General features: G+C 33.6%; 91 protein-coding genes, 1 tRNA gene and 1 pseudogene (1 of these 93 running past the window's edge). 35 read left to right on the top strand and 58 right to left on the bottom strand.

Annotation, left to right across the window (positions count from 1 at the left end):
* On the top strand, positions 1-557 hold a 557-nt coding region (locus tag KO515_RS00015; protein ID WP_215934330.1), incomplete at its 5' end, for an OmpA family protein.
* Between the two features lie 56 nt (positions 558-613).
* On the opposite strand, the gene KO515_RS00020 is transcribed toward KO515_RS00015, so the two are convergent.
* On the bottom strand, positions 614-1,081 hold the full coding sequence (locus tag KO515_RS00020; RefSeq protein WP_215934331.1) for a CYTH domain-containing protein: 468 nt from the start codon (positions 1,079-1,081) through the stop codon (positions 614-616).
* Positions 1,082-1,171: 90 nt separating this feature from the next.
* Here KO515_RS00020 and dinB point away from each other — a divergent pair, with 90 nt between their 5' ends.
* Positions 1,172-2,284 carry a DNA polymerase IV gene (gene dinB, locus KO515_RS00025; protein ID WP_215934332.1) on the top strand — a complete coding sequence of 371 codons (1,113 nt, stop codon included), beginning with the start codon at positions 1,172-1,174 and terminating at the stop codon, positions 2,282-2,284.
* Between the two features lie 124 nt (positions 2,285-2,408).
* Here dinB and pyk read toward each other — a convergent pair whose 3' ends face one another.
* The 5 genes from pyk to KO515_RS00050 all read right to left on the bottom strand — a co-directional run bounded on the left by pyk (position 2,409) and on the right by KO515_RS00050 (position 6,711).
* On the bottom strand, positions 2,409-3,851 hold the full coding sequence (pyk, locus tag KO515_RS00030; protein WP_215934333.1) for a pyruvate kinase: 1,443 nt from the start codon (positions 3,849-3,851) through the stop codon (positions 2,409-2,411).
* A gap of 4 nt (positions 3,852-3,855) precedes the next feature.
* Positions 3,856-4,335, bottom strand: coding sequence for an IPExxxVDY family protein (locus KO515_RS00035; RefSeq protein WP_215934334.1), 480 nt, complete (start codon positions 4,333-4,335; stop codon positions 3,856-3,858).
* 130 nt (positions 4,336-4,465) lie between these two features.
* Positions 4,466-5,206, bottom strand: coding sequence for a ribonuclease III (gene rnc, locus KO515_RS00040; protein ID WP_215934335.1), 741 nt, complete (start codon positions 5,204-5,206; stop codon positions 4,466-4,468).
* Between the two features lie 7 nt (positions 5,207-5,213).
* On the bottom strand, positions 5,214-6,464 hold the full coding sequence (gene fabF, locus KO515_RS00045; RefSeq protein WP_215934336.1) for a beta-ketoacyl-ACP synthase II: 1,251 nt from the start codon (positions 6,462-6,464) through the stop codon (positions 5,214-5,216).
* Positions 6,465-6,477: 13 nt separating this feature from the next.
* Positions 6,478-6,711 carry an acyl carrier protein gene (locus KO515_RS00050; protein WP_013869581.1) on the bottom strand — a complete coding sequence of 78 codons (234 nt, stop codon included), beginning with the start codon at positions 6,709-6,711 and terminating at the stop codon, positions 6,478-6,480.
* A 274-nt stretch (positions 6,712-6,985) separates the two neighbouring features.
* Between KO515_RS00050 and KO515_RS00055 the strand changes: the two genes are divergently transcribed.
* Both KO515_RS00055 and KO515_RS00060 read left to right on the top strand, forming a co-directional pair.
* A complete protein-coding gene (locus KO515_RS00055; protein ID WP_215934337.1) occupies positions 6,986-7,549 on the top strand; it encodes a phosphoribosylglycinamide formyltransferase in 564 nt (187 codons plus the stop codon).
* Positions 7,550-7,575: 26 nt separating this feature from the next.
* Positions 7,576-8,217, top strand: a complete 642-nt coding sequence (locus KO515_RS00060; protein ID WP_215934338.1) for a ribonuclease H1 domain-containing protein — start codon at positions 7,576-7,578, stop codon at positions 8,215-8,217.
* A 157-nt stretch (positions 8,218-8,374) separates the two neighbouring features.
* Here KO515_RS00060 and KO515_RS00065 read toward each other — a convergent pair whose 3' ends face one another.
* Positions 8,375-9,940, bottom strand: a complete 1,566-nt coding sequence (locus KO515_RS00065) for a T9SS type A sorting domain-containing protein (RefSeq protein ID WP_215934339.1) — start codon at positions 9,938-9,940, stop codon at positions 8,375-8,377.
* 345 nt (positions 9,941-10,285) lie between these two features.
* Here KO515_RS00065 and KO515_RS00070 point away from each other — a divergent pair, with 345 nt between their 5' ends.
* The 3 genes from KO515_RS00070 (at position 10,286) to KO515_RS00080 (ending at position 14,119) form a co-directional block, all read left to right on the top strand.
* Positions 10,286-10,993 (top strand): hypothetical protein, encoded by a 708-nt coding sequence (locus tag KO515_RS00070; RefSeq protein WP_215934340.1) that lies wholly within the window; start codon positions 10,286-10,288, stop codon positions 10,991-10,993.
* A gap of 232 nt (positions 10,994-11,225) precedes the next feature.
* The gene (locus KO515_RS00075; protein ID WP_215934341.1) at positions 11,226-12,152 is read left to right on the top strand and encodes a PfkB family carbohydrate kinase; all 927 of its coding nucleotides are present in this window, start codon (positions 11,226-11,228) and stop codon (positions 12,150-12,152) included.
* A 68-nt stretch (positions 12,153-12,220) separates the two neighbouring features.
* Entirely contained in the window at positions 12,221-14,119 is a 1,899-nt protein-coding gene (locus KO515_RS00080; protein WP_215934342.1) for an amidophosphoribosyltransferase, read from the top strand.
* Positions 14,120-14,637: 518 nt separating this feature from the next.
* Here the strand turns inward: KO515_RS00080 and KO515_RS00085 are convergent.
* From KO515_RS00085 to KO515_RS00110, 6 genes are all read right to left on the bottom strand, one after another.
* Entirely contained in the window at positions 14,638-16,032 is a 1,395-nt protein-coding gene (locus KO515_RS00085) for an RtcB family protein (RefSeq protein ID WP_215934343.1), read from the bottom strand.
* Between the two features lie 168 nt (positions 16,033-16,200).
* Complete coding sequence (locus tag KO515_RS00090) at positions 16,201-17,301, bottom strand: slipin family protein (RefSeq protein ID WP_215934344.1); 1,101 nt, start codon at positions 17,299-17,301, stop codon at positions 16,201-16,203.
* A 1,378-nt stretch (positions 17,302-18,679) separates the two neighbouring features.
* Positions 18,680-19,213 carry a tetratricopeptide repeat protein gene (locus KO515_RS00095; protein ID WP_215934345.1) on the bottom strand — a complete coding sequence of 178 codons (534 nt, stop codon included), beginning with the start codon at positions 19,211-19,213 and terminating at the stop codon, positions 18,680-18,682.
* 3 nt (positions 19,214-19,216) lie between these two features.
* The gene (prfH, locus tag KO515_RS00100) at positions 19,217-19,927 is read right to left on the bottom strand and encodes a peptide chain release factor H (protein WP_215934346.1); all 711 of its coding nucleotides are present in this window, start codon (positions 19,925-19,927) and stop codon (positions 19,217-19,219) included.
* The gene (locus KO515_RS00105) at positions 19,912-20,601 is read right to left on the bottom strand and encodes a hypothetical protein (RefSeq protein WP_215934347.1); all 690 of its coding nucleotides are present in this window, start codon (positions 20,599-20,601) and stop codon (positions 19,912-19,914) included. The genes prfH and KO515_RS00105 overlap by 16 nt, the downstream gene beginning before the upstream one ends.
* A gap of 784 nt (positions 20,602-21,385) precedes the next feature.
* The gene (locus KO515_RS00110) at positions 21,386-21,991 is read right to left on the bottom strand and encodes a hypothetical protein (RefSeq protein ID WP_215934348.1); all 606 of its coding nucleotides are present in this window, start codon (positions 21,989-21,991) and stop codon (positions 21,386-21,388) included.
* A 118-nt stretch (positions 21,992-22,109) separates the two neighbouring features.
* On the opposite strand from KO515_RS00110, the gene KO515_RS00115 reads away from it, so the two are divergent.
* Positions 22,110-23,120 (top strand): helix-turn-helix transcriptional regulator, encoded by a 1,011-nt coding sequence (locus KO515_RS00115; RefSeq protein WP_215934349.1) that lies wholly within the window; start codon positions 22,110-22,112, stop codon positions 23,118-23,120.
* On the opposite strand, the gene KO515_RS00120 is transcribed toward KO515_RS00115, so the two are convergent.
* The 8 genes from KO515_RS00120 to KO515_RS00155 form a co-directional block, all read right to left on the bottom strand.
* Positions 23,099-24,013 carry an ABC transporter ATP-binding protein gene (locus tag KO515_RS00120; protein ID WP_215934350.1) on the bottom strand — a complete coding sequence of 305 codons (915 nt, stop codon included), beginning with the start codon at positions 24,011-24,013 and terminating at the stop codon, positions 23,099-23,101. The genes KO515_RS00115 and KO515_RS00120 overlap by 22 nt on opposite strands.
* A 91-nt stretch (positions 24,014-24,104) precedes the next feature.
* Positions 24,105-26,594, bottom strand: coding sequence for an FG-GAP-like repeat-containing protein (locus KO515_RS00125; protein ID WP_215934351.1), 2,490 nt, complete (start codon positions 26,592-26,594; stop codon positions 24,105-24,107).
* Positions 26,595-26,605: 11 nt separating this feature from the next.
* Positions 26,606-27,967, bottom strand: a complete 1,362-nt coding sequence (locus tag KO515_RS00130; protein ID WP_252723737.1) for an Ig-like domain-containing protein — start codon at positions 27,965-27,967, stop codon at positions 26,606-26,608.
* 173 nt (positions 27,968-28,140) lie between these two features.
* Positions 28,141-30,270: a prolyl oligopeptidase family serine peptidase gene (locus KO515_RS00135; RefSeq protein ID WP_436800004.1), complete on the bottom strand. Its 2,130-nt coding sequence runs from the start codon at positions 30,268-30,270 to the stop codon at positions 28,141-28,143.
* 230 nt (positions 30,271-30,500) lie between these two features.
* A complete protein-coding gene (locus KO515_RS00140; protein WP_215934353.1) occupies positions 30,501-31,490 on the bottom strand; it encodes an aspartate-semialdehyde dehydrogenase in 990 nt (329 codons plus the stop codon).
* A gap of 184 nt (positions 31,491-31,674) precedes the next feature.
* Entirely contained in the window at positions 31,675-32,076 is a 402-nt protein-coding gene (mscL, locus tag KO515_RS00145; RefSeq protein ID WP_215934354.1) for a large conductance mechanosensitive channel protein MscL, read from the bottom strand.
* Between the two features lie 78 nt (positions 32,077-32,154).
* Entirely contained in the window at positions 32,155-33,261 is a 1,107-nt protein-coding gene (gene alr / locus KO515_RS00150) for an alanine racemase (RefSeq protein WP_215934355.1), read from the bottom strand.
* Positions 33,254-33,901 carry a thymidine kinase gene (locus tag KO515_RS00155; RefSeq protein ID WP_215934356.1) on the bottom strand — a complete coding sequence of 216 codons (648 nt, stop codon included), beginning with the start codon at positions 33,899-33,901 and terminating at the stop codon, positions 33,254-33,256. Before KO515_RS00155 ends, alr begins: the two co-directional genes overlap by 8 nt.
* Before the next feature lie 188 nt (positions 33,902-34,089).
* On the opposite strand from KO515_RS00155, the gene KO515_RS00160 reads away from it, so the two are divergent.
* Entirely contained in the window at positions 34,090-34,842 is a 753-nt protein-coding gene (locus tag KO515_RS00160; RefSeq protein WP_215934357.1) for a hypothetical protein, read from the top strand.
* Here KO515_RS00160 and KO515_RS18900 read toward each other — a convergent pair.
* The gene (locus KO515_RS18900; RefSeq protein WP_215934358.1) at positions 34,839-38,237 is read right to left on the bottom strand and encodes a gliding motility-associated C-terminal domain-containing protein; all 3,399 of its coding nucleotides are present in this window, start codon (positions 38,235-38,237) and stop codon (positions 34,839-34,841) included. The genes KO515_RS00160 and KO515_RS18900 overlap by 4 nt on opposite strands.
* 91 nt (positions 38,238-38,328) lie before the next feature.
* Here KO515_RS18900 and rsmI point away from each other — a divergent pair, with 91 nt between their 5' ends.
* The 4 genes from rsmI to KO515_RS00185 all read left to right on the top strand — a co-directional run bounded on the left by rsmI (position 38,329) and on the right by KO515_RS00185 (position 41,377).
* Positions 38,329-39,000: a 16S rRNA (cytidine(1402)-2'-O)-methyltransferase gene (rsmI, locus tag KO515_RS00170; RefSeq protein WP_215934359.1), complete on the top strand. Its 672-nt coding sequence runs from the start codon at positions 38,329-38,331 to the stop codon at positions 38,998-39,000.
* 4 nt (positions 39,001-39,004) lie between these two features.
* Positions 39,005-39,349 carry a HopJ type III effector protein gene (locus KO515_RS00175; RefSeq protein WP_215934360.1) on the top strand — a complete coding sequence of 115 codons (345 nt, stop codon included), beginning with the start codon at positions 39,005-39,007 and terminating at the stop codon, positions 39,347-39,349.
* A gap of 90 nt (positions 39,350-39,439) precedes the next feature.
* Positions 39,440-40,801 (top strand): dihydrolipoyl dehydrogenase family protein, encoded by a 1,362-nt coding sequence (locus KO515_RS00180; RefSeq protein ID WP_215934361.1) that lies wholly within the window; start codon positions 39,440-39,442, stop codon positions 40,799-40,801.
* 3 nt (positions 40,802-40,804) lie between these two features.
* Entirely contained in the window at positions 40,805-41,377 is a 573-nt protein-coding gene (locus KO515_RS00185; RefSeq protein ID WP_215934362.1) for a uracil-DNA glycosylase family protein, read from the top strand.
* A gap of 31 nt (positions 41,378-41,408) precedes the next feature.
* Here KO515_RS00185 and KO515_RS00190 read toward each other — a convergent pair whose 3' ends face one another.
* Both KO515_RS00190 and KO515_RS00195 read right to left on the bottom strand, forming a co-directional pair.
* Positions 41,409-42,182 carry a toxin-antitoxin system YwqK family antitoxin gene (locus KO515_RS00190; RefSeq protein WP_215934363.1) on the bottom strand — a complete coding sequence of 258 codons (774 nt, stop codon included), beginning with the start codon at positions 42,180-42,182 and terminating at the stop codon, positions 41,409-41,411.
* Positions 42,183-42,199: 17 nt separating this feature from the next.
* The gene (locus tag KO515_RS00195) at positions 42,200-42,802 is read right to left on the bottom strand and encodes a carboxymuconolactone decarboxylase family protein (protein ID WP_215934364.1); all 603 of its coding nucleotides are present in this window, start codon (positions 42,800-42,802) and stop codon (positions 42,200-42,202) included.
* Positions 42,803-42,866: 64 nt separating this feature from the next.
* On the opposite strand from KO515_RS00195, the gene KO515_RS00200 reads away from it, so the two are divergent.
* The 4 genes from KO515_RS00200 (at position 42,867) to KO515_RS00215 (ending at position 47,590) form a co-directional block, all read left to right on the top strand.
* Positions 42,867-43,289 (top strand): OsmC family protein, encoded by a 423-nt coding sequence (locus tag KO515_RS00200; RefSeq protein WP_215934365.1) that lies wholly within the window; start codon positions 42,867-42,869, stop codon positions 43,287-43,289.
* A gap of 87 nt (positions 43,290-43,376) precedes the next feature.
* Positions 43,377-45,068, top strand: coding sequence for a single-stranded-DNA-specific exonuclease RecJ (gene recJ, locus KO515_RS00205; RefSeq protein ID WP_215934366.1), 1,692 nt, complete (start codon positions 43,377-43,379; stop codon positions 45,066-45,068).
* Positions 45,069-45,137: 69 nt separating this feature from the next.
* A complete protein-coding gene (locus KO515_RS00210) occupies positions 45,138-46,250 on the top strand; it encodes an OmpA family protein (protein WP_215934367.1) in 1,113 nt (370 codons plus the stop codon).
* 74 nt (positions 46,251-46,324) lie between these two features.
* Complete coding sequence (locus KO515_RS00215; RefSeq protein WP_215934368.1) at positions 46,325-47,590, top strand: MFS transporter; 1,266 nt, start codon at positions 46,325-46,327, stop codon at positions 47,588-47,590.
* 10 nt (positions 47,591-47,600) lie between these two features.
* Here KO515_RS00215 and KO515_RS00220 read toward each other — a convergent pair whose 3' ends face one another.
* Both KO515_RS00220 and KO515_RS00225 read right to left on the bottom strand, forming a co-directional pair.
* On the bottom strand, positions 47,601-48,353 hold the full coding sequence (locus KO515_RS00220) for a UDP-2,3-diacylglucosamine diphosphatase (RefSeq protein ID WP_215934671.1): 753 nt from the start codon (positions 48,351-48,353) through the stop codon (positions 47,601-47,603).
* A gap of 10 nt (positions 48,354-48,363) precedes the next feature.
* A complete protein-coding gene (locus tag KO515_RS00225) occupies positions 48,364-48,816 on the bottom strand; it encodes a 6-pyruvoyl trahydropterin synthase family protein (protein ID WP_215934369.1) in 453 nt (150 codons plus the stop codon).
* A gap of 283 nt (positions 48,817-49,099) precedes the next feature.
* Here KO515_RS00225 and KO515_RS00230 point away from each other — a divergent pair, with 283 nt between their 5' ends.
* Positions 49,100-49,729, top strand: coding sequence for a 2OG-Fe(II) oxygenase (locus tag KO515_RS00230; protein WP_215934370.1), 630 nt, complete (start codon positions 49,100-49,102; stop codon positions 49,727-49,729).
* A gap of 110 nt (positions 49,730-49,839) precedes the next feature.
* Here the strand turns inward: KO515_RS00230 and KO515_RS00235 are convergent, their stop codons facing one another.
* From KO515_RS00235 to KO515_RS00245, 3 genes are read right to left on the bottom strand one after another with little or no spacing between them, the layout of a single operon-like run.
* Complete coding sequence (locus KO515_RS00235; RefSeq protein WP_215934371.1) at positions 49,840-50,016, bottom strand: hypothetical protein; 177 nt, start codon at positions 50,014-50,016, stop codon at positions 49,840-49,842.
* Between the two features lie 26 nt (positions 50,017-50,042).
* Positions 50,043-51,377 (bottom strand): MATE family efflux transporter, encoded by a 1,335-nt coding sequence (locus KO515_RS00240; protein ID WP_215934372.1) that lies wholly within the window; start codon positions 51,375-51,377, stop codon positions 50,043-50,045.
* Entirely contained in the window at positions 51,374-51,874 is a 501-nt protein-coding gene (locus KO515_RS00245; protein ID WP_215934373.1) for a GNAT family N-acetyltransferase, read from the bottom strand. Before KO515_RS00245 ends, KO515_RS00240 begins: the two co-directional genes overlap by 4 nt.
* Positions 51,875-51,913: 39 nt before the next feature.
* Between KO515_RS00245 and KO515_RS00250 the strand changes: the two genes are divergently transcribed.
* Both KO515_RS00250 and KO515_RS00255 read left to right on the top strand, forming a co-directional pair.
* A tRNA-Ala gene (locus KO515_RS00250) sits at positions 51,914-51,990 on the top strand.
* Between the two features lie 310 nt (positions 51,991-52,300).
* Entirely contained in the window at positions 52,301-54,664 is a 2,364-nt protein-coding gene (locus KO515_RS00255; RefSeq protein WP_215934374.1) for a hybrid sensor histidine kinase/response regulator, read from the top strand.
* Between the two features lie 6 nt (positions 54,665-54,670).
* Here the strand turns inward: KO515_RS00255 and KO515_RS00260 are convergent, their stop codons facing one another.
* From KO515_RS00260 to KO515_RS00280, 5 genes are all read right to left on the bottom strand, one after another.
* Positions 54,671-55,510: an alpha/beta hydrolase family protein gene (locus tag KO515_RS00260; RefSeq protein WP_215934375.1), complete on the bottom strand. Its 840-nt coding sequence runs from the start codon at positions 55,508-55,510 to the stop codon at positions 54,671-54,673.
* A complete protein-coding gene (locus KO515_RS00265) occupies positions 55,510-58,272 on the bottom strand; it encodes a PD-(D/E)XK nuclease family protein (RefSeq protein WP_215934376.1) in 2,763 nt (920 codons plus the stop codon). Before KO515_RS00265 ends, KO515_RS00260 begins: the two co-directional genes overlap by 1 nt.
* A 61-nt stretch (positions 58,273-58,333) precedes the next feature.
* Complete coding sequence (locus tag KO515_RS00270) at positions 58,334-59,731, bottom strand: OmpA family protein (protein WP_215934377.1); 1,398 nt, start codon at positions 59,729-59,731, stop codon at positions 58,334-58,336.
* A 134-nt stretch (positions 59,732-59,865) separates the two neighbouring features.
* Positions 59,866-61,059, bottom strand: coding sequence for a glycine C-acetyltransferase (gene kbl / locus KO515_RS00275; RefSeq protein ID WP_215934378.1), 1,194 nt, complete (start codon positions 61,057-61,059; stop codon positions 59,866-59,868).
* A 41-nt stretch (positions 61,060-61,100) separates the two neighbouring features.
* The gene (locus KO515_RS00280) at positions 61,101-64,232 is read right to left on the bottom strand and encodes a UvrD-helicase domain-containing protein (protein ID WP_215934379.1); all 3,132 of its coding nucleotides are present in this window, start codon (positions 64,230-64,232) and stop codon (positions 61,101-61,103) included.
* Positions 64,233-64,347: 115 nt separating this feature from the next.
* On the opposite strand from KO515_RS00280, the gene KO515_RS00285 reads away from it, so the two are divergent.
* Positions 64,348-64,956, top strand: a complete 609-nt coding sequence (locus tag KO515_RS00285) for a superoxide dismutase (RefSeq protein WP_215934380.1) — start codon at positions 64,348-64,350, stop codon at positions 64,954-64,956.
* Positions 64,957-65,048: 92 nt separating this feature from the next.
* Here KO515_RS00285 and KO515_RS00290 read toward each other — a convergent pair whose 3' ends face one another.
* The 10 genes from KO515_RS00290 to pdxA all read right to left on the bottom strand — a co-directional run bounded on the left by KO515_RS00290 (position 65,049) and on the right by pdxA (position 75,175).
* The gene (locus KO515_RS00290; protein WP_215934381.1) at positions 65,049-65,498 is read right to left on the bottom strand and encodes a GreA/GreB family elongation factor; all 450 of its coding nucleotides are present in this window, start codon (positions 65,496-65,498) and stop codon (positions 65,049-65,051) included.
* Entirely contained in the window at positions 65,495-66,178 is a 684-nt protein-coding gene (gene mtgA / locus KO515_RS00295; protein ID WP_215934382.1) for a monofunctional biosynthetic peptidoglycan transglycosylase, read from the bottom strand. The genes KO515_RS00290 and mtgA overlap by 4 nt, the downstream gene beginning before the upstream one ends.
* Before the next feature lie 3 nt (positions 66,179-66,181).
* The gene (locus KO515_RS00300) at positions 66,182-67,297 is read right to left on the bottom strand and encodes an NAD(P)/FAD-dependent oxidoreductase (RefSeq protein WP_215934383.1); all 1,116 of its coding nucleotides are present in this window, start codon (positions 67,295-67,297) and stop codon (positions 66,182-66,184) included.
* Positions 67,298-67,349: 52 nt separating this feature from the next.
* Entirely contained in the window at positions 67,350-70,055 is a 2,706-nt protein-coding gene (locus KO515_RS00305) for a zinc-dependent metalloprotease (RefSeq protein WP_215934384.1), read from the bottom strand.
* Between the two features lie 131 nt (positions 70,056-70,186).
* The gene (gene accC / locus KO515_RS00310) at positions 70,187-71,539 is read right to left on the bottom strand and encodes an acetyl-CoA carboxylase biotin carboxylase subunit (RefSeq protein ID WP_215934385.1); all 1,353 of its coding nucleotides are present in this window, start codon (positions 71,537-71,539) and stop codon (positions 70,187-70,189) included.
* A gap of 75 nt (positions 71,540-71,614) precedes the next feature.
* Positions 71,615-72,097, bottom strand: a complete 483-nt coding sequence (gene accB, locus KO515_RS00315) for an acetyl-CoA carboxylase biotin carboxyl carrier protein (protein ID WP_215934386.1) — start codon at positions 72,095-72,097, stop codon at positions 71,615-71,617.
* Positions 72,098-72,129: 32 nt separating this feature from the next.
* Positions 72,130-73,125, bottom strand: coding sequence for a beta-ketoacyl-ACP synthase III (locus KO515_RS00320; RefSeq protein WP_215934387.1), 996 nt, complete (start codon positions 73,123-73,125; stop codon positions 72,130-72,132).
* Between the two features lie 178 nt (positions 73,126-73,303).
* On the bottom strand, positions 73,304-73,507 hold the full coding sequence (gene rpmF / locus KO515_RS00325) for a 50S ribosomal protein L32 (protein ID WP_215934388.1): 204 nt from the start codon (positions 73,505-73,507) through the stop codon (positions 73,304-73,306).
* 8 nt (positions 73,508-73,515) lie between these two features.
* Entirely contained in the window at positions 73,516-74,055 is a 540-nt protein-coding gene (locus KO515_RS00330) for a YceD family protein (protein ID WP_215934389.1), read from the bottom strand.
* Between the two features lie 79 nt (positions 74,056-74,134).
* Complete coding sequence (pdxA, locus tag KO515_RS00335; RefSeq protein WP_215934390.1) at positions 74,135-75,175, bottom strand: 4-hydroxythreonine-4-phosphate dehydrogenase PdxA; 1,041 nt, start codon at positions 75,173-75,175, stop codon at positions 74,135-74,137.
* A 51-nt stretch (positions 75,176-75,226) separates the two neighbouring features.
* Between pdxA and KO515_RS00340 the strand changes: the two genes are divergently transcribed.
* Entirely contained in the window at positions 75,227-75,817 is a 591-nt protein-coding gene (locus KO515_RS00340) for a riboflavin synthase (RefSeq protein ID WP_215934391.1), read from the top strand.
* Here KO515_RS00340 and KO515_RS00345 read toward each other — a convergent pair.
* The 4 genes from KO515_RS00345 to KO515_RS00360 all read right to left on the bottom strand — a co-directional run bounded on the left by KO515_RS00345 (position 75,814) and on the right by KO515_RS00360 (position 80,219).
* Positions 75,814-76,008: a hypothetical protein gene (locus KO515_RS00345; RefSeq protein ID WP_215934392.1), complete on the bottom strand. Its 195-nt coding sequence runs from the start codon at positions 76,006-76,008 to the stop codon at positions 75,814-75,816. The genes KO515_RS00340 and KO515_RS00345 overlap by 4 nt on opposite strands.
* Positions 76,009-76,254: 246 nt before the next feature.
* A complete protein-coding gene (locus KO515_RS00350) occupies positions 76,255-78,753 on the bottom strand; it encodes a TonB-dependent receptor (protein WP_215934393.1) in 2,499 nt (832 codons plus the stop codon).
* Complete coding sequence (locus KO515_RS00355) at positions 78,740-79,645, bottom strand: FecR family protein (protein WP_215934394.1); 906 nt, start codon at positions 79,643-79,645, stop codon at positions 78,740-78,742. The genes KO515_RS00350 and KO515_RS00355 overlap by 14 nt, the downstream gene beginning before the upstream one ends.
* A gap of 55 nt (positions 79,646-79,700) precedes the next feature.
* Positions 79,701-80,219: an RNA polymerase sigma factor gene (locus tag KO515_RS00360; RefSeq protein ID WP_215934395.1), complete on the bottom strand. Its 519-nt coding sequence runs from the start codon at positions 80,217-80,219 to the stop codon at positions 79,701-79,703.
* Positions 80,220-80,581: 362 nt separating this feature from the next.
* Here KO515_RS00360 and KO515_RS00365 point away from each other — a divergent pair, with 362 nt between their 5' ends.
* A complete protein-coding gene (locus KO515_RS00365) occupies positions 80,582-81,664 on the top strand; it encodes a hypothetical protein (protein WP_215934396.1) in 1,083 nt (360 codons plus the stop codon).
* Between the two features lie 42 nt (positions 81,665-81,706).
* Positions 81,707-82,171, top strand: a complete 465-nt coding sequence (locus KO515_RS00370; protein WP_215934397.1) for a hypothetical protein — start codon at positions 81,707-81,709, stop codon at positions 82,169-82,171.
* A gap of 103 nt (positions 82,172-82,274) precedes the next feature.
* Here KO515_RS00370 and KO515_RS00375 read toward each other — a convergent pair whose 3' ends face one another.
* Positions 82,275-83,132 (bottom strand): EcsC family protein, encoded by an 858-nt coding sequence (locus KO515_RS00375; RefSeq protein ID WP_215934398.1) that lies wholly within the window; start codon positions 83,130-83,132, stop codon positions 82,275-82,277.
* 72 nt (positions 83,133-83,204) lie between these two features.
* On the bottom strand, positions 83,205-84,293 hold the full coding sequence (locus KO515_RS00380) for a LacI family DNA-binding transcriptional regulator (RefSeq protein ID WP_215934399.1): 1,089 nt from the start codon (positions 84,291-84,293) through the stop codon (positions 83,205-83,207).
* 176 nt (positions 84,294-84,469) lie between these two features.
* On the opposite strand from KO515_RS00380, the gene KO515_RS00385 reads away from it, so the two are divergent.
* The 6 genes from KO515_RS00385 to KO515_RS00410 are packed head-to-tail and all read left to right on the top strand — an operon-like array spanning position 84,470 to position 90,704.
* Positions 84,470-85,297, top strand: a complete 828-nt coding sequence (locus KO515_RS00385) for an SDR family oxidoreductase (RefSeq protein WP_215934400.1) — start codon at positions 84,470-84,472, stop codon at positions 85,295-85,297.
* Positions 85,298-85,308: 11 nt separating this feature from the next.
* Positions 85,309-86,496 (top strand): mannonate dehydratase, encoded by a 1,188-nt coding sequence (gene uxuA, locus KO515_RS00390; RefSeq protein WP_215934401.1) that lies wholly within the window; start codon positions 85,309-85,311, stop codon positions 86,494-86,496.
* A gap of 18 nt (positions 86,497-86,514) precedes the next feature.
* Positions 86,515-87,924, top strand: coding sequence for a glucuronate isomerase (gene uxaC / locus KO515_RS00395; protein WP_215934402.1), 1,410 nt, complete (start codon positions 86,515-86,517; stop codon positions 87,922-87,924).
* A 4-nt stretch (positions 87,925-87,928) separates the two neighbouring features.
* Positions 87,929-88,903, top strand: a complete 975-nt coding sequence (locus KO515_RS00400; RefSeq protein ID WP_215934403.1) for a TRAP transporter substrate-binding protein — start codon at positions 87,929-87,931, stop codon at positions 88,901-88,903.
* A 2-nt stretch (positions 88,904-88,905) separates the two neighbouring features.
* Entirely contained in the window at positions 88,906-89,397 is a 492-nt protein-coding gene (locus tag KO515_RS00405) for a TRAP transporter small permease (RefSeq protein WP_215934404.1), read from the top strand.
* Positions 89,398-89,399: 2 nt separating this feature from the next.
* Positions 89,400-90,704 carry a TRAP transporter large permease gene (locus tag KO515_RS00410; RefSeq protein WP_215934405.1) on the top strand — a complete coding sequence of 435 codons (1,305 nt, stop codon included), beginning with the start codon at positions 89,400-89,402 and terminating at the stop codon, positions 90,702-90,704.
* Between the two features lie 15 nt (positions 90,705-90,719).
* Here the strand turns inward: KO515_RS00410 and KO515_RS00415 are convergent, their stop codons facing one another.
* The 7 genes from KO515_RS00415 to KO515_RS00445 form a co-directional block, all read right to left on the bottom strand.
* Positions 90,720-91,628 carry a leucine-rich repeat domain-containing protein gene (locus KO515_RS00415; protein ID WP_215934406.1) on the bottom strand — a complete coding sequence of 303 codons (909 nt, stop codon included), beginning with the start codon at positions 91,626-91,628 and terminating at the stop codon, positions 90,720-90,722.
* Positions 91,629-91,699: 71 nt separating this feature from the next.
* Positions 91,700-99,607 (bottom strand): LamG-like jellyroll fold domain-containing protein, encoded by a 7,908-nt coding sequence (locus KO515_RS00420; protein WP_215934407.1) that lies wholly within the window; start codon positions 99,605-99,607, stop codon positions 91,700-91,702.
* A gap of 303 nt (positions 99,608-99,910) precedes the next feature.
* The gene (locus KO515_RS00425) at positions 99,911-101,911 is read right to left on the bottom strand and encodes a cytochrome-c peroxidase (RefSeq protein WP_215934408.1); all 2,001 of its coding nucleotides are present in this window, start codon (positions 101,909-101,911) and stop codon (positions 99,911-99,913) included.
* Between the two features lies 1 nt (position 101,912).
* Entirely contained in the window at positions 101,913-103,769 is a 1,857-nt protein-coding gene (locus KO515_RS00430; RefSeq protein ID WP_215934409.1) for a cytochrome-c peroxidase, read from the bottom strand.
* Positions 103,770-103,910: 141 nt separating this feature from the next.
* On the bottom strand, positions 103,911-105,302 hold the full coding sequence (locus KO515_RS00435; protein WP_215934410.1) for a T9SS type A sorting domain-containing protein: 1,392 nt from the start codon (positions 105,300-105,302) through the stop codon (positions 103,911-103,913).
* 134 nt (positions 105,303-105,436) lie between these two features.
* Positions 105,437-106,933, bottom strand: coding sequence for a helix-turn-helix domain-containing protein (locus KO515_RS00440; protein ID WP_215934411.1), 1,497 nt, complete (start codon positions 106,931-106,933; stop codon positions 105,437-105,439).
* Positions 106,934-107,054: 121 nt separating this feature from the next.
* The gene (locus tag KO515_RS00445; protein ID WP_215934412.1) at positions 107,055-107,333 is read right to left on the bottom strand and encodes a hypothetical protein; all 279 of its coding nucleotides are present in this window, start codon (positions 107,331-107,333) and stop codon (positions 107,055-107,057) included.
* A gap of 311 nt (positions 107,334-107,644) precedes the next feature.
* Here KO515_RS00445 and KO515_RS18755 point away from each other — a divergent pair, with 311 nt between their 5' ends.
* The 3 genes and pseudogenes from KO515_RS18755 to KO515_RS00460 all read left to right on the top strand — a co-directional run.
* Positions 107,645-107,794: a TRAP transporter large permease subunit gene (locus tag KO515_RS18755; RefSeq protein ID WP_252723740.1), complete on the top strand. Its 150-nt coding sequence runs from the start codon at positions 107,645-107,647 to the stop codon at positions 107,792-107,794.
* A 162-nt stretch (positions 107,795-107,956) separates the two neighbouring features.
* Positions 107,957-108,736: a patatin-like phospholipase family protein gene (locus KO515_RS00455; protein WP_215934413.1), complete on the top strand. Its 780-nt coding sequence runs from the start codon at positions 107,957-107,959 to the stop codon at positions 108,734-108,736.
* A 377-nt stretch (positions 108,737-109,113) separates the two neighbouring features.
* A pseudogene (locus tag KO515_RS00460) lies at positions 109,114-109,869 on the top strand (TRAP transporter large permease); the annotation flags it as partial.
* A gap of 27 nt (positions 109,870-109,896) precedes the next feature.
* On the opposite strand, the gene KO515_RS00465 reads toward KO515_RS00460, so the two are convergent.
* Entirely contained in the window at positions 109,897-111,168 is a 1,272-nt protein-coding gene (locus KO515_RS00465; RefSeq protein ID WP_215934415.1) for a DUF2130 domain-containing protein, read from the bottom strand.
* Positions 111,169-111,627: 459 nt separating this feature from the next.
* Between KO515_RS00465 and KO515_RS00470 the strand changes: the two genes are divergently transcribed.
* Both KO515_RS00470 and KO515_RS00475 read left to right on the top strand, forming a co-directional pair.
* Entirely contained in the window at positions 111,628-112,092 is a 465-nt protein-coding gene (locus KO515_RS00470; RefSeq protein ID WP_215934416.1) for a T9SS type A sorting domain-containing protein, read from the top strand.
* Between the two features lie 121 nt (positions 112,093-112,213).
* Positions 112,214-115,343, top strand: the 5' portion of a protein-coding gene (locus tag KO515_RS00475) for a hybrid sensor histidine kinase/response regulator transcription factor (protein WP_215934417.1). 716 nt of this gene lie beyond the right edge of the window; only the first 3,130 of its 3,846 coding nucleotides appear in the window; the start codon lies at positions 112,214-112,216; the stop codon falls past the right edge of the window.

Genomic DNA, 115,343 nt, shown 5'->3' on the forward strand with positions numbered 1-115,343 from the left:
CTGAAGGTAATAAGCTAGTATCAAAAACAACTAATGAAGAGGGTGTTGCTGAATTCATTGTAGAATGTGAAGAAGATTCAGAACTTGAAGTTGTAATGGATGGTTTTGACAGTAAAAAAGTAGAAGTAAAAGGTTCTAACGACGAAGAAAACAATGTTCAGATTTCATTAGATCCTATTGAGAAGTTAATTGTAGATGAAGCGATTAATTTAGAACCAATTTTCTTCGAATTTGATGAGTCAAACATTACAGCACAAGCGGCGTTTGAATTAGATAAATTAGTTCAGATAATGAACAAATATCCTGAAATGGTTATTAAAGCAACCTCACATACAGATAATAGAGGAACCGATACTTATAACAACGCACTTTCTGATCGTAGAGCTAAAACGACCGTTCAGTATGTCATTTCTAAAGGTATTGATGAAGCTCGTATTACTGGAGAAGGTAAAGGTGAAACGGAACCTAAAGTAGATTGTTCAGGCGGTTGTACTAAAGCACAACATGCAGAAAATAGACGCTCAGAGTTTATTATTGTTAGCCCAACAGCTGAATAACTTCTAAAACATAATATTTTGTAAAGCCTATTCTTTAAAACGAATAGGCTTTTCTTTTACCATGTTTTAAATGGCACTTTACTTAATTGCGAATTATAATATCTAACATCACCTGTCACCTCTTTGCCCAGCCAATGTGGTTTTTCAAAATTTTCAGATTCCGAGTTTAGCTCAATCTCAGCAATAATCAAACCTTCATTATCACCATAAAATTCATCTATTTCAAACGTGTGAATTCCAGATTTAACCTCATAGCGCATCTTATCAATAAACCCATTCTCGCATAAATTTAAAAGAGATTCTGCTTCGGCTACTGTAATTGCCTTTTCCCATTCAAAACGCGATAACCCATTTGCTGAAGATTTACCTTTAACTGTTATATAACCCGTTTCTTTTTTTAAGCGTACACGAACAGTTCGTTCTTTGTCACTATTTAAAAAGCCTTGTTTTATACTGTATTTGTTAAAGGCTTCTATTTTAAAAGCATCAGAATTCACTAAAAATTTTCGTTCTATTTCTACCATAATTGAATCCTGCGTATACACATCAATTTTATTTGTTATTATTCTTTAATTAGAGATAACTGACGTCGTAGGAATTCATAAATTTACAGTATGCCTAACGATTTTCCAATAAGAAAGATAATTCATGTAGATATGGATGCATTTTATGCCTCTGTAGCACAGATGGATTATCCAGAACTTAAAGGCAAACCTATTGCTGTTGGTGGTGGAGGAACACGAGGTGTTGTCAGTGCTGCAAGTTATGAAGCTCGTAAATTTGGAGTCAAAAGTGCCATGTCTGGACGATTAGCTATAAAATTATGTCCTGAGCTTATTTTTGTAAAAACCGATTTTGAACGTTATACTGAAATTTCTAAACGCATCCGAAAGATCTTTCTTGAATATACCGATTTAGTAGAACCATTATCCCTAGATGAAGCCTATTTAGACGTCACAGAAAACAAAATAGGATTTCCTAGTGCATCTTTAATCGCAGAAGCGATAAGACAACGTATTTTTAACGAAGTTGGCTTAACGGCTTCCGCAGGCATCTCAATTAATAAGTTCATCGCCAAAGTAGCAAGCGATTATAATAAACCAAACGGACAAAAAACTGTAAATCCTGAAGATGTCCTTCAATTTTTAGAAGATTTAGATATTCGAAAGTTTTATGGTGTAGGAAAAGTCACTACTGAAAAAATGTACCAAAAAGGTATTTTTACGGGCAAGGATTTAAAACTGAAATCACAACAGTATTTAACCGAACACTTCGGGAAATCTGGTCGCTATTATTACGACGTCGTAAGAGGCATACATACAAGCGAAGTCAAACCTAATCGTATTAGAAAGTCTTTAGCAGCAGAACGTACTTTTAATGAAAACCTTTCCTCTGAAATTTTTATGTTGGAAAAATTAGAGCATATAGCGGCAGAAGTCTCTAAACGACTATCTAAAAGTAAAGTCGCCGGAAAAACCATCACTTTAAAAATAAAATATAGCGATTTTACCTTACAGACACGCAGTAAAACCTTACCCTATTTTGTCAGAGAAAAAACCGTAATTTTAGAAATTGCAAAGGATTTACTTTATCAAAACTCTATGAAAAATTCTGTTCGGCTTTTGGGTATTTCTATGTCTAATTTAAATACGGAATCTTCTAAAACAACCCAGCCGACAAATCTGGAAAAGAAATCCGTAAGTATTCAGTTAAAATTTGGCTTTTAATCTTCTGATAATCTGCGAATTATCTTTAAAATCCATAGACTTCAGATTAAACCTTTACAAACTAAAAAATGCACTATCATTTAAAACAATACTGCATTTACTTTATCTTTATTATAGCTATTGTTTAGAAACTACAGCTTTCAATTTCAGATACTCTTAAGGTATTCACCATACCTTTATCTTGAATTGGCATTGCGGCTAAACTAATTAGCATATCTCCTACTTCTAAATACCCTTTTTTACAAGCCATGGCATTTACATCTTCAATCGTTTCGTCTGTACTTACAAACTTGTCATAATAAAATGCTGTAACTCCCCAAAGAAGGCTCAATTGTGTTAATATACGTTTGTTTGACGTAAAGACTAAAATATGAGCTGATGGTCTCCATGCCGAAATCTGAAATGCTGTATAACCACTATTGGTTAAAGTTGAAATCGCTCTTGCATTAATCTCGTTCGCCATATTAGCTGCGTGATAACAAATAGCCTTTGTAATATATCGCTTAGTGCGAATATGAGGTGGTGATTGCGGCACTTCTATAAGTGGCGAATCTTCTACACTACGAATAATATTAGACATTTGACGAATAACCTGTACAGGATATTGACCAACAGAAGTTTCACCAGATAACATTACTGCATCGGCACCATCCATAACGGAATTCGCTACATCGTTCACCTCCGCACGTGTTGGAGTTAAACTTGTAATCATAGTCTCCATCATTTGGGTAGCAATAATTACAGGAATTCTAGCGCGTTTAGCTCTAAGTACTAATTGCTTTTGAATTAATGGTACTTCTTCTGCAGGAATTTCTACGCCTAAATCACCACGAGCCACCATTAAACCATCACAATAGGCTACGATTTTATCGATATTCTCAACTGCTTCTGGCTTTTCAATTTTAGCTATAATTGGAATTTTATGCTCACTATGCTCACTGATTAAACGCTCTAATTGCATTAAATCTTCTGCATGACGCACAAATGATAATGCTATCCAATCTACCTTTTGCCCAACTGCGAAAATAGCATCTTCAATATCCTTTTCGGTTAAAGCAGGTTGTGAGATGTTCGTATTTGGAAGGTTAACTCCTTTTTTAGATTTTAAAGGACCTCCTTGTATAACCCGGGCTTTTACTTCAGAAACTTTATCTGTTGATACGACTTCAAAAATTAATTTTCCATCATCTAACAATATGCGTTCACCAGGTTGTGCATCTTGTGGAAACTTCTCATAGGTCATATACACCCTTTCTTTAGTTCCTTCGAAACGTTCACCAGTTGCAAATATAATTTCATCACCTGGATTTACAAACACTTCACCTTGCATGGTTCCGACACGTAATTTAGGACCTTGCAGATCCCCCAAAATTGAAGCGTTATAACCAAACTCTTCATTCAGCTCTCTAATCATTTTAATACGTTCTTCAACGTCTGTATAATCAGCATGAGAAAAATTAATTCTAAATACGTTACAGCCTTCATCTAGCATCGCTTTTAATACTTCTTTTGTACTAGTTGCTGGGCCTAAAGTTGCTACTATTTTTGTTTTTTTGTTTATTGACATCAATTTAAAATATTAAATGGTCTTTCGACTTTATTTTTAACGGATCTACCGTATAACTTGTTATAACTTTGGGAATAGCTTGTATCTTATTTAAGATCAGCTTTTCATCTACATTCTGTATTTCGTCTGAAATTTTAATGAAATAATCTACTTTTTTATATTCGGAAATTAAGTGGAATGTTTTAAGCACTTTTTCAGAATCACTAAATAATGTTCCTGTACTACTTAAACTTTCCTCTTCTTTTTGACACACGTTAGAAATTAAATTCCATAACACATATTCCGTTTCATTGTCCCATTCATAAATACTGTATGAGGATTCTAAATATTTAAAGTCTATATCTTTCTGCTTACGTTCTAACTTAAGCTCTAAATGCTTGTTGAGCAAATAGGCCAATCGATAATCTTCTAACCTACAATGAATCGCTATTAGTTTATAGGAATCATCGTAGAAATCATCTACTTGAAGTTTATGTAAAGCCATACAATTATAACTTTGAGCGGTAAATATAGTATATTAATCGCTTAAGTTTATTAAGAATATGCTAAGATTAGATTTTTAAATCTACGAAAACGTTATAGTTAAATTGATTTAATTTTGTTAAGAATTAATTTTACTGAACCTTAGTAATTTGATTTTGTAAAGCAAAAAAGGCACGTTTAGACGCTTTCTCTTCCGCTTTTTTCTTTGATGTTGCTCTAGCTTTAGAAACCACCTTGTTATTAATAGTAAGTTTTACAGAAAAGTGCTTTAACTCATCTTTACCTGTGTCTTCGTATACTTCGTAATCAAAAGTATTCTTTTCTTTTTGGCACCACTCTATCAATAAACTTTTATAACTAATAACTTTACCTTCTAAAGATTCAATATCTACATGTGGATTTATAACGCGCTTGTAAATGAATTTCTCACAATAACTATAACCCTTATCTAAATAAATAGCACCAACCAAGGCTTCAAAAAGATTACCGTGAATATTATTTCCAAAATTAGAGGTCGGAATTCTACTTTCAACAAAATCTATAAGCCTTAATTCTTCACCTAATTTATTAAGATGTTCTCTACTGACTACTTTAGATCGCATCTTGGTAAGATAGCCTTCATCTCCATGCGGTACTTTTTCATATAAATAACCTGCAATAACGGAACCAAGGATGGCATCGCCAACAAATTCTAAGCGTTCGTAATTTATAGCATTGCCTTTATCGTCCTTTAAATTCATAGAACGATGAGTAAACGCCGTGATATAGAGTGAATTAGACTTGGGTTTAAACCCAATAATCTCTTTAATTTTTAAAAAAAAATTCCCGTCTTGTTGAGAACGGGAATTTAATATGTTACGAATGAAGCTCATTCGGGATTTAATCTATTTTTTTAAATAATACACAAGCGTTGTGTCCGCCAAATCCAAATGTATTACTCATTGCGACTTTAATATCTCGTTTCTGAGCTTTATTGAGCGTTAAATTTAACTCTGGGTCTATGTTTTCGTCAACCGTTTCATGGTTGATTGTTGGCGGTACAATACCATTCTCCATTGCTAAAATAGAAGCAATAGCTTCAATAGCTCCGGCAGCACCCAACAAGTGTCCTGTCATAGATTTTGTAGAATTAATATTTATGTTTTTAGCGTGGCTGCCAAATACTTCTGATATAGCTTTTAACTCGGCAACATCACCCAATGGTGTTGATGTTCCATGTGTATTAATATGATCTACATCTTCAGGATTTAAACCAGCATTTTCTAAACAATTTTTCATTACCGCAACAACACCAATACCATCAGGATGTGGCGCTGTCATATGATAAGCATCTGAAGACAAACCTCCACCTAATACTTCTGCGTAGATTTTAGCTCCCCTTGCTTTCGCATGTTCGTATTCTTCTAAAACAATCGCTCCTGCTCCTTCACCTAATACAAAACCGTCTCGGTTAGCATCAAATGGTCTAGAAGCTGTCTGAGGATCATCGTTACGAGTACTCATAGCATGCATAGCATTAAATCCTCCCATACCAGCTATAGTAACTGCAGCCTCACTACCTCCTGTAATAATCACGTCACAAGTCCCTAAACGAATCGTGTTTAGAGCATCGATCATTGAATTTGCAGAAGACGCACAAGCAGATACCGTGGTATAATTAGGACCCATAAAACCATATTTTATAGATATGTTTCCCGGGGCTATATCAGCAATCATTTTTGGAATAAAGAAGGGGTTAAATCGAGGTGTTCCATCACCAGCAGCAAAGTTTAACACTTCATCTTGAAATGTCTCTAAACCACCAATACCGGCACCCCAAATGACTCCTACTCTCAATTTGTTTACAGCGTCTAAATCTAGTTTTGAGTCTACAATTGCTTCATCTGAAGCGACCATTGCATACTGCGAAAACTTATCCATTCGCTTTGCTAATTTCCTATCAATAAAGTCAGTAACTTCAAAGTTTTTTATTTCACAAGCGAACTTGGTCTTGAACTTTTCAGGATCAAAATGTGTTACTGGAGCGGCACCACTTTTACCACTAATAAGAGCTTCCCAATATTCATCTTTGGTATTTCCTATTGGTGTAATTGCACCTAAACCTGTTACTACGACTCGCTTTAATTCCATAAAAATTGAGTTATTATTTTGCTGCTTCTATATAAGAAACTGCTTGACCAACTGTTGCTATGTTCTCAGCTTGATCGTCTGGTATTTGAATATCGAATTCCTTTTCGAATTCCATGATTAATTCTACAGTATCTAATGAATCCGCTCCTAAATCGTTTGTGAAGCTTGCTTCAGTTACAACTTCGTTTTCATCAACACCTAATTTATCTACGATAATCGCTTTTACTCGTGATGCAATGTCTGACATAATTTTTTAATTTTAAGTTTTAATTAGATGGCAAAAATAAAAAACTTTATTTGAATAATCATCTTTACCGTTAAAATGTGTTTGTAATTTTAGTAAAAATAAAGATAAAGTATTTTGAAATTGCTCTAATTGTTAATTATTATTCTTTTTTTTGTTCGAATAATTGAAGACCTATATCTGTAAATGAAATGAGCTTAAACAAAGGTTGCAGTGCATTCTGTGATTTTAAATTAGTGCATTCCATCAAACAACAATTTAAAATATAAACGAATTGATGAAACGAATTGTAATTTTTGCGTCCGGAAGTGGCTCTAATGCTGAAAATTTAATCAAGTTTTTTCACAACAGCGATAAGGCGTCTGTTATTCAAGTACTCACTAACAATCCTCATGCCAAAGTTTTAGATCGCTGTAAAAAACTAAATGTCAGCGCCTTATCATTCAACCGAGTTGCATTCTCAAAAGCAGATGATGTCTTAAACATCTTAAAAGCATCGCAACCAGACCTTATTATATTAGCAGGTTTTCTTTGGAAATTTCCTGAATTCATATTAAAATCGTTTAATAATAAAGTCATTAATATTCATCCTGCACTGTTACCAAAGTATGGAGGAAAAGGAATGTACGGCATGAATGTGCACCAAGCTGTAGTTGAAAATAAAGAAACTGAAACTGGTATTACCATTCATTATGTCAATGAAAATTATGACGAAGGAGCCATCATTTTTCAGGCAAAGTGCTCCGTTTTATCTACGGATTCTGCCGAAGATGTTGCTAAAAAGATTCATTTGTTAGAGATGCAGCATTTTCCAGAGGTCGTTAACGAGTTATTAAAATAAGATTCCCGTATTCACAGGAACTAAACATGAGTAAAAAGAAAAAGAAATATTACACCGTTTGGAAAGGCCATAAGAAAGGCGTTTACAACACTTGGAATGCCTGTAAAGCTCAAATAAAAGATTTCCAAGGCGCACAATACAAATCATTTCCCACACGTGACGAAGCCGAAAAAGCTTTAAAAGGGAATTACTTTGACTACATTGGAAAAAACAAATCGTTTTCAAGCGGACTTTCCGATGCAGAACTCAAAAAAATTGGGCAACCCAATTATAATTCCATTGCGGTCGATGCCGCTTCAAGTGGAAACCCAGGTATCATGGAATACAGAGGTGTGGATACCAAAACAAAAAAACAACTTTTTCATCAAGGCCCTTTTGAACAAGGCACTAATAATATTGGTGAATTTTTAGCTTTAGTACATGGTTTAGCGTTTCTAAAACAACATAAGAGTAATCGCATTATGTACACCGATTCTAGAACAGCCATGAGTTGGGTCCGTAAAAAGACATGCAATTCAAAATTGGAACGGAATGCCAAAAACAAACCTGTTTATGATTTGGTTGATCGCGCTGTTGAATGGCTAAAGACCAATGACTATTCTACCACTATAGTAAAATGGGAGACTAAGGCTTGGGGAGAAATTCCAGCTGATTTTGGGCGAAAATAACGACGCACCATATATCCCATGAAACGTACTAAAACCCCTCTCATTACGATAGGGAGGTTATAGGATTACAATTTAAAATAAACACAAAGAGAAAATGGGCTAAGTATTAAATACAGATTTAATACTTAGCCCATTAAAATTTAAACGTTTCTTACTATTACTTAAGAATTACTTTTTTAGAAAGCTTTTGTTTTTCATTTGTTAATTTAACAATATAAATACCTGCACTTAATTGTGTTGCGTCAATTTCATTTGTTGTAGAACCTGTTTCTAAACGAGACCCCATAACCAAACGTCCTAAAGTATCATAAACATCAACCTGTGTTGTTTCCAATAACTGGCCTTCTACAAAAATCCTCTGATTAGCAGTATATAAATTTAGGCTATTAAGTTCATTATCAATTTGAGACAAGGTTGTATTACCAAATCTTAAATAAAATCGTCCGGTTCCAGATAACTCTGTATTTGCAACAAAGGTATAATTACTTTCATTTAATAAGGTAAATGTATTTACAAGATTATCTTCAAGATACACTTCAACATCATTTGATAGGGAAGTATCCTCTATACTAAAGGTTACCTGCTGTCCTTGTGATGCCTTAAGACCTAAAGGAATAACCACATCATTGACATCTATAGTTCCTAAACTTTGAATCGCCATGCTTGTTCCAACATTATCTTCAACCAAATGCGAATACAATGAAAAATTAAGATAAGCCTCTCCGTAAAGTTTGGCATCATAACCAGAATCTAAACCTTGAGTAGAATTTCCATTAAAGTATATCTCTGTAGCAAAGTTTCCATTAGCGTGTTCCGCTTTTAACCTTAACATCTGATTTGTATTTTCGTCTCTTCCTGGTATAAAATCATCTGAACCACTAAACACACGCATCGCCGTTGTAAAGCTAATCTCATTATCAGTAGCTCCAGAATCTGCAACTAAAAACCCTTGACCTGGTGCTATTTTCTTTGTCGTATTGACAAGATTATTTATGATTGTAAAGTTTCCAATAACTCCTTCACCAGATTCCAATCCATTATTATAAGCGTAAATTGCAGTAGCAGAAGGATCTAAATTAGCTCCGTTCTCTGTTAAAAACACTTGTGAGTCTAAATAAGTAGGATATGGGTTACCGACAGAGTTCCATTTGTTTCCTCCAGCTGTTGTAATACTAACCGTTTCTGTACTCTGAGAAATTGTACCTGTGAATCTTAAAGTTCCCCCTAAGTTAGTGGCAGCTCTATAACCAACAGCACGCTCTAACACATCTCCATTACCTGAAGTAGCTGAAGCATAGTTAGTATAAGATTGATTGACATTATTATAAGGACCAAACGCATACAAAGTGCCATTCGTTGGAATTGACTGTGAATTAGTAGTTACATTATAATCCGCACTGTAGTTTAAAAAGTCTCCGAAAGTAGCAACTGCAGTTTTAACTGGTAATGCTATTAAATCATTTCCGGTGTTAGAACCATCACTAACAATATTAACATACCTATCATAATTAACAACAGTTGCTGAAGAAATACCTCCAGTTTCATCCAAAACGGTCGCAAAGCGATCTGAAGTCGATTTAAGATTAAATTCACCAGCATCTAATGAGGTGCCAGATTTTATTATCATAGCAGTCCCAGCAGTTACAGTCATAGTATTAGATAGGTCCTGAGCATCAATATTTAAACAAATAATTAATAGTAAAACAAGAAAACGATATTTCATTTTTATCAGTATTTAATAAGGTAACACGCAATAAACACTAATAATTTTTAATTTTCAAGAAAATAAACATAAAATTCATAAACTAATCGGAATCAGATTAATTTATAGTTATGTTATAAGACTCAGTAAAGTTATTATTAAAAAATTAACAAATTAAATACACTCCAACAATAAAACATAAGCCACAAGACCCAAATACCTCACAATAAATGCATTATCGTATATTATAGATAACGTATTCTCTTAAAGCATTATCTAAAATTGCCTATTCAGAATATTTAAATTAGATATTTAATAAATTTTAATGTTAATTTGTCTTTATATTAAAGTTAATTAAAATAAACTATGAAGTCCATTTTAAATTTATTAGGTGTATTATTAATATGCACCACTGCAAGTTTTGCCCAAGTAGGTATAGGAACAGAAAACCCAGATTCATCTAGTATTTTAGATCTAGAAAGCACAGACAAAGGCTTATTATTACCTAGACTTACAACTGGAGAACGTGATCTTATATCATCCCCAGCAGATGGTCTTACTATTTACAATACCACTACAGAGAGTTTAGAAGTTTATACAGGCAGCATTTGGAAACGCTTAACTGCTGAAGAAGAAACAGCACCTTCTTTAACTATGTACACGGGTTCAGCCGGAACTATGAGTTCAACTAACGGAAATTTTTATAATTTACCAGTAGGATCTGCAGAAATCCAAGCAAATAATACAGACTATTTTAACGTAGTTGGTGATGGTGAAATAGAAATTCTTAAAGCAGGAAGCTACTTGATCAATGCAAGCTGGTCTACCTCTAATTTGAGATCGGGAAGCACAAAATATATTCTTGCTGTATTTGTAGATAATGTGCGTGTTGCCTATCTGTCTAGAGGTGTTGCTGCGCTTAATAGCAGCGATCATTTTGGTGTTACTGGTACATTTCAATATCTTTTCAACGCTGGTGATAATGTTGAAATTAAATATTATGTAAACAATGTAGATAATGGCTCATCTTCTTTAACTGGTACCCAATGTCATATTGGTATGGTTAAATTATAAAGAACCGCATTAAGCCATAATAAATAGCCTCTATTTTTGCTATTAAAATATAAAGAAGCCACAATTATTAAATTGTGGCTTCTTTATATCAAATACTTAACTTTATAATACCAATATTACACTTAATCCACTTACCTCAACAAGAATTAACGACCTAATTAGTATTGTAAAATTTCATGTTTCACAAGGAATATATTTTACGTAAATTTGCACCTTAATTCAAACTACTTTTATGAGTAAATTAGTAATTGTTGGCACTGTAGCCTTTGACGCTATTGAAACACCTTTTGGTAAAACCGATAAAATTCTTGGTGGAGCAGCAACATATATAGGTTTATCAGCCTCAAATTTTAATGTGGATTCAGCAGCTGTTTCTGTTGTTGGTGGAGATTTTCCGCAAGAATATTTAGAGCTTCTAAAAAATAGAAATGTAGATATTGAAGGGGTTGAAATCGTAAAAGATGGTAAAACGTTCTTTTGGAGTGGAAAATATCATAACGATATGAACTCTCGTGATACGTTAGTAACTGAGCTAAATGTATTAGAACATTTTAATCCAATTGTACCAGAAAACTATAAAGATGCAGATGTTGTTATGTTAGGGAACTTACACCCAGCAGTACAACAAGGTGTATTAAACCAAATGACTAAAAAACCAAAGTTAGCCATTTTAGACACCATGAATTTTTGGATGGACATTGCCTTAGACGATTTACTTTCTGTAATTAAAAACGTAGATGTTATTACTATTAACGACGAAGAAGCCAGACAATTATCTGGTGAATACTCTTTGGTGGTTGCCGCAAGAAAGATTCACGAAATGGGTCCAAAATATGTAGTCATTAAAAAGGGTGAACACGGAGCGTTATTGTTTCACAATGGAAATGTGTTCTATGCTCCTGCGCTTCCATTAGAAGAAGTATTTGATCCAACTGGTGCAGGTGACACCTTTGCTGGTGGATTTGCTGGGTATTTGGCAAAAACAGGCGACTTTTCTTTTGAAAACATGAAAACAGCCGTTATCTACGGCTCAACATTAGCCTCGTTTTGTGTGGAGAAATTTGGAACAGAGCGCATGCAAAACCTAACAGATAAAGAAATTTACAAACGCTTAGACCAATTTAAGAGTCTAACCCAATTTGATATCGAATTAACATAAACTAACGCGCTCAAAATTGAGCGCGTTTTTTATTTCATCATTATAAAATAAAAAGGGAAAAATTAATCATGAGTGATGCTTTAAAACACGAGTGTGGAATTGCACTTATTAGACTTTTAAAACCATTAGAATACTATAAAGAAAAGTACGGTAGTGCTTTTTACGGTGTTAACAAAATGTATCTAATGATGGAAAAACAGCACAACCGTGGACAAGACGGAGCTGGTTTTGCAAGTATTAAATTAGACGTTAAACCAGGAGAACGGTATATAAGTCGTGTGCGATCTATAGCACAACAACCGATACAAGATATTTTTGCTCAAATTAATGAACGCATTAATGATGAGCTCACCAGAAATCCTGAGTATCAAAACAATGTAGAGTTACAAAAAAGTAAAATCCCATACATTGGCGAAGTCTTATTAGGCCATGTTCGTTATGGTACTTACGGAAAAAATAGTGTAGAAAGTGTTCATCCGTTTTTAAGACAAAACAATTGGATGCACCGTAACCTTATTGTTGCTGGTAACTTTAACATGACAAATGTTAACGAACTTTTTGACAATCTTATTGAAATTGGTCAGCATCCAAAAGAAAAAGCCGACACCATTACTGTAATGGAAAAAATAGGCCATTTCTTAGATGATGCCGTTTCTAAAATTTATAAAGATTTAAAGAAAGAAGGTTACAATAAAAATGAATGTTCTCCATTGATTGCAGAACGTTTAAAAGTGAGTAAAATATTAAAGCGTGCCGCTAAAAATTGGGATGGTGGTTATGCTATGGCTGGCTTATTAGGACACGGAGATTCTTTTGTATTAAGAGACCCTTCAGGTATACGACCAACTTACTATTATAAGGATGATGAAATTGTTGTAGTAGCATCTGAGCGCCCAGTAATTCAAACCGTTTTTAATGTCCCTTTTGAAGACGTAAAAGAGCTAGAACCCGGACATGCTATTATCACCAAAAAATCTGGTGAAACTAAAATTAAAAAAATATTAGAACCCTTAGAACGAAAAGCATGTTCTTTCGAGCGCGTCTATTTCTCACGTGGAAGTGATGCCGAAATTTACCAAGAGCGCAAAATGCTAGGCCGTTTATTAATGCCTAAAGTTTTAGAAGCCATTAACAATGACACTAAAAATAGTGTGTTTTCTTATATTCCAAATACAGCAGAAACGTCGTTTTACGGCATGATTGAAACCGTAGAGGATCATCTTAACGAAAAGAAAACGGAATCTATTTTAAATGGCGGAGGAAAACTATCTGCAGAAACGGTAACGGAAATTTTATCGGAGCGTCCAAGAATAGAAAAAATAGCCATTAAGGATGTAAAATTAAGAACGTTTATTACTGAAGACAGCAGTAGAGATGATTTAGTAGCTCACGTTTACGATGTGACTTATGGCGTTATAAAACCAACAGACAACTTAGTTATCATTGATGATAGTATTGTAAGAGGTACAACGCTTAAAAAGAGTATTATTAAAATGATGGATAGATTAAACCCCAAGAAAATTATTGTGGTTTCTTCTGCCCCTCAAATACGCTATATCGATTGCTATGGTATAGATATGGCAAATCTTGAAACTTTAATTGCGTTTAAAGCTGCTTTAGCATTATTAAAAGATAATAATCAATATCATATTGTTGAAGAGGTATATCATAAATGTATTAAGCAAGTTAATATTAAGGATAAAAATGTGGTCAATTATGTAAAGGAAATCTATGCTAATTTCACAGATGAACAAATTTCCGATAAAATTTCAGAATTATTAGGAGGTGAAGATATCAAAGCTGAAGTTAAAATTATTTTTCAACCTGTTGAAAACCTGCACAAAGCCTGTCCTAAAAACTTAGGAGATTGGTATTTTACAGGAGATTACCCTACACCTGGAGGAAATAGAGTTGTAAATAGAGCTTTTATTAATTTTTATGAAGGCAACAATAGACGTGCGTATTAAAACAGCCGTTTAAAGTTCTTTTAATCCGATTAAATAAGTATTTTGTCGGATTAATATGTATTTCGTCCGATTATTAATTGGTTTTAACAAATTAAATATACATTGGTCTCACCATAACATAAGTAGGTTAAGTTCATGGTAGATTTGGGGCAAAAAAAGGTGAACTTCGTTCACCTTTTTTTATGCATTATTGTTAAAGTATTACTTTAAGTCTTGTTATTTAACTTAAAACTCATTTTTTTACTCCTACAACCACATAAGCATTACAGTTTCCACGCTTAGACTAATATATAGGTCGTTTATCCAAAAAATGCATTACTTACAATATTGTCCTCTTATATTTGACTCACCATAACATAAGTAGGTTAAGTTTATGGTAGATTTGGGGCAAAAAGGATGAACGACTGTTCATCCTTTTTCATTTTCCGTTATTAAGTAATTAGCTTCTTTTCTATTACACTTTATAAAAACAAAAAAAACAGACTAACCGAAGTTAGCCTGCTTTTCTTTTCTAAAAGTTATTTTCTATTTCGTTTTTTCTTCTCTCTTCGAACCTTCCAAGGTGCATTTTTCTGCCAATCTCCAGCCATAATACAACCATAAGGCATTACTTCGTCTATGACTATTCCTAAACCAAATTCATCCATTTGCTGCCTTACAGCTTTGGCGTCTTTATAAGCCGATGGCAACTCAGTAATATCAATTTCCTTTGAAAAAAACCGAATATCTAAACCACGTGTTTCTTCTTTAAAGATTTGCATCGTAGAACCTGTTTTGCTTTTTCTATGTTGGGTTCTACTTATGTTTCTACCTGCGCCATGTGGTGCAAACCCTAAATTGGTGTTTGTGGTATTCCCATCAACAATCAAAACAGGTTCGGACATATTTAACGGAATCAATCTTGGTCCTGTAATGTCTGGCATAAACTTAGCATCTAATGGTGTTGCACCTTTAGCGTGGTAAAATAAATCACCATCCTTAAATACAAAGTTATGCTCGTTCCAGTAACGGTTTTCAATCACTATTTCTAAAGCTTCAGCTACTGAATTATGCAATACTTCATGATTGGTTTTTGTCCAATCTCTTATAATCTGCAAAGCATTCCAGTACGCTTGTCCTTCTTCGGTTTTAAACGGAATCCATGCATTTTGTTTCTTGGTATCTGGCGATAATTCTTGTCTAAAACGTTCAGCGATTTTCATACCTTTAGTATATAAACGTGCTCCAGGACCTCTAGATCCGTGATGTGTGACCAACATGGTGTTTCCTGTTTTTTTAGATTTACCAACAAACAAGAAATGGTTACCATCACCTTGTGTTCCTAAATGTGACCTTGCAATTGAAATCATGTTACCATCATTCAAAAAATAGTTTGACTCAAAAGCGTCCAATAATTTCTTCGGAAATCTGAATTGCGAATCTCTATCACGTCCACCAGGACCAAAATGGGTATTGGCATGAGCCACATCTAAGATGTCTTTAGGGTCTGCTTTACCAAAATCAGTTAACATCACCGAACAACAAATATCTGCACTATGCATGCCAGGATGGATGGCGTTTTTTGCAACCGCAACACCTCCAACTGGGATTGTTCCATCTGGACCAGCAGGACATGCGTCTGGCATAATGGCTCCATCAACTAACGTTGGTGTTTTCATTAAGGTTTGCATTGAGTTAATCACCTTATCTACATTGTCTTTTTCTTCTTCGTTTTCTGCTTTAATATTGATAGAAAAGTCAATTGGTGTGTTGTGTAACGCTATTGGATCTGGTGATTTAAATTGCGCTAAGTACGTGTTTAAGGCTTCGTCTTTTAATTCATTCTTGTTGATATGAGTTAAGGCGTCTTTCATCCATTTGCCTTGTCTAAAACCTAAGGCTTTTAAATCGTGACCTGTTACTTTTGTTTTCATGTTTTCTAATTTCTTAATTACATTACAAATATTATAGTGTATTGCGTAATGTTTTTGCGTAGTGAATTTTATTTATCCTGCAAGGTCTTTTTTTTGACCTTGTAGGTATGATTTTTCACCTCTTATTAATACCTACAAGGTTTTTGAAACCTTGTAGGATTAAATAATTTACTTATTCACAGAGAAAATATCCTTTAATTGTTCAATAACGTTTCCGTTTCCAGCAACTGTGATTTCTCCAATTTTATCGGCAATTTTCTCAACATATTCCATCTCTTTTAATTTAAACAACATATTGTTGTCTTCCATTAATTTCGCGGTATTTAACAAGCTTCTAGTAGAAGCTGTTTCTTCTCGTCTTGTGACCACATTGGCTTGCGCTTTTTTGTGAGCTATTAAAACTTGGTTCATAATCTCTTTCATATCGCCTGGTAAAATAACATCTCGCATACCTGCATGCAATACGTTTACACCTAATTTCTCAGCTTGTGTTTTTACATCATGTAAAACTGCTGTGGCAATCGTTTCCTTTTGCTCTAACAATTCGTCTAAAGTGTAAGCACCAACAAAGGCTCGTAATGCTAATTGCAACGTGATGTACAATTGCTTTTCGTAATCTTTGCTATGCATTAACGCCGTTTCTACATTAGTCACTTTGTATTGTGCATAGAAATTAATACGAACAGTCGCTTTGTCTTTAGTCAATAATTCTTGTCCAGCAACTTCTAATTGCAACTGACGCATATCTGCTTTTAAAATTTTAATGCTTTGTTCGTTTTTCCAGAAATAGTAAGTACCATGTTCTAGGATTTTAACAAACACGTCATCTACAATCATAATTGCTTTTTCGAATGCCGCTACCTCAAACGTTCTAATGTATTGACGTAATTGCATATTGCTAAACAAAGCTTTGCTGACGTCTTCTGTGATATCAATTTTACTTAAATCTACAGTGACGAATTTGTAATCTATTAAACCGTTCCAAAAAGTGTAACGACCCGCTTTTAATACGCATTTAAAGTTGTTGTTTTCGTAAAGCAAAACGATTTCATTATCCTTTACATCTACAACGTGTAACATCTTTGCTAACACCTCATCTTTAAGCAAGATTTCTAATGCTTTTGGTGCACTGAAAGCTTGAGATAAATCGTATTTTACGAAATTTTCTCTAAAATTCAACCAATGTTTTCCTTCTGTAATAACGCGAGCGTAATTACCGTTTTTAAACACTAAACCTACTGTACCTGCATGAATTCTTACTCTATACATGATTTCTAATTTTTTTGTTCTGAAGTTTCTAATTTTTAATTCAGAACGATTAAACATTTATAATAGAATTCTCTTTTTTGAGAATGACTATTCAAAAAGATCCCGCTTTTCAGCGGGATTAGTTTAACTGCCATATTTGAATGCGTCATTAAGACTTTTCAAAAATGCGTTTCACTAACAGAGCGAAAGAAAACCATATTTCTTACTACGGAAATACAATTGATTTAAAGCGTTTCTAAGCTTTGTTCTTTAGATGATTTATCAATTTTGAAACAAGCGTTTTGTTGCTTCATTAATTGAAAAATGAATCTTTAAAAGAAAACCTAAAGCATCTTTTAATGCATCAGTATTTCAAGGTGTTTTCTAGACTGCATAAACAATAAATTGCTTTTGCGAGTTTTAGTTCACTTTGTTTTTGCCATTTAAAGTGTGACGCACTTGGTGGTTAGTTTTGTGAGTTAACCATCTCTGAGATATGGATTTAAAGTCCATTTCAAAACTGTAACCGAAATACAGCGCGTCTACCAGTTTCGCCACAAACCGAATATCGGTTTGGTAGGATTCGAACCTACACATTGAATCTATTGCTTAACCGAACTTAGCTACTTCCCGCTAGAGAAGACAGGATTCGAACCTGTGTACATAGATGTGGTGGTTATTTTTTACCAAATAACCCGTTGGTATCAAGTCAAGTTGCATATAAAAACCTCATACCAATTGGTAAGGATTTATACAATAGTGCTATACCGAAACACGTAACAAGACTTGCTTGATATTATTTCCTGCGAAAGCAGGAATCTAAGTCTGAGAAGCAGGATTACTCATGCTTTTAAATTTTTATGATTTGGTATTCGTGAATGCAATACATTTCGAACCTGCATCCTCTCGCACTCAAAGCGAGTAAACAGCCAATCGTTATCTTCCCAGTTTTTATGTTAAAGAACTTTTATTAAGCTCTGCTAGATTCCTTTTTCTAGCAGAGCGCTACTTCAAAAAGTCTGATTCCAAATAGACTTCTTATTAATTACACTGCAAATATTTGATGCTATTGCGCAATGTTTTTGCGTAGATAAATTATTATTAAAAAATTTCTTCACGTTCATTTTGTCTTGATACAAACTGCGAAGCACATCACGAGTTCCATAAAAATGAAAATCTACGAGTAAACGAACCAAAAAATCACAATCAAAATATAGGAAATTGCTAAAGCACCTTTCGCTTTCGAGATTTCGTGCTTGATGCTGAGCATCGCACCTTCATCTCTTCGCTCATTATTTCTGAATTTTGATGTTCAATTCAGTGAATTGACTTAGGACTTGAAATTTTATTCTCTCATGCCTTAAATCATCGGCCTTTCAATTTCTATAATTGGCCGTTTTTATTTTCTCTTCTTTTTTTTCTTTTGGCTCTTGGTTTTTTTAGTCTTTTCTGGTTTCATTTTGTTTTTGATCCTTTTAATTTCAGAATCGATGAAACTGATAAAACTGTTATTGTAAACGTGCTTTTTTGCGAGCTTTAAAGTCTTTAATGCCTTCTTGTATTTTTGAAGAATTTCAAAAAGTTGCCCTTGAAACAAGTAAACTTCCCCTTTGTTTAACCCTTTAACGGTTAGAGAAAAATCAATAAGTTTTTGAGCTTCTTCGTAGTCTTCATTCCACATTAAAACCAGAATGTATTTTGAATACACTTTGTGAAAATCTAGTTTGTTAGCCAAAGCCTCTGCATAATAGTGTTTGGCTTTTTCATAATCGCCAAACTGTTCAGCATGTAAGCGTCCCATTAAATACAACGCATAAGCGTTGTCTGCTTCGTAGGATAAGGCGTAGTTTAGATTTTCTACAGTTTCTTCTAGTTCGTATGGATAAGCATCTATGGCTTTAAGCACGTAGTTGTTTAGCAAATTCGTATCCATTGTTTAATTATTTAATTGATTACGCAATTCATTTTTTAGTGCGTATCGTTGTTTTTTAAAGTTTTTTACAATTGTATTTTTCTTAAAATCGGTGCCTTTAAAAACTTTTATAGGATTACCCCTTTCTAATGTTAAGTGGTTTTTACATTGGTTTTTTATACCTGATTGTAAGGCCTCTAATTGTACTTCGGCTACTTTTTCTTGTAAGCGTACTTTTGCTATTTTTCTGTTTTGATGTTGCGAGCGACTATCCATTACCAATACTTGTGTTTTTGTAGGTAAATGCGTTGCTCTTATAGCAGAACTCACTTTGTTAACATGTTGTCCGCCTGGTCCAGAACTTTTAGTGGCTTGATAGGTAATATCTTTTTCGAGAATTTCAAATTGTTCACTTTTCCGTATTTCATACAAACCAACAAACCAATTTTTACGTTTGTGCTGTGGTCTAAATGTTGAAGTGCCAATCCACTGAATTGTGCCTGTCCATTGACTCAAAAACCGACTTAAATTAGTTCCTTTGAGTTGAACAGTCACAGACTGTAACGTCAGGTTTTCAATTCCTGTTTCGCGTTGTAATATTTTGTAATCAATACCATTGACTTTTACAGCTTCTAAAAATTGTTTTAGAATTTGAGCCACAATCCAACAGCATTCTGCTGGTCCTCTACCAGAGGTTATTTGTATTATTTTAGTATTTATTAATGGTTTTCCCATGATATGTTTTCTTTAATAACATCCTTAAGCGCATATTTTTTTAATGCTTTTAGATGTCGTTTTGTTTTTAATTTGTCTTGTTTGTAAGTGGTTAAATTCCAATCGTCTTTCCAAGGATCCATGCCTTCATAAATATTGTGATATCCTTTTTTAATAAATTGAGACCTAATCAAATCCTCCTCACTAATTAACGCTGGGTCAATACGCTTTCTATGCGTTATATAAGCTCTAGAATTTTTAATTCGATACGCTCCTTTTGGAATGCGGATATAAAATCTAACTTTAAGTTTTTTGCTTTCGTTTCTAAACTGAAATGCTGTACACATGCATTGTGCATTAAAACTTAGTTTATTAAATTGCTTTTTGCTTATAGTTGGAAGCCCTTTATATATCAGATATTTTGAGGTTTGATTCACCCATTTGTTTTCAGCCTCCTCTTTTGTTCTTCCCCAATAATACCTTTCGATTTTATTATAAAGTTCTAGAATCGCAGTCTTATTTTTAAAGCGTTCAATTCTATGCGTTATAACAATTTCTTTATACCAACCATGACGTATAGGCTTTTCAATTTCTATATCACCTAACTCACGTTGAAGCTTCCAAATTTCCCTTTGTCTTTTTTGTAAACGACGGATTTCTTTTAACCGTTGTTCTTTTATATGTTTTGGTTTCATTAGACATGTTTTCAATTGTTTTGTCTGTTTTAATGATTCCAATTAATTACTCCCAATTAGGAATCCGTGTCTATGTAAATTGCGTGTGTTTCATTTAAAATTTGTTTTAATGTGCGACTTCTCGATTGCTCTCGAAGTGACAGAATAATAATTTTGTAATAACTGTTTATGGAAATGTGTTTAGCAGGCTTGCTAAGAATGGAAAACAAAAAATCCGAAACAGTGTTTAACTGGCTTCGGATTTCTCATTTATAGTTTTGAAAGGTTTATCTAACGATAATCACGAAGCATCACAAAAGGCAGTATTCCTTTTGGATCGTTTTGATATGTTATAAATAAACTCATAGTTTCTAATTATTGATTCAACGTTTGTTTTGGTTGAAATGCGATGCAAATATAAAGGGTAATAATTTGAACTTCCAAATTAAATTTGAGGTTAATCTATTAATAATTAGTTATTTACGGTTGATTTGAGAGTGTAGAATGCCTGTCCGCAAATGGCAGATTAATTAACAAACTGAAGTGCAGTTATTTGCGCTTTAGGCATACATGAGTATCAACTTTAAAAAAATTAATAAAAAAAGCATCCTTTTTTATGAGGATGCTTTTTTAACTTGAATATTTCTAGTTTTACCTATTTCTCTACACTGCAGAAATAGCTTTTCAGCATCCGATTTTGTAAATAATGTATTGTCATAGGTTACTTTTTTCTGTATTTATTGGTGCAAATATGCAAGAATTAATAGATAAGTTGCAAACTTGGGATAACATTTATTCACTAAACTCATTTTCTAAAAAAAGAAAACAGTCTGTTTTTCAAGGATATATTTTTAGTTTTAGCGACAATAGGACTACTATAATATATGACTTTTTCAGAGTCTATTTTCATTATTCGAACTTGTTTCTTTTCTTCAATATTTTTACACTTATTTAAAATATTTAGCACACTTTTTGCATATTCTATTGTTTTAGTATTTAACTTATCTATTGAACCTTTTGAGTAATTCATATAGTCATATCCATCTAAGGAGTAATGTAAATTATAAAATTCCCAGTATACATTAGACTCAGAATCAAAATTGTAATCTTGAACAATGTTAAGGACATATTTCTCTATACTTTTCGGGTCATCAGTATTTACTATCTTTTTACAATTTTCTTCAATTTTCATGACTAGAAAATCGTCTTCATCAAAAATGTTGTAAGCAATGTTTTTTAACATTTTCATTGAATTATCTAGTCTATAATTAATATTAACGATTTCAAATATTAAAGAATCCTCTTTTAATTTTTCTTCTAATAATTTTGAATTATATAACCAATTTTCAAATTCTTCTATTGTAATATTGTTAACCAATACATCAAATATTTTTAGTTTTAAAACTTCCATTTTTTATTATTTGAAGCAAATTTCAGATAGAATTACGCAATCTTTTTGCGTAGTGATTATTTTCTTTTAAATTTAATGTTTTAGACCTGCTAGGTCTTATTCCCACAAAAGAAGTCTTATGGCCGTAAACAAAAACGCATTAATTAGATATAAAACCATTGACAAATGTCTTCAAAATCAGTTTAGACAATGGACACTTAACGATTTAATTGAAGCGGTTTCAGATGCACTTTACGACTATGAAGGCAAAGATGTTGACGTCAGTAAGCGTACTGTTCAATTAGATTTACAGATGATGCGAAGCGATAAATTGGGTTACAATGCGCCTATTGTGGTTTATGATCGTAAGTATTATAAATATGAGGATGCCAACTATAGCATAGTTAATATACCTGTGACTGACAAGGATGTTAAGGTGATGAATGAGGCGATTCAGCTACTTAGACAGTTTAAAGATTTTTCGCTATTTAAAGAAATGGATGGAGTCTTACAACGTTTAGAAGATTCTGTAAATTCATCACAGAAAGATAAACGTGCTATAATCCATTTAGACAAAAATGAACAGTTGAAAGGTCTAGAATTTATTGATGTTTTATATGCTGCCATTCAGGCAAAAAAGGTGATTGAAGTGACTTACCAATCTTTTAAAGCTCGAAAAGCAAGTGTAATGATAGTAAACCCACAATTACTTAAAGAATTTAATAATCGATGGTTTTTATTGGCAAGTCAGAATGAAAAATTTATCACTTTGGCATTAGACAGAATGACAGAAATTGTAACGCTTGAAAGTGAAAATTATGAAGATTTTAAAATTAATGGAGACGAATATTACAAAGACGTTATCGGTGTTACAGTTTCAAATTCTAGAGCAGAACGCATTCAGTTTAGAATAGATAAAAAAAACGCTCCTTATGTCATTACAAAGCCCTTTCACCCATCGCAACGTATCATTGAAGAAGCAGAGGACGGTGTGATTTTCAATATTTTTGTACAGATTAATTTTGAATTGGAACGTCTTATTTTAGGGTTTGGAGATACTATTGAAGTTTTGAAGCCTCTAAAATTACGGAACAGAATGCTTAAAAAGTTAAAAACTTCAGTGAGAAACTATGAGGAAATTGAAAATTGAATTTCCGCGTCTTTTTTTAATTCAAAATCATGGTCAATAAATATTGATTTAGATTTATAATCTGCTTCAATCAACCAAGAATTACCATTAAAATAAGACGTTATTACCGTCGCTTTTAAATCCGATTTTTCTACAATTTGAATCTGATTAGCATATACAATCCCATAAGGTTCAATGACATTAAATTCACCAAAAAACGAGGCTATTAATGGACGTCTAGGATTTTTATATAAGTTTTGAGGAGTGTCTTTAGCTATGATTTCTGCTTCATTAAGCACAATCATTTGGTCTGCAAAGCCAAGCACATCATTTCTGTCGTGAGTAGCAACGATACAAGCTATATTTTTTGATTTTAAGTAATTAAAAACATTACGTCGCAAACCTTGTTTTTGGAAATTATCAATATGGCTAAAGGGTTCGTCCAACAATAAGATTTCAGGCTCTTTTGCTAATGCTCTTGCGATCGCTACCCTTTGCTTTTGGCCACCACTTAAAAATTTAACTTTGGTTTTCGCAAAGGCTTCCAATTCTACAACCTTAATGAGTTCGTCTGTTCGCCTTTGCTTTTCTTCAGGATAAAAACGCGATAAGTGCTTCCCTATATTTTCTTCCACTGAAGTTACGGGCATTAAATCAAATTCTTGGGTCACGTATTTCATAAAATCATAACCCACAACCAAATTGTATTTTGGGCCAAGAATTTCTTCATCCTTCCAAAAAATGTGACCTTCCTTTAAATCGTATTCGCCATAAATAAGTTTGAGAAGTGTACTTTTTCCCGAACCACTTTCTCCTATAATAGCAAGATGCTCTCCGGCTTTAACTTTAAAGTCAATCGCTTTTAAAACCTTAGTTTTAGAATACCCAAAAGTGACATGTTTTACTTGAAGCATGTTGCAAAAATACTACATCGTTAAAGAACTGTCATAAAAAAACCGTCCCGATTAATATCAGGACGGTTTTGAACTATTTACAGTCTATAAATTATTTCTTTATAAACTTTCGCTTTATAATTTTTCCTTCGGATTCTAATCTTAAAAAGTAAACTCCACTTGCTAAACTTGAAACATCAATAGTGCTCGATGTAAGTTTTTGGTTAAGCATACGTTTTCCATTCACATCAAAAACCGTTGCTATTTTATTAATAATGTCTGCAGACGTTTTTATGGTAAGTTCTGCTTCAACTGGGTTGGGATAAATCGTTACATCTACTAACGTTTCATCTATGATACTCAATGTTGAACCTTCAAAAATTGTATGCGATGTATTTATTTCAGGATTTTCAATAAAATCTACGGTACCAGATGGCCAATAAATAGTGATGCTGTTTATACTTGTTAAAGTACCAATACCAAAATGCGTATTTAATGTACTCATAAACTCAAAACCTTCTCCACTTCTAACATCTCTTATTTGGATACCATTATCTGTTTGTATTTCTACTCTAGCACCAATACCATTTATATTACTAGTTGTACCTACCGTATTAATTTTAATCCAATTATTACTATTTGTATTATTTAGATAAATATTACCATTACTGAAAACATCTAAGAAACCATCATTATTAGTATCCCCAATAGCACCACTAGACGGAATATAATCATCACCAGGATTGTCATCAGAAAAATTAGTAAATGTAAAATCCCCATTATTGAATAAAATATCACCATTAGTTAAAATATCTACATAACCATCATTATCAAAATCTGCAGGAGCATTTTCTCGTCCTAATTGCGCATCTAAAACTCCAGAACCCGCTGTGACATCAGTAAAAGTGCCATCTCCATTATTACGCATCAATTTAGAATCTCCGTCAACAGTACTACTAGCACCAACATAAACATCCATATCTCCATCGTTATCAAAATCTGCCCAAGCAGAAGACCAAGTTTGCACTAAATCACCCAAATTTGAAGAATTATTATGACCTACACCTGGATAATTGGTATTGTGCCAACCATTACTATCTGCAATATTAACAAAGACACCATTACCATCGTTTCTCCATAACTCATTAATACTAATTGAAGAACCACCTCTACATTTCGCTATAAATAAATCCATGTCTCTATCATTATCAAAATCTATCCAGACAGTTCCATAATTACCACCACCAGGTACCAAACCAAGACCATTTGGTAATGCTGTACTTTGACCTTGATAAAAGGTTAAATCATTACTACCATCATTAATATAATACACATTTGCTTGTACATCATGACAAACAAAAGCATCTAAGTGACCATCATTATTTATATCTACAAAATTAGACCGTTGAGAGAACACATATTCTGAGCCAGATATTTCCGTATAATCCGTACCTGTACCGTTGGCTTTCATAAATGTAACGCCACCATAACCTCCGTAAACAAGGTCGTTATAGCCATTGCGATCAAAATCTCCTGCAGCCAAACTCCAATCTGGAGTATTCTCTACATCTGGCGTTGCTATATTAACCATATTAAAACCACCTGATACCAATTGATAATGCACATTTAGATTATCACCACTAACAGAAACAACATCATCTAAAAAATCACCATTTAAATCTACAAGAGCAATGTCATAAGAACCTGTTGTAGTTATCGGATTTGCAGTAAATGCTGCTGGATAACTAGAGGTATCAATTCCCGTTGTAAAACTTTCACTTATCCAATTGCTATACCCACCAGTATTACAAATTGCTCTTATATACACCATATAATTGGTTAATGGAGAAAGACTATCAAAGCTATAGCTATTTGTTCCTGTCGTATTCCCAGAAGCTGGAATACCTTCAGAAGCTAACATTATAGCAACTTCCCAAGACGTTTCTGACCCACCTGCTACCCAATTAACGATAGCACCTGAGGCATTGATACTACTTACTGTTACCGATGACACATTGGGACACTCTGGCGGAATAGAAGAGCTAATTAAAGGAGAATTGATACAAAAACCCCAACCATAAGAATTGTGATCATTAAAGAATATACGATATTTAAATCCTGTTAATTGCGATGTCGTAAATGATGCGATATTTAAGCTTTCACTTGTAAAGTTTGTAGGAGTTCCATCACAAAAATTAACAGTAACTAAAGAATTATCTTCTAGTTCACTTCCCCAATTTACCCATTCACTAGTGCTTGCATCCCAATATTGAAGGTATAAAGATTGATCATTTTGCCATATATTAAAAATATAGGGAAATACCACCGTTACTTCCGTTTCTCCAACATTATAAGCCGGACTCAAATCAATAATTGGAGACTCTACTGCAATAGTATTATCGGAAGATCCACCAGCAAGATTATCATCAAACGAAAATGAAGCGCTTGTCACTGTTGGGTCTTCAAATAAATAGGCAGCATCATAGCTTCCTGAAAGCGACCATTGGCTATTTGGCCAATTGGCTCCTTGATTTAACTGTTGCGCACTGCTATAAGCAGAAAACAAAATTAAAAGTAATGTAAAGCGTAATAGTTTTTTCATATCATTTTTTTTTAATTACAATTTATAGTTAATGAGTTTATCCATTCTTCAATAAGTTGAACTCCCTCGGCATGTACAATTGTACGTGCTAATAAAGGCATCCGTGTAGAAGGTTCTATAGAACTTATTCTAAAATGCATTACAGAATTTCTTGCGTCACCTGGCGCTACAATATGGTCTAGCCCAAAGCCAACATTAGTATCTGCCTCAACACAAACACCTATGTTAGTGATATCTTCGGTAGACAAAAAGTCTAATCGCATGGGTCTATATGAACAATGTGTATTTTCTGAGTGGCAATGCGCACAATTAATCTCTAAGTAGGCTCTTACTCTTAAATCTAAAGAAGTACTGCTGTCACTATAATCTGGAAGTGTTGAAATTGTGGCCGGTAGCGTGTTTTCTAAATACCCAAAACTTACTAACTTCTCTAATTGATTAGCTGTTCCATCGTTATAATCATAACTTAAATTTAAGTTTCGAGGTTTAGGACCAATTGGATTGGCTATTTCGGACACTTTATGACAGGTGTGGCATTCAGCTTCTGATGGAATTCTATATTCTACAGATTTAGTCTCTCCATCTTGTTGCCATTGTATATCCACATAACTCCCATTCATATCCAATAAAGCTTCTGATTGTTCGCTATTCCAGGCATAATTTGCAAAAACCCAACCGTCCTGCTTTCTAATTATTAATCGTGTTTCTAAGATTTGTGTTACATTATCCGGAAGGACATTATCGTAGTAAAAGTTCTTTATTAAAATGGTTCCCACAGGAAAATCTAAAAGTTCATTTTCATTTATAAATGTTGCTTTACTATTGTTGGGCATCCAGATGAAACGTTTCTTCTTAGCATAATCGCTAAATAAAGTGGAATTTAAATCATATGGAATTACACCATTAGTAGGCTCTAAGTTTTGTAATTCCCCTTCAAAAAATTGATAGTCTGACAATGATGAAAATGGCATATTCTCTAAGTCGTAAAGCACACTAGAGCTTGAGGTGATAGTCACAGAAATTTGTTCTGTTTTACAATCTCCCGAAGTGCTGCAGATAGTATATTCAAAATTATCTGCGCCAACTTCATTTGGATTAGCCGTATATTTTATATGGTCGTCACTTGGGTTGTTGGGTGTATTATTAGCATCTATTATTATAACACTTCCCTTAACGGGCTGACTCAATGACAATTCTCCGGTTACAGGAATATTAAAATCATTAAGAAATATAAAAATTTCAATTTCTGTATTTTGGACAATAGTCAAATTATCCGGGTTAGTTTCAATGATTAATGGAGATAAGCCATCATCACTGCCGCAAGAACACAGAAACAAAACTGAAATAAAAAATAGAAAGTAATTTTTTTTCATACGCAATAATGATACCCTATCAATAAGACAGTTAAATGATTAAAAGTCCTACAAAAGTTAGCAAAAAAAAATCAGTTGTCGTCTGAAAAAAGAAAATTAATACTTTTTAGTCTATTGTATCTAATGCAGGCTAAGCGAAAAACTAAGAGCAATTCGTTTAAATTACTCCTATATTACTCTTTTACTTTTTCTTTGACTTTTGACGGTAAAACTTTAAACCCCATATTATAAAGTGTAAAACCATAAGTATCTGCATACTGCTCAATAGTTTTACTAACAGGTGTTCCAGCACCATGGCCAGCATCGGTTTCAATTCTAATTAATGTTGGGTTATTACCCGTTTGTTTACTTTGTAATTCGGCAGCAAATTTAAAACTATGGGCAGGCACTACGCGGTCATCATGATCTCCTGTAGTTACCAACGTTGCTGGGTACGCTACACCTTTTTTAACATTGTGCACAGGAGAATAGCCTTTAAGGTACTCAAACATTGCTTTACTATCTTCTGCAGTTCCATAATCGTAAGCCCAACCCGCTCCAGCTGTAAACGTATGGTAACGTAACATATCTAAAACACCAACTCCTGGCAAGGCTACTTTCATTAAGTCTGGGCGTTGCGTCATTGTAGCACCAACTAATAAACCTCCATTAGACCGACCGCTAATGGCTAAGTAATCTGATGATGTATAGTTTTCGGAAATAAGATACTCAGCTGCTGCAATAAAATCGTCAAATACGTTCTGTTTTTTAAGCTGGGTTCCTGCATCGTGCCATGCTTTTCCATATTCACCACCTCCTCTAAGGTTAGGTACAGCATAGACACCTCCTTGTTCTAACCAAACCGTATTTGCAATACTAAAACTTGGTGTTAAGCTGATATTAAATCCCCCATAACCATAAAGAATTGTTGGATTTTTACCGTTCAGTTTTAAACCTTTCTTGTACGTAATAATCATTGGTACTTTTGTACCGTCTTTAGAATTATAAAACACTTGCTTACTTTCGTAATCTTCTGGATTGAAATCGATAGAAGGTTTTCTGTACAAATCTGAAGTTCCACGCTCTATATCGTATTTATAAATACTTCCAGGAGTTACATAGTTTGTATACGAATAATACAATTCTTTTTCATCTTTCTTTGCACCAAAACCTGAAGCCGTACCAATACCTGGTAATTCAACTTCTCGTACTAATTTTCCGTTATAATCGTACTGCAATACTTTTGAAACGGCATTAACCATATAATTGGCGAAAAAATAACCTCCACCAGTTGATGGACTTAGAACATTTTCTGTTTCAGGAATAAAATCTACCCAATGTTCTGGAGTTGGATTTGAAGCATCTACAGTTACAATTTTTTGATTAGGCGCGCCCAAATTCGTCATAATGTAAAGCTTAAACCCAACGTTTTCAATAATGTATGAATCACTATCGGTATGATCTAAAATCGTTATAAGTTTACCATTTGGTTTGGATAAATCTTTAATGAACAACTTATTACCAGACGTTGATACACTTGCTGTTATAATTAAGAAATTATCATCTTCAGTAACTTCGGCTCCAATATATCTGTGTTTTTCTTCTGGTGTACCACCAAAGATTAATTGATCTTCGGATTGTTTTGTGCCTAATTTGTGATAATATACTTTGTGCTGATCTGTTTTTGCAGATAATTCACTTCCTTCTGGCTTATCATAACTTGAGTAATAAAACCCTTCGTTTTTATACCAAGACATACCGCTAAATTTGATATCGACCAATGTATCTTCAACAATTTCATTGGTTTCCACATTCATGACCAAAATTTTTCTCCAGTCGCTTCCTCCTTCAGAAATAGCATAGGCTAAAGTTTTTCCGTTTTTAGAAAAGCTCATACCTCCTAGAGATATCGTACCATCTTCCTTAAATGTATTCGGATTTAAAAATACCTCAGCGATTTTAGGATCTTCACCTGTTTTGTACCTGTAAATTACAGATTGATTTTGTAAACCATCATTTTTAGAGAAATAGGTATAGTCACCTTCTACATATGGAGCACTAATTTTTTCGTAATTCCAAAGTTCAGTCAGGCGTTCTTTTAATTCTTCTCGGTATGGAATTTGGTCTAAATACCCAAATGTAATTTCATTTTGAGCTTTAACCCATGACTCTGTTTCGTCACTTCTATCATCTTCTAACCAACGGTAAGGATCAGCAACAGACTCACCAAAATAAGTGTCTATAGTATCTATTTTATTGGATTCCGGATAATCTATAGTCGTCGTTTTCACAGTTTCAGTTTCGTTTTTACAAGACATCACCATTGAGAGCATCAAGGCTAGAAAGAGTAATTTTTTCATAATTAAGCTTTTGGAATAAAACAATCGTATTCCAAATATAAGGTTTTAGTGATTTGAAAATGTTAAACTACTAAAAACTTACTTTAATTTTGGGTGCAACGTATAGCCAGTATTTCAATCAACTTTTAAATAAATTGATTGAAATACTTAAATATACAGCTATTCTGAAAAAATATAAATATGTGCTTAAAATATTATACTAAAGCATTTTTAATAAGATACTCGGCGATTTGAACCGTATTAGTCGCAGCACCTTTTCTAAGGTTATCACTAACAACCCACATATTCAGGGTATTTGGCTGAGAACCATCACGTCTTAATCTACCCACAAAAACATCATCTTTACCGTGAGCGTACATAGGCATAGGATACATATTCACATCTAAATTGTCTTGTAGCGTAACACCATCTGTTTCACTGAGTAATTGTCTTACTTCACTAAGATCAAAATCATTGTCAAATTCCACATTAATTGCCTCACTGTGGCCACCAGCTGTTGGGATCCTAACAGCAGTTGCTGTAACAGCAATGGTAGCGTCACCTAATATTTTTTGAGTTTCATTAACCAACTTCATTTCTTCTTTGGTATATCCATTATCTTCAAAAACATCGCAATGTGGAATCGCATTTTTATGAATAGGATAAGGATATGCCATGTCTCCTTTAATACCTGCAATCTCATTTTCCATTTGTTCAACGGCTTTCACACCCGTACCAGATACAGATTGATACGTAGACACAACAATACGTTTAATTTTATATTTTTTATGAAGTGGTGCTAATGCCATCACCATTTGAATGGTAGAACAATTTGGATTAGCGATAATTTTGTCTGTATTTTCTAGCTCATTAGCATTGATTTCTGGAACTACTAATTTTTTAGAAAGATCCATTCTCCAAGCCGAAGAATTATCAATAACCGTTGTTCCTACTTCAGCAAATTTTGGTGCCCATTCTAAAGAGGTGTTACCACCTGCAGAAAATAAAGCAATATCCGGACGTTTTTCAATAGCAGAAGGAATACTAATGACCTCTATATTTTCTCCTTTGAATTTTAATTTATTACCTACAGATCGTTCTGAAGCTACTAATAATAATTCGTCCAAAGGAAAATTACGTTCCTCTAATACTTTAAGCATTACGTTACCAACCATGCCTGTTGCACCTACAATTGCTACTTTCATAAATCCTATATTTAGAACTTTCAAAATTATAATATTTCTTTAAGTAAACCGCTCAATTTCATCATAAAAATGTAATAAAAATTACGCGTTTTAATTATTGAATTTGTAATTAAAAAAAGAAACCCAGACTATAATAGCCTGGGTTTAGTTAAAAATAATAGTGTAGCGATGACGCTAAATCTTTTTATTTTTTTAATGAATCTCTGATTTCAATTAATAAATCAACTTCAGATGGTCCTGCAGGCGCAGCTGGTGCAGGCTCTTCTTTCTTTTTCATGTTATTAACTCCTTTTACAACAAGGAACATTACAAATGCTACAATGATAAAGTCAATAACGTTAGTTAAGAATGTACCGTATTCTAAGAAAACTGCTCCTACTGTTTCACCAGCATCATTTAGAGTTCCCTCTTTTAATTGGTATCTCAACGCTTTAAAGTCTGAATCGAAAATCATACCAATTAACGGAGATACAATACCTCCAGTAAATGCAGTCACTACTTCTTTGAAAGCAGCACCCATTACAAAACCAACTGCAATGTCTATAAGGTTACCCTTCATTGCAAATTCTTTGAATTCTTTTAACATAATCTAGTCTCTTTTTAGTTAGGTTATTAATAAGACACTAAGTTACTAAAAAAGTCACAAAATAATTGAAAAACATTGTTATGGCAGAAATACACGCCTAATCCGCTTAGATAATGCGGTTAATATTTCATAAGAAATTGTACCTGCCGATTCCGCAATTTCATTAGCTGTATATATCTTATCAAAGATAACAACCTCATCTCCTTCCTTACAATTAATGTCTGTTACATCTACCATAATCATATCCATACAAACGTTACCAATAATGAAGGCTTTCTCATCATTAATAAAAACAAAACCTTTTTTATTCCCATAAATACGACTTAAACCATCTGCGTGGCCAATAGGTATTGTTGCTACCCTTTCATTACGATTAGAGGTGTAAGCTCTGTTATACCCAACAGATTCCCCGTTTTCAATCTCATGTATTTGAGAAATTACAGATTTTAAACTTGCTATAGGTTTAAAGTTTTTATCTTCTAATTCTGAATTTCCAAACCCATATAGACCAATGCCACTTCGCACCATATTAAAATGCGCTTCAGGATAATTAAGAATTCCAGAAGTATTACATAGATGTAACCATGGCGCTATTCCTGATTTTGTTTTAAACGTTTCAGCTATAGATTTGAAAGTTTCTATTTGTTGTTCAGTAAAATCCTTTTCACTAAGATCTTCACTTGCTGCTAAATGAGAAAAAATAGATTTAACATACACTGCTGATGTTGACTGCAGTCTCTTAACTACAGTATCCACATCACTGTGACTAAAACCTAAGCGGTTTAAGCCTGTATTAAATTTAAGGTGTATGGGATAATTTTTTTGACCTTGCTTTTCTGCGGTAGTAATAAAGTCATTTAATAGTTTAGCACTATAGATATTGGGTTCTAAGCATCGGTCAATTAAAGTTTCTGCATTTATCGCTTGCGGATGTAAAACTAGTATTGGCGTTTTAATACCTGCATCTCTCAACGAAATACCTTCTTGCGTATAGGCTACAGCAAAATAATCAACGCGTAATGTTTCTAGGTGTTTGGCAATTTCAACAGCATCACTACCATAAGCAAAGGCTTTAACCACAGCTAAAAATTTTGTTTGTGGTTGAAGTTTCGACTTTAAATAATTAAGGTTATGTGTGAGCGCTCTTAAATCAATTTCAAGCGTCGTTTCTAACGCTTTAGACATTCCGTTTGGGATCTTTAGATTCAATTTCCTCAGCATCATTCACTTTCATCTGTCTTACTTTATCGCGTTGCATACTTTTATAAAAAGCCGCTCTACTTAAGGGTTCGTATTCGTCAACTTCCCCCAATAAAACTAAATCATCACTCAATGCTTTTCTGTAGCTGTATTGTGCTAAATTTCCGGTTTTTGTGCAAACAGCATGCACTTTAGTTACGTATTCTGCCGTAGCCATAAGATTTGGCATAGGTCCAAAAGGGTTGCCTTTAAAATCCATATCCAATCCGGCGACAATAACACGTATCCCTTTGTTTGCTAAATCGTTACAGATACGTACAATTTCATCATCAAAAAACTGAGCTTCATCAATCCCAACCACATCACAACCATCTGCTAAAATCGGAATATTAGCAGCAGCAGGCACTGGAGTGGAACGAATTTCATTAGCATCATGAGAAACCACCATGTCTTCATCATAACGTACGTCTACAGCAGGCTTAAAAATTTCCACTTTTTGCTTTGCAAATTGAGCACGTTTTAGTCGTCGGATTAATTCTTCGGTCTTACCTGAGAACATAGATCCGCAGATGACTTCAATCCACCCAAATTGTTCTTTCTGATTTACTGTATTTTCGAGAAACATTTTGTAATTTTAGCACTGAATCGGAGTCCAACTCCGTTTTTATAAAGGTCACGCAAATTTATTAAAAATCAAAAGTAAAACTTACGAAAAGCGAATAAAGAAATTATATTCCTTTTTTTATTAGAGTTATGAATTGATTTTCAATACTTGGAGAACTTTAAAATTCTTCAATATAAAATATTAGAACTATGAAAAAGAAATTAGAATCAGAATTAGTTAGCATTGCACATAGGATTCTAAAACTAACGGGTAGAGAGGATGTCAATAAGCTGCACGAAGAAGTTGCCTTACTCTATGAAAAACTGACTGTTTTAAAATTTGCTCAAGATAATTTTGAAGGTCATCTGCCTACTATTGGAAATGACTCTTCATTTTTTGATATGCTAGACACCGCATTTAATAATAAATTTAGCGATACGATTGAGGTTGAAGACAAAACCTATATCAATTTAGATGATACCGAAGAGGATGATATCACCGAGCCTTTAATGGAGAAAATTAAAGATATAGTAGCTCATATGCCCGATGAAACACGTGAGGCTGATACTATACTAGAAAAAGCGTTACCATCAGAACCTGAAAATCCTGCTCCTATTGAGTTTGAAACTATTACTTCTGGTTTTGATGAAATTCCTGAATTTGAACCAATTGAAGACGCCAAAAAACGTGAGGTAGAGCATACCAATAAATCTTTAAACGACAAATTAAAAGGCCAGCGATTAAAGATTGGTCTTAATGATAAATTAGCTTTTATTAAACATTTGTTTGAAGGTAAAAACGAAGATTACGATCGTGTAATATCTCAAATTAACACGACACATTCTTTAGGGGAAGCTCGAAAATTAATTTTAGAATACGTAAAACCAGACTACAACAATTGGGATGGAAAAGAAGAATACGAAGAGCGTTTTATAGAACTTGTTGAAGGTCGGTTTAATTAATAATTCAAATACACATAGCCCACAAAAGGTTTTGCAATACCATTAACTTCCAAGACATAAAAATAAGTACCAACGGGTAACAGGTTTGAGCTTTTTAAAAGTCCCATATTAGCTGTTCCATCCCAAGTGTTGCGATAGTTCTTTGCCTCATAAATTTGTGTGCCATAACGGTTGTATATTTTGAGCGTATTCCCTAAATAATCTTCAATACACGGAATAACAAGTGTATCATTTTTATCATCATTATTAGGTGAAATACCTTCAGGAATAATTAAACAATTTGAAATTTCTACAGTAGCATTATCTTCATTATTAGTCAAATCTCTATCAGGTTCGTTAACGCTATGTAATATGGCTAAATTGGTTAAATCGGTTGAAGAAATGACGCTTGATGTTAATATTAAAGACTCCGAGCTATCTGGATTTAAACTTGAAATGCTCCAAATAAATGTAGTCTCATCAAAAATACCTGAGCTCGTAGTTACTGAAACAAAATCGTAACCTTGTGGTAAGATATCAATCACTTCTATAAGCGTTGCAGTTGTTGTTCCTAAGTTAGTAGCTGTAATCGTAAAATCTACATGCTCACCATAAACCGCTTCCAATGGCTCTACGGTTTTAATAATTTCAATATCTACGTTAGATGTATCCACAATCACATTTAATGTGGCGCTTGTTTGAGAGGTATCTACATTATTATTGTTAGTGAAATTCTGAAAATTATTAAGATAACTTCCCGAAACATCTGCACTAATTCTCACAGAAAACGTACAACTTACAACACCTTCTGGAAACACCAAATTTTCAATTCCAACAAAAGTATCTCCTGCTGCTCCTATAAATGTTGTGGTACTTCCATTAGCTTCAATCCAACTTGGAACACCCGTAAGATAAATGCCATTTGGTAGATTATCTGTAAAGGAAATCTCAGTTTGAGACGGATTTGAAGCGATATTAAAAACGGTAAATATTAATTCGCTTTCACCTCCTTCAAAAATAGTTTCTGGCACAAATGACTTTTGCAAAACAGGAGCTATAACTTGCACGCTATTAATAGAAATGTTAGATTCTGGCGTCAACTCTTGGTTATTTGTAGCATCCGGAAAGGCTTCAGCAATATTATTAAAAGCACCTCCAAAACTTGGAGCAGATACAGGAATACTAATTCTCACTGTGGAACCTGGCTCCATATTTGGAATGAGTCCTGATACAAAATTCCCCGTGATATCAAAATCTGAAATACAGGATGCTGTTCCTGAAACAACACTACAACTAGGAGTGCCAACTATATTAAACGCAGCATTAAGTGTATTTTCAAATAGCACATCTGTAGCATTAGAACTCGTGGCACTATTACTAATATCAATAATCCAATTAAACGCTTGGTTGGTATTTACCTGTGTAAACTCTGGATAAGTTTGCACAATTAAATCTAAACATGGAGCAAAATGAGTGTTTACAGAAGCAGAATTATTTGCAAAATACTCATCGGTTAATTCATTTGCAAAATCTACGCTTACCATATTAGTTCCAATTATTGGATCTTCAGAACAAGTTGGTAACCAATCAATGGATACATTAAAAGTTACAGAACTGTTTGCTGGTAATTCCCAATTTTCCTCAGCCGTAATTTGCCAAAAAACATCAAATCCTCCTTCTTCAGAAATACCGTCTAAAGTGACTCCTATATTTGCATTTTCTATTGCAAAGCAAGATGCCGTTCCTGTTGCTGCGATACATTCTATATTCGTTAGTGTTGCAAATAATGCAGGATCATCATCAGTAAGATTAGGCATATAATCTTGCAGCACAATTATCGCATCTTCATCACTAACATTTGAGACTGTAATATCGTATGTTACTAAACCCCATGCCGCAGTGTTTTGTTGAGAACTTCCAAAAGGCAACTCAGGACTTATTTGTGTTTTTGAAACTTGTAAAAAATCCGTAGGAACCTCTGTGCCACAAGGTTCTACTGAAGGAAAAAACAAAGAGTTAGAGAAATAGTTATCTTCAAAATTAGAATCTACTAATTGGCTATCTAAAATATTAGTAGCGCTTCTTACTTCAGCTAAAATTTCGTTATTACTATTATAACAATCAGGCTCTAGATAACTCAAAACCGTTTCAACCGTTATAGTGGTATTTGGTTGTAAAAAAAAATCATTACTCGACCATAATTGACTGCCGATACTTAATGTAAAATCACTACAATTAACTGGCCCAGTCGTTTCTATACAATTAAACCAACTAATACTCCAGTTTAAAGGAGATAAGTTCTGAAAAAAGAAGCGCATAGGTGTTGCTACTGGCCCACTATTACAAACTGTAGTTAAAAAAGTAATATCTTGCCCGTAATCTAAAGTTTCAGAAACATCTGGATTGATTTGCACTGTTTCAATACATAAGTCAGTTTCTGAGCAAATCTCTGCCAAAAGTAAATCTGTAGTAACGCTGTTTGAATCTACAGAATTATTATCAATATTATTAAACTGAATATTGACATAACTATCAACAGATATAGGCATTGGGTTTGGCGAACATGATAAATTGGTATATCGGTAAACCATTTCAAAAGAAACGCTACCTCCAGCTGTTATTTCCATTGGCTCAGCAAAAGTAAATAATAGACTTTCAGACTGTACGTTACCAGAATTACCTAAAAACCCTGTTAAATCTGGGCATAATGTTCCGTTTGTTGAACCAATACATTCAAGTGAGATTAATTCTGCAAAAGGTTGCCCATTAAGTGGAAGCGAACTGAGACCTAAATAGCCCGTAAATCTTGAAATAGGAAAATTAAAAACACTATTATTACTAATAGTAAATTGGTAGGTTACCGAATCTCCCCAAGCACTAATTGCAGTACCTTCTGCAGGATTAATCTGTACATGAGTAACTGAAAAATCAACATCAATATTCAAAACATCAATAGAAATTATAGATTGATTATTACTCGTATTTGTATCTTCTGTGTTTGTTGGTGGACTTACAGTTCCGTTAGCAGTGATACCTCCTAAATTTGTGGGTGTAGTAACCAACACCAACAATTCCACACTTGAGTTGTTAGGCATCGATGCAATTGAAGCCGTTAGCACATTATCAATTACATTAAAATTAGAAATATCAGAAGCTCCTGCATTATTGTTTTGTGAATTATAAGAAAGGATATTTAGGTTTAAATTAAAATTTATAGAAACAGTTGCATTATCAACTGAGTTTCCCGAATTTAAAACCGTAATCACATATTGAAAATCCTCATAAATATTAACTTGAGAAACAGCAGTGCCACTTAAGTTTTGAGCTTCTATAGCTATAGATAAATCCGTTGTTTGACTATAAGAGAAACAGACATTAAACAATAGAACTACTATAAAATAAAGTGGTTTTAGCACAGGTTGGTTTTTATATAAGATGTAGATTCTTACAAATGGTTGCGTTAAGATATAGAAAAGATTGTAAATTTGATATTAAGTTTATTTTAACATGAAGTTATACCTTGTCCCTACTCCTATTGGAAATTTAAAAGACATCACGTTTAGAGCTATCGACGTTTTAAAAGAAGTGGATTTAATATTGGCTGAAGACACCAGAACTTCAGGAAAACTTTTGAAGCATTTTGAGATCACCACACAAATGCAAAGCCACCATATGCACAACGAGCATAAAACGGTGAATCATTTAATTGAAAAACTAAAAGCAGGAATGACTATCGCTGTCATTAGTGATGCTGGTACTCCAGCCATTTCAGATCCTGGATTTTTATTGGTAAGAGCCTGTGTAGAACATGGGATTGAAGTCGATTGTTTACCAGGAGCCACAGCGTTTGTACCCGCTCTAGTAAATAGTGGCTTACCCAACGACAAGTTTGTATTTGAAGGCTTTCTACCTGTTAAAAAAGGACGACAAACCCGATTATTGCTTTTAGCTGAAGAAACTAGAACCATTATTTTTTACGAAAGTCCACATAAGCTTATAAAAACGCTCGGTCATTTCTGTGAATATTTTGGAGAGGATAGATTGGTCTCTGTTTCTAGAGAAATCACCAAACTCTATGAAGAAACGATTCGAGGCACTGCAAAGGACGTTTTAGAACACTATACTAACAAGCCACCTAAAGGAGAAATTGTCATTGTGGTAGAAGGAAAACATAAATAGAATAATGACTGTAGATAATTTTTTAACCAAGCTAAAATCCAGTCCAAAGCAGATAAATTTTTCTGAAACCATGGCTGTTATAGATAGCAATTATTTATTTAAACCAACCGCATTTACAAATGGAAGCTTAAAAAATGCTGAAGACCAAAACTTAGGCTCTTGTAAGCTGCTCTCCTTTGCTGTGGATCAGAAATTAACAATAGAAGAAACTTTAGCTTGTTTTGGCAGCTATTATTTTGAAGATGTCCTCTTAAATCCAGAAGGAACAGGGCATCAAAACATCCGAAATTTTATAAAAACAGGCTTTGAAGGCCTACGCTTTGAAACCTTTCCTTTAGAAAAAAGCTAAAATTCCGTTTCGTATTTGGGTTAACTTTTACAGTAGCCGGATTAATCATCAGCCTTTAATTTTCATAATTTCATGTTTCAATCTAGAAATATGGAAACTAAACATTATGATGTCTTTGTTATTGGCAGTGGCATTGCAGGTCAAACCGCAGCTAAAGCCTGTATAGAAGCAGGATTAACCGTAGCGATTTCTGATAAACGCGAATATGGAGGCACTTGTGCAACAAGAGGTTGTGATCCCAAGAAAGTACTGATGCAATTTGCAGATGTCATGCAAAACACAACGCAGCTAAAAGGATTAGGAATTAAAAAACGACCTAAAATTAAATGGAAAGCTGTTAAGAAATTTAAAACATCTTTCACCAAACCCGTTCCGACATCTACAGAAAGTGATTTAAAAGAATTGGGTATAGATTTGTATCATCAATCTCCAAAATTCATTAGTAACAATGAAGCTATGGTTGAAGGTAAAACCATTTCTGCAGATAAATTTGTAATTGCTACAGGTCATGTGCCGCGACAATTAGAGTTTGAAGGTTCAGACCTATTGAAAACGAGTGATGATATTCTGAATTTGAAAAAAATCCCCAAATCAGCCATATTTATAGGCTCTGGTTATGTTGGCATGGAATTTTGCTACATGCTTTCTACAATGGGTTGTGACGTGACCATGATTGAGGTAGGAAACAATGCTCTATCTCAATTCGATTCGTTTTTAGTTGAAAAGCTAGTCGAAGTTTTAGAAAAGAATGGAGTGAATTTCATGTTTAATACCAATCCTGTCGAAGTAAAAAAATTGAAGAAAAACTTAAAGTTGACCTATGAAAAAAATGGAAAGACTAAAACCATAAAAGCTAGAAAAATTTTCAATACCGCAGGTCGTGTGCCAGCAATTGAAAAGTTGGATTTAGAACATGCTAATATTAAAGTTGATGAATCAGGTATTTTAGTGAATGATTTTATGCAAAGTACTAGTAATGACAATATTTATGCTTGTGGAGATGTCTCTAGTAAATCGTTACCACTAACACCACTATCTGGTTTGCAAGGTTATATTGCAGGCCATAATATTATAAACGGAAATAAAAAGGAATTCAAAAATCCGCTAGTGCCATCGGTTGTTTTTACGAAGCCACAAATAGCTAGTGTTGGGTATTCTGAAGAAGAAGCCCAAAGTCGTTATAAAAATATTAAAGTTTTTAAAGGTGATGCTTCAGATTGGTATAACGCTAAAAAGGAACATGCAGAAGCCTATGCTTACAAAATATTAGTTAACGAACGTACCAATAAAATTGTTGGAGCGCATTTGTTGAGCTCACAAGCCAATGAAACTATCAATATTTTTGCGATGGCAATAAATGAAGGCTTAACTTTAAACGATTTTAAAAAACAGATATTTACCTATCCATCTTACACTAACGATTTAAAATCTATGCTGAAAGATGAGGACTAATTTATGGAAGACTTACTTCATAACATAAGCCAATGCACCCTCTGCAAAGCACATTTACCATTAGGGCCGAGACCTGTAGCTACAGCTCATTTAAATTCTAAAATCATAATTATTGGGCAAGCACCAGGAACAAAAGTGCATCAATCTGGGGTTTCTTGGGACGACCAAAGTGGAAAACGCTTAAGAGAATGGCTTAATGTCACAACAGAACAATTTTACAATACAGAAAACTTCGCCATTATTCCCATGGGATTTTGTTATCCAGGAAAAGGAAAAACAGGAGATTTACCACCAAGACCAGAATGTGCACCCCAATGGCACAAGCAATTATTAGAAAAGATGCCAAATGTGGAATTGATTATTTTAATAGGAGCTTACGCCCAAAAGTATTATTTAAAAGAAAACGCTAAACGAACGTTGACAGAAACTGTGGGAGACTATAAGTCTTATTTACCAACTTATTTTCCAATTCCGCATCCGTCACCAACAAATCGGTTTTGGAGGAGTAAAAATCCTTGGTTTGAAGAATTAGTAGTACCTGAGTTGCAGAAAAAGGTGAAATCAATACTTTTATAATGTTGAAAAAATAATTTTTGGTTTAATATTCTCAATTAAACAAATTAAAATAAGTCATTGCTTCTTGCGGATTAGCCTTTGCATCAACACGTTTTATTTCTTTTCCATCTTCATTTAATTCAAGTATAAACATGGTGTCATTTTCTTCTATCATTTGCAAGTATAAGTGAATTGTACCATCTTCATTATAAAATTTTGCAGTTTCATAATTGTCGTAATTAGAGGATACCATTTCGGAATAAATTTTGCCTTCAACAATTTTTTGCGTTATTGTTCTACTGTCTTTTATAAATCGCTGAGACACTATATTTCCTAATAAATCAAAATTTTGAGTTTCTATAGATTCACCATCTTCAATTATCGATTCGGACTGCACTTTACCATTTTCAAAATAAGAATATGTACTGCCAACCAAAATATTATTTTGATATGTTTTTTTACTATTTAAAACTCCATCTGGAAAATACATGAGCTCATCTCCATGCTTTTTACCATTTGAATATTGCGTATGCGAAAACATTTCTCCATTAGGATGAAACACAATATAATCTCCATTTAATAAGCCCTCTTTAAACTCAAATTCTTCCCATTTAGACATCTTATCACCAACAACGTAATAGCCATCCATAAATTTTCGAGTTTCATTTAGTTTATAATATTCTAATCCATTATAAACATTAATAGTATAGGCATCTCTTCCAATAAAAGTAAAAGAATCATCATTCTTATCCTTTTCAGAAGATTTACAACTTAATATACAAAAAGCATGTATTAAAAATAGAAAAGTAAGCTTACGTAATTTCATAATTAAATGTATTTAAATTAATACAGCGACCCATCATGCTTTCCAACAGAAAAGCCATGTTTCCCTAAATATTGATTCCCACTTTCAACGGCACCTTCCTCTATATTTGTTCCCATAGAATCATTCCAACGGTTCAAATAACCAAACAACGAAATCACACCTAACATTTCTACAATTTCACCCTCATCCCAGTATTTGTATAATCGTTTTTTGATATCGGCATCAACCGCATTTGGTACTTGCGACGCTGCCAAACTAAAATCTAAAGCAGCACGTTCTGCTTCTGAGAATGCTGAATGCGTTCTATAGTCCCAAATATGATCTAGCTGTTCTTGTTCTGCTCCATAACGTTCGGCTGCTCTAATCGCATGTGCTTGGCAATATCTGCAACCTGTTGCGTTACTACTCACCCAAGCAATCATACGTTTTAAGGCTGAGGTTACTCTGCCTTCATTGGCCATAACGGCTTTGTTTAAATTAATAAAGGCTTTAGATATTGCAGGTCTGCGTTGCATGGTTAGTACTGAGTTTGGACAAAACCCAAGGGTTTCATTAAAAAATTCTGCGAGTTCTTTTGTTTCTAAATCGTGTTCCGCAGACAAAGGAGTTACTAATGCCATAATTATTTTTTTAGTAGTATTTTTGAATGAACAAGATAATAGTTCTAATTATTAAACAGAAAAAATGGCAGATAAAATAACAACACATTGGAGAGGCAACATGACTTTTGAATCTGATAACCCAAGATGGTCATCTATAATGATGGATGCTTCCGAAGAATTTGGAGGTACTGGTTCAGGTATGGCACCTAAAGCCATGATGCTATCCTCTTTAGCAGGTTGCTCAGGTTTAGATGTCATTTTGACTTTAGATAAAATGAAAGTTGAAATCGATGATTTTAAAATTGAAGTTTCAGGTGAATTGACTGAAGAACATCCAAAAATTTATCATACGGTTGTAGTCGATTATCATTTTTATGGTTCAGATTTAAACGAAAAAAAATGTGAACGTGCCGTCAACTTATCGGTTGATAAATACTGTGGAGTGATGGAAATGTTTAGACAATTTGCAACCGTTGAAACTCATATTCATTATCATAATAAATAAGAATTAATTACGTCAGGTCGAGCGCAGTCGAGACCTCAAAATTCAAATTAAAATAACCTCTCGACTGCGCTCGAGAAGACATTAATTATGCGTTGGACACTTAAACCAAAACCCGAAGCCACTCAAGTGGCATTAATGAAAGAAGCACTTCAAGTCGATGATATTGTGGCGACATTATTGTTGCAACGTGGTATTGACACGTTTGATGCTGCTAAAACATTTTTCAGGCCAAGTTTTAGTGAGCTTCACGATCCATTCTTAATGAAGGACATGAATAAAGCTGTTGAACGTATTGAAAAGGCAATCGATGCTGGTGAAAATATAATGGTTTATGGGGATTATGATGTTGATGGTACAACGTCCGTCGCTTTAATGTCTTCCTATTTAAAAACAAGAACAGATACTGTTGCCACTTACATTCCAGATCGATATGACGAAGGTTATGGTGTCTCTTTTAAAGGTATAGACTTTGCAGACGATAATGAGTTTTCACTAATTATAGCGCTCGATTGTGGTGTAAAAGCCATAGATAAAGTCGCTTATGCCAAAGAAAAAGGTATTGATTTTATAATCTGTGATCACCACAGACCTGGAGCTGAAATTCCAGATGCAGTAGCCGTTTTAGATCCTAAACGCGACGATTGTGAGTATCCTTTTAAAGAATTGTGTGGCTGTGGAGTAGGCTTTAAATTGATTACCGCTTTGGCTTCGAGACAAGGGCAAACCGTTGAGGATTTAACGGAATATCTCGATTTAGTAGCGACTGCCATCGGAGCGGATATTGTTCCAATTGTAGATGAAAATAGAGCCTTGGCTTATATGGGTTTACAGGTGATAAATACCAATCCAAGACCTGGAATGAAGGCCATCATTGCTGAAGTAAAAAAAGATATACTTACCATTACGGATGTTGTGTTCATCATTGCTCCACGAATTAATGCCGCAGGCCGTATGAAACACGGTAACCATGCGGTAACGCTTTTAACGGAAACGGATTTTAACCTAGCTGCAAAATATGCCGTAGAAATCGACAATTTTAATACAGACCGTCGTGAAACTGATAAACGTATCACGGAAGAAGCCTTAGTTCAACTTGAAGAGAATAACGAGCAACAGGGATTTACCACAGTTGTTTATGATGAATCATGGCACAAAGGAGTGATTGGTATTGTAGCATCACGTTTAATTGAAACGTACTACAGACCAACATTAGTATTTACTAAAAGTGGAGATAAGCTAGCGGCTTCGGCACGTTCAGTTTCGGGATTTGATGTTTATAATGCATTAGAAGCCTGTAGCGAACACATTGAACAATTTGGGGGTCACAAATATGCAGCTGGATTAACTTTAGATCCAAAAAATTACGAGGCTTTTAAAGCCAAATTTGAAAGTGTCGTTAAAGAAACCATCGATCCAAAATTATTAACTCGCGAACTCAAAATTGATTTGGATATAGAGTTGGGAGAAATCAATGATAAATTAATGCGAATTCTTAAACAATTTGCACCATTTGGCCCAGGCAATATGTCACCTACTTTTATGTCTCAAAACCTTAAAGATACAGGCTGGGGCAAATGCGTCGGTGAAGATGATAAGCATATTAGACTTACGGCAACACAATCTTTTAACGATAAAATTGTTTGTATTGGTTTCGGTTTAGGCGATAAAATTGATATCATAAAAGGTAAAAGACCGTTTAGTGCTGCCTACGCTATTGACGAAAACCATTGGAATGGCAATGTGAGTTTACAGTTAAAGCTGAAGGATATTAAAGCATAATGAATCCTACAAGGTTTCAAAAACCTTGTAGGTATAAAATATAATTGATTATTTCTCCGTTGCGTTTGTATGAAACAACCAATCGTATTGCTCTTACTTTTTTGTGGCTTTATTTCCATAGGTCAAAACTTAGTACTCAACCCCAGTTTTGAGGATCACAGAACAAAACATTGCATTTCAATTTTAGGAGGTTTTAAAATTCATATTACAAATTGGTCTATACCAAATTATGGATCAACAGATTTTTTTGACACCTGCGAAGCGACTATGGGAGGTAGAAACTATAATGGGTTTCAAGAAGCTAAAGCAGGAACAACTTATGCTGGAATGTATTTGTTTACAGACAAAAACTACAGAGAATATGTTCAAGGAGAACTTTCTAAAACATTAATAAAAGGAAAGACATACACAATGACTTTTTATTTGAGTTTAGCAGATAAATCGTCTTATGCTTTAAAGGATATTCAAGTTTTAATTACGGAAGAAAAATTAAAACCTTGTCATCATTCTAATGCTTGTGATAAGGCTATTAAACCATCTAAAGCGACTGAAGGAAAGTTTAAAATGTATTCAAATCCTGATAATATTTATTTGTCTAATAAAGAGTCTTGGATGGCATATACTTTCGAATTTACAGCCGAAGGTTATGAGAATTACTTTTCTATTGGTAATTTTTATAGAAATGCTAAAACAAAAAAAGAAGATGTATTATCTAATAGTCCTTTTTTGTTTTCTTATTACTATATCGATGACATTTCAATTGAACCTTCAGAAAAAGGCGAAGTGAACGTCAAAAAAGATACATTCAAAACGGTTAAAGCACCCATTATTAAAACTAATGAGACGTACACCTTCATAAATGTCTTATTTGACTTTGATAAAGCCCAATTATTAGCTATTTCAAAAGAAGAACTTAATCAACTTTATAAACATCTAGAACTTAACCCTATGTTAAACGTTGAAATTTATGGTCACACAGATAGCATCGGTTTAGAAACTAGAAATCAAGAATTATCAGAACAGCGAGCCAAAGCGGTGGCAGATTATTTAATTGAAAAGGGTTTGGAACTAACTCGAATTACATCCTTTGGCTTTGGAAGTACACAACCGATTTCAACTAATGACACAGAGGAAGGACGACAATTAAATAGACGTGTTGCTTTTAAGTTAATACAAAAGTAAAATAAGATCTTTGCTTATTATACATTTGTATTGAATCAATTGCAGACCTGCTAGTCTCATAATTTTAAATTAAAGTGGCAAAAAACGATCCATACGCAGCATTAAGAATTAAAGAATTCAACATTTTTTTACTAGTTAGATTTGCCTTGGTTTTTGGTTGGTCTATGCAGTTTATTGTTATCGAATGGCAGGTTTATTCGTTAACTAATGATAAATTGAGCCTTGGCATCATTGGGCTGTGTGAATTTTTACCAGCATTTTTATTAGCACCTTTTGCAGGCCATATTGTTGACAAAAAAGAAAAGCGAAACTTGTTTACGCTTTGCATTGCCTTATTCTCATTAATAAGTTTTGGATTGTTTTGGCTCACTTCAGAGGCCATTGAAAACTCTTGGACAGTCAACTATATTCTATATGGCATCTATAGTTTAGTGTTTTTTGGTGGTGTTTTAAGAGCCTTCTTTGGGCCCACTATTTTCTCGCTTATAGCCTTAATTGTACCAAAAAGAATATATCCCAATGCAGCCACTTGGAGTAGTAGTACTTGGAAAGGCGCTAATGTATTTGGAGCACTTTGTGGCGGATTTTTAATCGCATGGATTGGTGTGCATCATACGCTTGGTATTATATTTTCATTAGTGATGCTGTCTTTAATAGTAGTCTTTGGTATAAAAAAGAAACCTGTTCTAAATAAAAAAACAAATGAATCGGTGATAGACAGTCTAAAGGTTGGACTCAATTTTGTGTTTAGTGATAAAGTTGTTTTAGGAGCACTCACCTTAGATATGATTGCTGTTTTATTTGGTGGTGCTGTGGCCATATTTGCTGTATTTGCAAAAGATGTATTAGACGCAGGGCCAAAAGGTTTTGGATATTTAAATGCTGCCCTTTCTTCGGGAAGTATTATTACGATGGTGGCAACAACCTATTTACCAATCACAAGAAACACAGGGAAAAAACTACTGATTTCAGTATTTGGTTTTGGAGTATGTATGATAATTTTTGGGGCTTCTAAAGTGTTATGGTTGAGTCTTGTTGCGCTATTTTTATCTGGAGTTTGCGATGGTGTATCGATGGTGATTCGCCAAACCATTCTTCAACTTAAAACGCCTGATGACATGAGAGGACGTGTCGGAGCTGTTAATTCCATGTTTGTTGGGTCTTCTAATGAGCTTGGTGCGCTTGAAAGTGGAGTCGCCGCGAAACTATTTGGCGCACCATTAGCCGTTATACTCGGAGGTACTGTGACTCTTATTACGGTAGCAACAATGAGTTTTAAAAATGTATCGTTACGAGAATTAGATCTCACTAAAGATATTGAGGAGCATGAAAAAGAATAGTGGAAGTAGCTTAATATGTCTTCAATTCAAAATTTTCACCGTCAAAAACTCCGTAGGTATAATACTGAATCCAATCGCCTAAGTTGATATACTTAGAGGTTTCATTTAGTTGAATTTCTAGAGGTAAGTGTCTATGACCAAACACAAAGAAATCGCTGTGTTTCTCTTTAAGTTTACGTTTACAATACGCCACTAACCATTCATTATCTTCACCTAAGAATTTAGCATCATCATCTCCAGAAATCATTTTGTTTTTTACCGACATGTATTGACCGATTTTAACGCCAATATCGGGATGCATCCATTTAAATAACCACTGAAAGAAAGGATTGGTAAACACTTTTTTCATGCGTTTGTAGCCTTTATCTCCAGGCCCTAAACCATCACCATGACCAATAAAAACTGAGGTCTTATTAAATGTAAATTCTTGTGGTTTATGATACACAGGAATACCTAGTTCTTCTTCAAAATACCCATTCATCCATAAGTCATGGTTACCCACAAAATAATGAATCGGAATTCCAGAATCACTAATTTCAGCGAGTTTCCCTAAAGTTCTTGTAAATCCTTTTGGCACCACCGTTTTATATTCGAACCAAAAATCAAATAAATCTCCCATGAGAAAAATGGCAGCAGCATCATGCTTGATGTCATCTAACCAAGCGACGAATTTTTTTTCTCGAGGTCGAGAGGCTTCATTAGTTGGAGCTCCCAAATGATTATCTGAAGCGAAATAGATTTTTTTTCCTTCTGCGATGTGTATGTCGTTCGATTTAGTCATTATCACTAGCAAACCATTCAGCGAATGAAGACGCTGTTTCAGAAAGCTTTAAAGAATGTAATTTTATGTTATTAGGCAAACGTTGTTTAATTTTTTCAGCAAAATCAATCACCATCATTTCACTTGTTGGCTGATAATCGACTAATAAGACATTATGATCTCTAGCTTGTAACTCTTTTGCCAATTCTACATGAGGTGTATTTTTGTTAAACACCGTCGCATGGTCAAAAACATCAACAATTTCTTCCTTCACAATTTTCTTTAAGTCGCCAAAATCGATAACCATGCCATATTTTACGTTAGAAGCATCTGAAATGGGTGTTCCAATTACAGTGACATGTAAATTATAACTATGGCCATGTACATTTTTACACTTGCCATCATAGCCATAAAGTGCGTGACCTGTTTCAAAAGAAAACTGTTTTGTAATGCGAATTTTACTCATGCGATTTTAAATTATACTGCAAAGATATTATAATTGAACTCATCTTGACTTTTTGTTTTTAACCGAAAAAGAAACTTGTTCAGATGACGCTATTTTTGAAAGACATAGCACCGCTACGTGTAAGAAAATAGATGAAATATGAGCAAATTTAACTCATTTTTTAGGATAAAGAAAAAGTGATGATGAGTTCTTTGTAAAAGGAATAGCTTTTTAGATTACATTTACGCACTTTTTTTAATTTTTTTTAGAAACATGTTGATGTCAAATTTTTCCAGAAGTCAAGGTGAGTAGCCTTTTTGAAGCTATTCCGTTTGTTGAAAATCCGCTCTATGAGCGTATTATTTCAGACATTTCATCTCAAAAATATAGTATTGTTGATGATTTTTTTTCAGAAGATGAGGTCATTGCTTTACGACATTCCTTGCTTTTAAAGTATGAAGAAGATACGTTTAAGAAATCGGCTATTGGTAATAAAACCAATGAGCACGTTAAAAAAACGGTACGTGGTGATATTATTCTTTGGATAGATGAAAACATTATCAATTCTGCTGAACAATTATTCTTCAATAAAATCAATGATTTAAAAGACTATCTCAACCGTACCTGTTTCCTTGGCATTAACTTGAAAGAATTTCATTATGCTATTTATCCTAAGGACACCTTTTACAAACGACATTTAGATACGTTCCAAAATGATGATAGACGTAAATTATCGTTTGTCTGTTATTTAAATAGTGAAGACTGGCAACCTGAAAATGGAGGTGAGTTGGTCCTTTATTTAGACGGTGAAGACAAGGTTATTTATCCATTTCCTGGCAAAGTCGTTATTTTTGAAAGCCAAGAGTTAGAGCATGAAGTGAAGCCCGTAAACACACAAAGACTGAGTATTACAGGTTGGTTGAAAACGAGATAAACCTATAATATTAACGTCTTTTATATTTGTTGTAGAAAAAAATAATTATTAGTACTAATCCTAAAATAAGGAATAAGCCGTTTCCGCCTAAAAAGCCAAGAATATCCATACTATTCGTCTTTATATCTGTTTTTGTTATATCTATAAATTGCAAAAGCGATAAGAACTAGCACCACAAAAGGTAAGAGTGTGCCAATAAAGACTCCGATGCTATAACTGCTGTCAGGAGCATTCTTAATTTTTTCGTCTATATCAACGTTTTGTAATACTGTTATTAATAAGCTCATTATAGAAAATAAATTACGAATCAAATTTAAGCGTTTTGTGCTAGCGAATTAAATGTTTTTCTAAATTTTATAATTAATGGTAAACCACGAGCAATCATCCAAAATGTAAAGGCGATAAAAATACCATATAGCTTATAATCTAAATGGTCTGTCACTATTATGATAGGAATAAAAACGACTAGCGTTGAAAACAATAGTACATTTCTAAGGTATTTCATTTCTCCTAAACCTTTAAAAACACCATCAAAAATAAAAGCTAAGGCACATAAGGGTTGCATCGCTAGAACAATCCAAAATACGTGGTAAAATTCAGATAACACCGCTTGGTCATTGCTAAAAAGGTTTCCAATAGGATAGTAAAAAACAGCACCAATTACTCCAATAAAAAGTCCGACCAAAATGCCATATTTTATCAATTTACGGCTGAGTTCTAAGAGGCTTTTATAATCTTTCGCTCCCAGTAATTTTCCCGATAAAATATTGCCAGCACTAGCATAACCATCAATAAGAAAAGCACCCAAAAACCATAGATTAATCGCAATAGTATACGCAGCAATATAATTTTCACCATATTTTGTAGCAAAACTAGTTCCGAAATACAAGGCGATATTTAAGGCGATGGTTCTTATAAACAAATTAAGAATCATGAGTGTAAAGCGTTTCATTTCTGGATTAAAAGGTAGTTTTACTAGCAACGGAATATCTGTTTTTTTAAGTAGATAATAAGCTGATAGTAACGCCATAATAAGTTGTGCAAAAACACTAGCATAAGCAGCACCTTTAATGTGCATGGCAGGTATAACACTTTCAATACCATAAACAAAAACAAAGTCTAGAACAATATTCGCCAATGCTCCAGAAATAGCAATCAGCATGGGATAGTACGTGTTTTGAAGTCCTCTAAAGGTTCCAAAAACAGCTATAGTAAATAATGTAAACGGAAAGCCAAAAACGCGTATTTGATAATAATCGACACTAAAATTTAAGATAGCATCCGAAGCATTATAAAGTTTAAAAATTTGTGAAGCCAATGGATAAGTTACAGCTATAATCATGAGGCTAAGTGTGGTAATTACAAAAATAGCTTGAGCAGGTAAATTTTTAACGGCTTCCACATTTCCAGCACCTAAGTACTGTGAAATAATAGACGAAATAGCACTTCGGGTTTGACCTAACACCCAAATTAACATCGATAAAAATGTGGTTACAATTCCTACGGCAGCTAAAGACGTTGTAGCGTTCTGTTCCATATTGCCAATGATAGCGGCATCCGTTAAGGATAAAATAGGTTCGGACACTCCCGAAATTAAAGCGGGAATCGCCAATTTATTAATCTGTTTTAATGTTATAGATGCACTCACAATACCAATTCGTAACAATAAAAAGGAAACTCACTTTGCTTTGGAAAGTAAATATCTCCTAATCGTTTATAACCGCGAAGTTCGTAAAACTTTTGGTTTCTTTTGTTCTGTGAAAAGGTATCTAAGCGAATAGAACTATAGTTATTGTCTATAGCATAGCGTTCTGCATAGCTCATGAGTTGCTGCGCATAACCTTTGCCTTGTAATTCTGGGTGAATGGCCAACCGGTGTATATAAAGGTTATTTTCATTTCCTGTAAACCATTTAACCGTTTTATATTCTGAATCCATTAGTGTAGAAATCACAATGCAACCTATAATAACCTTATCTAACGCTAAAACATAAAGCTCGTTACGCTTTATATCATTTTGAAAAGCAGATATATTTGGATAATCGTCGTTCCATTGAAAAACACCATTAGAAATCATAGATTCAGCACAAGCTTTTGTAATTTCTAAAATTATTTTTATATCCTTTTCTTTTGCTAAACGAATCATTATAATGCTTATTTTTGATTATCAAAAATAAGATAATTTGGGGATGTAGCTCAGTTGGCTAGAGTGCTTGACTGGCAGTCAAGAGGTCGTCGGTTCGAGCCCGATCTTCTCCACCATTAAAATGTGAGGTTTCAGAGTTTTTAACTTTGAAACCTTTTTTTATATTCAATATTAGAATTTTCTAAAAATCAGCTATTCCAAAGCAAATCTTAACTTTTTATACGCCTATTGGTCGTAATAGTGTTGAGCAAGAAAATACATATAATGGAGATATTAAATAAACTATATCCTCATGGAAGATGATTAAAAGGCTAATGTTAGTCTTGGTTGAAAACCGGATTAAAATATCGTTTAAAATCGTTTTTTATCGTTAAAATGTAAATGTCTCATTTTTTTTGTATGTTTGCAGAAGTCTAATGCCCCTACATGAAACAAATTCTACTACTGATAACCTACTTATTAGCATGTAACTCGTATGCTCAAAAACCAGCTTTCGACCCTGAAAGTTCAACTGGTCAATTATTTCAATATTCTGAATATGTCGATGTAGATAAAACGATCTACACAATAGAGGATATTTTAGCTAATGATCTATTAACCTATAAAAATTTAGAATCTGCTAACCATGATTTTGGTTTTACTTCAGATAATTATTGGGTTCGATTTGCATTAAAAAACAGTTCGAATACAGATAAAACCTATTATTTTGAAACAGGTAGGCCAGTTACTGATATTATCAATTTGTATGAGATAAATACAAATATAATAAAATATCAAAATGGAGATCAAAACGCGTTTGCTGCGCGTAATGTTGAACATAGACAAATTGTTTTTAAATTAACGCTTCAAGCGCATAGTGAACAATTATATTTTATGGAAATATCTAGTGATGGAGAAGCTATAAACCTCCCACTTACGTTATATAATGAGTCCTCATTTTTTATTTCAAACTACAAGCAGCAATTATTCTTAGGTCTTTTTTATGGTGTTCTGCTTTTAGCAGGTTTTATTTACCTCATTTTTTATAATAGCTTAAAAAACAAAACCTTCTTATACTATGGTATTTATGTGTTTTCTATTGCCTTAATGCAAGCCGCTTTAGACGGTTTTATTTACCAATACGTATTTCCAAATGGTGGATTCTTTAATAGTAGAATGGTACTAATTACAGCAATTTCATCTAATTTCTTTTTACTTAAATATTGCGAACATTTTTTAAAAACAAACTTCAACTTACCACATTATAAAAAAGCATACAATGCTATTTATATCAGTTTAACAGTTTCATTTGTAATGATTTTTATTAGCCCAAAGGCTTTAGAACTCGCTTATCCAATTTGTAACCTAAACGGCTTATTTAGTTTAATACTTATTTTAACTACAGTGTTTACAATGTGGTATAAACGTATTTCTGTAGATATCTATTTCAGTCTAGGGGTAATGTTTTTAGTTGCAGGGTTACTTGGATTTGTAATGAATAATTTAGGCCTTTTACCAAGCAATTTCTATACATTAAATAGTTCTAAGTTTGGTTCAGGAATAGAAGTAGTTCTATTATCATTATCAATGACAAAACTTATAAAAAAATTAAGAAAAGATAATGAAAAAGCGCAAGCATTAGCACTAAAAAAGTCCGAAGAAATTAGTGAGCTTAAAACATATTTTATGTCTAATATTAGTCATGAATTGAGAACTCCTATAAATGCCATTATGGGAATGGCAGAATCTGCACTTTCAGACAATAATAATATTAATGAGAATAAAGATAAATTTCAAATTATTAAAAATGCTTCATTGAGTTTACTGAGTAATGTAAATGATATTTTAGATTTTGAAAGAATAGAGAAAAATCAACTTCACCTAAATAAAGAAGAATTTAATCCAAAGTTAATTTTAAAAGAGATTAGTAATAATTGGAAGTTTGAAGCAAATAAAAAAGAATTAAATTATAGTTTTCAAATGGATTCTGAAATACCAACAAAAGTGAGTGGTGATCCAGAACGTTTTACTCAAATAATAAATAATGTATTAGCGAATGCTGTGAAATTCACAAATGAAGGTTATGTACATTTAAAGTTAAAGTGCTTAACACAGCCTAACGATATTTCACGATTTTATTTTCAAATTTCGGACTCGGGTGTTGGCATGGACCAAGAAAGTAAAGCACATATTTTCGATAGTTTTAATCAAATGCGTTTAAATAACAAACGCCAATTTGGAGGAATCGGTCTTGGTCTTACTATTTCAAAACATTTAATTACTTTATTTAATGGGAAATTACAAGTTGAAAGTATTGCTAATAAAGGTACTGATGTCTTTATTGAAATTCCGCTTAAAAAAGTCGTAAGTGCTTTATCTGACAAGAAATCTAATGTGATTAACACCACAGATTCACCTGTAGAAATCCTTGTAGTTGAAGATAATAAGCTTAATCAATTAGTAATGCAAAAGTTGTTGAGTAACTATCCCAATGCTAGCATTACAATTGCAGAAAATGGAAAACAAGCGATTGTAGCACTTAAAACTAAAGCTTACAACCTTGTGTTAATGGATTTACAAATGCCTATTATGAATGGTTACGAAGCAACTGCGATCATAAGAAGTGGCGACTTAGGCGAGTTAAATAATAACATCCCTATAATTGCCGTTACTGCAGATGCTACAGATGCAACAAAGCAGCGTGTTTTACGATTAGGCATGAACGATTATATGACTAAACCTGTGAAGAAAGAGTTACTTTTTGAAAAAATGAATGCGTGTATTAATACACATAATCTAAACGTCGCTTAAAAAGCTTTATTTTAAAAATGATACTATCAAATCACAAACCTCATACAGTTCATTTGAAAGCTCATTTTTATGCCAAGGATGTTTAGTATTAAAAACATGATCTGCATCGTCAACTATCTTAAATTCACTGTTAGGATTCCATGTATGTAAAGCTTCGGCCTCACTAATCTTCACAGAAGTATCTTTAGAACCATGTATAATTAAATGTGGAATGGTTAACCGTTTTTCTGCCGATGCAATATGAAGCCGATTTTCATTGGCTTTAAAATCTTCGTAAAACTGATAGTAATGTGGCATTTGTTGTTTCGTTCTGCCATTTACAACATACTTAACACCATCTTCTTTCCACTGTTTAATTTCATTTTCTGTACCGAATCGATTTCCAAAATCACTTACACTTGCTAAAGTAATAAGTTTTGTAATCCGTGGGTCTTCAGAAGCTTTAAGAATAGTTATGCCACCACCTCGACTGTGACCAATTAAACATATCTTGTTGCTGTTTATATTTGAATTTGATTCAAAACGATTTTGAGCCCAAGTAATAACGTCTTCTAAATCATCCAATTCTTTGGTATAATTATTATGTCCAAAAGCCTCCAAATCTGGAAAATCAATCGGGTTTTCCATAGTGCCACCGTTATGCGAAAAGTTGAATTTAATGACACAAAATCCAGCTGCTGCAATATGTTCTGCCATTAAGTTCCAAGCACCCCAATCTTTGTAGCCCTTATAGCCATGACAAAATATAACGATGGGCTGATTGGTTTTCAATTCATCATAAAACACATCAATTAAGATGGGCTTTTTACCGTCTCTTTCTAAAATTATGTTTTTATCAATTATCATTAGTCGAGTTCTTTTTCAATAAAATTAAGCTTTGGATTACAGATTTCTGTAATCAATTTTTTGAGTTCTATTTCAAAATTATCTAAAGTTTCATTGGTGATCAATTGATCTTTTGTTCTGGAATGTGATGATGGTTTTTTACCAAATTTTAAAAAGCCTTCATTTAGATTTTTAAATGAAATAATTCCGGCTTCTATCGGCAATTGTATGCGGTTATTTTGTCGCATCATATACGCGTAACATAAAATCTGAAAAGGCTTACTGTACTTAATGTAGTCGGTAGTGATATCTTCCCAATCGACTATTTCAACCTTATTCTGTTCGACTTTGCCAGACTTATAATCTATAACGCGCACCACACCATCAAACATATCAACTCTATCTACTTTACCTTTTAGTTTAATCGGAAAATCTAATCCGTCTATGGCAATATCTATTCTTTCATCTGATTCTATTGATAAAATTTTTATTTCATGACCCTGATTAAGGCTTTCTATTTCTAAATTTAAGAAATTTGAAATATAACGCTGGGCAATTTCAAAAATGATGAGATTTTTTCCACTCGAAAAACCTCCTTTATTATAGAGGTCTTCAAAATGTTTAGTTACCATTGCCTTCGTACGGTTTTTAAAATCTTTAAGATGTTCAACAGTTAAAAAAACACCTTCCAAAGGTTTATAAAAATCCTCTAAGGAATTATGAATAACGGAACCTAAGGTATTGGCTGCAATATTTTCCTCAACCTCTTCAAACGCTTTGATCCCTAATATTTTTTCATAATAAAAATCTATCGGGTTTCTAATGTAATTGGTTAAGGACGATGGCGAATACCCTTTGCCAGACATAACTTTTATTTGTTCAATAACCGAAGGTGTTTTAATTATTTCGGTTAGCTTTTGTTCTATAATTGGAACATTGGGAGATACAACAGTTGTTCTTATATTATGAATACCTTCCACTTCTAATTGCGTTAAAAACCGACTTTTTTCTCCTCCTTTTAAAGCATCTATTTCGGTGTTGTATAAAATGTATACGTTTTTGGCGCGTTGTAAAAGCCTATAAAAGTGATAGGTATAAACCGCATCTTTATCTTTAAACGTCGGGAGATTGTTTTCAATTTTAACATCGAAAGGTATAAAAGAATTGTTCGTCTTTCCTGATGGCAGAATACCTTCATTTACAGAACTAATAATAACGGTTTCAAAATCTAAAACACGTGATTCTAGCATACCCATGATTTGAAGACCTTCTAGTGGTTCACCTTTAAAATCTAAAGTTTCAGAACTCAATAATTCTTTGTAAATGGACTGTAAGGCTACAATGGAGCGAAGGTATTTGTAGGTGCTATTTAATTCTGATAATTGATTAAATAAGGTATTAAAACGAAATAAATATTCTAACTCTAAACTATGCTCTTGTTTGTTGCTATCATAATTCATTTTCATTTTTAAAATCAATTCAGCACAATGTTTCAACGCTACTTCTGTATGATCTTTCCAAGACGCAAACAATAATGCAACAAGCGATTTATGAGAAGGAGCAAGGTCTTGAAGTTCATTTTCAGTGATATAAACTAGATTATGTTTTTGTATGTACGCTACGACATCACTCGAGATATTATTAGTTTCTTCTGTATCAAACAAAGGAAAAACAGAAGGATGAGATAACAGACCAATGACATCTTTATAGTAGAATTTTTCAGGATTATTTTTATGAATATTAAATAGCTGTTCAAAAAACGACGCTAAGGGCACAAACTGTAATGGCAATCCCATAGTGACATTCAGCTTAGTGATATGATTAGGAATTGAATTTAAAACTGGAAGTAATAAATGCTCTTCACCTAAAACAACGGCTATACTAGATAAGTTCGTCTCCTTTTCTGTTAATTCCTCTAAGAGTTGACCAATGTACTTAGCTTGTCCGACTAATTTAGGGATTCCTATAGCCTGAATATTTTTTGGTTCACCGTAATGAGTTGTCACCCAATTAAACGGATGGGTTTGAAAGTAATTCCATTGTTTTCTATGCTGCCTTGTAAACCAGCCAGAATCATGTACATTATCATCAATAAATGCTTTATCAATATCCCAATAGATGTGGGCTAAATTATTTTTTAATAAGCCCTGAATGATTTGGGATTCAGCTGTATTTAAGGCATTAAATCCTAAGAAAATATGCGTCTTACCGTTACAGTTATCTATATAAGACTCTAAGTTATCTACAGCCTCTCTATAAATCAAACCTTGGTAACCTTGCTTAGATTGAATTAAGCGCTCTGTAAACGATGAATAATAATTTTTAAGCTGTTTCCAGAACTTTAAATGATTTTTAATAAGTTCTGTTTGATTGGGATCTAACGACCAATGATGAAGCTCTTTTATGGCACTTAAGTAATCAAATATATGCTCTTGCGGTATGAGATAGCGATCAATCTCATTAAAGTCTTGCAATAAGATTTGAGCCCACTTAGAAAATGATTCAAAGGGTTCCTGTTCGTCTTCATTAGTTAACGCTTTATACGTTTCGTAAAGCCTAAATAATAAATCTGTATTGGGTAAATTTTGAAGGCCTGATAATTCTTCAACAAATTCCTCACTACTGAGTATCTGAGGTGCAAATATAGGTTGGTCTATTAATGTAGAAAGGTGGTGCTTAAGAAAAACACCAGCACGTTTACTTGGGAGAATAAAATGTAAATCTTCTAGTTTTAAGCCTTTGTTTTGAAGATCTACGAGAACCGATTTTATAAAACTTATCATTCTATAAAAATAAAAAACGCCCCGAATATCGGAGCGTTTTTTTAATATATTTTAGATGTGATTAGTTTTTCAACTTCACCTCTACACGTCTGTTTTCTTTTTTACCAGCTCTTGTACTGTTACTAGCGATAGGATTTGACTCACCGAAACCAGCAGCTGTTAATCTGTCTGCACTAATTCCATTAGCGATTAAATAATCTCTAACTGCATTTGCACGTCTTTCAGATAATGCTTGGTTCATTGATTTAGATCCATCAGAATCAGTATGACCTTCTAAAGAGAAGTTAGCCTGTGGGTATTCTTTAAAGATTGACACCATAGATTGTAATACTTGATCAGTTTGTTTCTGGAAAGTTGCCTTACCTGAGTTAAATAAGATTGATCTAGCATATTCGTTTAAAGTTTCCATAACAGGAGCTGTTGGCTTAACTTCAGGACAACCATTGTTTGCCGCAGTACCAACTTCGTTAGGACATTTATCATCTTTGTCTAATATACCATCACCATCAGTATCTGGCCAAGGACATCCACTGTTTGCAGCAGGACCTGCTTCGTTAGGACAGTTATCGCTTGAATCAGCAACACCATCACCATCAGCATCTGGACAACCAGCTAAAGTTTTTAAACCCGCAACATCAGGACAGTTATCATCTTTATCCATTACACCGTCACCATCAGAATCAGGACAACCGTTAAATTCAGCTAAACCAGCCGTATTAGGACAATCATCTTTTGAATCTTGGATACCATCGTTATCAGAATCTGGACAACCATTGAAGATCTCTAAACCAGCTTCTTCAGGACAAGCATCATCTTGATCGTATATACCATCTCCGTCAGTATCAGTACCACCAAACTTGAAAGTAACACCTATTGAATGTTGAAAGTGTGTTGGCAAGTAATCTTCGAAAGAATGCTTATAAGTAGATTGAATATCTAATCCTAACTTTTCAGTGAACCAAACTTTAAAACCTAAAGTTCCGTTTACAGTTCCAGCTCCGATGTCATCAACCCAAGTATAACCACCACCAACACCTAAATAAGGGTCAAATGTTTTAGAGTTAATGATGTCCATAAAGCTATAAGAAACTCTACCATCTAAACCGTAATACGTTAAATCATCAACTTTGTTAGTTGATTCTTCACCTGTCATAGGATCAAAATTAGAACCAAATTTATCTATTCTGTTAAGAGAACCTTTTGCAGTAAATATAAAACCGTCACTAAGGTATCTAGATACAGAAAGTGTTGAAACTGAAGGAAGGATATTCCAATGATCTGATACATTGAAGTATTCGTCAAAATACTCTCCTTGAGGTGTGTCTTCTCCTACTGGGTAAAAGTCAACTGCGTTGGCTCCAAAACCAAGGGCCCATGGATTGTTCTTGTCTTGTGCATTAGATGTGCTAAAACTTGCGATAAGCACTGCGACAAAAAATAATCTGCTAAGATTTTTCATATTCTAATTAATTTTAATTTTAAGTGTTAATTGTGGCAAAAATAAGATGTTAAATTTTATTAACAAAGACAAATATATAAAAATATTGGGAAATTGCCCTAAAATAGAGCGATTGAGTTAAATTTATAACGGTTTCAGATAACATTTAGTTCTTTCCCAACTTTGATAAAGGCAGCTATGGCTTTATCAAGTTGGCTTTGATCGTGAGCAGCAGAGAGTTGCACTCTAATTCGGGCTTTATCTTTAGGCACCACAGGGAAGAAAAATCCTATCACATAAATCCCTTCTTCTAAGAGCTTATTCGCCATGGTTTGAGATAGTTTGGCATCATACAACATCACAGGTACAATAGCAGAGTCGCCATCCACAATATCAAACCCGGCTTCCTTCATACCTTTTTTGAAGTATTTAGTGTTCCAATCTACTTTATCTCTTAAGCTTGTGTCATTTTTGAGCATATCAAACACTTTTATTGAGGCCCCAACGATTGCAGGTGCTAAAGAGTTAGAGAACAAATAAGGTCTGGAACGTTGACGCAACAATTCAACAATCTCTTTTTTAGCCGTAGTGTAACCTCCCATGGCACCACCTAAGGCCTTTCCTAAAGTTCCGGTAATGATATCTATTCTTCCAAGAACACCTTTTTCTTCAAGGGTTCCAATACCTGTTTCCCCTATAAATCCTGTGGCATGACATTCATCAATCATCACCATAGCATCATATTTATCTGCCAAATCACAGATTTCATCTAAAGGGGCAACTAAACCATCCATAGAAAACACACCATCAGTTACTATGATTTTATAACGCGCTCCATTGGCATTGGCTTCAATTAATTGTGTTTCCAAATCTGCCATGTCATTATTTTGGTAACGATATCTTGCCGCTTTACATAGACGTACTCCATCGATTATTGAAGCGTGATTTAGAGAATCTGAAATGATCGCATCTTCTTTGGTTAATAGCGGTTCAAAAACACCTCCATTCGCATCAAAAGCAGCTGCATATAGGATGGTATCTTCCGTTCCGTAGAAATCAGCAATTTTTTGTTCTAGTTCTTTATGAATATCCTGCGTACCGCATATAAAACGGACCGAAGACATCCCAAAACCATGTGTATCCATTGTGTCTTTTGCTGCTTGAATAACATCGGGATGCGAGGATAACCCCAAATAATTATTAGCACAGAAGTTTAAAACTTTCTGACCCGTATTAAGGGTTATTTCTGCCCCTTGAGGTGATGTTATAATGCGTTCTTCTTTAAAAAGTCCAGCGTCTTTTATCGCTTCTATTTCTTGTTGTAAATGATTTTTTATATCTCCGTACATTGTGTTTGGTTTTGAATATGAAACAAAGATACTATGAAAAATTAGACTTCAAGAACTTGAATTATGTCATTTATATAAACTAGTAATTTATGCGTCACGTTTAAATTCATCTGATTTAAAACAGCCTCATAAGCATTAAGTTGATTCGCATGAGATTCTTTAGCTTCACCTGTTTTATAATCAATAATAATCGCTTCGTTTTTTGAATTTATATTCAGCCGGTCTGGTCTTAACAGTTGACCAGAACTTGTGATAATATCACGTTCATTATAAATCTTGAAATCACTAGTATAATACATCTTTAACTTTGGATGATCCAAAACATCTCGAACTAATACTTTGAGAGCATCCTCATTAGCTTTAGTTACCTCTCCTGATATCAACAACTCATTAAACGCAAAATCAAGATCGTCACTCGTTTTAATTTTAGACAACAGCAAATGGACTAAATTTCCGCGTTCAATAGCGGCTTCTTGTTGCGTATCCCACAGCAATCCAGATTTCGTTACTACGTTTAAATTATGAGCTTCTTTGGGGACAGAAATTAATTTTAATGGACGTGTAGTAATTTCCTTTTCTGAACTATTTTCGTTTGGTTTCAAATTTCCAAAACTATAATTAAGTTGGCTGTCTGTCCACTTATTTTGGTGCTGCAAGTACTTTATAAACATACCAGCATAGGTATTCTCATTCACCACACCTTTAGAACTCACATCTTTTTTTGAAATAATATACAACTGCTCAACCGCTCGTGTTAAAACCACATAAAGTAAATTAATATTATCTAATTCTAATTGCGATTGGTGCGTGTTATAAATAAGCGTTCCTGTATCTCCAAAATGCTCAACGTCCTTATTATAATTAAGTAGTAAGGTGTTAAAAGTACTGTGCTTTTCAGCTTCAACAGGAAACCACACTTTTGGTTCTAACTCTCTATAAATATTAAGATCTGCATAAGGAAATATCACCACTGGAAATTCTAAACCTTTCGACTTATGAATGGTCATAATCTGAACAGCATTCATATTTTCTGGCGTCACCACACTTAAATTATCTTCTTTCTTTTCAAAATAATTGACAAACGCGGCAACATCTGCATTTTGCTTTTGCGTGAACTCTAAAACCACATCTAAATAAAACTGAAGGTAAGCATCCGATGATTCATTAAGATTAAAGAGTCGCACTACATGTTCCACCAATTCGTATAGCGGCATTTGAAGACATTGATTCTTACTAATATATATATCCAATTGCTCTAATTCAGAAAACATATCATCAAGATTATTTCTCAGGTAGGTAACAAAAAACTGATGTTTATCTTCAATATGATGTTGTTCTGCCAAATACGAAAGCACCTCAACTTTTAGACTATCATTATTAGGCTGAACAAGCAGTCTTAAAAACGAATTTATAAAATTAACTTTATCAGAATTCTTTAAAAGTAAAGTTTCCGAAGACGTAATTTTAATGCCGTGTTCATTCAAATAATTGGCTATGGCAACACCTTCTTTTCGTTTTCTTACTAAAACACAAATATCATCTAAAGGAAACCCATTCTCTTGACATTCCTGTATCGTTTTTAATACTTGGTTCGCATATAACTCTTGACTATCATCCTCTTTCTGAATATCTAAAAAATTCAGATTTACATAACCCTCAGAACTATTATGCATTTTTTGGGTCGCCTTTTCATAAAGATCCGCATAAGCCGTTTCGCTAAAGGCGGTTTTACTTAGAAACTCAAAAAAGGAATTATTAAATTCAATAACTGCCTTAGAGCTTCGGTAATTGGTATCTAATGCTAACACCTCTGCTTCAAGCTGAAATGGATTTTCAATTTTATTATATAGTTTTATAAATTGTTCTGCTTCACCTCCTCGCCACCTGTAAATGGCTTGTTTAGCATCACCAACCAACATCGCAGAACCGCTAGCTTCAGACACTGCATTTTCTAATAATGGCACCAGATTTTCCCATTGCATTTTTGAGGTATCCTGAAACTCATCAATAAAATAATGTTTAAATTTTTCACCCAACCGTTCGTAAATAAAAGGTGTTGGTTGGTTTTTAATTTCTTTACTTATTATAGTGTTGAACTCTGAAATCAACATTTTATTCTGATCCGCTTTTAAAGCATCTAACTCATTTTTAATGGCGTTTAAAACAGACAATGGAGTGATGTTTCTATAGAATCCCTTTTTAAGTTTTATATCGAAAATAGTCGATTTCGAATCCGTAAAATATGCCGCTAATTGCGGCTGAATACTTTCTATAGTTGAAGCCACAATATCGGTAACACGTTTTGGATATATCGTTCCGTCTTCAATTAAATCGTTTTGCCAAGCCGCATCAAAACCAACGGAAAATTGACCATTACTTAATTTCTCAAAATGTTTAGGTAGCGAACTGCGATTAAAATCATTAAATTCTAAACCAGATTCTTCAATTAATGTTAAAGCTGTCTTTCCAGTCTCTATAATTGTATGTTCAAGCTGAAGGATGTCTTTAGATAGTTGCTGCTTGAGAACCTTAAAATCTTCAAGCGTTTTCTCTTTTAACGATTGAATGGCAAATAGGTCATTCTCATTAACTAATAATTTCGAAATCTTATTAAAATCATAACTGATATCCCAACTTTTATCATCGTCTGCTTTTTCTATCGCAAAATCAACAAGGACTTTGGTTAAGGTTTTATCACTTCCTGCTTTTGCAATTAAACTATCTACCGCTTCATTGAGGAGGCGTTCTTGATCGAGTTCGACTTCAAAATTTATAGGTAATTTTAAATCGTGAGCAAAAGTTCTAATCACACGATGTGTAAACCCATCAATGGTAGAAATATCAAAAGCACCATAATTATGAATAATATGTTTTAAGATGCGTTTTGATTTTGTGTGAAGTACTTCGGGTTCAATTCCTAATTCGTCACATATGGCTACAAACATAGGATGTGGCTCTGTCAAGCTTTTTTCCGAAGAAAAAGATTTAAGCATATCTATAATACGATCCTTCATTTCACCAACGGCTTTATTGGTAAACGTGATGGCCAAAATAGATTTGAATTGATCTAAACTTTTAGACTGAATAAGTATTTTTAAATAGGCTTTGGCTAGGGTAAATGTTTTGCCACTACCTGCAGAAGCATTGTATATTTTGAAAGCTGAATTTTGCAAGAGATAATTTTTATACCAAAATAGGGAATCTTAATAGTTTATTAAGAGAAAATCACAGACAAAATTGTAAATTTGAGTTGAGACAAATTATAAACCAATTAAAAACGAAAATATTATGGCTTTCGAATTACCGAAATTAAAATATGCTTATGATGCTTTAGAACCAAACATTGACGCTCGTACAATGGAAATTCACCACACTAAACATCACCAAGGCTACACAAATAAATTAAATGCAGCTATTGAAGGGTCTGACTTAGAAGGAAAAACGATTGAGAACATTCTTATTAACCTAGACATGGATAATAAAGCGGTAAGAAATAATGGTGGTGGTTTTTACAATCACTCGTTATTTTGGGACGTTATGAATCCTGAAGGAAAAGGGCGTTTATCTGGAGATTTGAAAGATGCTATTGAAGCAGAATTTGGATCTTTTGAAGCGTTTAAAGATGCTTTTTCTAAAGCTGCTGCTACACAATTTGGTTCTGGTTGGGCTTGGTTGTGTGTACATGAAGGAGGAAAAGTTGAAGTGTGTTCTACACCAAACCAAGACAATCCATTAATGCCAGGTGTAACTTGTGAAGGGACTCCAATATTAGGATTAGATGTTTGGGAACACGCCTACTACTTAAACTACCAAAACAGAAGACCAGATTATATTGAGGCATTTTTTAATGTGATTAACTGGAATGAAGTTGAGCGTCGTTATGCTGAAGCGAAATAAGTAAAAGTTTTATTTTTATACATTGAAAAATCTGAGCCTCTCACGAGACTCGGATTTTTTTATTTTGCAATTACTCTAATCTTCCAAGTGCGCTAAAAAACCTCGGTTATCACAAATTTATTTTCCCTAAATACAACCTTATCTCCTATCTTTTTTGACAGTAATAATTGTGCTATTGGTGTGGCTGCAGAAATAGCAAAATACGATGAATTAGCAATTGTATATTCTCCAGCACTTATAGCGATGAAATAATTAGCTTGCGTTGTTATTACAACACTTCCTAAAGCAACTTTACTATGGTTTGACTCCGTATTTACTTTTTGCAAGAGTTGCTTTTGTTTTTCAATTTCAGACAATTGATGTCCTGCTTTTTCCCGTTCTAATTGCAGCATTGCTCGTCCTGTTTCATGCTTATCTCCAGCACTACTTTTAGTTTCTGATTGTAAAGAATTTTGAATGTCTGATATTGTACTTTTAACGGTCAACAAACGGTTATCAATAAACTTTAAACACGCATTATATAGTTCTTCTTTTATCATCATTTTTGAGGATTTAGATCCAATTTCCCGTAGAACCGCATCTGTTTTACAATCCATGCTTTTCGCTTTTGAATATAAGCAGATGCTGGATTAGCACGATACGTTCTTGGATTGGGTAAAATGGCCACAATAGCAGCCGCTTCATATGCTGTTAAATTAGCTCCAGACTTATTAAACCAATGTTGTGATGCTGCTTCAACTCCATAAATACCGTTTCCCATTTCAATACTATTTAAATAGACTTCAAGAATACGTTCTTTACTCCAAATAGCTTCGATTAGAAATGTAAAATACACCTCTAAACTTTTTCGCAACCAACTGCGATCTGGCCATAAAAATACATTTTTAGCCGTTTGTTGGCTTATAGTGCTTCCTCCTCTAATTCGTTTACCTTCTTTATTGTGCTCATAGGCTTTTTCAATAGCTTCAATGTCAAAACCATTGTGCGCCATGAATTTCTGATCCTCACTGCAAATAACCGCTAATTGTATGTTTTTTGAAATTTCTTCAATGGGTACCCAATCGTGTTCCCAAACTTTGGTGTCCTTATCACTATCAACATAACGTAAAATCATTAACGGTGTAAAAGGAACTGGAACATATTTAAACACCACCACCATACCGACCGAAAGCACAATAAACCATAGAAAAAGTTTAACAAAAAGTCTAAAAATGCGTTTCATAAATTAATCTATTAAATCTGCTAATGATTTGCCAATACTACTGCCAATGGCAACTCCCATTCCGCCCAATCGCACTCCACAAAACACGTTATTGGAAACTTGTTTTACGATTGGTTTTTTCTGTTTACCGACTCCCATAATTCCGGACCATCGATGATCGATTTCAAAGGTAGTGTCTGGCAGAATGGTAGTTTTTAAAAGGTCTTCTAGTTTATTTTGAATTAATTCTGTTTCTCCAAATTCGGTAGTTTCCTCAGTTTTAAAATCAAGATTCCGTCCTCCACCCAACAAAATTCTATTATCAATATTTCTAAAATAATAATACCCTTCTTCTAAATGAAACGTGCCTTTAATAGGTAAGTTTTCAATAGGTTTCGTAATTAAAACTTGAGCTCTCGCTGGTTGAACTGTTGCGATATCTAACTGTTTCGCAAATCCGTTTGTAGCTATAAACAGTTTTTTTGTTGTAAATGTAAAGTGATTCGTTTTTAATTTTACTGTATCTACATGTTCTGAAAAGGACTCCACTATACAATGGTTTATTATTTTTATTCCTAACGATTGTACTTTGTTTAATAAGCTGTCCATCATTTTACCGGTATCAATCTGACCTTCAAAGGGGTTAAAACAGTATTTCGATTTTATATTTTTGAAACCAAAGTTATTTTCTTTGAATGCAAACACCTCGGTATTAAATAATGGATATAAAAATTGATTGATATCTTCAAGTTTTTCAACACATGACTTATACAGGGACTCATCCGAATCTAGGAATAACTCATAACCTCCTAAATTTTGATAATCTATAGCGTTATCTCCTAAAGTTTTTCGCAGCAGTTGAAGTCCGTCTATTCGTTTTTTTATTAATTCTAAAACCTCTATTTCAGAGTGGTGTTTTAAATCGTCTATGATTTCGCTTAAACTCCCAAAGCACGCAAAGCCGGCATTTTTAGTGCTAGCCCCTTGTGGGAGTATGCCTTTTTCGAGGATTAAAATCTTAGAATTTGGATAGCGATATTTTAATTGTAAGGCACAATTAAGCCCTACAATACCGCTTCCAACAATTGTGAAATCGATGCTAGTCAACCAACTTTTTATTTCCCAATACGATAAATTCATAGCACAAAAAAAGCTCCCAGTTTAGGAGCTTTTAAAGTAATAAAATATATTCTTATTCTACTATAATTTTCCTAGTCACTTTTTGCGTTCCATCTGTAATCGTTAATAAATAGACACCAGACTGCGCGTTATTAAGTTGTACGGTTTCTTCAAACCTACTCACATTATTATAGTCTTTAGTATAAATAGATCTACCTCTTATATCGTAGACAGCAATAGAAATATCCTCTCCAGATTTTGGATTAAATTGAATATTGAACTCTCCATTATTTGGATTAGGATAAATGCTTAACTGCTCAAATTCATTATCTTGAACCGACAATACAGCTTCAACCGAATTCTCACATACTTCTATGGTCACCGAGTTAATGGCACTAGTCGTATTATTTTCTGTGCTATCAAAAATATAAAATAGCCAATCTCCTTCGGAGTCGGTACCATCTACTGCAGACAAAGCGTCTTCTGGCACAACACTATCACCATTACTTAAGGTTGAACAATTAATTGCACCACCTTCATCGTCAAAAACTAAATTTGGATTGGCACTTCCTGAACACTCTTGAGAAGCTAATCTTATAAGAAATGAGCCCGAATATTCTGGGTGTCTAAATCCATATAATAAATCACCACTATTTGGGTGCGTAATATCTACAGATATATTTGCATCTGTCATAGTTAAGGACACCGGTATATTTAAGCCATAACCTGTGTAACTCCCAGTACTTTCTGGCACTGTAAGACCTCCAAAATCAAAGATGTAGCTTTCACATACATTAACCGTTTCATAAGCATAACTACCAATAGCAAAAAAAGAAGTGTTAAGATTAAAAAAGATATTTCCAGCACCTTCGACCATAATTCTGCATTTTGCTGCACTCACATCAGGCACCACAATGGAGTGAGAACCATCATTTGGTACATTAGAGGCTAAAACAGTATCATAGGTTACGCCTTCATCTGTAGAAAGAAGAATATTAACATTTGTGGCATTCACTCCGTTACCTGTTGTCCCTGCAACATTCCATGTTATAGTTTCTGTTTCACCTGGCGTCCAAACGATTTCACTGCCACTTTGCGATGTCACTGTAAACGGACCTGCTGCTGTAACGTTAGTAATGGTCATTTGGTCTGAATCTGTTTGTCCACCACGAGCATCATTATCTCTTACGGTTAACACGAAATTAATGTCTCTATTAACGCTTGCTAATTTTTCCCAGGTAGTAGATATCCCGCCGTTGTTTAAAACGTCTGAAAGTCTTGGCACATATCTAATTGGGTTTTCAGTGCCTTCAAAAGACCTTACTAAAGGTCCTGAAAAAGCTGTTTCAGTGGGCAAACCTGCTGTTCCTAAATCATATTGTTCCCATGTGTAGGTTAATGTTTCCATTCCATCATCATCGGTAGATCCATTTCCATTTAATTTATATGGTGTACCTTGAGGTATCGTATAATTGGCACCAGCATTTGCAACTGGCTCAGTATTACCTGTAGATGTTCTATTTATTGGACAAGCACCTGTACTTGTGACATGACTCCATATGTTATTAATACTATTCTGATGAAAATAAGCATCACTACCTACCTGTATATTATCAGAACCACAAATACCAGCATACGCCATAATAGTTGTACCACTTCCTGGCTCGTAGGCATTGGAAGCAGATCTATTTCCTCCTGAACAATTACCTACGGTTCCATTAAAAGTATGTGGAGCTCCAAATTGATGCCCCAACTCATGTGCTACATAATCGATATCAAATGCATCACCTACTGGTTGTGTTACACCTGTTACTCCTCTTGCTTTAAAGTTAGTATTACAAGTCACTCCAAGACTAGCTAACCCTCCTGCTCCGGTACTGAAGGTATGACCTATATCATAGTTCGCAGATCCTATTTCAAAATTAATTATACTCTGACTTTGACCAATCAAAATAGACTCATTATCATTAGAAAATGGATCATCGTCTCCATCTGTATATATAATATTCGCATTATCTGCAACTAAGGTTAAAGTAATTGCTAAATCGCGCTCATAAACACTATTTACTCGAGTTAAGGTAACTACTATCGCAGCCATCGCATCAGCAACTGTTCCCCCGTGAAATTGTGTATATTCTCCTGTACATGCAACTGCAATACGATAATTTCTTAACGTTCCATCATTTGCATTTTTTGATGAAGGAGCTTCAAAGCTCGTCGTATCTAGAAGCGGATCATCTATAACACCACATTCAAATTCAAAATTTCTATCGGATAAATCTCTTTTAGAATAAACCGTGTAGATATCTCCCACCTTAGAGAATGGATCAATAAATTGAGTACCGTCAGATGTTCCTAAAATCATTGCATGAAACCCTTTAGACGTCATACTAAATCTTATTATCTCAGTAGGATTATCGACACCCTGACCAGCATACGATTTCATATCTGGAAACTGTGCTTGGAGTTCTGATGCCATTATTGAAGCTTCAAATATTTGAAACTGTTTTAATTTACCTTCTGAATCAGGAATAGAAATAATAGTATTTCCTGGATTTTTTCTATCTCCAATATTTTGAAGTTCTACTTTTAATTGTTCAATATTTAGTTGGAAAAACTTTTCGGATTTAAGTTCAATTTTTCTTACAACTTGTTCGAATTGTTGAGCTTTCTGAGCATTAATACTCGTCCATAACTCATTCGAATTTTGACCTTGACTGGACATTGAAAAAAACACAATGATAACTGTGCTGATTTTTAAAACGTAATTCTTAAGCATAATTTATTTTTTTTATAGCTTATAAAGTTAAGCTATTTATATTTAAAAGCCCGTTACCCCATAAAAACACTATATACTTTAATATTCTACTTGAAACAAAAAACCCAAACTTTTTAGTTTGGGTTTTTGATTTATTCTTCAATCTCTTTTTGTAACTTAAAGTCTTCCATAAACTTAGTAGTGTAATTACCTGCTAGGTAATCTGGATGATCCATTAGCTGCCTATGAAACGGAATGGTAGTTTTAATACCTTCGATTACAAATTCATCTAATGCACGCTTCATTTTATTAATCGCTTCTTCTCGTGTTTGAGCTGTTGTAATCAGCTTCGCAATCATAGAATCGTAATTTGGCGGAATACTATACCCTGCATAAACATGCGTATCTAAACGAACTCCATGTCCGCCTGGGGCATGTAGCGTTGTGATTCTACCTGGTGACGGTCTAAAATCATTGAACGGATCTTCCGCATTAATTCGACATTCAATAGAATGTAAATTTGGTGTATAGTTTTTACCAGAAATTGGAACTCCCGCTGCCACTAATATTTGCTCACGAATCAAATCAAAATCAATAACTTGTTCTGTAATTGGATGCTCAACCTGAATACGCGTATTCATTTCCATAAAGTAGAAGTTACGATGCTTATCGACTAAAAACTCTACAGTACCTGCACCTTCATATTTAATGAACTCCGCCGCTTTAACGGCTGCTTTACCCATTTTAGTCCTTAATTTATCGGTCATAAATGGAGAAGGCACCTCTTCTGTTAACTTTTGGTGACGTCTTTGAATTGAGCAATCGCGTTCAGATAAATGACATGCTTTTCCTCGCGAATCACCAACAATTTGTATTTCAATATGGCGTGGCTCTTCAATGAGCTTTTCCATATACATATCATCATTTCCAAATGCGGCTTTAGATTCTGAACGTGCAGATTCCCAAGCATTTTGAAGATCTTCTGGTTTCCATACAGCACGCATACCTTTTCCTCCACCACCAGCTGAAGCTTTAAGCATTACAGGGTATCCTGTTTCTTTAGCTACTTTTTTACAATCTTCAAAAGTTTCAATGACTCCGTCACTACCTGGAACACAAGGTACACCAGCAGCTTTCATTGTCGCTTTCGCATTGGCTTTATCACCCATTCGATTAATCATCTCTTCAGATGCACCTATGAATTTTATACCATGCTCTTCACAGATTTTAGAAAACTTCGCATTTTCAGATAAAAAACCATATCCTGGATGAATTCCATCTGCATTTGTAATTTCTGCAGCTGCAATTATATTTGATATTTTGAGGTAAGATTCACTACTTGGAGCTGGTCCAATGCAAACCGCTTCGTCAGCAAATTTTACATGAAGACTTTCAGCATCTGCCGTTGAATATACAGCTACCGTTCGTATACCCATTTCTTTACAGGTTCTAATAACTCTAAGCGCTATTTCACCTCTATTGGCAATTAGTATTTTTTTAAACATAACTTTTAGGTATTTAAAATTTCAAATTCCAAATTTCTACATATGAGAAATTATACTTTGGAATTTTAAATCGGGTTATGATGGATCTACCAAGAATAATGGCTGATCGAATTCTACAGGTGATGCATCGTCAACAAGTACTTTTACAATTTTACCAGAAATTTCTGATTCAATCTCGTTGAATAACTTCATTGCTTCAATAACACAAAGTACATCTCCTTCTTTAATATCAGTACCAACCTCAACAAAAACAGGTTTATCTGGAGATGGTTTGCGATAAAATGTACCAATTATTGGTGATTTTATAGTTATATATTTTGAATCTTCTGAAGCAGCTGTCGGTGCTGCAGCTTCTTGCGCAGGAGCGGCAGCTTGTTGTGCTGGTATTTGCTGTTGCATTACTGGTGCAGCATGCATTGGCACCTGTTGTACAATTGTAGTCTCATTTTCTGAACCCGTTCTAATGGTGATTTTAATATCATCCATTTCTAACTTAACTTCACTCGCACCAGATTTGGCAACAAATTTAATTAAGTTTTGAATTTCTTTTATATCCATAATTTAAGATATTTTGATTAGTTAGTTTTTAATTAGGAGTTATAAGCCCACTTAAGATAAATTGAGCCCCAAGTAAATCCGCCACCAAAGGCAGCAAATATAATTTTATCACCTTTTTTAAGTTGTGATTCATAATCAAATAATAATAATGGTAATGTTGCAGAAGTTGTATTACCATACCTCTGAATATTCATCATTACTTTATCTTCTTCCAATTCTATTCTATTAGCCGTAGCATCGATAATACGTTTATTCGCTTGGTGTGCTGCTAACCACGAAATCTCATCGTTGGTAAGATTATTTCTTTTCATAATCTTCTCTGCAACATCTGCCATATTAAATACGGCATTTTTAAAGACTGTTTTTCCATCTTGAAAAACATAGTGTTTGCCTTCTTTAAACGTATTTTCATTTATGGGGTATGAAGACCCTCCGTAAGTCGCTTGTAAAAAGTCTCTTCCTTCTCCATTACTTCTCAGTAACTCATCTTGTAGACCTAAACCTTCTTCATTAGGTTCAAAAAGTACGGCACCAGCACCATCACCAAAGATAATACAGGTTGCTCTGTCTTTGTAATTAATAAATGATGAGTTTTTATCCGCTCCGATTAGAAGAATTTTTTTGTAGCGACCCGCTTCAATATAGGCTGTTGCAGTTGACATCCCAAAAAGAAAACTAGAACATGCCGCCTCCAAATCGTATGAAAATGCATTTACAGCTCCAATTTCTGTTGCTGTATAGGCAGCTGTTGAAGCAGCTTTCATATCTGGTGAAGCCGTACAAACAATAACCAAATCTATTTCTTTAGGGTCTAATCCTGTTTTTTGAATGAGGTCTTCAGCCGCTTTTATGGCTAAGAACGAGGTCCCTTTTCCGTCCTCTTTAAGAATTCGACGCTCTTTAATACCTGTTCTTGACGTAATCCACTCATCGTTTGTTTCAACCATGGTTTCAAGAATCTTGTTCGTTAAAACATATTCAGGAACATAGCCTCCGACAGCTGTAATTGCCGCTGTGATTTTACTCATTATTAGCTTTTATATTAATTAAAAGTATGAAAAATTGATAAAAACCGTAGTGTTTTATTCAATATTCCTCGTTTTTTGGCAAATAGTAACGCAAAGTAAGTGGTTTTTGCTCTATTCAAAAAATAATAACAAAAAAAACGCTCACATAGGAGCGTTTTCTTATATGCATGCATAGTATTTATGCTACATTTTCTTCTTCAACAGAGTTGTCAATAAGCACTTGACCTCTGTAATATAATTTACCTTCGAACCAATGAGCTCTATGGTATAAGTGTGGCTCACCAGTTGTTGGGCAAGTTGATATTTGAGGTACAGAAGCTTTATAATGTGTTCTTCTTTTATCTCTTCTTGTTTTCGATATTTTACGCTTTGGATGTGCCATTTTAAATGTTATTTATCCGTTAATAGTTTTTTTAAATTATTCCAACGAGGATCAATATCCTCTGATGATTTTTCTTTATCGTCCACATTTGGACTCAATTCTTCTAATTTTGAAAGTATGTCTGATTGCAATGTACCATCTTCAATACCTGGATGAACTCTTTTAATAGGAACTGCTAAAATTATCAGTTCGTATATGTATTGCGCTACATTAATTTCATATTCGCCATGCGGTAAAATTAAAATAGCTTCATTATCATCATTATACGCATTACCAAACTTAACAACCAATTTAAAATCGTCGTTAATTGCCTGACTATAAGGCTCATTTGTAATATCACAATTCACATTAACGGTACCTTCGGCCGAAAAACACAACTCCATAAGCGTTGATTTTTTTTCGAATTCTAGGTCAATTTTAACATCAACTGCATTAAATTCATCATATTCAAAATGCTGAAAGAACGTATTATCAATTTGAAAATCAAAATGATGCATTCCTACCTTTAAACCTACAAAAGGGATAGTATAAGATTTTAATGCCTTCATTATCACATTCAATTTGAGCGTGCAAATATATAACTTTTTCCTTATTTAACGCCTAGATATCAACAAATTTTGTTTATAACTATCGAGATCCCTTTTTTAAAGGGTTTTTGCTGTAGTAATTATACTCCTTTCTGTGTCTAAAAATTTCGATTGCTGTTACAATAGCTTGCTTCATTGAACTTTCATCAGCTATACCTTTTCCTGCAATCTCATAGGCTGTACCATGATCTGGGGAAGTTCTCACTTTATCTAAGCCTGCGGTATAATTAACTCCATTACCAAAAGCGATTGTTTTAAAAGGTATTAAACCTTGATCGTGATAAGAAGCAATTATGGCATCAAAATTTTTATACGTTTTAGAACCAAAAAAACTGTCTGCGGAATATGGTCCGTAAACTAAAGTACCATCAGATTTTATTTTTTCTAAGGTGGGTTTTAAAATCGTGTCATCCTCATTACCGATCACTCCGTTATCACCTGCATGTGGATTAATAGCTAAAACAGCAATTTTTGGTTTTCTAATTCCAAAGTCTTGTTTTAAGGATTTGGTCACTGTTGCTATTTTCTCTTTAATAAGCTCTACTGTAATCGCATTACTAGCATCTTTAAGCGGCACGTGATCTGTTAAAAGTCCCACGCGCAAGTCGTCAGACACCATAAACATTAAGCTTTTTCCATTTAAGGCTTTAGCTAAATAATCCGTGTGACCTGGAAAATTAAATTTTTCGGACTGAATGTTATGCTTATTTATAGGTGCTGTTACTAACACATCAATAGTTCCTTCCTTTAAAGCATTAGTCGCAGCTTCAAGAGACCGAATAGCGTATTCACCTATTTTTTTATTTTCTTTACCAAATTCAATTTTCACAGGTTCGTTCCAAACATTAACGACATTAACCTTACCATGCACCACTTTTTCAGGTGAATCGATACTGAAAAAATTAATTTTACTATTAAATTGAGTCTTAAAAAACTGCATGGTTTTAGCTGAAGCAAAAATCACAGGCGTATTTAGTTCTAAAGATCTTGGATCTTCATACGTCTTGATGACTATTTCTGCACCAATACCATTAAGGTCTCCAATAGAAATACCAACAATTATCTTTTCGTCTTTTTTCATTTTTTGTCTTTAACTTTGTAATTGCAAATTTAACTAAATAAAGTACAAATTATGTTTACAGGTATTATAGAAGATCTCGGAACAATTAAAAACTTAAATAGAGAAGGTGGAAACCTCCATATTACAGTACATACCGCTATAACCAATGAATTAAAAATTGATCAGAGTGTTGCTCATAACGGAGTTTGCTTAACGGTTGTTGGTATTGAAGGAGATTCTTATACGGTTACAGCTATCCAAGAAACGCTTGACAAAACGAATTTGGGTGTACTTAAAGAAGGTGATTTGGTAAATATTGAACGTGCTATGAAACTCAGTGACCGCTTAGATGGCCACATTGTTCAAGGTCATGTAGATCAAACAGCAACATGTGTAGATATTAAAGACGAAGATGGTAGTTGGGTATTTACTTTTGAATATGATAAGCATCTTAACAATATAACAATAGAAAAAGGGTCAATTACAGTGAACGGAGTGAGTTTAACGGTTGTCAATTCTCAATTGAATCGTTTCTCAGTAGCGATTATACCCTATACATTTAATCATACCACATTTAAAACATTAAACGTTGGCGATACGATTAATTTAGAATTTGATGTTATAGGAAAATATGTGAAGCGTCTTAATGACTTAAGATATTAAGCCTTTTTAACAGATAATTTATAAGATATATAAACACCATAGCATAACGCAAGTGTAAATAAAACAACTATTCCAGTATCAATAGGAAGACCAGGTGGTGATGGAGGTGCTGGCGGCGGCGGAACAGATCCTGTAGTGTCCTGAGCCATAGAAGCGAAACCTACAAAAAAAACTAAGATTGAGACAAGCATATTTTTCTGATGCATTCTATTAATTATGGTGTAAAAGTATTAAAAAAAACGAGTTGACAAAATTAAATTAATTAAAAACATCTTTAAACGGCAAATTTTATCGACAAAATGCATAAATTAAGGCTATATTAGGGAAGTTACCTACATTTTTCATAATGATTTAATGCAAATATAATATTTAAATTATATAAACGACACACTGAATACGCTCAAATCACAAAATAAGCGTTTAACTACCAATGGTTTCTAAAAATAAATTCGCAAAACAGCATTAGTAGTAATCCCTAAAGAATATTTAGAAAACTTTATCGGATCATTTTCAGCATCAATTCTATAATAATTATTTATTGGATTTTTGATATCAGCGACATTCCATGCTGAAATACCCACTTCTGTTCGTAACGCTTTATTTATTCTAAATTTATAAAGTGCTGAAGCATCTATTCTAATGTATTCTTTTAGTCTTTCGTTGTTAGCGCTATCAAAATTTACAGCATCATCTACAACTTCATTACCTAATAGCGGTATCGATGTTGGTTTGCCCACTCTATAGTTAAGCCCTGCAGATATATTCCACGTATCATTACTATATGTAGCACCAAATGTAAAAGCGTGGGTGATATCAAAATTACTAGGAAACTCTATGTCTTCTAGAGTTTCAAAAGTGTAATCGTTATCCATATAAGCGTAACTTAACCATGTATTTAGATTTATGAAATTTTTTCGGACTAAAACTTCAGCACCAATAACATCATAGCCGCCTTTTTCTTTTTCAAATTCATATTTAGTTGTAAACCCCTGACTTTGTGTAGTAACACCATCTACATTTTGATAATACCCTTTAACATCTAACAACCAACCTTTATTTTTATAAAGCAGTCCTATTGACGCTTGCCTACTTTTAATAATAGGTATACTATCATTATCCGTAAGTTGCCATCGCCGTTTTTCTACCCCTAAGAAATCATTTTGAAAATTGATAATTTGTGAGGTGTTTTGGTGCTTAAATTCGGCTAAAGCTTCTAATTCAAAATGATTTCCTAGAGCTTTTCTAATATTTAAACGAGGTTCTACAATCAATTCATCAAACTTTTCGAGATAATTAACTCTGGCCCCTAATTTCACAATAAGATCTTTGTTTTTATTTTCATACTTAGCCTGTGTAAATACAGCTTGTTCTCTTAAAACTTCAGAGTCACGCCTAACAAATCGTGGCACATCAATGTCGTTGAGATTTGTAATTTCAGATTCAATAAAATTATAGCCTAAATTAAGTTGCCATTGGCTTTGGGTATAAAACCCTTCTAATTTTACAGACGTTTCAGACACTATGTTTTCTTGCAAAAAGCGCTGTTCTGCCATAATATTAGCATTGACGGCTTGTAATTTATAATCTGTATTATAAACATTAAGAACTGTGCTTAAGTTATCGTTCCATTGTCGTTTATAATTTAAACCTGCAGAAATACTCTTTTGAGAAATACTACTTTCTCGTGTTTCTTGTATACCATTAAAAAGTGCAGATTCATCAAACGTTAAATCATTGTGTACGAGAAGAAAATTTAATCGTATAAAATCCTTATTCGTTGGGTTATAAAGCCATCGTAACGAGGTATCATAAAAATCAAAAGATTGATTTGAGTTAGAAACACTAGTTGTATTTTCTTCTATTTCCGTGTCTTGTGTAACACGTTTAAAATAGGTTTCATAGGTTGGTGTGCGTACTAAGTCATCAATAGATTTCCGTCCTGCAATTTGTACTGAGGATTTTTCACCAATAGGTACATTAAAAAATAAATCGGCATTAAGAAGGTTAAGACCAAAGGAACCTTCAAAACTAGAGTCAATATTTTTATTAGAACGCATATCTATAGTTCCGGAAACACCATCAGTATAGGAAGCATCAGTTCCGTTATTAATCACCCTTGCTGTTTGTGTCATTTGCGGATTGAAACTAGAAATTAGCCCAAAAAAATGACTGGATTGATACATTTTAATCCCATCCCAAAGTAATAAGTTTTGATCGTTAGAACCTCCTCTTATATTAATATTAGAAACCGTCTCATCCACACTTAGCACACTTGGTAATGCCTGAACCGTATGCAAGACATCTGATTCAATAAGTCCTGGCAGCATCGTAAATTTACCATAGTCAATTGAAATACTTCCATCTTGCTGTTTATCTATACCTTTTATAATATAACCGTTGAGAAATACGGAGCTGAACATTTCTACTTCTTCTAATAGAGTTATAGTTTCACAACTATTAAGGTTAAGATTTTTGGCTTGACGCTCTATGGTTTTAAAACCGATAAATCTAATTGTAATCAATTCTTCTAAGGAAGATATTTCTATTTCAAAATAGCCATCATCATTGGTAACCGTATAATTACTTTTTGCATTTATGGTTGCACCATAAAGTGGATTTCCTAAACTATCTCGTAAATATCCACAAACTTTTAGAGCTTTAGATATGGTAATAACCACATCACTAATTCTAGTAAAAACAAAATTAGTTTGTTGTTCTAAGTTTTTGATTTTAGCATTAAGACTTGCACCATCTGTAATAGGAAATACATAAATATCTTTGAGAAGGTCACTTTTATAATTAAAGGTCGTACTATGCGCTTTAGAAATCTCATTAAGCACCTGTTTTATTGAAACTTTTTCGTCATTAGTTTGTGCGCTTAAAGACAGGCAGCACAGAAAACTTACCAAAAAAGTAATCCAATTAATTTTTAACATTATTTATCGTGACCTTTTTGTTATTTACAATAGTATAGGTCAAACCAAATGGCTGTGTAATAGATTTTAAAGCACTATTAAGATTGTTGTGTTCAAACGCACCAGTAAACCTCAACTCATTAGTATTTATAGAATCTGTAACGCTAATATTATATTGATTTTCAAGCTCTATAAAAACCGCTTTTATTGGAGCATCTTTAAACACACTCATCTTCTTTAACCAATAAGGTTCAGCTACAACAATGTCTGATTTTTTAGCGACACCTGACTCTAAAACAAACTCTGAACCTGCAGGTAATTTAATGATTTCATCGTTATAACTTACCTGCACTAAACCCTCATAACAAGTAACCTTAAAAATACTGTCTTTTGTAAATACATTAAACTCGGTTCCTAAAACAGTCACTTTTCCAAATGCAGTATTGACGTCAAATTGCATTCCTTTTTCAACATCAAAAAAAGCTTCTCCTTTTAAATTTAGTGTTCTTTCGTGTTCCCAATTTGAAGAATTGTAGTCAAGTTGGGATAATTCATTAAGTTCTACTCTAGAGTTATCGGGAAGTGTAATCGTTTCTTTCTGTGCTAAATTGGTTGAAATTGTGTTGGTATCATCTTTATTCCAAAACAAAAAGAGCGTTAAACCTATTATAAAAATCGCTGCAAAACTTGAAGCCACTCGCATCCAATTGAAAGGTACTGCTTTCTTGTCTTGTAATCGTTGATCTAAAATTTCAAAATCAGGAACTTTAGCCTGATGATGACCACTAAATCGTTGAGCCTCTTCTACTATTTCCTCATACAACTTGGCATCATCTAAAGCCTTAAAAGCTTCCGCTTCTGCTTCAGACAAGTCATTGTCCAACCATTTTTTTAGTAAATTTTCTTTATCCATAACTCGATGTTATACTTATAAAACAACTCAACTTTCAATTATCCCAAAATTATTTTCAATTCAGTTCTTCTAATTGACCTTTCAACTTATTTAAAGCGGCATAAATTCGATGTTCAGCAACTTTTTTAGTAATATTTAATAATTCACCTATTTCTTTATGGGTTTTTCCATCGACTTTACTTAATAGAAAAGCAACACGTTCTTCTTCTTTTAAAGTTGACAATGCCACTTCATAGCGTTTTAGAAATTCCTTTTTACGCAACATAAATTCTGGAGTTTCATTAGTATATTCCTTAGGCTTTACTTTTTGATGTTTAAACACAATATTTTGGTGCTTCACTTCATTTAGCATCATATTGTTTGCAACTGTATACAAATAAGATTTTGCAGCTTCAGGCGCTACTTTTGCGCAATTTTCCCATAATTTAATAAAGGCATCTTGCACTTTATCTGAAGGATTTAACAAATCCCCATACTTATAATATAAAATGTTACTCATACGCTGCGCATACTTTTCGTAGAGTTTAGAAAAGCGCAATTTATCACAGATATCTTTGTGGAGCGACTTAGGCAATTAAAAATGATTTTGAAATTTGAATATCCAAAAGTATACTTTTTTAAAAGATCATAAAAAAGTTAGTGTTATTAAAATATCAAATTTAGATTTTAGATTTTGGTTTAAAAAATTTGGGAGATTTTAATATACAGTTGTTTTAAAACTATAAGCCCAATTTAAAACCTCGCAAAATATGAATCAATCAATTGAAACTAAAAACTACGATTCAAAATCTAAAACAACTCGAAATACAATTAAATAAATAAAAAATTAAAAATTTCTCGGGACATTTAATTACTAAGTTGTTCTAAGTATAAAGGCGATAATTTAAGAGCCTTAATAAATAAAAGCTTAACCATAATTATAAAAACAAATTAACAATGAAAACTATCAAACCTTTACTTTTTGCCTTAATAGGTTTATTTCTAACAATGACGTCTTGTAGAACCGAAGACGATGTCAATATAGATCCACCTACAGAATCTACTTTACAACCTAATTCAGCATTAGCAAGCCAGATTCAGCTGGTCACCATGAATGACGGTTCTATCGATAATATCGTTTACAATGCTAATTGTTTTACCATTCAACTTCCACTTTCAGTAACCATTAATGGAGTAGAATTAACCATTACTAATGTTAATGATTATGACGATCTTGAAGATATTCTTGATGAATTTGATGACGATGACGATGATGTTGAGATTGCTTTTCCAATTACAATCATTCTTGCCGATTATACTGAAATTCAAATCAACAATTTAGATCAGTTAGAAGATTATGCTGACGACTGTAACGATGAAAATGAAATTGACGATGATATTGAATGCTTAGATTTTGTTTATCCTATTACAGCTTCACTATTTAATACCAGTAACGAAGTTGTGGCAACATTAACATTTACTAACGATTACGATTTGTATGAATTTATAGATGATATTGACGAGGATGATTTAATTGGATTCGAATTCCCAATAAGTATTGTCATTGCAGATGGTACCGAAATCGCAATTAACAACTTTGATGATCTTGATAATGCTATTGATACTTATGGAGATGATTGTGATGAAGATGACGATTACGACCATGACGATGATGATTGTACTAACTGTACACCAAGTCAATTAGAGTCTATTTTAACCGCTTGTTCTGGTTGGTACATAGACGAATTAGAACGCAATGATAATGACTTAGAAGACAACTATAATGGCTACTTATTTGATTTCTTCACTGATAATACAGTAACCGTAACTTGGAGTGGTAACACTGCAAACGGCACTTGGACAACTAGCGGAACAGGAAACAACATCACTGTAACCTTTAATATCTCAGGATTTGATGATATTAATGATACATGGTATTTAGATGAAATCGATAACGACGATGATGACAATGAAACTGAAGTAAGTTTTGAAATTGGTGATGATGACGAGTTAGAATTTAAAAACAATAATTGCAACTAATCCTTAAAATTAAATAATACACAAATCTTAAAATTATACATTATGAAATTACAATCTATGAAAACCCTATTTACACCTAAAACTTTATTAAGTGCTATACTTGTTTTTAGCTTACTATCTTGCTCAAGCGACGATGACAACCACAACGACGATTGTAATAATTGCACAACAGAACAATTAGAAGCTGTTTTAATTACATGTTCTGATTGGTATATTGAAGATTTAGAACTTAGCAATATAGATTTAGAAAGCAATTATGTAGGTTACTTCTTTAATTTTTTTACTGACAATACGATAACCGTATCTTGGGATGAAAATACAGCAAATGGTACATGGACCGCTACTGGAACAGGAAACAACATCAACGTCACCTTTAATATTCCAGATTTTGATGATATCAATAATACGTGGAGATTAGATGAAATTGAAAACATAAATAATACAGAAGTAAGTTTTGAAATCAGTACAAATAACGATTTAGAATTTAAAAGCAACAATTGTAATTAATTGCAAGGTTTAATTTTAAACTTTGATTGATAGCAGAACCAACCATGAAGACATTTGTGGTTGGTTTTTTTATAATAAGCATGAAAAGTTTAATACAAAACTACTAGTGTTCTTTAGTACTCGTGCTTATAGTCTCATAAGCCATTTTAACCTCTGCCTCACCATATTTTCGCTCTAAACGTTTTATGGTAAAATGAGCTGTAGCCATCTTCTGAAAGTGATCTACAAAAACATAATTTAATCCACCACCTCCAATAGCGCCAACCACAGGAACAGCTTGTGCTAAAAATTTCTCACTAATTAAAAGGCTTAATCTCGTCGCAATTTTAGATAAAAAGTTTCCAACCGCATTAGATCCCAGTGCACTTGCTCCTTTTACTAAACTCTCTAAACTCATTTTTATGCCTGCTGTTGAGACATTATTTAAAGCAGAATTTAATGCCAAACGTGTGGTGTAATAACTAGCTTCCATGCCATCATCATCTAATGAATCTCCTCCAAGCGCAAAAACTTGCAGACATGCCATCTGCCCTTCTAAAGCATAGATGTCTTCACCTTCGCTTCGTGCAATATCCATAATGGTACGCATTAAAAACTTAGTGGTAATCGTAACTTCAGATGCAAAAATAGCAGTTCCAAAACCCGTAGACGATCCAAAAAAACCACTTAAAGCTCCTGTACCAGTGACAATACTTTTATAAGTGTTTTTTGAAGGCTTTTTAAAAGTTTTATTCTTTTGAATGGTTAATAAATTAGCTTTAATAATTTTTAATAATACAGATTCTGTAATCTTTTGGACTTTAACTAATACTTTTTCTGGCACGTAGCTAATTCCTGTTTCAACCGTATTACCAATTTTATTGACATTACGAATGGCCCAACCTAAATTTTGCATGCTAGATTTTGCGTGCACTAAGGCTTCTTTGTCTTCTGGTGATATGGGATTTGCTGTTAGATTCAAGGGCTTCTATTTATAGGATTTGTCGGTTAATCTTCTTAATTGTTACAAAATCAACACCATCTCAATCAAAAATTAACCCTCCTTAACAGTATTATTATATTCAGACACAAACTCATCGCGTCCATTGTATTCCACATTTTCCTTTATGAGAATATCTATTGGAAGGTAAATTTTATGTTCTGGAACTTTATTTTGAATTAGAAAATCAGTTAACAACCTTACCGATTTATAACCTTGATCAAACGGTTTTTGAGAGATTAAAAATGAAACTGAATCATTCAGTAAACATGCTGTATTTTGGGGTGTATTATCAAACCCTATAAGTTCTAAATGCTTTAACCGATTGTTTTCAATACAATCGACTACTTTATAAATTCTACTCGAAGGCACAAAAACACCTTTAACTTCAGGACGTGTTTGTAAATATGAATTAATGATTTCCTTTGCCTCAAGCACATTATGGATATCCTCAATTTTTAATGTCTGCGGTGTTGAATTAATCTCATTTTTCAAAAAATAATCCTGAAAGCCTTTAACTCTATTAGATATCGCATTGTTTTTAGTACTATTTTGACTCGATTGAATAATCAAAAATTCACACGGTTGCACATTATTAAAATGCATTAATTTCCCGGCAATATAGCCCGCTGTATAAGAATCTTGACCTACATATGCCATATTACTAAAGCCCTCAATATCAATATTTAGAAAAAGATATGGAATATTAAGCACTTCTAATTGATTGATAATTTGCTTAGTTTCATCAGAAAAATTAGGCACCATAATCACAGCTGTAGGCTCTGTGTCTAATAGATCTTTAAATGCGCTTAAATAAGATTTCGCGTCAGATTGATTAAATGTGAAACTATTCACCTGAACGCCAAAATTCTTAACATCCTCAGCTGCTTTTAACACGCCTAAATAGGGCGATTTCCAAAATAAATCAGAATCATTATGTTCAGGAATTAACACTGAAATTTGATGTTTCTTTTTCATAGCAAGCGCACTTGCCACAGGATTTACTTTAAAATTATGACGTTCAAGAACCTTCTTAACCTTGGCTTCTGTCTTTTTAGAAACTCCACTTCTGTTATGTATTACGCGATCTACAGTGCCTTCTGAAACATTGGCTTCTTTCGCTATATCCTTAATTGTTATCATGTTTTTATAATATCTCAATCTATAAGATGCAAACTTATCTATTAAACATGTTGCTCTTAAATAATGGCAATTTAGTAAATTAAATACAATTTTGTGTGCGCACACAAAATTGTATTATTATATTTGTGTGTACGCACACGAAAAACACTAACTAGAAACAATTAAGAGACTCAATAATGAATAAAGTAATCGTATTAACAGGAGCAGGAGGCGTTTTATGTAGCACTTTAGCCGTAGCTCTTGCAAATCAAGGAAACAGCATTGCTGTTTTAGATTTAAGAAAAGAAGCAGCAGATAAAGTCGCAGATGAAATTAATGCTTCTGGTGGAAAAGCTATTGGAGTTACGGCTAATGTTTTAGAAAAAGATTCACTAATAGCTGCTAAGAAAATTGTAAATAAGACTTTTGGTAAAGTAGATATCTTGGTGAACGGCGCTGGTGGAAATCATCCTTTAGGCACTACTTCTAACCCCTTTTTAGAAACGGAAGACTTAATTAATACCACTGAGGGTTTTAAAACGTTTTTCGATTTAGACCCAAAAGGCATTGAGTTTACATTCAACCTCAACTTCTTAGGAACTTTAATTCCTACACAAGTTTTTGCTACAGATATGGTTGGTAGAGAAGACTGTTCTGTTTTAAATATTTCTTCTATGAATGCGTTTACACCATTAACAAAAATACCTGCTTATAGTGGTGCGAAAGCCGCTGTATCTAACTTTACACAATGGTTAGCGGTGCACTTTTCTAAAGTCGGTATCCGTGTTAATGCTTTAGCACCAGGGTTTTTCTTAACAGACCAAAATAGAACATTATTAACTAATGAAGATGGAAGTTTAACACAACGAGGCCAACAAATCATTGACCAAACACCAATGAGTCGTTACGGTGAACCTGAAGATTTAATAGGCACAACATTATGGCTATGTGGTGAAGGTTCAAAATTTGTAACAGGAGTTGTAGTACCAATTGATGGTGGATTTTCAGCCTATAGTGGCGTTTAAAAATATAAAAGATGAAACAAAATTTAGAACAAACATGGCGTTGGTACGGACCAAATGACCCTGTTTCTTTAGCAGATATAAAACAAGCAGGAGCTACAGGAATAGTTTCTGCATTACATCATATTCCAAATGGAGAGGTTTGGACCGTTGAAGACATCAACAAAAGAAAATTGACTATAGAAAGTCATGGACTTACATGGTCAGTTGTAGAGTCTGTGCCTATTCATGAAAATATCAAAACCAAGACGGGCGATTATCGGTTATATATTGATAATTACAAACAAACCTTACTAAATTTAGGAACTTGTGGTATCGATACGGTTTGCTACAATTTTATGCCCGTTTTAGATTGGACTCGAACCAATTTAGACTATGAAGTTTCAGATGGATCAACCGCATTACGTTTTGAAGCTGCTGCTTTTGCTGCTTTTGAATTGTATCTATTAAAAAGACCTGGTGCGGAACATGACTATTCGGATGCTCTAAAACAACATGCTACTGACTTTTTGAAGCAGGCTTCTGCTGATGAACAAAAAACCTTGATCCGGAATATAATTGCCGGTTTACCTGGTGCTGAAGAAGGTTATACTTTAGAAGAATTTAATGCCATCTTAGCAACTTATAATAACATTGGTCCAAAAGAATTAAAAGCGAATTTATTTTCATTTCTATCAGAAATTATTCCGGCTGCAGAACAAGCTGGAGTGTTAATGTGTATTCACCCGGATGATCCACCGTTTCCAATTTTAGGCTTACCAAGAGTGGTTTCAACAGAACAAGATATTGTTGATTTATACGAGGCTGTACCTTCTCATAATAACGGACTAACCTTCTGCACAGGTTCTTTTGGTGTTAGAGCGGATAATGATTTAGCAGGTATGGTAGAACGCTTAGGTGAGCGTATTCACTTTATTCATTTACGGGCTACAAAACGTGATGCAGAAGGGAATTTTCATGAAGCCGACCATTTAGATGGTGACGTCGATATGTACGCCGTGATGAAAGCCTTAATTAAAGAACAACAGAAGCGTATTGAAACCGGTCGTAAGGACACTAGAATGCCTTTTAGACCTGATCATGGTCATAAAATGTTAGATGATTTAAAAAAGAAAACTAATCCAGGCTATTCAGGTATTGGACGTTTACGAGGTTTGGCTGAGTTACGAGGTTTAGAACTCGGTATTAGACGTTCATTATAACATAGAAAACTTTTCAGAATGACTAGTAAATTACCTTTTATAGGCGCTAATTTCTTATTGCAATCGGATGTTGCAGAAACACTGTATCATCAATATGCCAAAGAATTACCAATAATTGATTACCACAATCATTTGTCGCCACAGCACATTGCTGAAGACCAACCCATCAAAAATATCACCGAAGCTTGGTTGTATGGCGACCATTACAAATGGAGAGCAATGCGCGCCAATGGTATTGAAGAAGCCTTTATAACAGGCAATGAAACAAGCCCAAAAGAGAAGTTTGTAAAATGGGCCGAAACCGTGCCTTATACCCTAAGAAATCCTTTATTTCACTGGACACATTTAGAACTCAAACGCTATTTTAATATCGACGAGCTTTTGCAACCCTCAACGGCAAAAACTATTTATGAGAAAGCAAATGCCAGCTTAGAACACAAAACACCAGCACAACTTTTAGAACAAATGAAGGTTGAAGTGATTTGTACTACAGATGACCCAACAGATACTTTAGAACATCATAAAACCATTGCTAAAAAAGGATTTTTCACTAAAGTTTTACCAACCTTTAGACCCGATAATTTAATCTTAATTGAAGCTGAAGGTTTTGTCCCTTATATTGAAAAATTAGCCTCTCGCGTTAAATTTTCTATTACCAACTTGTCAGAATTACTTGAAGCCATTCAAAATAGAGTGGACTTTTTCGATGCCTTAGGTTGCCGACTTTCAGATTATGGATTAGAGCAAATTTATGCTTTCGATTTTACTAAGGACGTAGCAGATGCTATCTTTCAAAAGCGTTTATCTCAAACAGAAATCACTAAAGACGAAGCAAATATATTTGCCTCTTGTATCTTATTTGAATTATGTAAAATGTATCACACCAAAGGTTGGGTGCAACAATTTCATTTAGGAGCTTTACGAAACAATAATAGTAGATTATTGGCGCAAGTCGGTTTGGATGCTGGCGTCGATTCTATTGGCGATTTTAGTCAGGCACAAGCCATGTCTAAATTATTTAATCAATTAGATGCTGAAAACTCATTATCAAAAACCATAACCTACAATTTAAATCCCTCTCAAAACGAAGTCTTTGCCACCATGATGGGAAATTATAGCGAAGCAGGCATTCCTGGGAAAATGCAATGGGGTTCTGGTTGGTGGTTTTTAGACCAAAAAGACGGCATGGAAAAACAGTTAAACACACTTTCAAACATGGGCTTGTTAAGTCGGTTTGTGGGTATGCTAACAGATAGTCGTAGTTTTTTATCTTTCCCAAGACACGAATATTTTAGACGCATCTTATGCAATTTAATCGCTGAGGATCTTAAAAACGGACTTGTCCCTAATGATATAGAATTTCTTGGTAAAATGATTCAAGATATTTGTTATAACAACGCTGTGAATTATTTCAATTTTGAAAATTAATACCATGAAAAACCATTTGTTTTTTGTCTTAATATTCATCGTCTCGCTACAAAGTTGCAAAGAAGAAAAAGCCACTAAGACGCTCTATTTGGCGCACAATATGCCACAAACGCATTCGGTTCACAAAGGTATTTTAGAATTTCAGAAAGCCTTACGATTAAAATCTGATGGTAAATTAGATGTCAAAATCTTTCCTGATGGTCAACTGGGTTCAGAACGAGAAGTCCTCGAATTATTACAAATAGGAAGTGTGGCTATTACCAAAGTAAGTGCCGCCACCTTATCTAATTTTGTACCCGAGTATCACGTGTTTGGTATTCCTTATTTATTTGAAAACAAGCAACATCAATTTGATATTTTAGAAGGCGACGTAGGAAAATCGATTTTAGAAAAAGGAAGTCAATTTTGGTTACGTGGTTTATGTTATTACGATGCTGGAAGCCGAAATTTTTACACGACTAAAAAAGCCATAAGAACACCCGAAGATTTAAAAGGATTGAAAATACGGGTGATGAACAACCAAATGGCCATTAATATGATTAATAGCATGGGAGGTTCGGCAACACCTTTAGCTTTTGGTGAACTCTATACCGCCATGCAGCAAGGTGTGGTTGATGGCGCCGAGAATAATGCCCCATCCTTTGTGTCCTCTAATCATTATGAGGTTAGTAAGTATTACACAATTGACGAACACGCTTCCATTCCTGATGTATTACTTATTGGTACTAAGTTTTGGGACAAATTATCCCAACAAGAAAAACAATGGGTTCAAGAGGCTGCTGACGTATCCGCTCAAGCTCAAAAAGTATTTTGGAATGCATCGGTTGAAGAATCTATGGCCGTTGCAAAAGCCGCTGGTGTAGAAGTTATTATTCCTGAAAAATCTTTGTTTCAAGAACGCTCTAAATTGGTCTTAGAAAACTTTATGAAAGACCATCCTGAAATGCGTTCCATCGTCAATAACATTCAAAAGCAATAGGTATGAAAACGGCAGATATTCTTTTCACTAAAGTATGCAAATTCATGGAAATGGTATTGATTTCTATTTTCGGATTATTAGTTATAGATGTGCTACTACAAGTCTTTTCACGCTATATTTTAAATACCTCATTCACCTTTACAGAAGAGTTAGCCCGTTTTTCTCTGATTTGGTTATCAATATTAGGTGCCGCTTATCTCAGTGCCAAACGCGAACACTTATCTATGGATTTTCTCTATCAGAAAATGGGTGTTAAATCTCAGAAAAAAGCACTGATGTTTATTGAAATCTGTGTGTTTTTATTCGCGCTTTGTATTATGGTTATCGGCGGAATTAATTTGGTTTACACCACGCTGCATTTAGAGCAGTTATCAGGAACCTTACGTATTCCTCTGGGCTATATTTATGCCATTTTACCTGCTAGTGGACTGCTTATGATGTGTTTTTCAATTTATCATTTTATAAAAATCAACACTAACGACATAACCGATTAACTATGAGTATAGAAGTCATCAGTATCCTCGTTTTATTTGTTAGCTTTTTTGTGTTGTTAATGCTAAAAGTTCCTGTGGCTTATAGTATAGGAATTTCTACTACATTGAGTTTACTACTCAACATTGATAAAATGCCTGGCCTAACCACCATCGCGCAGCGTATGACCACCGGAATCGATAGTTTTGCGCTCTTAGCCATTCCGTTTTTTGTGCTCGCTGGCGAAATAATGAAACAAGGTGGTATTGCCAATCGGCTTATTAATTTTGCGAAGTCTTTAGTGGCCAGTTTACCTGGTGGTTTGGCTTATGTGAACGTTTTATCGTCTATGTTATTTGGTGCTGTTTCAGGGTCAGCCATAGCCGCAACCTCGGCCATAGGAAGTATCATGACGGACCCTATGGAAAAGGAAGGTTACCCAAGAGCATTTTGTGCTGCAGTAAATATTACCTCATCAACAACAGGCTTGTTGATTCCGCCCAGTAATATCTTAATTGTTTACGCTTTAGCAAGTGGTGGTACCGCTTCTGTAGCGGCCTTATTTATCGCGGGTTATTTACCTGGTATTTTGCTTGGTGTAGCTTTGATGGCTTACATAGCCTTTGTCGCTATAACTCGAAAATTTGCTAAAGGGGAACGTGTGCCATTAGCTTTAATTTGGACCTATTTCAGGAAAGCTTTTTTCAGTCTTTTACTATTAGTCGTTGTGGTTGGCGGTATTGTTTCAGGTGTATTTACGGCTACTGAAGCTTCTGCTATTGCGGTTTTATATGCTGGTGTATTGGCCTTAATTTATGGTGATGTTAACTTCAAAGATTTTCCTGCCATATTATTAACAAGCGCTAAGACTACGGCTGTTATTATGTTTTTAATTTGTACGTCTATGGCGATGTCTTGGCTGTTTTCTTTTGAAGGTATCCCAGAATTGATTAGTGGTTTTTTACTCGAACAATTCAGCAATAAAATTGTCATCTTCTTAGTCATCAATTTAGTTCTATTAATCATAGGCACCTTTATGGATATGACACCTGCTGTTTTAATTTTTACCCCTATTTTTCTACCAGTAGTTGTCGCTTTAGGCATGGATCCGGTTCACTTTGGAATTGTTTTAGTACTCAACCTTTGTATCGGCTTATGTACACCACCTGTAGGCACCATACTTTTTGTGGGTAGTGGAGTGGCCAAGATTTCCGTTTCAAAAGTTATAAAACCGTTACTGCCGTTTTTATTAATTATGATTGCTGTACTGCTACTTATCACTTATATCCCAGAAATATCAATGTTTTTGCCTACTCTGTTTGGTTTGTAAAAAATAAAAAAAGCATTACCAAAAAACATTACAGTTAGGTAATTCATTTTTTATTCTTTCAATTTCCTCACTTGGAAAATGATTACCTTTTAAAATTAAGGTCTTCAAATGTTTTAATTTTGATAAATCATTTGGTAACGCTGTCAATGCATTATTTGATAATATTAATAATTCTAATTTAGAAAGCGAAACCAAACTTGTAGGAAGTTCTTTTAATTTATTATCATTGATGATAAGCGTTTCTAAATTGGATAATTTAGAGATTTCAGCAGGAAGTGCCTTAAGACTATTGTGCTCTAAATTAAGAGTCTTTAAATTGTTTATCAATAACCAATCCGAATCAAATTCATAAAACTGATTATAACCTAAATTGAGGGCATTTAATTTTTTTAAATTAGAAAGTTCTTTCGGTAAAAACCGCAATTGATTATGATCTACCTCTAACACTTCTAAACTTTCACAAGCGCTTATGTTTTTTGGTAACGATGTTATATCATTAAACGACATATGTAAAAATCTCAATTTAGTTAATTCGCCAATTGTTTTTGGGACTGCTGTAATCTTGTTAGCAGCGATATTGAAACGAACTAATTTTTTAAACTCAGAAATATCTTCTGGAAGAAATTTCAATTCATTTTGCTTTACAATTAAGACTTCCAAATGCTTTAATTTAAAGATATCATAATTCCAAGATTCTAAACTATTACCCATCATATTTAAAAATATGAGCGATTTAAAGTCTCCTATTTCTTTGGGCATGTTAAATAAATGCTGATCTCTTAAACTTAATTGCTCTACATTATTGGCTTCTTTATTAGCCAGTTCTATGGCATTAAACACTCTAGTAACTTTAGGATTTGCATTTTGGGATTGGACCACACCAAACCAACTAAAAATAGCAACTAAAACGGTATAACGTATCATAAGTTAGTGTATATAAATAGAAGCAGACAAAATTGTCTGCTTCTATAATTATTAATATATATAATTGTAATTTACTTCAACAACACTTTAAATTGTTGCTTCACATCATTTGCAATAACCGTTAACAAAAGGACTTGATTATCTGCCTTTAACGTTCCTAAGTTTAGCAATATCTGGTGATTGTCATCAACACTTAAATTATTATAGTTAATTAAAGTTCTACCTAATACATCAGTAACTTCTACACTTACCCTTTTATCTACTAAAGAAGCTGGGAATTGTAATGTTACGTTGCCTTCTGTAGGATTAGGATATAAACTTATATTTTTAATAAGCTTTTGATCAATAATACTCAATGGCTCTTCTTCACCAATATTATCATTTAAAGCAAATACAATAGTTGCAGAGGCATTAAATGTGATCTCATTTCCGCTGGCATCTACTTGCGATGTATTACTTCCACTTGGATGTTGCACTGAAAAGAAACCATATTTATAATCTGGTGTAAATGTTAAACCGGTAGGTTCAGCCCCAGAAGGCATAGAAGCGAACAACTCTACATTTGGATTACTTTGCGTATGATCTGGACGCACAACCCATATGTAATTTTTACCTCCATCTTGAAGTACCCAAAGGTTGCCTTTGTCATCAAAAGTTAAGTTATCATTACCGTCTGCCCAAGCTTCTGACTGTGTCCCATTCTCTGAAGTTACATCATAATTCATTCCACCTACAAAGGTTTCAAAATCACTTAAGGTCACTCCATTGTCGGTAAATCTGTACACACGACTTAAACCTTTAGCAGCAAAATAAATTTTACCGGTTATTGGATTAATTTCAACATCTTCAACACCATTAAAAGCTGTACCTCCAAGATTACCAGCAATAGTGCTTAAGTTGTTTCTATCGGACTGTGTGTCATTTGGAACTTCAATCCAAGTTCCTGTTGAAGAACTAGGGTCGTTGCCAGATAAGGCAATATCCATATTTAAAACATATACTGTTCCTTCTGTAAGATCACCGGGTGTATCCATTACGTATTTATAAACACAATGTGTACCGCCATCTTCTCCGTAATAAGCTGTAGTTCCATCATCGGTAATAACAACATTTTCATGATTCATTCTACCCATTGCCCATAACTTATCTTTTTGGCCATCGTTATCATAATCTAAAACAGAAGCTGTTACAGGATCAATTTCGACTAACCAACCTACATCTTCATAGCCATCGCCATTGACATCACCAGAATTTGTACTTTCTTCCGCTGTAACTACGGTTCCCCAAGGTGTGATACCACCAGAACAGTTACGTGTTGTAGTTACTAAATCTGTACCATAAAAATCTACTGACTGACTTTCATCAACTTCCCAAAGTTGGGTAGTTGTATTTAGATTAATATCTAAGATAGATACTCCACCAGGTGTGTTTTCATGATTTACAGATAAATACCCTTCTTCACTACTCCCTTCAATAGCTACATAAGCTGTAAAGTCATTAGTACCTGGCATATTACCACCTCCTAGTGAATACGGGTCACCTTCTTTCATAACGACCTGAAAATTATGCTCAGGGGATAAAATTAAGTTACTTGTTTGTGAAGTTGGTGTTATAGACGTTAAACAACTGATGTGTTCCTCGTCACAATCTATCGCTAAATCTTGTGTATTCTGAATATATAAATCGAAACGTGTATCTGAACTTGAAGCATTTGCTTGATGAATTTCTACCGCAATGCGGTTAACCCCTTCTACAAACATCTCTTTTGCAACCGTAGACGTATAGTAGATATTTTCACTAATACCATCAATAGCACTACTTGCAGTAGTTAAATAATCTACAGTTCCTGTAGGCATATTGCTACGTAATACCTCTACACCATTAATATAAATAATAGCACCGTCATCTCTACGTAGTCCTAATTCTAACATATCACTTAATTCACTTAAAGACACTTCAATATCTTTTATGTAATAGGTGGTGATGTATTTATTACTGGCATCAGGACCGTAAGCTACTTCTGTATTTACAGGATCTCCATAGCCAAAAGGCGCAAAACCTCTGTTCCAAGGAATCACATTATAGTCTAAAGCTAACCAATCTGTTCCTAAATCGGTACCTTCATCTAAAACATACCATTGTTCATCTTTGTGTACAGGATAATTAGTTACTTCAAGTGGTGGTAACTCATAATCTACTTCCATATCAAAACGAACATCTGAACTTGTGCCGTTATTTTGGTGTACCTCTACCGCTATAACATTTTCTCCATTTTGAAGTAAATTAGCTGTTTGCATTGTTGTCCAAGCACTTTCTGCATCTCCACTTATTTCTCCTGAAGCATACATATCATATGTAACATCACCTTCAGGCATATTTAATCGAAAAGCCTCGGTTCCGTTAACATAAACAATAACACCATCATCATACATCATATTGAAAACAAGGTTACCAATAGCATCCACATCTTCTACATTAAAAATATGACGGAAATAATAAGTTGGGTGTTTTGCGGAAGCATCTGTACCATAATCTAACGTAGTACTTTCTACACCATCGCCATAACCTAGAATAGCGTTTCCAAATAACCAAGAACTATCATCAAACATTGATGCAGTCCAAGTTGTTCCTATATCTTGCCCTAAGTCATTGTATTTCCATAACCCTCCAGATACAATAGGAAAGCTTCCTGTAGGATATTCATTAATATTTTTCCAAGCTAAATATAATGGTTGTCCTTCATCAAATGCTAACTCATTAAAAATAACGATATTATTTTCCTTAATTCCTGTTGCTACTATCTCTACAGTGGCTGAAGGATCTCCAGATAATAAATAATATTCATTTGCAATAAGCTCTACCTGATTTAAGTTCTCAAATACTTTGGATACATCGACCTTAACAGATCCTGAAGCCATAAATAAAGGGTCTATTTTCCATCGACTATTTAGATATAAAATATTAGTCTCTGAAGCCTCTGCGGTTGGTAATACGTCATTACCCGTTTCCTTAGAAAACACAATATTACTATTGAAATCAGTGATAGCCTCAGCATAATACATTCCGTTAGAATCATCATTTTTATAACTCCAACTTCCTACAATTTGATTAGTAAACGGTGCTTCAGCAACACGTACCGGACTTGTAGCAGGAACAATATCTGCATCTGTATATGCAACTTCTAATACTGTATTACCTGAATTTACAAGGTATCCACTATCGTCTTGATTAAACGTATAGTTAAATGCTAAGTCTACATCTGAATCAAGAAGTGTTTGATGCATCTCTGCTACAATCTCGTCTTGAGTTTTAGCTTTGCTCCAAATTCTTAATTCATCCATAATAGAATTTGATTCGCCATTGTAATTAATAGTTCTGCCTAAGGCAAAATCCCAAGTGCTATTAGGTGCATAAGCATCAAAAGCATTAGTTGCTTTTAATTTGCCATTTACATAAAGTTTTAATTCACTATCTAGAAGTGACACTGTAACTGCTATATGGTTCCACTCGCCAATAGTTAATGCATCTCCCGACTCTGCTTTATTCCAGCCAGAACCATTAGTACCAAACACAGCATTAACAGAATTATTAGTAGGCAGTTCTAATGAAAAACCAGTTGTGTTATCATCAATTCTTCCATGGTTAGATAATAGTGGCACGTTGCTACCTGGATCCTCCGTTAATTTAGTCCACAGTTCAATTGTAAAATCGCCTGCTAAAACAGCTTCTATATCAGCTGTAGGTATTTGAGCTTGATGACCACCTTCAAGATTAAAGGCGCCACCTTGAGCAAGAATTGCCGCTGCGGTATCAACTTGATAAGCTATGTAATAAACACCATTACCTATCTCAACATCATTAAAAGTTACGACATTATCAGTTGTTGTATCAGTAGAAGCTACAACTTCATAGGCTACTTGAGGATCTCCTTTAATTAAGATGTATTCTCCAACCGTCGCCGTAATCATTTCTACATTTTCAAAAACGGCAGACAAATCAATTGCGATATCAGTGGTGGTGATATTCATAGCATTAACATTCCACCCACCAGCTATATAATGTGTATCTTCCTCTATAGCATTTGGTAAGTCTAATATTGTATTATTACTATCTCTACCAAAAACGATGTTTTCTATGAAGCTACTAATGGTTCCATCTACAAACATACCACTTGTAGTCTCACTCGTATAACTCCAACTTGCAGCTATAACATCTTCAAAATCTACAATAGATTCTGCAACAGGACTCGTAGCGGCTATAATAGATGCATTAGTATAATTAACTTCACTTACATTTATACCATTGTTCTCTAATACTCCATTATCATCTTGATCAAAAGTGTAATAAAACTGTAGATTTTCATCCGTTATATCTAATACACTATGCATACCCGAAATAATCTCTTCTTGTGAACGCGCTTCTGACCACATACGAAATTCATCGGCTAACAAAAGTACTTGCTTTCCGTATCCTAAGCTTCGACCAAGGGCAAAATCCCAAGTACTATTTGGTGCATAAGTTGTAAATGCTGTACTTCCTTCTAATTGACCGTTAATATAAAGCTGCACTTCACCTCCAGGTGTGGTACTTACAGCAATATGATTCCATTCGCCAATCTGAAGCACTGTTGCAGAAGTAACTTTCGTCCAACCAGAACCATTTCCATACACCGCACTTAAGCTATTGTTATCCTCCAACTCTAAAGTAAACCCTGTAGTATTCCCTTCAATTCTTCCATGGTTAGAAAGAATAGGTTTTTCACTAGGATCAGCAGGTAAGTTTAACCAAAGCTCCATGGTATGTGCACCTCCTAAAATAATTTCAGGTGAGGTATAATGAATTTTCACATCGTGATCATCTACCAAGGCTAAAGCACCTCCTCTTCCTGGAACAAATTCGCCTTCTTCCCAAGCTAAGTAATAAACTGATTCTTCAATATTAACATTATAAAAACTAATGCTAGTACCATCAAACGTACCTTCATCTACCATAGTAAATTCGGTTTCGCCTTCATTTTGCTTCAATAAATAATAATGCCCAGCAGCTGCTGAAATGGCACTGGCAGATGTTGTTCCCACAGTTTCTTCTAAATTAAATTTAAAAGTTGCAAATGGGGTGTTTAAAGGATCTATTTTCCATCCGCCTTGTAAATATTGAACCTCAGACATATTTGGAACTTCTGAAATAGCTATGTCGTCTTGTTTACCTACTATAATATTACTTGTAAATAAGGTAATGTCGTCAGCAAAACTTAAACCATTATTAAGACTACCATTATTCTTACTCCATTTACCTGAAACAAAATCTCGATATATTGCTGGAATATTTCCTAAAGGAGCCGTGCCAGATGTTAATGCCGCAGAAGTAATATTCATTTCATAATTTACAGCTCCAGCACTAGTAATAGTCGTAGCGGCTTCGGTTGCAGGTGTAAAATTGTAATACAACTCTAAGTCCGTCTCATCACCTACTAACGGATAATGTAAAGACTGCTCAATCTCATCAGATGTTAAAACTTTGCTCCAAATACGGATATCATCTATATCACCTTGGATATTACTTCCGTAATTAGGACTATATCCAAATCCTAAACCAAACGTATTAGGGTGATAACCGTTATATGCCATTTCGGTTACAAAAACACCATTGAGGTAGTATTTAATGTTTCCTCCTATTTCTGCAGATATAGTAATATGATTCCATTCTCCAACAGTCCAAGTATCACCTTGGTTGTCTATCTTATTCCAACCAGAACCATTAGTTCCTACAACGACATTTAATTTATTATCAGCAGAAAATTCAAGAGAAAGTCCTGTAGAATTGTTATCAACTCTACCATGAGTAGAAAATATAGACGCATTACTTGCAGGATCTGTATTTAATTTTGCCCAAAATTGAACAGTAAAATTATCTGCGAATAATGCATTAGAAATATCAGATGGAATTCCTGTTTGCTGTGCGCCTGATAAAGTTAACATCTCACCACGATTAGATTCTACATCTGCATTTTCTAATATGTCATTATCCGAAATTAGTCTGGCATATAACTCTAAATCATCAATGCTACCTAAAAATTGTTTGCCTTCAATATTATTTCCTATTAGAAAATCTGAAGAAGATGCTGTAGGAGACAATACATTATTCCATGTTTGAATTAAGAACCCATTATAATATAAGGTTAATTTTTTTCTTACATTATCGTATTTCCAAGTGATGTACGACCAGCTATTTTCTAAAACACTATAGTTACTCTCATGTGTAACCCCTGTAGCGTGATCTTTATAATTTAAGTTTCCGTTATTAGAAATTCCGAAAGAAACTCCTGAAGTCGCATTAGCGTCAGAAACTATAGTTGCTCCATTAGATGCTAAATTGCTTGGATTAACCCAAAAACTTAAGCTATACGCTTTATCATAAAAATTTAAAGCTGTTGAAGCTGGTACAGAAAGTGCTGTGTTTTCAGAAAACACCAAAGCACTGTTTGCATTGGCATATTTATCGTCTCCAAAACTATAATTAGCCGCTTCTAGTGCATGATTATACTCTGAATTATCTACAACAGCATTTGTAAAATCTAAAGATAAATTATGTGCATCAGAATTTTGACTCGTTAACATATCTTGATGAACCACTTCTTCAAAGAAAGTAGCACCATCAAAACCAACATATTCGAATTTTATTCTTCTATCGCCTTCTTCTCCATACACATTTGTGCGCACATATCCATGCTTCACACCTGTAAGAATATCATTTGAAGCACTATAATTTACATTATAATTCCCTTCTTCACCATTACCTCCAATATCAGAATTGATATTACCCGACATAATATCGTACATAGGATATTTTGTATCTCCTTCACGTACCATAAAACGTTGATCGTGTATATCTGCACAATAAGAGACAATCCCATTAATATTATTGGTTTGAATAAATTCTAGAAATTCATCAGCTTGATTACTGACACTAAAGTTTCTACCTCCAACTTCTCTAAAGGTTGGTGTACCATTTATAATAACTTTAAACGTGGCTGTTGAGTTAAGCAGTCCTTGTTTTAACCACTCTAATTGCTCATCACCAAAATGATCTGCAGTGCCATCTCTATAACTTCTGTTATCTGTTAAGAAAAATTCTACATCCTTATATACATAAGAAGAATACAAACCCTCTCCTTCTACCGTATCTAAATATTCAGGATTTGGCCACCAGTCCTTAAATATATCACGCATTTCTGGTAATGTAGCCATTGTTTTATCGAACTCATTCGGTCCGGTATCATGGTTATCTGTAATAGATAATTGTGGCATTGCCATAGTTAATTGATCATGAAACTGTCTGTAAAACATGTAACGATCAAATGCCATATCTTTATTAGCCCAGTCATCTATGGCGTCTGGACACTCTCCATTTGCATGCTGCAATCCTAAAAGGTAGGTGGCATCACCTAACCAAACCATAAGATCAGCATCTTCTGCAGCCATATGGTTAAACATCTCTGGATTACCATTAATATGTGTTAATGATTCTGGAATGTCTACACAGCGAGACGTATCATAAATTCTTCCGCATCCGCCTGCTAGAAACTCAAAATTGTCTATAACATTTTGGTCGTTAGTGATTGATGAGGTTCTGTCAGATGCACTACCGTTAATTTGCAAACTAGCAGTGTACGTTTCACCTTCCGTTAAATTATCAAATTCATAAGACCTTAGGAAATATCCTATTCTGTCGTCAGAATTAAAAACTGAGCCGCTCAACTCTGTTGCTTGAGCTTGAGAACCCGTCATGGATAAGGAAAGTGCATCTCCTGACCCTGTGTTATCTTTAGTAAGTACCCATACTCTAACCTTGTTTTCATAAACAGGACTAAACATTGGGCCAAACACCAAAGAATCTCCCGGTATGACTGTTTGAGCTTTAAGCCCAAAACTCATACAAAGAGAAAAAAACAGTAAAATAAATAGTAAACTTTTTTTCATTTTGGTTGTGTTAATTTTTTTTGTGTTTTAAAAAATATATACCCAAAAGTAGATGGAGTAAACCGATTGAATCTTAAGAGAAAATAATGTGATTGTTAAGTTTGACTGATTACTTAACGGTTGTTTAATAAGTAATTTTTAGATATATGATGTAAACATATTTAGTAGTTAAAAAAGAAAGCTAACTAGCACTACAAGCAACTAAAAAACAATATCTTATGTTTTATTTTTTACTATAAAACACGTAAAGCCAAGGTTAAGATCAAGTCTGTTTTTGTTTACAGTAGTTTTACATTACACGATTTAATTAGAAAAGTATTTGGGAACATCATTTAATGACTTCATAAATGCTATGATATCTTCCATTTCGTCTTCAGTTAAACCTAAAGGGTCTGGAGCTAAAGTTTGATTTGGCACTTCGTAAGCTAGGCCAATACCCTGTGCTCCCCCTAAATTATAAAAATCTAAAACGTCTTCTAAAGTCGTATAAGCGCCGTTATGAAAATATGGAGCTGTTAAGGCCACATTACGAACTGTCGTTGTTTTAAACGATTTATTAAAAATTTGATGGTGATCTTTACTTAACCCATTTTTTATACGCCCAGAATCCGTATCGACAACATATGAACCAGGACTTTGTAATACTCCTAAAACTTCACTTTCATTTTCTTGAAATAATGGAGGAATCAAACCACTAAAAGTTGGTGCAAAATGACAAGTAGCGCAATTAGCTTTGCCCATAAACAAGTTAAAACCTCTTTTGACATTGGCGTTGAGGTTAAAACTTTCACCACGAAGGTATTTATCAAAATCACTATTGAAAGAACTTAAGGATATAACGTATGATGCTAAAGCAGATGAAAATTGATACCTATTTATGGAGTCTGAATTATAAATCTCTTTAAATTTATTTTGATAAATTTTATCTGCATTCAGTTTTTTTACAATAGCTATAATACTAGTATTAAACTCCAAGTGATTATCAATAACATGTTCGGCTTGATCTTCTAAATCGAAAGCTCTTAAATCGTAAAAATACCGATCTGAAAAAACTGAATTTATTAATGTTGGAGAGTTTCTATCTAATCTTTTTCCAACAATACCTGCTTTCGACGTTCTTTCCCCATCTGAATACGCAAGTTTTGGGTCATGACAAGTTGCACAGCTTATTGTATTATTGTTACTTAAAGTTTTATCAAAAAAAAGTTTTTCTCCTAACTGTCTTAGTTCCGGACTATCCTCATCTTTTTTTAAAAGACTATAATAATAAGGGTTTAAAAAATCATCAGAAAATATATTTTCGCTTAGCGCATTCCATGATGGCGTTTCGTTAAATTTTTCTGCTGACGTAGGTATCTCTAATTCTTGTTGAAGTAATAGTAGTTCTTTATAAAGTGGATTTAAATACGATTTTATGAAAACCAACCTATCAAAAGTCTCAAAATTATGATGTCTTTTAAGAAACCGTTGTCCATCTTTAAATAATTTTCTTAAAGACAACCTATACTTCTCACTAACATTAATTAAGGGTTGTAAAATTTCTTCTATACCATATAAAGATGCAGAAGCTTCCTCAATAGCGTTTAAAGAACCAGGCGTATCAAAACCTGTTATGCCTCTACTTAATACTCGAACTAGATCTAATCGAGACGATTCTATAATTTCGAAATTAAAATAGTATTTCCTCAATGCCATTGATTGGTGTACTATTTTGAAAGTAACTTTAAGTTGTGTTGTAAGTTTTAATAATTCGTCTTTAGAACGAAATGCTTCTTCTGAAAAAAGTAATTCGTCTATGCGTTGTAAACCTGTAGGTGCTAATATGTTATATGTCTCACCACTATAATGACCTGCTTCTAACATGTCTAAGGGTACAGAATTTTTATAATTTTCTATAGACCCTAAATAGTAATTTCCTTTTTCAAAATCTTGACTCGTTGATAATGAAGATACATGATCTAAGGGTGCCCCATTAATATAAACATTAATGTGCTCTGGGTAATAATACGTTAAAACTCCTTCTATTCGTTTAAAGGCTTTTCTGGTATTTAGACATTGGTCTTGAACTTTTTTTATAGATTTCTTAGACGAGTCTAAGCCTATAGCCATTGTATTAAGAATATCTATTTGTTGCTCTAATTTTTTTAATTCTGAATCTATAAATATTTTATAGTAGTCATTATAATCATTGGAGATATAGGTGCTATTGTCTTGATTAATAAATCCAAACAGTCCAAAACCAACACCTGCTAATAACACCACAAAATACAATGGTTTTCGTAACATTTTTAAGCTAAAATTCATGTTATTGTTTTAGTGCTGGATTATCACTCAATGCCTTCATAAACAATACTAAATTTTCCTTTTCCTGCTCTGTTAACAGCAAAGGGTCAGACGGTAAGGTTTGATTGACAACCTCTAACCCCAAACCAGCACCACCGCCTAGATTATAAAATTCTACAACCTCTTCTAAAGAACTATAAGCACCATTATGAAAAAAAGGTGCTGTGTACAATGTATTTCTTACGGTCGTTGTTTTAAATGATTTTTCGTAAATCCAGGCTTCTTCTTTATAAATGCCGTTTACAATCCGACCTCTATCCGCATCGACACCTTTGACTGGCTCATTTTCTTCTTTTAAAACACCTAGAATTTCACTTTCATTTTCATTATAAAAAGGAGGAACAAGTCCAGAGAATGTTGGTGCAAAATGGCACGTACCACAATTGGCTTTTCCCATAAACAAATTAAACCCTTGCTTAACTTCTTCTGATATGTCTTCTATTTCACCTCTAACATATCTATCAAATTCACTATTAAAAGAACTTAATGACAATACGTACGAGGCTAACGCTTTAGAAAGATTTTGACGCGTAATGCCTTTTTTTCCAAAGATAGTTTCAAACTCTTTTTGGTATCCGTGGTCTTTAGTTTTCAATTTTTCTAAAATTGAACTATATGCTGTATTAAATTCTGAAGGATTAAAAATAACATGCTCTACTTGTTGTTCTAAAGAAAACGCTCTTAAATCATAAAAATAACGATCTGCATATACCGCATTTAGCAGTGTTGGCGCATTTCTTAACACCGTTTTACCTTTAATATTGCTCATTGATTTCGGTAGCCCATCTGCGAATCCTTTTTCTGGCTGATGACAACTGGCGCAACTCATATTATTTTCACTACTAATACGCGCGTCGTAGAACAACTTTTCACCAAGATTTTTTAGTGCTTTACTATCTTCACTTTTGGTTAGTTCGGTATAACTGTAAGGATTTAAAAAATTAGCATCGAAAATTGATAAGCTTTCTCTATTCCATCCGCTTATGTGTTCTAAATTTTTATCTAAAACTTTTGCTTGAAAATATTTTAGCTCCTTATACAAGGGATCTAAATACTGCTTCAAAAATTGTAATCTATCAAAATTTTCAAAATTAGTATTGTCATTTAGAAATGTAATGGAGGAACTAAAAAGTGTGTCACATACGTTATAGTTTTCTTCCGATTGCTGAACACCATACAAACTTTTAAAAAAGGACTGCATGGACTTTAAAGACATTTTTGCTTCTTCCATAGCATTTAAAGACCCAGGTGTATCAAAACCTGTAAGCCCAAGCGTATAAATTCTTACCAGCTGTAAACGCATAACATCTATGGCATTTTCCTTTTGTATTGGATAATCATAAAGACGATCATACAAGGTCAAATATTTACTCTTTAATCGTGTGGTAAGTCCATAAATCGTATGACTATTATCTAATATTTCTTCCGAATACACTAATTCATCTAACACTTGTAAACCTTCGGGCTCTAAAATTGATGCTGTATTTTCAAACTCTAAACGCATTAAAGGAGCTCCGTTAATATGGTTTTTAACATATTCTGGGTAATGATATGCTAAATAGAACTCTATTCTTTTATATTGTAATCTTGACTTAGAAACAGACCGCTTTAAATCTTCATAGGTAACTTCTCCTCCTTGATACATTTCTGCAATGGCATCCATCTCAGAAAAAACCTTATAGGTTTTAAGGAGTTCATTCTTGATAAAAGTGTCTTGTAAATCCTCTTTATTTTTGAAATTGAAAGAAAGAAACAGACCTAATGTAAAGACACTACTCATACCTAAAAAAAATCTTAAAAGTGATATTGATTTCATCATTTACATAAATTTATAAGTCAACAAATGTATTAGAGCTATATCAATTGGTAGTGACCTCTAGGTTAAGAAATGTTTATATAAAAAACGCTGTACAATTGTAAGTACAGCGCTTTAAAACCTTTTAACAGAACGAAAATTTGTCTATTTCTTTATGATTTCAAAAGTTTCAGACCGACCATTTTCAAACTGAACTTTTAACATATAAATACCTGATGCGAGACCTCTTGTGTTTATAACTGATGTATTAGCATCGTATGTGTCTATTTTCTGTCCCATAACATTATAAAGTTCTAAGTTGCTAAATTTAGATTGTGCCGACACATTTAAAATATCTGATACAGGGTTTGGGAAATAATTAAAGGTTGAAAATGAAGAAACCTCATCTACACTAAGCGTATCTTCGCAAAATCCATCAACCGTAAATATTTGATTAGACCCACTATTCATATCCCAAGAAAAACCTCCGTCTATAGACGTATAACTAGAACCTCCAATGCCACCGCTAGAGGTCAACTCCCAAGTTAATAGATCCGTAGTATTAGGTGTTGGAATAACTTCAATAAAATAGCTGCCTTCCGTTAATGCTATGGCGTCTTGAAAGGTAAAGCTAATTCTTACAGATACCAATTCAAAAGGATAACCTGAAATCGACCAATACCCTTGATATTCTTCATAGTCTGGCCCCTTATTAATAAACGAATGTAATATCTCTCCAGGCGCATTACCATCTGTTGTTCGAATATTAATGGTTGCATTATGCATACCACCACCTGTAAGCAGCGCATCCATAGTAAAACGTGTTAAATTAAATGTTGTATTTTCCGCTACTATAAAGTCATCTGCAATTGAAATTACTTGACCATTATTAGCAAAAAAAGACTGTCCATTTTCAGGAGTAACTGAGCTATTACCTTGTGAACAAACCTCACCTAGTTCTGCTGGTTCGTCTCCAGAATCTTCACATGTACCTATAATTTGGAATACTTTATTATAATACCCTGTTCCTCCCCAGGGTTCATCATCAAATTTATTATAATCGAAAAGACCATAGGTCTGATTTTCGCTTGCAATTTCCCACCAAGCTCCATTCTCGTCGCCCGCTGAAGCCGCTAAAGCTATAAAATATTTACCCGTTTCTAAAGTAACTTCTGCCTCTAGGTTTAACGTTATTTTATAGACATCTAAGCCTTCAATTTCTGTAGTATATTCCAAATCTTGTTCACTTGGAATTAAATTTGTATAACCCACTATAATATCTCCTGGAAGGCCTTCTGATTCAGTCACCAAAAAAACATTAACATAATTTAGATCTGCATCACCTTTTAATAAATTAACCGTGATTTCGTCGGTTGTAAATGTCTCTCCAAAAGGCACATCAAAATCTACAGCTCCCATATATTCATATAGTCCTCCGGTGGAAATATTTTCACCATTTGCACTGCCTTCAGAATAAGTACCATAAGAACATTCTTGGGCATAAAAGATAGCATGTGACACACATAGTAATAAAGTTAAAAGTAATAGTTTTTTCATATTATTTTGGTTTTAGAATTTGTACTAAAGTAGCTAAAACCTAAAAGAAAATAAGGCATTACTCTTTTGAAATATCGTATTTAGCAAGACAAAATACCGTATTAACAATTTTACTACCAGTGATTTATGAAATATTAAGTCTTTTTTCCTTGTTGTTTGACTTCTTCTCGTAAAAAGACAGAAGGAGAAATTCCTGTGACATTTTTAAAGATCGTAGAAAACGTACTATGAGAAATAAATCCAGATTCTTCTGCGAGATAGCTAATCTTATAATCGAGATATTTTGGGTAACTGTGAATTTTTCTACATATATAATTAATACGTAGCTCGTTTATGTAAGTATTAAAATTCTGATCTTTATGCATTTTAATTACAGTAGAAAGGTAAGTTGGGTTTGTTTTTAATTGTACAGCCATTGTAGAAAGTGTAATCTTAGGGTTTCGAAATTTTTCTGAACTTTCAAATTTCTTTAACTTCTCTAATAGGTCTGCTTCTGTTGCTGTAGAAATAGCATTTATAGTTTTTGAATCCGTATCTACGTCACTATCTTTTTGGGTGGAAATTAAAATCTGATTTTCTAATCGCGATACCACCGTTTGATATTTTTTTTGATCTTCTTTTTTCTTCTTAACGAAATAGATTACACCACAAAAACCGACGAAAACTAAACCAATAATACCATAAATAAGCCATTGATTTTTTTCCTTAGATTTGGTAATAGAATTTACCAATCCTTTATGTTCTTCTGTAAAAGCTTTATTAATTGCCTTTAAGTCTTCACTCTTTAAACGTTCATTTAATTCTAAATAAGCCTCGTTATAATTTATATACTCGTTGTTATCACCTAGCGACTTATAATTTTTAGATAGATTGAGATAGATTTCAGATTCTAAATTTGGAATATTAAAATTCGGACTCTGTAAAACCACTTGTAGAGTGTCTATAGCACGTTGATGATTTTTTCTAAAAGCATATACTTCAGATAATGTTGAATAAATATAATATTTTAATTCAGGACTATATTCATCTTTTATGCCTAATGCTTGATGTAAATAAGCTTCTGAAGAGTCTGCCTCGTTTAGGTAATAATATGAATTCCCAATATTGTAAACTGCACGTCTATAATGATAGCGGTCGATTTCAGACAAGTTTTCAATTTTCTTAAACTCACGTAAAGCCTGTAAATAGTTACCATTTGCGGCTTTATAATGAGCACTATTAAAGTCGTGTTTTCCTAACTCTAGAGCACTCAAACCTTTGAGTCGGTATTTCTTTTCTCCATTTGGAATTTTTTCTATTTGCTCTATTGCACGATCTAAATATGCTCTTGCATTATCATTTAAATTCATGAAAGAATACTGATTTGCAATTGAGCCATAGGCCTGTGCCATTAATTCGGGATCTTCTATTTTTTCTGCGACATCTTTAGCTTTAAATAAATAAGCTATAGATTTATCAACCTCATTTGTACGAAAATAAGACTCTGAAACTTTTTGAAAAATAGCATACCGTTGCTTGTCTGATGCAGTATGCTTAATAATATATAATCCTAATTTTACAATTTGAGTCGTATCTTTTTTATCCAAAGCATACAGAACTTCCTGGATACTATCTAGTTTTTTCTGAGGCATGTTTTGGCTGTACCCAACATGACCTGAAAATAGAGATGCTAGAAAAAAAAGACCACTAAAAACTCGAATCATTAATTTTATATTAGATGTGATAGTAAAACTATGAAATAATATAAATATATCAGGCTATTAAGTAAATGTTTAATTTTTTAACTAGACTATTATTCTTTTCAAAATAACCTGATACATTTATTCTTATAAAGGTATTATCTTTACCTTTAATCCCGTTGAGTAGGGTTTCATCTTTAATGAGCAGTAATGTTTCTTTAAAACCTTCTGAAATTAACAAAACATCTAATTGATCTACTTCGTTAATCGTTGTATCTACCTGCACTTTCATATCTCTAGCATCTTCTACTATAACATCATTTAGGGCCATAAAAAAGTCATCTTTTTCCATTAAATATGTGAATACAGCATCAGGATCAACGACATCTAAATTAGCAAAATCGTCCTATAATACTATAGTTATAATATTATTAATTGGTGCTTCAATGGTTAGGTTATGGTTTTTTCTTTTGTCTTTTGTCTTTTGTCTTTTGAAGGAATTCTAGAACTCATTAGTGGATTTTTAATTGTGCAATTCAGCAATAAAATTGTCATCTTTTTAGTCATCAATTTAGTCCTATTAATCATAGGCACCTTTAGCGATATGACACCTGCTGTTTTGATTTTCACACCTATTTTCTACCTGCAGTTGTCGCTTTAGGCATGGACCCGGTTCACTTTGGAATTGTTTTAGTCCTCAATCTTTGTATTGGTTTGTGTACACCACCTGTAGGCACCATCCTTTTTGCGGCTAGTGAAGTGTCCAAAATTTCCGTTTCAAAAGTTATAAAAACGTTGCTGCCGTTTTTTTAATTATGATCGCTGTGCTGCTACTTATCACTGATATTCCTGAAATATCGATGTTTTTGCCTACTCTGTTTGATTTATAAATACCAAAGTGTAATTTCAGCATATTGCATTACAGTACTATAAAAAATTGTTCCGTATTTAAGTGCAACTTTGTACCTTTATGACATGAATATAGGATTAGTACTTTCTGGTGGAGGCGCAAGAGGTGCAGCGCATATAGGTGTTATTAAAGCATTAGAGGAACACAATATATTTCCCACACATATTGCAGGCACAAGTGCTGGTGCTATTGTCGGTGCATTATATGCCGCTGGTGTTCCTTGGTCAGAAATTTTGATTTTTTTTAAAACTATCCCCCTTTTTCATACCAAAAGGTTTGCTAGAAAAAAACCTGGCTTCCTAAATTCTGAAAACTTTTATGATGATCTTAAAACCTTCTTACCGAAAGATAGCTTTGAAGATTTAAAAAAGCCTTTATTCATTCCTGCAGCGAATATCATTGATGGTACCTCAAAAATCTTTAGCAAAGGACAATTAATTAAGCCTATTATTGCTTCTGCCTCTTTCCCTGGTGTTTTTACACCTACTGAAATTAATGGGAAATTTTACGTTGATGGAGGCACTTTAAATAATTTTCCTGTTGAACCCTTAAAAAATAAGTGTGATAAAATTATTGGTGTTTGCGTCAACCCTTTAAAGACAGTAAACATGAAAGATTTAAGACATTCTTATTCCGTCATAGAACGCGCTTATAAAATTAAAGTTGCTGCCGAGTCTTCAAACAAGTTTCCTGATTGTGACATGGTAATAAGCCCTCAAGAACTAGTGAATTACAGTACTTTTGGCATGAGTAATATGGAGGCTATTTTTAATTTAGGATATACTTCCACATTAACAGCACTAAAAGAAAACGAGGAGTTAGTTAAACGTTTGTCGCAGACATAAGCACTTCTAAATACTCTTTTTTTTGGCAGAGTAAGAAAAACAGGTTCACTCTAATTTATATCCTTAATATTGAGGCACAAATAATTCAATACACACAAACTCAACCTCCCAATTAAGAACCTTAAAATCAAAAATCTAAGACAGACTCAAACAATTACGCTCAACTTTTCATAAGAGTTATTTATATCATTTACTCATATTTTCACGCATTACTAAATCCACTTTCATTGCACTTTTTATATAGAATATCAAATTTTTATACAATCTGATTATTTACTTGTTTTATTTGTCTTTTATGATAGGACAACGTCTGTTTACCCTAGGATTAGTGGGCTATTTATGTATTTTTGAGAGGAGTCGAAATGAAAAAGGAAGACTATATCCCTGGGGTTTTAACAGAATTATTTCTTATGATTGTTGCTTCTTTTTGGGCGAAAAAGAAAGGGTATAATGTAGGTAAGAAAAGTTCATTAAAAGACGTTGGACGTACATTTTTTAGAGCTTTTCCTAGTTTAATGTTACTTGTCGTTGTGATTGGAGGTATTGTAGCCGGTATTTTTACAGCCACAGAAGCATCTGCTATTGCTGTGCTTTATACGTTAATCTTAGGCTTTTGGTATAAGGAAATCACCCTTAACGATTTACCAGAAATATCGTTAGAAGCTTGCGGCACTACAACGATTGTAATGCTTTTAATTGGGGCATCTACGAGCATGTCTTGGGTAATGTCTTACGAGAATATTCCAAATGATATTAGTACAGCTTTATTAGGAGCAAGCAATAATCCTATAGTGATATTACTAATAATTAATTTGATATTATTGGTTGTTGGTATATTTATGGATATGACACCAGCAGTACTCATTTTTACTCCAATATTTTTACCTATCGTAGAAAAGCTTGGCATGGACCCTGTACATTTTGGTATCGTTATGATTCTAAATTTATGCATTGGCCTTTGTACGCCACCTGTAGGGTCGGTATTATTTGTAGGAGTTGGTGTAGCAAATACAACTATAGAGAAAGTGGTTAAGCCACTTTTATCGCTTTTTGCCGCCATGATCATTTCCTTACTATTGATTACTTATTTTTCAGGATTAAGCTTGTGGTTGCCTAGCTTGTTTGGATTATAATATGTCATTTGAGCGAACAGGTTATTCCTATAAATCTTCAAATTTTTGCTTCATTGTAGGGTTACCGCGTGTGAGCTTTTTTATGGTTAAATCTTCTGCTTTATTATTTGCTAATCGAAGATTATTTACTGAAGATAGTAAGGCATCTTTTGTTTTTTGAAGGTGAGTCATCGTTTTGTCTATCTCCTTTATAGCATCTCCAAACTGACGACTTGCCAAATCATAGTTTCTAGCAAAACCTTTTTTAAAATCATTTATTTTTTCTTCAAAATTGGTAATGTCCACATTTTGATTCCGCATCATAGTTAACTCTGCCTTATATTGTAAAGATTTCATTCCAGCATTACGAAGCAAGGTTATTATCGGAATAAAAAACTGCGGACGAATGACATACATTTTTGGGTATTTGTACGAGACATCTACAATTCCTGTGTTATAAAAATCATTATCGGCTTCTAATAATGATACGAGCACTGCGTATTCACAACCTTTAGCATTGCGATCTTTGTCTAATTTTGCAAAGAAGTCTTCATTTCTTTTTTTGGTAGCCGTTTGGTCGTTTTCATTTTTCATTTCAAACATGATTGAAATGATCTCGATTCCGTTTACATCCTTTTCTTTATATATATAATCGCCTTTGGTACCTTGAGAAGCGTCATTATCTTTTTCAAAATAAGCATTTTGAAATGCTGTGGCTCTTAATTTATTGAATTCGGTTTCACAATGTTGTTCTAATGACTCACCAACCATTTTGGTAGAAAGTTTTTGCTTATAATCTTTGAGACGTTCTATTTCTTCTTCTTTTAGTTTTAACGCTTCATCTTTATGCACAAGCTTATTATTGAATTGTTCTTTTAAAGACTTTTCTGAAAGTGCTTTCTCTGTTTCTTTCGCTTTTAAATCATTAATAACTTGATCTCTTTCTTTTTCAATGCGGCTAACTGCAGTTTGTAAAGCAAGCTGTTTTGCTGTTTCAGCCTGCTGTAATTTAGACTCTAAATCTTTAATCGCATTATCTTTCTTCGATACTTCTTGGATTAATTCTGATTTACTTTTTGCCTTTAAAACATCTATTTCACTTTGTTTCTGTGCCAATAACTCTTGAAATGCATTTTTTAGTTCCGCTTCTTTTAGTTGTAATGCCGATTGTTTTTCTCGGTGAGCGATTTCTAAACGATTGTTTAATTCGTCTTGAAACTGCTGATCACGCACTTGCTTTACAATATCTGTATATACAGAATCGTCTACTTTAAAAACTTCTTTACAGTTAGGACATTTAACCTCTGCGTTTTTACTCATAACCTTTGTTTTTAAAACGTTATGCAACAATTATATGTCGCACAGTATTACAATTACATATTAAATATCCAAATGTACCTATTCTTTATCCTTCTATATTATATTATTATCGGAATTACGGAATGCCATAAAACTGAAAGGATCGACTTTGTTTAATTTAAACAAAATTCAGAAATAATTAATTATTTTAATAATACAAAAAAAACATCTTTATCTATTGCGGTTATCCGTAATAGAAAATTCTAAATTAAAAAAGAGGAAGATAACCTTAATGGATTAGCTCCTTACTTAAGGACAATGAGAGCGCTTTATAATAAAGATGTTTGTTTAAGAGCCAAAAATATATAATTAAATATTTACCAACAATATGTTACATATGTCATACAATTTGAAACATATGTTAGACACTTTCACGACTAAAAAATAGAATTTTGAAACTAATTAATAAAATGTTTCAATATGACAAGGTCTTTTACAATTTTAATGCTTTTATTAGCATTACCTATAGCGTCACAATCCATAAAAAAATTCAGTATTGATTCAGGAGGAGCTTCTACTGTTGTAAATGATATTCAAATATTATACACTATTGGTGAAGTCGTTGTTCAAGAAACAAGCACACCTACAATTTCGGTTTCAGAAGGCTTTATTAACCCAGAGTTTAATTCCACTTTAAGCACTAATGACCATCAAATCTCACATTTGAATATATCTATATACCCTAATCCTACAAATCAATTTATCAATATTGCTACAGACAGACCTCTTACTAAAGTAGAGCTTTATGATGTTTTGGGAAGAAGCATATTTCAATCTACAACTATTGATGATCCCATTGAAGTTTCATCATTAAAAGCAGGCGTTTATCTGCTAAGGCTTTATGAGAATGCAAAATCCATAACCAAACGAGTTGTTATTGAGTAAATTACATAAATTTATAACAATTAATTAAAAGCATTCTATAACTTTACTACAAAAGCAATATTAAATTAAACACTTCATAATCTGTATTTGTTTTAATTATATTGAAATGTATATCCAAATCATGTTCAAAAGAGCCTTAGTGTTTTCTTTCCTTTTAAATTTAGCACATTTATTTGCTCAAGAAAACACGCAATCAAACCCGTTAAAATTTAATGACATAAAATTAATTCTTGAAGATCAATGGATTTCTAATATCACACAAGACAAAAATGGCTTTATATGGGTCGCAACACAAGATGGTTTATATAAATATAATGGTAAGAATTTTAAAACTTACAGATACAATCCGTTAGAAAAAAGCAGCCTTCCTGGTGGTTGGGTTAGAGATATAAAACAAGACCAAGACGATATCTTTTGGATTGGCACTTATGGTGCTGGCTTGGTGAAATTTGATGAAAAAAAAGGCGTGTTTGAAAAAGTTCAAATCAATGCCAACAATACAGGTCTTAATCCACTAGTCGTCTATAGAGTATTCATTAGTTCTTCATCTACAATTTGGGTAGCAACTGATGATGGGTTATACCGAAAATCTAAATCGAGCCCAGATTTTGTAAAAATAAAAGAATCCTTTACTTCTATAAAAATTTTAGAAATTGAGAATGGTACGGAACTCATTTCATCAAACCATACTTTATTTAAATATAGTAACAAGGCCGAACGGTTTGAACCAATACTTCATAACACTGTTATAGATGAAATAGAAAGCATAGGCAACAATAAAATAATATATAAATCCGACGGTAAATTGTACCATTATGATTTTATTAATGATCCTGAGAAAATAGATTTACCCAATGACGATGCTGCCCTTTTTATATCTAATGTAAAAGACCATAAATGCATTATAATTGGATCTAGCGGAAATTATTTCTTCAATACAAAAACCAAAAAATTTCAACCTTACAATTATAATTTAGATAAATTTAAAGAAATAGGCATCAGCAAACTCTTAATAGATAAACAAAATCTATTATGGGTAGGTACACACAAAGGTTTGTTTAAGGAAAGTGCTCTAAAGAAAGTCTTTACAGGTCACTTCAGTACACATGCCAGACGGATTTTTGTAGATGCAACTGATATATACATTGTTGGAGACCAAGGCTTTTTTAAAGTTTCAAAAACTAACCATTCTAATTACAAACAATTCTTAAAAAGAACAAGGATTACTTCAATATGTAAAACAGAAAACGGATTCTGGCTAGGGGATCTGACCGGAAATCTTTTTTTCATTGATAAAGACTTTAATATCAATAAGATAGAACTAAATCAAGATAAAAGCGAAACCTTAAAAGTTTTTGGAATTGTTGAAGATTTAAACGGTTTTTTATGGGTTAGTACATGGCAAGGAATTTACGTGTTAGATAAAAAAGGTAACATTATAAACACCTACCAACTAGACGAAGTCAAAGAGATTAAGATAATGGAGTTAATAATTGACGAGCAAGACAATCTATGGGTGATAACGGTTGGAGAAGGCGTATATAAAATACCAAACATATCGAAGATCGATAAAAACAGAAAATATATTAACTTCAAAAAATATGTGCATATTAAAAACGATTTAAATTCATTAAATTCTGATGTTGTCATAGATATTCATAAAAGTCAAAATGGAATGCTTTCGATTGGGTCAGATTTTGGCTTGAATTTTTATGACAAGGAAAAGGATCTTTTCTACCCTCTTGAAATCAATGGTGCTATTTTTGATAAAAAGGTAATGGCTATTGAAACCGACGAAAATAATCTCTGGTGGATTAGCACAATAAATAATGGTATTTATGTATATAACAACGAAAACAAAACACTTTTTAATCTAAAAGAAGAAGATGGTTTGATTTCTAATGCATGTTTATATACCTCTAGTGCAATCTATAAGGACGAACTTTACTTTGGCACAGATGAAGGGGTTCAAGTTATAAATACTTCTAAGTTTACCTATCCCAATATTACTAAAGCTCCCAGTATTTCAAAAATAACGATACAAGGAAAAAACGCTACAACTTTTCAAGATGTAGTGAATTTAAAAAAGCCCATTAAGCTTCATCATCATCAGAATAATTTTAAAATAAATTTAGAAATTGCAGATTATAGGTTTCCAGAAAAAATAGCTTATTATTATAAGCTAAGAAAAGCCACAAATTTTTGGACCAAAGCAGAAGGAAACACCATTTTCTTCAACAACCTAAATTATGGTGAATATAATCTTTTGGTAAAAGCAGCATATCAGGCAAACGACAACGCACCAATTACCACATTAACTTTAAAAATAAGCCCCCCTTGGTACAAATCTATTTTGGCTTATACGTTACTTTTTATAGGTTTGGCGGTAGCACTTTTTTCATTTTTTCAATTACGCTACAAACAAAAATTGGCATCTAACAAATTAAAGGCCATCAAGGAATTAGACCTTATAAAATCAAATCTATTTACCAATATATCTCACGAACTCAGAACACCATTGACTTTAATTTCTGGTCCCGTAGAAAATCAATTATCTAAAGGTAATTTAAAATCAGAAGTTAAGGAAGACCTCAACTTAATAAAGCAAAATGCCGATAGACTTCTCAATTTGGTAAATCAACTTACAGATTTATCTTTAATCGATGCAGGACAAATAAAGCTAAACATAGAACAAGGCAACTTAGCAATTATACTTAAGCAGCTCATATCGGCATTTCAATTTAAAGCGCATGATAAAAGTATAGACATTCAATCTACCATTACCCAATTAGACAACTGTTGGTTCGACAGAGATATTATTGAAAAAATAGGCTCTAACCTACTCTCTAATGCTATAAAATATTCGCCTCAAGAATCCATAATCTATTTTACCGCTCAGCAACAAAATGAACAACTTCAACTTTCTATTATTAATAAAAACAATCAAATTAGAGCCGAAAAACTAGGGCATATATTTCAACGATTTTATCAAAATAACGAAGCTTCAGAAGGCATTGGTGTTGGCTTAGCATTGGTTAAGGAATTAGTCACATTATCAAAAGGCACTATTTTAGCAAATACCTTAGATAATGATAACATACAATTTAGTGTCACATTACCTATCACAAAAGATGCCTTTGAGAAATTTGAAATTATAGAGCATCCTAAAATAATTATAGAATCAGAAATCAGCACAGAGATTAAAAAAAACCAAGCTACTATTGTTATTATTGATGACGAAATAGATATTC

Origin of the sequence: Winogradskyella psychrotolerans, assembly GCF_018860545.1 — a bacterium.
Lineage (GTDB): Bacteria > Bacteroidota > Bacteroidia > Flavobacteriales > Flavobacteriaceae > Winogradskyella > Winogradskyella psychrotolerans_A.

Bases quoted from the DNA above. Each gene is read 5' to 3' on its own strand.
- KO515_RS00020 (WP_215934331.1), bottom strand. From the start codon at position 1,081: ATGGTAGAAATAGAACGAAAATTTTTAGTGAATTCTGATGCTTTTAAA.
- dinB (WP_215934332.1), top strand. From the start codon at position 1,172: ATGCCTAACGATTTTCCAATAAGAAAGATAATTCATGTAGATATGGAT.
- pyk (WP_215934333.1), bottom strand. From the start codon at position 3,851: ATGTCAATAAACAAAAAAACAAAAATAGTAGCAACTTTAGGCCCAGCA.
- KO515_RS00035 (WP_215934334.1), bottom strand. From the start codon at position 4,335: ATGGCTTTACATAAACTTCAAGTAGATGATTTCTACGATGATTCCTAT.
- rnc (WP_215934335.1), bottom strand. From the start codon at position 5,206: ATGAGCTTCATTCGTAACATATTAAATTCCCGTTCTCAACAAGACGGG.
- fabF (WP_215934336.1), bottom strand. From the start codon at position 6,464: ATGGAATTAAAGCGAGTCGTAGTAACAGGTTTAGGTGCAATTACACCA.
- KO515_RS00050 (WP_013869581.1), bottom strand. From the start codon at position 6,711: ATGTCAGACATTGCATCACGAGTAAAAGCGATTATCGTAGATAAATTA.
- KO515_RS00055 (WP_215934337.1), top strand. From the start codon at position 6,986: ATGAAACGAATTGTAATTTTTGCGTCCGGAAGTGGCTCTAATGCTGAA.
- KO515_RS00060 (WP_215934338.1), top strand. From the start codon at position 7,576: ATGAGTAAAAAGAAAAAGAAATATTACACCGTTTGGAAAGGCCATAAG.
- KO515_RS00065 (WP_215934339.1), bottom strand. From the start codon at position 9,940: ATGAAATATCGTTTTCTTGTTTTACTATTAATTATTTGTTTAAATATT.
- KO515_RS00070 (WP_215934340.1), top strand. From the start codon at position 10,286: ATGAAGTCCATTTTAAATTTATTAGGTGTATTATTAATATGCACCACT.
- KO515_RS00075 (WP_215934341.1), top strand. From the start codon at position 11,226: ATGAGTAAATTAGTAATTGTTGGCACTGTAGCCTTTGACGCTATTGAA.
- KO515_RS00080 (WP_215934342.1), top strand. From the start codon at position 12,221: ATGAGTGATGCTTTAAAACACGAGTGTGGAATTGCACTTATTAGACTT.
- KO515_RS00085 (WP_215934343.1), bottom strand. From the start codon at position 16,032: ATGAAAACAAAAGTAACAGGTCACGATTTAAAAGCCTTAGGTTTTAGA.
- KO515_RS00090 (WP_215934344.1), bottom strand. From the start codon at position 17,301: ATGTATAGAGTAAGAATTCATGCAGGTACAGTAGGTTTAGTGTTTAAA.
- KO515_RS00095 (WP_215934345.1), bottom strand. From the start codon at position 19,213: ATGGATACGAATTTGCTAAACAACTACGTGCTTAAAGCCATAGATGCT.
- prfH (WP_215934346.1), bottom strand. From the start codon at position 19,927: ATGGGAAAACCATTAATAAATACTAAAATAATACAAATAACCTCTGGT.
- KO515_RS00105 (WP_215934347.1), bottom strand. From the start codon at position 20,601: ATGAAACCAAAACATATAAAAGAACAACGGTTAAAAGAAATCCGTCGT.
- KO515_RS00110 (WP_215934348.1), bottom strand. From the start codon at position 21,991: ATGGAAGTTTTAAAACTAAAAATATTTGATGTATTGGTTAACAATATT.
- KO515_RS00115 (WP_215934349.1), top strand. From the start codon at position 22,110: ATGGCCGTAAACAAAAACGCATTAATTAGATATAAAACCATTGACAAA.
- KO515_RS00120 (WP_215934350.1), bottom strand. From the start codon at position 24,013: ATGCTTCAAGTAAAACATGTCACTTTTGGGTATTCTAAAACTAAGGTT.
- KO515_RS00125 (WP_215934351.1), bottom strand. From the start codon at position 26,594: ATGAAAAAACTATTACGCTTTACATTACTTTTAATTTTGTTTTCTGCT.
- KO515_RS00130 (WP_252723737.1), bottom strand. From the start codon at position 27,967: ATGAAAAAAAATTACTTTCTATTTTTTATTTCAGTTTTGTTTCTGTGT.
- KO515_RS00135 (WP_436800004.1), bottom strand. From the start codon at position 30,270: ATGGTGATGTCTTGTAAAAACGAAACTGAAACTGTGAAAACGACGACT.
- KO515_RS00140 (WP_215934353.1), bottom strand. From the start codon at position 31,490: ATGAAAGTAGCAATTGTAGGTGCAACAGGCATGGTTGGTAACGTAATG.
- mscL (WP_215934354.1), bottom strand. From the start codon at position 32,076: ATGTTAAAAGAATTCAAAGAATTTGCAATGAAGGGTAACCTTATAGAC.
- alr (WP_215934355.1), bottom strand. From the start codon at position 33,261: ATGTCTAAAGCGTTAGAAACGACGCTTGAAATTGATTTAAGAGCGCTC.
- KO515_RS00155 (WP_215934356.1), bottom strand. From the start codon at position 33,901: ATGTTTCTCGAAAATACAGTAAATCAGAAAGAACAATTTGGGTGGATT.
- KO515_RS00160 (WP_215934357.1), top strand. From the start codon at position 34,090: ATGAAAAAGAAATTAGAATCAGAATTAGTTAGCATTGCACATAGGATT.
- rsmI (WP_215934359.1), top strand. From the start codon at position 38,329: ATGAAGTTATACCTTGTCCCTACTCCTATTGGAAATTTAAAAGACATC.
- KO515_RS00175 (WP_215934360.1), top strand. From the start codon at position 39,005: ATGACTGTAGATAATTTTTTAACCAAGCTAAAATCCAGTCCAAAGCAG.
- KO515_RS00180 (WP_215934361.1), top strand. From the start codon at position 39,440: ATGGAAACTAAACATTATGATGTCTTTGTTATTGGCAGTGGCATTGCA.
- KO515_RS00185 (WP_215934362.1), top strand. From the start codon at position 40,805: ATGGAAGACTTACTTCATAACATAAGCCAATGCACCCTCTGCAAAGCA.
- KO515_RS00190 (WP_215934363.1), bottom strand. From the start codon at position 42,182: ATGAAATTACGTAAGCTTACTTTTCTATTTTTAATACATGCTTTTTGT.
- KO515_RS00195 (WP_215934364.1), bottom strand. From the start codon at position 42,802: ATGGCATTAGTAACTCCTTTGTCTGCGGAACACGATTTAGAAACAAAA.
- KO515_RS00200 (WP_215934365.1), top strand. From the start codon at position 42,867: ATGGCAGATAAAATAACAACACATTGGAGAGGCAACATGACTTTTGAA.
- recJ (WP_215934366.1), top strand. From the start codon at position 43,377: ATGCGTTGGACACTTAAACCAAAACCCGAAGCCACTCAAGTGGCATTA.
- KO515_RS00210 (WP_215934367.1), top strand. From the start codon at position 45,138: ATGAAACAACCAATCGTATTGCTCTTACTTTTTTGTGGCTTTATTTCC.
- KO515_RS00225 (WP_215934369.1), bottom strand. From the start codon at position 48,816: ATGAGTAAAATTCGCATTACAAAACAGTTTTCTTTTGAAACAGGTCAC.
- KO515_RS00235 (WP_215934371.1), bottom strand. From the start codon at position 50,016: ATGAGCTTATTAATAACAGTATTACAAAACGTTGATATAGACGAAAAA.
- KO515_RS00245 (WP_215934373.1), bottom strand. From the start codon at position 51,874: ATGATTCGTTTAGCAAAAGAAAAGGATATAAAAATAATTTTAGAAATT.
- KO515_RS00255 (WP_215934374.1), top strand. From the start codon at position 52,301: ATGAAACAAATTCTACTACTGATAACCTACTTATTAGCATGTAACTCG.
- KO515_RS00260 (WP_215934375.1), bottom strand. From the start codon at position 55,510: ATGATAATTGATAAAAACATAATTTTAGAAAGAGACGGTAAAAAGCCC.
- KO515_RS00265 (WP_215934376.1), bottom strand. From the start codon at position 58,272: ATGATAAGTTTTATAAAATCGGTTCTCGTAGATCTTCAAAACAAAGGC.
- KO515_RS00270 (WP_215934377.1), bottom strand. From the start codon at position 59,731: ATGAAAAATCTTAGCAGATTATTTTTTGTCGCAGTGCTTATCGCAAGT.
- kbl (WP_215934378.1), bottom strand. From the start codon at position 61,059: ATGTACGGAGATATAAAAAATCATTTACAACAAGAAATAGAAGCGATA.
- KO515_RS00285 (WP_215934380.1), top strand. From the start codon at position 64,348: ATGGCTTTCGAATTACCGAAATTAAAATATGCTTATGATGCTTTAGAA.
- KO515_RS00290 (WP_215934381.1), bottom strand. From the start codon at position 65,498: ATGATGATAAAAGAAGAACTATATAATGCGTGTTTAAAGTTTATTGAT.
- mtgA (WP_215934382.1), bottom strand. From the start codon at position 66,178: ATGAAACGCATTTTTAGACTTTTTGTTAAACTTTTTCTATGGTTTATT.
- KO515_RS00300 (WP_215934383.1), bottom strand. From the start codon at position 67,297: ATGAATTTATCGTATTGGGAAATAAAAAGTTGGTTGACTAGCATCGAT.
- KO515_RS00305 (WP_215934384.1), bottom strand. From the start codon at position 70,055: ATGCTTAAGAATTACGTTTTAAAAATCAGCACAGTTATCATTGTGTTT.
- accC (WP_215934385.1), bottom strand. From the start codon at position 71,539: ATGTTTAAAAAAATACTAATTGCCAATAGAGGTGAAATAGCGCTTAGA.
- accB (WP_215934386.1), bottom strand. From the start codon at position 72,097: ATGGATATAAAAGAAATTCAAAACTTAATTAAATTTGTTGCCAAATCT.
- KO515_RS00320 (WP_215934387.1), bottom strand. From the start codon at position 73,125: ATGAGTAAAATCACAGCGGCAATTACAGCTGTCGGAGGCTATGTTCCT.
- rpmF (WP_215934388.1), bottom strand. From the start codon at position 73,507: ATGGCACATCCAAAGCGTAAAATATCGAAAACAAGAAGAGATAAAAGA.
- KO515_RS00330 (WP_215934389.1), bottom strand. From the start codon at position 74,055: ATGAAGGCATTAAAATCTTATACTATCCCTTTTGTAGGTTTAAAGGTA.
- pdxA (WP_215934390.1), bottom strand. From the start codon at position 75,175: ATGAAAAAAGACGAAAAGATAATTGTTGGTATTTCTATTGGAGACCTT.
- KO515_RS00340 (WP_215934391.1), top strand. From the start codon at position 75,227: ATGTTTACAGGTATTATAGAAGATCTCGGAACAATTAAAAACTTAAAT.
- KO515_RS00345 (WP_215934392.1), bottom strand. From the start codon at position 76,008: ATGCTTGTCTCAATCTTAGTTTTTTTTGTAGGTTTCGCTTCTATGGCT.
- KO515_RS00350 (WP_215934393.1), bottom strand. From the start codon at position 78,753: ATGTTAAAAATTAATTGGATTACTTTTTTGGTAAGTTTTCTGTGCTGC.
- KO515_RS00355 (WP_215934394.1), bottom strand. From the start codon at position 79,645: ATGGATAAAGAAAATTTACTAAAAAAATGGTTGGACAATGACTTGTCT.
- KO515_RS00365 (WP_215934396.1), top strand. From the start codon at position 80,582: ATGAAAACTATCAAACCTTTACTTTTTGCCTTAATAGGTTTATTTCTA.
- KO515_RS00370 (WP_215934397.1), top strand. From the start codon at position 81,707: ATGAAATTACAATCTATGAAAACCCTATTTACACCTAAAACTTTATTA.
- KO515_RS00380 (WP_215934399.1), bottom strand. From the start codon at position 84,293: ATGATAACAATTAAGGATATAGCGAAAGAAGCCAATGTTTCAGAAGGC.
- KO515_RS00385 (WP_215934400.1), top strand. From the start codon at position 84,470: ATGAATAAAGTAATCGTATTAACAGGAGCAGGAGGCGTTTTATGTAGC.
- uxuA (WP_215934401.1), top strand. From the start codon at position 85,309: ATGAAACAAAATTTAGAACAAACATGGCGTTGGTACGGACCAAATGAC.
- uxaC (WP_215934402.1), top strand. From the start codon at position 86,515: ATGACTAGTAAATTACCTTTTATAGGCGCTAATTTCTTATTGCAATCG.
- KO515_RS00400 (WP_215934403.1), top strand. From the start codon at position 87,929: ATGAAAAACCATTTGTTTTTTGTCTTAATATTCATCGTCTCGCTACAA.
- KO515_RS00405 (WP_215934404.1), top strand. From the start codon at position 88,906: ATGAAAACGGCAGATATTCTTTTCACTAAAGTATGCAAATTCATGGAA.
- KO515_RS00410 (WP_215934405.1), top strand. From the start codon at position 89,400: ATGAGTATAGAAGTCATCAGTATCCTCGTTTTATTTGTTAGCTTTTTT.
- KO515_RS00415 (WP_215934406.1), bottom strand. From the start codon at position 91,628: ATGATACGTTATACCGTTTTAGTTGCTATTTTTAGTTGGTTTGGTGTG.
- KO515_RS00420 (WP_215934407.1), bottom strand. From the start codon at position 99,607: ATGAAAAAAAGTTTACTATTTATTTTACTGTTTTTTTCTCTTTGTATG.
- KO515_RS00425 (WP_215934408.1), bottom strand. From the start codon at position 101,911: ATGAATTTTAGCTTAAAAATGTTACGAAAACCATTGTATTTTGTGGTG.
- KO515_RS00430 (WP_215934409.1), bottom strand. From the start codon at position 103,769: ATGATGAAATCAATATCACTTTTAAGATTTTTTTTAGGTATGAGTAGT.
- KO515_RS00435 (WP_215934410.1), bottom strand. From the start codon at position 105,302: ATGAAAAAACTATTACTTTTAACTTTATTACTATGTGTGTCACATGCT.
- KO515_RS00440 (WP_215934411.1), bottom strand. From the start codon at position 106,933: ATGCCTCAGAAAAAACTAGATAGTATCCAGGAAGTTCTGTATGCTTTG.
- KO515_RS00445 (WP_215934412.1), bottom strand. From the start codon at position 107,333: ATGGAAAAAGATGACTTTTTTATGGCCCTAAATGATGTTATAGTAGAA.
- KO515_RS18755 (WP_252723740.1), top strand. From the start codon at position 107,645: ATGGACCCGGTTCACTTTGGAATTGTTTTAGTCCTCAATCTTTGTATT.
- KO515_RS00455 (WP_215934413.1), top strand. From the start codon at position 107,957: ATGAATATAGGATTAGTACTTTCTGGTGGAGGCGCAAGAGGTGCAGCG.
- KO515_RS00465 (WP_215934415.1), bottom strand. From the start codon at position 111,168: ATGAGTAAAAACGCAGAGGTTAAATGTCCTAACTGTAAAGAAGTTTTT.
- KO515_RS00470 (WP_215934416.1), top strand. From the start codon at position 111,628: ATGACAAGGTCTTTTACAATTTTAATGCTTTTATTAGCATTACCTATA.